This window comes from Streptomyces sp. NPDC006691 (assembly GCF_042869955.1).
In the GTDB taxonomy this organism is placed as follows: Bacteria; Actinomycetota; Actinomycetes; order Streptomycetales; family Streptomycetaceae; genus Streptomyces.
In genome coordinates, this window is sequence record NZ_JBIAGW010000001.1 from 377,005 (window position 1) to 459,711 (window position 82,707).

Sequence of the window (82,707 nt, forward strand, 5' to 3'; positions counted from 1 at the left end):
GAGCGCCACCGACTTCACGCCGGGCCACCTCCTGGGCAGCGTCTCCGGCGAGCTGGGGCTGCGGGGCTTCCTGGAGAGCCGGGGCCACACCCTGGTGGTCACCTCCGACAAGGACGGCGACGCCTCGGCCTTCGACCGCGAGCTGGTGGACGCGGACGTGGTCATCTCGCAGCCCTTCTGGCCTGCCTACCTGACCCCCCAACGGATTGCCCGGGCACAGAAGTTGAAGCTCGCTGTCACCGCGGGCATCGGCTCCGACCACGTGGACCTGGACGCCGCCATCGCCCACGGGGTGACCGTCGCCGAGGTGACGTACTCCAACAGCATCAGCGTCGCCGAGCACGTCGTCATGATGACCCTCGCACTCGTACGCAACTACCTGCCCTCCCACCGGGTGGTCCTGGACGGCGGCTGGAACATCGCCGACTGCGTGGCCCGCTCGTACGACCTGGAGGGCATGCACGTCGGCACGGTGGCCGCCGGCCGCATCGGCCTCGCGGTGCTGCGCCGGCTGGCCCCCTTCGACGTACGGCTCCACTACACCGACCGGCACCGGCTGCCCGCCGCCGTCGAGGACGAACTCGGCCTGACGTTCCACGACTCGGCCGCCGACATGGTGCCGCACTGCGATGTCGTCACCATCAACGCACCGCTGCACCCGGAGACGGAGCGCCTCTTCGACGACAAGCTGATCGGGACGATGAAGCGCGGCGCCTACCTCATCAACACCGCCCGCGCCCGGATCGCCGATCAGGACGCGGTCCAACGCGCCCTGGAAAGCGGCCAGTTGGCCGGGTACGCGGGCGACGTCTGGCATCCGCAACCCGCCCCGGCGGACCACCCCTGGCGGACCATGCCGCACCACGGGATGACCCCGCACATCTCCGGCTCCTCCCTCTCCGCGCAGGCCCGCTACGCCGCGGGCACCCGCGAGATCCTGGAGGCGTGGCTGGCCGGGACGCCCATCCGCGACGAGTACCTGATCGTCGACGGCGGCGCCCTGGCCGGCACCGGGGCCCACTCGTACGCGGTGCACTCCCCGGCCGGCGACAGCTAGCGGTCCGGCTTGGTGGCGGCGCACGAACGCGCGGCCCGGGTTCGTGCCCGACACACCAACTCCCGCGCGGGCGGGCCGCCTAGCGTGGCGGGGATCCCACCTCCTGGAGGCTCCCCCGTGCAGGCCGACCCCGTTGCCCGTTCCACGCCGCCACCGCCACTGTCGCTGTCATCGCCGCCACCGGCATCACCACCGCCACTGCCGCTGTCGTCGCCGCCACCGGCATCACCACCGCCACCGCCAATATCGCCGTCGCCGTCATCGCCACCATCGCCGTGGCCGTCAACATCGCCGTCCATCGACGCGATGCTCGCCGATCTCGAAGAGCTCGTGTCGTGCGAGTCGTACTCCGCCGACCACGCGGCCGTGGCCCGCAGCGCCCAGGTCGTCGCCGGGCAAGGCGCGCGGCTGCTCGGAGCGCGGCCCGAGACGCTCGTGCGCGGCGGGGTGAGTCATCTGCGGTGGAGTTTCGGGACGCCGCGGGTGCTGCTCCTCGGCCATCACGACACCGTGTGGCCGATCGGCACCCTCGCCACGCACCCCTTCTCGGTGCGCGAGGGCATCGCCCGCGGCCCCGGCGTCTTCGACATGAAGGCGGGTCTGGTCCAGATGTTCCACGCCCTGGCCCAACTGCCCTCCCTGGACGGCGTTTGCGTGGTGGTGACCGGTGACGAGGAGGTCGGCTCGGACACCTCGCGCGCGCTCATCGAGGACACCGCGCGGGCCTGTCGGGCCGCCCTCGTCCTGGAGGCCTCGGCCGCCGGCGGCGCCCTGAAGACCGCCCGCAAGGGCGTGTCCCACTACCGGCTCACCGCGCACGGGCGCGCCGCCCACTCCGGGCTCGACCCCGAGAAGGGCATCAACGCGGCCACCGAACTGGCCCACCACCTGCTCGCCCTGAGCGCCCTCACCGACACCGTGACCGCCCGCACCGGTCCCGGCACCACCGTGACGCCCACGGTCATGTCGGCCGGCACCACCACCAACACCGTCCCGGCCCGTGCCGAGCTGAGCATCGACGCCCGGGTGCCGACGCCGGCCGCGCAGCAGGCCGTCGACGAGCTCATCCGCTCCCTCGCACCCCACCACCCCGGCGCCCGCCTCGACGTCGACGGCGGCCCCAACCGGCCGCCCCTGGACGCGGAGAGCTCCGCCGAACTCTTCGCCCTGGCCTCGAAGTTGGCCGCCGACGCCGGGATCGGAACCCTGGAACAGGCCTCCGTCGGCGGCGCGTCGGACGGCAATTACACGGCCGGGGCGGGCTGCCCCACCCTCGACGGGCTCGGCGCGGTCGGCGACGGGGCCCACGCCGACCACGAGCATGTGGTGACCGCCGCGATGCCGCCCCGCACCCGGCTCCTCGCCGCTCTCGTCGGAGCCCTCCTGTGACCGCCCCCGAGGCCGCCGCCCCCACGGTCCGCGAGCTCCACACCATGGCCGAGCTCGACGCCGTCACCCGTCTGTACGCGGAGATCTGGGGCACCGCCCCGGGCCGGTCCCCCATCTCCGCCGAGATCATGCGCGCCCTGTCGCACGCCGGGAACTATGTGGCCGGCGCCTATGAGAACGGCCGCCTGGTGGGGGCATCCGTGGCCTTCCTCGGCGAGCCCGCCGGGATCACCCTGCACTCCCACATCACGGGCATCGCGGGCGCCACCGCCGGCCGGGGCATCGGCCTCGCCCTCAAGCTGCACCAGCGCCGGTGGGCCCTGGCGCGCGGCCTGCGGCGGATCACCTGGACGTACGACCCGCTGATCCGCCGCAACGCCCACTTCAACCTCACCAAGCTCGGCGCCCGCCCCGAGGAATACCTACGCTCCTTCTACGGCGCGATGGGCGACGCCATCAACGGCGGCGACGAGTCCGACCGGGTCCTCGCCGCCTGGGACCCGGCCGCCCCACTCCCGGCCCCCGGCACCCCGGGCATCCCTCTGCCCGCAGGCGCCGTCCACCTCCTGCGCGACATCGACGGCCATCCCCAACTCGGTTCGTACGACGGGGAGTTCCTCGTCATCGAGCTGCCCGGCGACATCGAGGGCCTGCGCCGCACCGACCCCGCGAGTGCCCGTGCCTGGCGGCACGCGGTCCGCCACACCCTGGGGGACCTGCTCGCCGACGGCGCCCGCGTGCTCGGCCTCCACGACCGGCGCGGCTATGTCGTCCACCGTGCCGCCACCCCCACCCCCGACCCCCTCTCCACCGGGAGCACCCCGTGACCCAGACGAAGATCTCCGGCATCGAACTGCGTCGGATCGCGATGCCGCTCGTCGCCCCGTTCCGCACCTCCTTCGGCGTCGAGACCAGCCGCGACGTCCTGCTCGTCCGCGTGGTCACACCGGACGGCGAGGGCTGGGCCGAGTGCGCCGCGATGTCCGAGCCGCGCTACTGCTCCGAGTACGTCGACGGCGCCCAGGACGTGCTGCGCAGGTTCCTCATCCCCGCCCTGCCCAAGGACGGCGTGGGCGCGGCCGCCGTGGGCCGCGCCCTCGAACCCTTCACGGGCCACCGCATGGCCAAGTCAGCCCTGGAGAGCGCCGTGCTCGACGCCCGACTCCGCGCCACCGGTGAGTCGTTCGGCTCCTATCTCGGTGCGGCACGGGACCGGGTGCCGTGCGGGGTGTCGGTCGGCATCATGGATTCCGTCCCCGAACTCCTGGACGCCGTCGAACGCTATGTGGCCGAGGGCTATCTCCGGATCAAGCTGAAGATCGAGCCCGGCTGGGACATCGAGCCCGTACGTGCCGTGCGCGAGCGCTTCGGCGACGAGCTGCTGCTCCAGGTCGACGCGAACGCCGCCTACACGCTCGTGGACGCCCAACACCTCGCCAAACTGGACGAGTTCGGGCTGCTGCTCATAGAACAGCCTCTGGCCAACGACGACTTGGTCCAGCATGCCCAGCTCGCCCGCCTGCTGCGTACGCCGATCTGCCTGGACGAGTCCATCGAGTCGGCGGCGCACGCGGCGGCGGCCATCTCGCTCGGCGCGTGCTCGGTCATCAACGTCAAGCCGGCCCGCGTCGGCGGCTATCCGGAAGCCCGCCGCATCCACGACGTGGCTCGCGCCCACGGTGTCCCGGTGTGGTGCGGCGGCATGCTGGAGACCGGCATCGGCCGGGCCGCCAACATCGCCCTGGCGGCGCTCCCCGGCTTCACACTGCCCGGCGACACCTCCGGCTCCCACCGCTACTTCGCCACCGACATCACCGAGCCGTTCGTCCTGGCCGACGGCCATCTGGACGTCCCGACGGGCCCGGGCCTCGGCACCGAGCCGCTGCCCGACGTACTGGACGCCGTGACCACGTCGAAGGAGTGGATATCCCTCTGAGCGGACCCGCTGAGCGGACCCGCTGAGCAGACCCGCTGAGCAGACCCTCTGGGCCGACCCGCTGAGCAGCCTTCGGACCGGCCCGCCGAGCCGGACCCGTGGGCCGGGGGACCAGGCCCGCGCACGTCGGGGCCGAACAACCCGCCCCGCCCTCACAGCGGCCGCCCCGCCCGCAGGTTCCAGCGGCCGGCGCGGCCGCTCAGCTCCGTGGCGGTCAGCGGCGGCACGTCGATCCGCCAGAAGGCGGACGGGGGCGCGTCCACAGCGCGCAGCACCAGGGCCCGTACGATCTCGGGCTCCACCACCGCGAGCGTGCGCCCGCCGTCCTCGGCGGTCCCGTCCAGCCAGGCGGCCGCCCGCGCGCACAGCTGGGCCACCGACTCGCCGCCGTGCGGCGTGGCCGCCGGGTCGTCGAGCCAGGCGCCGACCGCCGCCGGTTCGGCCGCGCCGACCTCCGCCAGGGTCAGCCCGCGCCAGCGGCCCACGTCCAGGGCGGCAAGGCCGGCCGGCTCGGCCACGGCCGCCGCTTCCCCGGCGAGCGCCGCCGCCGTCCCCCGGCAGCGGGCCGTCGGGGAGGCCAGCAGCCGCCCGACGGCGGGCAGTGTCTCCGCCGCCGCCCGGGCCGCGGCGAGTCCGGCGTCCTCCAGCGGGCCGTCGTCGTCGAAGCGCGCCTCCCGCAGCGACCGGCTGAAGGCGGGCGAGACCAACACAACGCGGACCGTCACGACACGGCTCTCCCTCGACCTCGGCTCTGCCTGGTCGCGCCACTGTATGCCGGGCTCGGGCCCCCTGGGCGGGCGGGCTCACGCCGTGCGCTCTCACCGTGCGAGAGCTGCTGAAACCGGCCTGAAACCGCGTTGAACCGGCCCGGTCGCAAGCTCTGCGGCATGACAACGACGACGCACGAACTCGCCATCGAGGCCACCGGGCTTCGCAAGGCCTACGGGGACAAGACCGTCCTCGACGGCATCGACCTGGCCGTCCCGGCCGGCACCGTGTTCTCGCTGCTCGGCCCGAACGGCGCCGGCAAGACCACCGCGGTGCAGATCCTCTCCACCCTCGTCACCGCCGACGCCGGGGCGCTGCGCGTCGGCGGCCACGACCTGGCCACCGACCCGCAGGCGGTGCGCGCCGCGATCGGGGTCACCGGGCAGTTCTCGGCGGTGGACAACCTGATCACCGGCGAGGAGAACATGCTCCTCATGGCCGACCTGAACCACCTCTCGCGCCGTGAGGGCCGCAGGGTCGGCGCCGAACTCCTGGAGCGCTTCGACCTGGTCGAGGCGGCGAAGAAGCCCGCGTCCACCTACTCGGGCGGCATGCGCCGGCGCCTCGACATCGCGATGACCCTGGTCGGCAGCCCGCGGATCATCTTCCTCGACGAGCCGACCACCGGTCTCGACCCGCGCAGCCGGCACGACATGTGGAACATCGTCCGCGGCCTCGTCGCGGGCGGCGTGACCGTGTTCCTCACCACCCAGTACCTGGACGAGGCCGACCAACTCGCCGACAGCATCGCGGTGTTGAACGGCGGCAAGCTCGTCGCGCAGGGCACCGCGCACGAGCTCAAGCGGCTCGTCCCCGGCGGTCACGTCCGGCTCCGGTTCACCGGACCGCGGGCGTACGAGAACGCGGCCGCGGCCCTGCGCGAGGCGACCCGCGACGACGAGTCGCTGTCGCTCCAGATCCCCAGCGGCGGCAGCCAGCGCGAGCTGCGCGCCATCCTCGACTGGCTGGACTCGGCCGACATCGAGGCGGACGAGCTGACCGTGCACACCCCGGATCTCGACGACGTGTTCTTCGCCCTGACCAGCCACCCCACCTCAGGACCCGCCACGGGACCCACCACCCCGGCCGCCACCGTCCCGGCCCCCGCTGCCGCCGCCCCTGCCACCGCCTCCCCGAAGGAGAACCTGCGATGAGCTCCCTTTCCCTCGCCCTGCGCGACTCCTCGACGATGCTGCGCCGCAACCTCCTGCACGCCCGGCGCTATCCGTCCCTCACCCTGAACCTGCTGCTCACACCGATCATGCTGCTGCTGCTCTTCGTCTACATCTTCGGCGACACCATGAGCGTGGGCATCGGCGGCGGCGGTCCCGACCGCGCCAAGTACATCGCCTACATCGTCCCCGGCCTGCTCCTGATGACCATCGGCAGCACCGTCGTCGGCACCGCGGTCTCCGTCTCCAACGACATGACCGAAGGCATCGTTGCCCGCTTCCGCACCATGGCGATCCACCGCGGCTCGGTGATCGTGGGCCATGTCATCGGCAGCGTGCTCCAGTCGATCCTGAGCGTGGTGCTGGTCGGCGCCGTCGGCGTGGCCATCGGCTTCCGTTCCACGGACGCCACCGTGATCGAGTGGTTCGCGGCCTTCGGACTGCTCGTGCTCTTCGCCCTGTCGCTGACCTGGATCGCCGTCGGCATGGGCCTGATCAGCCCGAACGCCGAGGCCGCCAGCAACAACGCGATGCCGCTGATCCTGCTGCCGCTCCTGTCCAGCGCCTTCGTCCCGCTGCACTCGATGCCGGGCTGGTTCCAGCCGGTCGCCCAGTACCAGCCGTTCACCCCGGCCATCGAGACCCTGCGCGGCCTGCTCCTCGGCACGGAGATCGGCAACAACGGCTGGCTCGCCATCGCCTGGTCCCTCGGGCTCACGGCGCTCGGCTACTTCTGGTCGAAGGCCAAGTTCAACAGCGACCCGCAGCGCTGATGCCGCGCAGCACCAGAGCGGCGGCCTCCTCCAGCTCCGCGCGTCCCAGGGCGGCGTACTCCGACACCGCGTCGGCGTACGCCGCCCCGTCGGCGTCCTCGGCGGACTGCCGGGCCCGGGCCGCGGACATCGTCGGGAAGTCCCGGTGCACCCGCATCCGTTCGGCGAGCGCGAGCAGCCGCACGCCCGAGGTCTCGCCCCGCGCGAGCTCGGCCAGGCCGATGGCGAGCAGCATCGTGCCGGACACCGGCAGCTCGGCGGGGCTGCCCCCGTCCCGCGAACGGGACAGCAACTCCCGCGCCCGATCGGTCAGTTGATCCGTCATCGCCGCGACCAGTTCGAGGCGGCCGTGCCGGGCGTGCGCGGCGACGGCCGTCGACTGGATCTGCATCGACCACGTCCCCACGAACGGGTCGTCGGGATACAGCGCATCGGCCTCGCGCAGCTGCGCCACCGCCTGCCGCCACAGCCCGAGCCCCACCTCGGCCAGCCCCCTGAGCAGCGCGATCTCCGCCCGGGAGCCCAGTTCGGCGCTGAAAACCTGGGCCGACTCCGGGCCCTGCTCCAGGGCCGCGAGCTCCAGCCAGCGTTCGGCCTCGTCGAGCTCGCCGCGCTGCAAACAGGCCAGGACCAGCGCCCAGCGCACTCCGGCCGAGTCGTACCAGCCGGCCGCGTCCGACCAGTCGCCGCTCCGCTCCAGGACCTGCATCGCGGCCATCAGATGCCGGTACGCCTCCTCGCCGCGCTCGGTCTGCAAGCACAGCTCGCTGATGCGGCCGTGGCCGAGCATCTCGGTGGCCGGGTTGCCCAGCGAGGTCAGGGCGTCGAGTCCCCGACGGGCCGATTCGAGGGCCCGGTCCACATCGAGTTCGTACTCCCACACATAGCTGGCGAAGCACTCGGCGACCCCCGCGAGCAGGGCGTTCTCGGACCCGCACAGCTCCAACAGCCGTGCGTAGTGCGGCGGGTGCACCTCGGGCAGGGCGCGGAGCACCGCGTCGAGGGCCCGCATCAGGGTGTCGGGCTCGGCGGCCGGCAGGGCGCGCAGGGTCGCCAACTGCCGTACGGCGTGCGGCCCGTACCCCATGAAGAGGCTGAGCGTGCACACCACGGCCGCGCTGCGGGCGGTCTCGATGTCGTCGGGGCCCGGCCGGAAGTGCGAGAGCGGACCCCCGGTGTCGGCGGCGATGCCGGTCAGACGGCTGTAGTTGGAGTCGGTGGCCCACAGCGAGGCGAGGACCGCGGTCAGGCCCGCCAGGGCTGGCCCGTCGTCGCGGGCGAGCGCGTGCCGCAGCGCGAGGGAGAGGTTGTCCTGTTCGGCGCGGGTGAGCTCCCAGGAGCGCAGCGAGTCGGGGCTGAACAGGGCGTCGTGGTGGGCCCGGCCGAAGTCCCTGGCCCAGGCGAGGAACCGGTCGGTGACGGCCGCCTCCTCGGCGGCCCCCTCGCGGCGGCCCGCGCTGAACTCCCGCACGGTCTCCAGCATGTGGAAGCGCACCCCGGACGTGGTGTCGGCCGCCTTGATCAGCGACTGGTCGGCGAGCTGCTCCAGCAGGAGCAGCGCGTCGTCGTCGCCCAGGACGTGTTCGGCCGCGTCCTCGCTGAAACCGCCCGGGAACACCGACAGGACCCGCAGGGCCGCCTGTGCCTCGGATTCGAGCAGGTTCCAGCTCCACTCGACGACGGCCCGCAGGGTGCGGTGCCGCTCGGGCACGTCACGGCCGCCGCCGCGCAGCAGCGCGAAGCGGTCCCGCAGCCGGCGCGCGATCTCCGGCACGGACAGGACCCGTACGCGCGCGGCCGCCAGCTCCACCGCGAGCGGCAGGCCGTCCAGCTGGCGGCACAGTTCCTCGACGGCCCGCTCGGGCAGCTCGGCGTCCGGCCGGGCGGCCCGGGCCCGCTGGCGGAACAGCTCGACCGTCGACCCCAGGCCCAGCTCGGGCAGCGCGTACACCGACTCGGAGGTCAGACCGAGCGGAGCCCGGCTGGTGGCGAGCACCCGCAGCTCCTTGGAGCCGGACACCAGGGCCCGCACCAGTTCGGCGGCGCCCCGGATGACGTGCTCGCAGTTGTCGAGCACCAGCAGCGCCGGGCCGGAGCCGAGCGCTCCGACGATGCCCGCGACGACCCCGGCGGTTCCGGGCAGGTTCCGCACCGGGGTGGCGCCGAGCGCCGAGGCGACCTCGGCGACCACGTCGTCGTCGGCGGTGACGCCGGCCAGCGCCACGAAGTGGACCACCCGCTGGGTGGCCCGGCGTCCCACCGCGTGGGCGATCCGGGTCTTGCCCAGGCCGCCGGGTCCGACGACGGTGACGACCCGGGCGCTGCCCAGGAGCCCGCCGATCGCGGCGAGGTCGCCGTCCCGGCCGAGCAGCGGGTTCGGCTCGTGCAGCACGCCGTGCCGCACCAGGGGGGCCTCGCCGCGCAGCAACTCCTGGTGCAGGGAGGTCAGTTCACCGCCCGGGTCGGCGCCGAGCTCGTCGCGCAGGGCGCGGCGGTAGAGGTCGTACCGGGTGAGGGCCGCGGCCGGGCCGGCGGTCGCGGCCTCGCAGCGCAGCAGCTCCGCCAACACCTCTTCGTCGCGCGGCAGTTCGCGTGCGAGCTGGGCCAGCGGCCGGACCGCGTCCGCCTTGCGGCCGAGCCGGGCGAGCGCGAGCGCCCGGCAGCGCACGAGGGTGCGGTGGGCACCGGTGCGCGCGAGGCGCAGGGCGGCCACGGGGTCGTGCAGGTCCTCGCCGTCCCCGCTCTCGACGACGCCGTCCCACAGGGCGAGCCCGGCCTCCGCCTCGGCGAGCGCCTCGCCGTGCGCACCGGCACGGGCCCGCGCCTCGGCGGCCGCCGCGCGCAGCGGCAGGGCGGAGCTGTCGACCTGCTCCTCGGTGAGGGCCAGGCGGTAGCCGGCCGGGGTGCTGGCGATGACATCGGGGCCGAGCTGCGAGCGCAGCCGCGACACCAGCACCTGCACCGCCTTGCCCGGCCGCTCCGGCAGCTCGTCGTCCCAAAGTCCCTCGACGAGCCGCCCGGTGCTGCATCCGGCCCGCAGGTCTTCGGCGAGCAGCGCGAGGAGACCGCGCAGCCGCGGCGCGGTCACCTCCTGGCCGCGATAGGCGACGCGCGTAAGCAAGGTCAACTCGGTGGTCACCCGTGCAGAGTAGTCAGCGCACGGCCCGCGGGCTCCCCCTCGGCCCAACCCGCCCGGCGGCGCCGGGCCGTTGCGCCGCAACGGAAAACACCTCGCGCCCCGCACCGCGGTGCGCGTATATCTGTCACGGCCGTACGAGAATTAATGGCTACGGCCTCATGAGAATTTCTTGCGCGACCGGCCGAGCAGAATTATTGACCATGCTTCTGCGATTGCGCCGTGCTACTGTCGATATCAGTTGCAGTTGTGGTTCCCAGCAGGGCAATCATCACAGTGACGCGGAGTTCGCACGGTGCGGGCTCCGAAATTGCCCCAAGGAGAATGACATGGCTGCAGGTACCGTGAAGTGGTTCAACGCGGAAAAGGGCTTCGGCTTCATCGAGCAGGACGGTGGCGGTCCGGACGTGTTCGCCCACTACTCGAACATCGCCGCCCAGGGCTTCCGTGAGCTCCAGGAAGGCCAGAAGGTCAACTTCGACATCGCGCAGGGCCAGAAGGGCCCGACCGCCGAGAACATCGTTCCGGCCTGATCGTCGACACGCACTTCGCAGCTGGGGCCCGCACCTTGGGGTGCGGGCCCCGGCTCGTCGCGTTTCCGGGCCCGACCGCCCGTACCGCCGGCCCGCGCGCCCGCCACGCCGGCCTCCCGCCCGTCCCGCCGTGAGCACCTGACCGGCGAGAACACACCCGCCGCACACCACGCGGCACCGCACGGCCCCCGACCCACGGCGCGCCCCACCGTACGGCTCGGACCGTCCGCCCACGCGCCCGGGATTTCCTCCGCACCTCATCACAGCGATGCGCCCCGAATATCGAATTCGGCCCGATGCGCTTTCGCATCCGCCCGGCTCGTTCTTGCGATTCCCCGTACTGTGCTTTCTCCGGGAATTCCTCGATGCGTGCCGTATCAAGGAAGGTTCCGCATGAACCGCACCCGTACGAACGATCGCTACAGCCGCACCAATAATTCCGGCAGCTCCGGCGCCCCCCGCGGCGGCAGCCGCTTCGGCTCCTCCGGCTCTTCCGGCGGATCCAGCCGGTTCGGCTCGTCCGGCCGCTCCGGCTCCTCGGGCCGCTCCGGCTCCTCCGGCCGCTCGGGCGGTTACGGCCGCCGGTCCTCCGGCCCCCAGGGCGAGTTCGCCCTGCCGGTCACGGTGACCCCGGCCCTGCCCGCCGTCGAGACCTTCGCCGAACTGGCGCTCCCGCCGCAGCTGTTGGCCGAGCTCACCCAGCAGGGCCTCAGCGTCCCGTTCCCCATCCAGGGAGCGACGCTGCCGAACTCGCTGGCGGGCCGTGACGTGCTCGGCCGTGGCCGTACCGGCTCCGGCAAGACCCTCGCCTTCGGGCTCGCGATGCTCACCCGCACGGCAGGCCGCCGCGCCGAGCCCCGCCAGCCGCTCGCCCTGGTCCTCGTCCCCACCCGCGAACTGGCCCAGCAGGTCACCGATGCGCTGACCCCGTACGCCCGTGCCTTGCGGCTGCGGCTGGCGACGGTGGTGGGTGGCATGTCGATCGGGCGGCAGGCGGGTGCGCTGCGTTCGGGTGCGGAGGTCGTGGTGGCGACGCCGGGCCGGCTCAAGGACTTGATCGAGCGCCGGGACTGCCGTCTGGACCAGGTCGACATCACCGTTCTGGACGAGGCGGACCAGATGGCCGACATGGGCTTCATGCCGCAGGTCACCGAGCTTCTCGACCAGGTGCGCCCGGGCGGGCAGCGGATGCTGTTCTCGGCGACCCTGGACCGCAACGTGGACCTGCTGGTGCGCCGTTACCTGAGCGACCCGGTCGTGCACTCGGTGGACCCGTCGGCGGGCGCGGTCACCACGATGGAGCACCACGTGCTGCATGTGCAGAGCGCCGACAAGTACGCCACGACCACGGAGATCGCGGCCCGGGACGGCCGCGTGATCATGTTCCTGGACACCAAGCACGCGGTGGACCAGCTCACCAAGCACCTGCTCCAGAGCGGGGTGCGGGCGGCGGCGCTGCACGGCGGGAAGTCGCAGCCCCAGCGCACCCGCACCCTTGCCCAGTTCAAGACCGGTGATGTGTCCGTGCTGGTCGCCACGAACGTGGCGGCGCGCGGTATCCACGTCGACAACCTCGACCTGGTGGTCAACGTCGACCCGCCGACCGACCACAAGGACTACCTGCACCGCGGCGGCCGCACCGCCCGCGCCGGCGAGTCCGGCAGCGTCGTCACCCTCGTCACGCCCAACCAGCGCCGCGAGATGAGCCGCCTGATGGTCAACGCGAGCATCGTCCCGCAGACCACTCAAGTACGCTCCGGCGACGAGGAGTTGAGCCGGATCACCGGCGCCCAGGCACCCTCCGGCATCCCGGTCACCATCAAGGCGCCGGTCGCCGAGCGCCCCCGCCGCAGCGCCTCCGCCTCCTCCTCGCGCGGCCGTCGCAGCCGCCCGGCCCAGGACCGGCGCGGCGCCCGCCCCGCTCGCGCCACCGAACCCCGCCAGTCCGGAACGGCCGCCTGAGCCCGCACCCGGCCCTGCACCGGGGCGCGCTCGTCCCGACCGCCGACCGCACACCCGGTCGGTCCACCCCCCAAGCCTTGGAAGGCATCATGCGCTGCGTCATCGCCCGCTTCCCGTTCGATCTCTCCAAGGCCCAAGTGGTGGCCGCGATGAAGGGCATCAAGCCCGAGCCCGTCGAGGGTGACTCCGTCCTCATCGGACGCCGTCACTACCCCGTCAAGCAGGTGGGTGAGGTCATCACCCGGCAGGACCGCCGCGACTTCAGCGCCCAGGAGGTGACCCGGGCCATGACCCGCCTGGGCTTCACCTGCCAGGGCCTGCCCCAGGCCGCGCCCGCCCGCACCCTGACCCCGCTGGAAGCGGCGTCCGAGATGCTCGGCGTGAACGCGCTGGCGTAACCCGCGAGCCGGGCGCACCACCGCATACGGATCACCACGAGGGCCCCGCCGGGACACCGGCGGGGCCCTCGTCGTGCGCCGGGTTCGGGCGCCCCCGCCGGTCGGCGCGGCACCCGGGGCGGCCCATGGTGTTGAATTTCCCCTCGGGCCCGCGGACCCGAGGGGCGCCGCGGACCCCCGACGCGGTGCGAAAGAGGTGACATGACAGCGGACAGCCCGCTCAGTGGTCGACTGGACGACGACGACTATCCCGCCTACACCATGGGCCGGGCCGCCGAGATGATCGGTGCGAGCCCCGCGTTCCTGCGCGCCCTCGGCGAAGCCCGCCTCATCACTCCGCTGCGCTCCGAAGGCGGCCACCGGCGCTACTCCCGCTACCAGCTGCGCATCGCGGCCCGGGCCCGCGAACTCGTCGACCAGGGCACCCCCGTCGAAGCGGCCTGCCGCATCGTGATCCTGGAGGACCAGCTGGAGGAGGCCCAGCGCCTCAACGCGGAGTACCGCGCGGCGGCCGCCGAGGACCCCGACTCCCCCTGACCGAGGCCTCCGTACCCCGCCCCCGGGGGGCGAGCCGGGGCGAGGCGGTTCAGCGGGCCGCGCCCAGGCGGCGCTTGGGCTTGGGATCGGCCGCCTCGCTCCTCGCCCACAGCGAGCGGACGTGGCCGAGGTGCCGGGTCATGCACTTCTCGGCCGCCCTGGCGTCGCCGGCCAGCATGAGGTCGAGCAGCTCGATGTGCTCCTCGGCCGACGGGATCAGCTCGTCGCGCTGGTCCAGCGCGGTCAGACCGTACAGCCGGGACCGCTTGCGCAGATCGCCGACGGTCTCCACCAGGCGCTCGTTGCCCGACAGGGCGAGCAGCGACAGGTGGAAGCGGCGGTCGGCCTCCAGGTAGCCGATGAGGTCGTGCTCGCGGGCCGCGCGCACGATCTCCTCGGCGACCGGCCGCAGCGCCTCCAGGTCGGCGCGGTCCGCGCTGCGGGTGATCCGGCCGATCATCGGGACCTCGATCAGCGCGCGGATCTCGGTGTACTGGTCGAGGTCGCGCTCGTTGACCTCGGTGATCCGGAAGCCCTTGTTGCGGACCGGCTCCACCAGACCCTCCCGGGCGAGGTCGAGCATGGCTTCGCGCACAGGGGTCGCGGAGATGCCGAACTCCTCGGCGAGGCCGGGCGCCGAATAGACCTGCCCGGGCCGCAGCTCACCGGAGATCAGCGCGGCGCGCAGCGCGTGGGCGACCTGGTCGCGCAGCCGCTCGGTGGTGGTGATGACCTTGCTCTGCTTCAGGTGTCCCATGCTGCTGTTCCTCCGTACCGAGCGGAGACCCAGAGTACAATGTCACGTTACGTTTGCGACCGGCTCGGCCCCTGGCCGCATCCGGGCCTCCCGGCGCCTCCGGAGCTCTCGGCGGGGCCGGACCCGTCAGCGGCTCCGGGCCCCTCGTGGCATCCGGACCCGTCAGCACTTCCGGGCTCCTCGGCGGCCAGTGCCCCGAGCGTGACCGGCACCGCCAACGGGCGCCGCTGCGCCGGAGGTTGGCCGTCTCCGGCGAGGCAGGACACCGCCGCCCCGCACATCCGCCCCTGACACCAGCCCATGCCGGCCCGCGTGAGCAGTTTGACGGTACGGGCGTCGCGGGCGCCCTCGGCGGTGACCGCCGCACGGATCCGGCCCGCCGTGACCTCTTCGCAGCGGCACACCTCGGTGTCGTCGGAGAGCCAGTCGGTCCAGCCCGGGCCCGGCGCGTGCGTGGCGGCCATGGCTTCGGCGAAGGTGCGCAGCCGGGCGCGGCGGGACATCAACTGCCGCACGCGCGCGTGGCGTACGCGATTGGGGCCCTGGGGCGGGCCGGAGTGCGGACCGAGTTGCGGCCTTGGGTCCGGCCCGGGGGTGGGCGCGAGCCGCGCGGCGATGGCGAAGGCCGCCAACTCGCCCTCCACACACGCCAGTTGTGCGCCCGCCACGCCTCCGACCTCTCCCGCGGCCCAGACCCCCCGGACCGAGGTCTCCTGCATCGAACTGAGCCGCAGGGCAAGGGTGTTGTCGGAGGTGGAGCGGGTGGCGCAGCCGAGCGTGGTGGCGAGTTCGATCCCGGGGACGAGTCCATGGCCGATGGCGAGGGCATCACAGGCGATCAGACGCCCGGATCCGGGCACGGGCCGCCACCGGGCGTCGAGCCGGGACACCGTGACCGCCTCGACGCGCTCGGAGCCGTACGCCTCGGTCACCGCGCTGCGGGTACGCAGCGGGACCCGGTGCCGGAGCAGGGCCGCGCCGTGCGTCAGGCCCTCGGCGAGCTTGTGGGGGTTGGCGGCGAGCGCGCGGGGGTGCCGGGCGTAGCCGACATAGCCGGACGCCTCGATCACGGCCGGAACCTCGACGCCGGCCGCGGCGAGCGAGGAGGCCACGGCGAGGAGCAGCGGCCCGCTGCCGGCGACGACCACCCGCTTCCCGGGCAGCACGAGCCCGCCCTTGAGCATGGCCTGCGCGCCACCGGCTCCCACGACACCCGGCAACGTCCAGCCGGGAAAAGGTAGTTGGCGCTCATACGCCCCGGTGGCGAGCAACACGGCCCGGGCCCGAACCCGCACGGCCCGCCCCCCGCCCTGCCCGCCCTCACCATGCTCTCCGCCGTCCTCCCCGACGACGGCATGCACGACCCATTCGCCACCCCCGTCCCCACGCCCCTCCCCGCCCCCGTCCCGCTCAACGGCCCACACATGGTGCCGGCCAAGATGCTCGACCCGGCCGGCCGCCAGCCGCTCGCGCAGCGCGACGAAAGCGTCCCAGTCGTGATGCAGCGCCTCGGGCCGCGTGGCCCCGAGCGCGGCAGCGGGCTGCCGGTAGAACTGGCCCCCCACGCGGTCGGCCATGTCCAACAGTGCTACCCGGAGCCCGAGTTGCCCCGCGAGGCCGGCACCGGCCAGCCCGGCGGGCCCCGCACCCACCACCACGAGGTCATACGCCCCCGTCACCACGCACCCCCAACTCCGTTCCGTTGCAGCCCCGTTGAGAGCCATCGGCTCTGGCGCGGGCGCCCCCACCGCACGGGCGCGACCAGCCACGAACGGCGGCAGCCGAAGCCGGCGGGACAGGCCCCGACCCCGCCCGTGCCCCTGTCCCCGCCCGTGTACCCGTCCCCGCCCGTGTACCCGTCCCCGTCCCCGCGCCCGTATCCCGCTCAGACCGCAAGCTCCCCACGTCCCTCCCCCTCCTGCGTCCTGATCGCGTCCCCGGGTCGCACCCCCACGAGACACGCTCGCCGATTGGCCACGCCGTTGACCGTGACCAGGCAGTCGAAGCACTGCCCGATCCCGCAGAACACCCCGCGCGGCTTCCCGCCCCCGCGGGTCGTCCGCCAGGCCAGGATCCCGGCGGCCCACAACGCGGCCGCGACGGTCTGTCCGGGCAGCGCCGGTACCGCACGCCCGTCCACCGTGATCTCGAACGCGGGCCCCGGCCGGGCCCGGGCCAACTCTTCAGGAGTACGGGCCGCACCGTCCCCCCGGCCTTCCTTCCCCGACCACCGCTGACGTCGGCTCACGCCCCACCCCCGACCTCGAACCTCGCCGGATCGAACGGGCTGATGTCCAGGGGTGGTCGGCCCCCCACCAGACACTCCGCGATGATCCGCCCCGTCACCGGGGCCAGACCGATCCCCGCACCCTCGTGCCCGCACGCGTGCAGCAGCCCCGGCACCCGCGGATCCCTCCCGATCGCCGGCAGATGGTCCGGCAGATACGGCCGGAACCCCGCGTACGTACGGATCACCCGCACGCCCGCGAGCACGGGGAACAGCGCGGTCGCCCCCGCCGCGAGTCGCCGCAGGGCCGGCACCGACAGGGTGCGGTCGAACCCCACCCGCTCGCGGCTCGCGCCGATCAGGACCGGCCCCGCGGGCGTCCCCTCGACCACCGGCGAGGTCTGGAGCGCGGCGGAGTCGCTGGCCACGTCCGCGACGTAGTCCGCCGCGTACACCTTGTGGCGCACCACGCGCGGCAGCGGCTCCGTGACCAGTACGAAGCCGCGGCGGGGCAGCACCGGCAGCAATACCCCCGCCAGCCGGGCGAGTTCGCCGCCCCAGGTGCCGGCGGCGTTGACGACGTACGGCGCGTGCAGCACGCCGGACGCGGTACGCACGCCCCGTACCGCGCCGCCCGGGCCGGTGAGCAGCCCCGTCACCTCCTGCCCGAGCCGGAGCTCCGCACCCGACGCACGCAGCAGCCGCGCCGCGGCGAGGGCGGGCATGACCTGGGCGTCCTGCGGATAGTGGACGCCTCCCGCGAGGCCGGGCGCCAAGTGCGGCTCCAGGTCGGGCAGCCGGTCGGCCGCCACCTCGCGTACGGTCACGCCCGCCTTCTCCTGGGCCGCGGCGAAGGTACGCAGTGCGGTCAGGGCCGCGTCGTCGGAGGCGACGACGAGCCCGCCCTTGGGTTCGTACTCGACGCCGTGCGGGAGCTGTTCGGCGAGCTCTCGCCACAACTCGGCTGAATGGAGGGCGAGTTCGAGCTCGGGTCCGGGGGCCTTGTCCGAGACGAGGAGGTTGCCTTCGCCGGAGCCGGTGGTGCCGCCGGCGACCGGGCCGCGGTCGAGGACCGTCACCTTCAGGCCGGCGCGGGCCGCGTAGTGGGCGCAGGCGGCGCCCACGATGCCGGCGCCCACGACGATGACGTCCGGGGTGCTTGTCATGACCACCCCGGTAATATTTCACATGGCACCGCGCGTGCCAAGGCATCGCCGCCCGGCGGCCCGCCCTCCCGCGGCCGGGGGCTGCGCGGGTGCCCCCGACCCCCTGGGCTCCGCCCAGGGTCAAAGCACCGTGCTCCCCAAAGCCGCCCCGCTCCCCGCGACTCCCGGCAACACATAAAAAAGAGCCGAACCGTACTGCTCCGCAAAGGAGTTGAGCGCATCGGATGCGGCCAGCCGAGCCCCTACCCGGACGAACAGTGCGGGATCCCGCATGTAGGCGAGGAAGAGCATGCCCCGATCCCCGGGGCTGTTCTCGTAGGAGTAGCTCCGCCGGAGCATCCGTGCGCCTCCGTCGGGGCGGGGGCCGGCGAGGCGGACGTGGGCGTCCAGGGGGAGGACGTAACTCCCGTCCGGCATACGGGCGTTGAGGTCGGGGGACAGTACCCCCCCATCCCTCTTGCGGCACCCCATGATCTGCTCCTGCCGGGCGACCGGCAAGCGCCCGAACTCCTCCACCCGGAGCCGGATCCGCCGCACCACGAGGAACGTGCCGTCCGCATAACGTCCCCCGGGCGGCAGCCACACCCAGCGCTCGCTCTCCGCCGCCGTGGGGTTGGCCGTGCCGTTCTTGAAGCCGAGGAGGTCACGGGGGGCCTCGTCGGCCCGTGCGGGCGCGAGGAGTTCGGAGCGCGGGCCGGGGCGCTCGGCGGGCAGGAAGCCCGCCTGGCGCCAGCGCGGCAGCAGCACTCCCGCGCCCGCGCCCGCGAGCAGCCCGGCCAGCCGCTCGCACGCCCGAGGATCCCGCCCGCAGATCTGCACACCGATCTCGCCGCCCCCCGCCCCCACGTCCAGGTGCTCCCCGGCGAAGGCGGGCAGCTCCCGCAGGCCCTCGGGCGCCCCGACGCCGAGCCGTGGCGGCAGGCCGGGGCCGATGCCGACGGTCGCGGTGGGCCCTGGTGCCAGCCCGGCCAGCAGTTCGCTCCACCGCGCGAGCAGCCGCCGTACCGCGTCCCGCCCGGGGGCACCCCGGGTGCCGGGGGTGAGGTCGTAGGAGACGAAGAGCGTGTGCGGCTGCTGGGGCTCGATCACCCCTGCCTGCCGGACCGGCCCGGCGGGGGGCGCATGGACGGGCCGCCGGTCCCGCTCGCGCCGAGGCGCCGCGGCCTCGCACCCGCTCAGCGCGAAGGCCGTCGGAAGCGTGGTGAGAAGTGCGCGGCGCCGGAACCCGAGGTCACTCAAGTCATCGTACAAAACAGTACATTTCGTGAGAGAAGTGCTCGGTACGATACACCTGCGGCACCCCGGGTACGGGGACTTCCGTAAGAGGCGAGCGACCAGCGCGGGGGAAGCCATGTACGGCTACGTGATCATTCCCGGTATCGACGGGTCCGACGAGCACCACTGGCAGAGCGAGTGGGAGCGGCAGTGGGGTCCGTCGGCGGTGCGCACCGCTCCGGACTCGTGGTCCGAGCCGGATCTGGAGGACTGGGTCGCGGCGGTCGGGGCGGCAGTCGACGAGGCATCCCGGCAGCACGACCACGTCGTCCTCGTGGCCCACAGCCTGGGCTGCTGGGCCGCGGCCACCTGGCTGGACCGGAACCCCGCACCCGCCGCCGCGGCAGCGTTCCTGGTGGCCCCGCCCGACCCGCTGTCCCCGGCGTTCCCGAGCGGCTCCGCACCGACCTTCACCGAGCTCTCGGCGCGCCCGCTCCCCCTCCCCGCCCTGGTGGTGGCCGGCACGAACGACCCGTACTGCGCCCCCGAGACATCCGCCGCCTTCGCCGCGCAGTGGGGCGCCCACCACCATCTGGCCGGCCCCGTGGGACACATCAACTCCGGTAGCCTGCTCGGCAGTTGGGAGGAGGGGCGGGACCTTCTGGACTCGCTTGCTCCCCCCTGCGCCCACACCCCAGACCTCACCCCCACCCCCGCCCCCTTTCCCCCGCCGGCCCCCACTACAGGACCCGCCCCGGACACGTCCGTCCGAGCCGCTACTGCTCCCCCAGCGGATTGACCGGCGTCGGCGGCGCATCCGGGTCGTCCTCGGCGCGCGGGAGCGGACGGTGGCCCTCCGACCAGTGGTTGGACCAGCCGCACACCCCGCACGAGTACCGCCCGTCGAGCCCGGCCAGCTCCGTGCCACACCGCTTGCACTGGGTGTACGTGATGTCCGGCGTCGGAGGCGGCATCGGCGTCGGCTTGGGCAGCGCTCCCGGCACGGCCCCCGCCGACAACCCCGGCACGGACCCCTCCGACGACCCCGGCACGGACCCCGGCACCGGCGCGGCCTCGCGCGACCGCTCCGGCACACGCGGCCGCTCCGGCTCGGGCGAGCACTCCGGCTCGGAAGCCCGTTCCGGCTCGGACGCGGGGATGTCACTCATGCGTCGGAGCGTACGCCCGCGCGGGAGTGACACGGCTCACGTACACCTGCCGCACTCCCCGTGGGCCAACGCCGACCGGCAGGTCGGGCCCGGTATGCGAGTGCGGGCGGTCGATATCTGTCATCCGTTTTCTGTTATCCGCCCACCGTCACCCTGTTCTCCTCTCCGTCGGGTCAGTTAGGTTCGGTGCTCCGGGAGAGTGGACGAGGCGTGATCAGTGAACAGATAGCCGCGGTGGTCGTCGCGGCCCGGGACGGGGATCAGCGGGCGCGCGACGAGCTCGTCGCCGGGTATCTGCCGCTCGTGTACAACATCGTCGGGCGCGCCCTGGGCGGGCACGCCGATGTCGACGACGTCGTGCAGGAGAGCCTGCTGCGGATGCTCGACGGGCTCGGCTCGCTGCGTGAGCCCGCGGCGTTCCGGTCGTGGCTGGTCGCCGTCACCATGAACGAGATCCGCCGGTACTGGCAGGGCCACCGCCGCACCCCCGTCGACGGCGGGCTCCAGGACGCCCACGACCTAGCCGACCCCGGCGCCGACTTCGTCGACCTCACCATCGTGCGGCTCGGGCTGTCCGGGCAGCGCAAGGAGGTCACCGAGGCCACCCGCTGGCTGGAGCCCGACGACCGGGCACTGCTCTCGCTGTGGTGGCTGGAGGCGGCGGGCGTACTCACCCGGGGCGAGGTCGCCACGGCGCTCGACCTGACCGCCGAGCACGCCGCCGTACGCGTCCAGCGCATGAAGGGCCAGCTGGAGACCGCCCGGGTCGTCGTGCGGGCGCTGGCCGGGATCGAGCGCTGTGGCGAGCTGTACGGGCTCGCCCTGTCCTGGGACGGCGTGCCTTCGGCCCTGTGGCGCAAGCGCATAGCCCGGCACGCCCGGACCTGCGCGGTCTGCTCCGGGCACTGGAGCGGGCTGATACCCGCCGAGGGGCTGCTCGTCGGGCTCGCCCTGGTCCCGGCGGGCACGGCCACCGCCGGTCTGCTCGCCCTCCTGGGCGGCCGGGCGCCCGCCCCGGAGACCGTCGCCCACGCGACCGACGCCACCCGGGCCGTCCCGCGCGCCACCCATGGCGCCCATGCCGCGGGGCGGCGGGCCCCCACCTCCCGGCGCGACCAGCGCGACCAGCGAGCCCGACGGCGGCGGCGGGCCGCCGCCGTCGTCGCGGGGATCGCCGCCGTGGCCGCCCTCGGCGGGGCCTACCGGTTCGTCAGCGCCCCCGGCCAGGACGCCTCCCGTTCCGTCGCGGACGCCCCCCTCACCACCACCGACGCCGCCAGCGCCGACGGCACCGGCACCCGGTCGCTTCCGCCGAGCCCGTCCGCCTCCAACTCCCGGACGAAGAAGAGCAGTTCGCCTTCGCCGAGCGCCCCGGCCAAGCACTCCGCTCCGCCCGCCGCCAAGCCGACCGCGCACCCCGTGCCGCCCAGGCCCGTGCCCAGCACGAAGCGGGCGACGGCCGAAGCGGACCATGGCACCCCGGCCGCCGTGCAGCAGGTGCTCGATCTCGTCAACTCCGAGCGCGCCAAGGCGGGTTGCTCGGCGCTCACCAGCAATCCGAAGCTGTACGACGCCGCCCTCAAGCACTCCGAGAACATGGCCGCGCAGAACTTCTTCGACCACACCGACCCCAGCGGGGCGGGCCCGGGCGACCGCGTCACCGCCGCCGGGTACCAGTGGAGCGCGGTCGGCGAGAACATCGCGCGCGGCCAGGCGGACGCGGCCGCCGTCATGGACTCCTGGATGCACAGCCCCGGCCACCGCGCCAACATCCTGAACTGCGGCTACAAGGAGATCGGCATCGGCGTGCACTACGGGTCCGGCGGCCCTTGGTGGACCCAGGACTTCGGCACCCCGAGCTGACACCGCCGACGTACGGGGGCGGGCCCGGTCGCGAAGACCGGGCCCGCCCCTGTGCGTACGCAAGCGGTACCTGCAGCGGTACCTACCGCCGTGCCTACAGCGGTAGCTACAGCCGTGCCTACCCGCTCAGCCCTCGTCCTCCAGGTCGCCCTCGGTCTCCAGGTACACCTGCCGCAGCGCTTCGAGCACCGCCGGATCCGGCTTGGCCCACATGCCGCGGGACTCGGCCTCCAGGAGACGTTCCGCGATGCCGTGCAGGGCCCAGGGGTTGGCGTTCTGGAGGAACTCGCGGTTGGCCGGGTCCAGGACGTACGTCTCGGTCAACTTGTCGTACATCCAGTCGGCGACGACTCCGGTCGTGGCGTCGTAGCCGAACAAGTAGTCCACGGTGGCGGCGAGTTCGAAGGCACCCTTGTAGCCGTGGCGGCGCATCGCCTCGATCCACTTGGGGTTGACGACGCGGGCCCGGAAGACCCGGCTGGTCTCCTCGACCAGGGTGCGGGTCTTGACCGTCTCGGGGCGCGTCGAGTCGCCGATGTAGGCCTCGGGGGCGGTGCCGCGCAGGGCGCGGACGGTGGCCACCATGCCGCCGTGGTACTGGAAGTAGTCGTCCGAGTCGGCGATGTCGTGCTCGCGGGTGTCGGTGTTCTTGGCCGCGACCGCGATCCGCTTGTACGCCGTCTCCATCTCGTCCCGCGCCGGGCGCCCGTCGAGCTCGCGGCCGTAGGCGTAGCCGCCCCACACCGTGTAGACCTCGGCGAGGTCGGCGTCGGTGCGCCAGTCGCGGGAGTCGATGAGCTGGAGCAGGCCGGCGCCGTAGGTGCCGGGGCGGGAGCCGAAGATGCGGGTGGTGGCCCGGCGTTCGTCACCGTGCTCGGCGAGGTCGGCCTGGGTGTGGGCGCGTACGTAGTTCTGCTCGGCGGGCTCCTCCAGGGAGGCGGCGAGGCGTACCGCGTCGTCGAGCAGGCCGATGGTGTGCGGGAAGGCGTCGCGGAAGAAGCCCGAGATGCGCAGGGTGACGTCGATGCGGGGGCGGCCGAGCTCGTCGAGCGGGATGGGCTCAAGGCCGGTGACCCGGCGGGAGGCGTCGTCCCAGACGGGGCGCACGCCGAGCAGTGCCATGGCCTCGGCGACGTCGTCGCCGGCCGTGCGCATCGCGCTGGTGCCCCACAGGGAGAGCCCGACCGAGGTCGGCCAGTCGCCGTTGTCGGTGCGGTAGCGGTTGGCCAGGGATTCGGCGAGGGCCTGGCCGGTCTCCCAGGCGAGCCGGGAGGGGACGGCCTTGGGGTCGACGGAGTAGAAGTTGCGGCCGGTCGGCAGGACGTTGACCAGGCCTCGGAGCGGAGAGCCCGAGGGTCCTGCCGGGACGAAGCCGCCGTTCAACGCGTGCACGGTGTGGTCGAGTTCGGCGGTGGTCGCGGCCAGGCGCGGCACGACCTCGCGGGCGGCGAACTCCAGGATGGCGCGCACCTGTTGGGGCTGGTCGGCGGGGATCGCCGCGAGCTCCCAGTCGGCGTCGTCCATCAACTGGACCAGGGCGCGGGCCTGTTCCTCGGCCTCGTCGGCGCTGGTGCGGGTGGCGGCGGACTCGTCCAGGCCGAGGGCTTCGCGCAGGCCGGGCAGGGCGGTGGTGCCGCCCCAGATCTGGCGGGCGCGCAGAATGGCGAGGACGAGGTTGACGCGGTCGGCGCCGGCCGGGGCGTTGCCGAGGACGTGCAGTCCGTCGCGGATCTGGACGTCCTTGATCTCGCAGAGCCAGCCGTCGAGATGCATGATGAACTCGTCGAAGCCCTCGTCCTCGGGACGGTCTTCGAGCCCGAGGTCGTGGTCGAGCTTCGCGGCCTGGATCAGGGTCCAGATCTGGGCGCGGATCGCGGGGAGCTTGGCGGGGTCCATGGACGCGATCTGGGCGTGCTCGTCCAGGAGTTGCTCCAGGCGCGCGATGTCCCCGTAGGAGTCGGCGCGGGCCATCGGCGGCACGAGGTGGTCGATGAGCGTGGCGTGCACCCGGCGCTTGGCCTGGGTGCCCTCGCCCGGGTCGTTGACCAGGAACGGGTAGACCAGCGGCAGGTCGCCGAGGGCCGCGTCGGGGCCGCAGGCGGCGGACAGGCCCGCGTTCTTGCCGGGCAGCCACTCCAGGTTGCCGTGCTTGCCGAGGTGGATCATCGCGTCGGCGCCGAAGCCGCCGTCGGCGGCGCTCGCCGCGATCCAGCGGTAGGCGGCCAAGTAGTGGTGCGAGGGCGGCAGATCGGGGTCGTGGTAGATCGCGATCGGGTTCTCGCCGAAGCCGCGCGGCGGCTGGATGAGGATCAGCAGGTTGTCGCGGCGCAGGGCCGCGAGCACGATGTCGCCCTCGGGGTCGCCGCCCTGCGCCACCCGGCTCCGGTCGAGGAACATCTCGCCGGGCGGCGGGCCCCAGTGCTGCTCGACGTTGGTGCGCAGTTCCTCGGGCAGCGTGGCGTACCAGCGCTTGTAGTCGGCGGCCGGGATGCGGACCGGGTTCGCGGCGAGCTGCTCCTCGGTGAGCCAGTCCTGGTCGTGGCCGCCCGCGTCGATGAGGGCGCGGATCAGCTCGTCGCCGTCGCCGGAGACCAGGCCGGGGATCGCGTCCTCGGGCCCGAAGTCGTAGCCCTCGGCGCGCAGTCGGCGCAGGAGCGCGACGGCGCTGGCGGGGGTGTCGAGGCCGACCGCGTTGCCGATCCGGGAGTGCTTGGTCGGGTACGCGGACAGGACGAGTGCTATGCGCTTGTCGGCGGCCGGGATGTGCTTGAGGCGGGCGTGGCGCACCGCGATCCCGGCGGCGCGGGCGGAGCGCTCGGCGTCGGCGACGTAGGCGGGGAGCCCGTCCTCGTCGATCTCCTTGAAGGAGAACGGCACGGTGATCAGGCGCCCGTCGAACTCGGGCACGGCGATCTGGCTGGCCGCGTCCAGCGGGGATACGCCCTCGTCGTTCTCCTCCCAGGCGCTGCGCGAGCCGGTGAGGCAGAGCGCCTGGAGGATCGGTACGTCCAGGCCGCTGAGCGCGCCCGCGTCCCAGGACTCGTCGTCGCCGCCCGCGGACGCGGTGGCCGGCTTGGTGCCGCCGGCCGCGAGGACGGTGGTCACGATGGCGTCGGCGGACCGCAGTTCGTCGATGAGCGCGGGCTCGGGGTCGCGCAGCGAGGACACGTACAGCGGGAGCGGGCGGCCCCCGGCGTCCTCGATCGCGCCGCACAGGGTGTCCACGAAGGCGGTGTTGCCGCTCATGTGGTGGGCGCGGTAGTAGAGCACGGCGACGGTCGGCCCCTCGACCGGCCGGGCGGTGCGCTCAAGGGGGCCCCAGGACGGGGCGGGGGCGGGCGGCTCGAAGCCGTGGCCGGTGAGCAGCACGGTGTCGGAGAGGAACCGCGCGAGCTGGTCGAGGTTGGCGGGGCCGCCGTGCGCGAGGTAGGCGTGCGCCTCGGCGGCGATGCCGACCGGCACGGTGGAGGCGGCCATCAGCTGGGCGTCCGGGGCCTGTTCGCCGGTGAGGACGACGACGGGCAGACCGCTCGCGGTGAGCTGGTCCAGGCCGTCCTGCCAGGCCCGTACGCCGCCGAGCAGCCGTACGACGACGAGGCCGACGCCGTCGAGGAGCGCGGGCAGCGCGTCGAGCGCGAGGCGGGACGGGTTCGCGAACCGGTACGGGACGGGGCCGTTCGCCGCGCGGGCGGAGAGCAGGTCGGTGTCGGACGTCGACAGGAGCAGGATGGGGCGGGGGTCCTCTGCGGGCTCCCCGGACGTGTGCAGCATGCGGCGTCAGGCCTTCCTCGGGGTGTCCGCGCCCCGGGTGGTGTCGGAATGGGTCCCCCGGGCCGGGGAGGCTTCCCTGGCCTGGGAGGGGGAGTTCCTGACTCACCCGGTATCCGAGCTGACCTCGGTCCGGGCTCACAGTGGCGGGACCGCGCCGGATTCCCACCGGGCTTCCTCCCCTGCCGCCGTCGCCGGCGCCGCCTGCATAGTAGCGACCCTGGTTGTCCGCGGTTTTGGGTGCGGGGTGGTGGGGGGTGGTGCGGGGTGGTTGGGGGTGCGGGGACCTCCGGTCGGGGGGCGGGGGCCTCCGGTCGGGGTGCGGGGACCTCCGGTCGGGGTGCGGGGACCTCCGGTCGGGGTGCGGGGGCTTCCGGCTGGGGTGCGGGGACCTCCGGTCGGGGGTGCGCTGGGGCGGCGCGGGCTTCCGGGCCGGGGTGTGCTGGGGCTCCGCCCCAGACCCCGGGAGTTCGCCCCAGCCCGCCCCTTCCCACAACCCTCCGGGGGAGGAGGGAGCCGTGTGCAGTTCGAGTGCGGACCGTAGGGGCCGTTCGCGCAGTTCCCCGCGCCCCTGGCGGTACTGGTGCTGGGGCATCTTCAGCCCGTCATGGGGGTCCCCCTGGCCCTTGAGGCCTTGAGGGAGATTGAGGACAAGCGCCGTTCAGCGCGAACGGGGGTCTGGGGACGGAGCCCACAGGAATCCCGAGGCGGAGCCCACAGGGCCCCCGGGCAGAGCCTCGCAGGGGACCCGGGGGGCGTAACCCGCAAAGGCCCCCGGGCAGAGCCCCGCAGGGGTCCAGGGGCGGAACCCACAGGGGTCCAGGGGGCGGAACCCGCAAAGCCCCCCGGGCAGAGCCCCGCAGGGGACCCGGGGCTGAGCCCCGCAGAGGTCCCGGGGGGAGGCGGAATCCACAGGGCCCCCGGGCAGAGCCCCGCAGAGGTCAAGGGGCGGAGCCCCAGGAGAGCAGCTCAGCCCAGTCGCACCCCCGGAGGGTCTCGGGAAGGGGCGGGGTGGGGAGAAGACCTCCCAGCACGGCCACCGCCTCACTCGTGGGTATGCTCGCGGCCATGCCGCTCCCCTCCACAACACCCCCCAACCAGGGCGAACCCCACATAGGGGACACCCCGGGAGCAGTCACGCCCGAACCCGCCGTACGGGACGGCATGCGGGACGCCGTGCGGGACGTCATACGGGACACCGCACAGGACGTCGTACGGGACCGGGGCGACGCCTGCCCCGGTGCCCTCCGGCTGCACACCGCCGACGACGGCAAGCTGGCCCGACTCCGGCTGCCCGGCGGCATATTGACGGACCGTCAGGTGGAGGCGCTGGCCGTCGCGGCCGAGCGGTACGGGGACGGCCACCTCGGCATCACATCGCGCGGCAACGCCGAACTCCGCGGCATCGGCGACCACTGCGGCAACGGACTCGCCGAACTCCTGCGCCACACCGCCCTGTTGCCCTCCGAGCGGCACGAACGGATACGCAACATCGTCGCGTCCCCGCTGGCCGGCCTCGACGGCCGGGGCCACGGCAGCCTGCTCCCCTGGCTCCGCGAGCTGGACGCGCTGCTGTGCGCCCAGGACTGGACCACCGCCCTCTCGGGCCGCTTCCTGTTCGCCCTGGACGACGGCCGCGGCGACGTCACCGCCCTCGGCGGCGATGTGACCTTGCTCGCACAGGGCGGGACCCGTGAGGGCAGGACGGACCAGGACGGGAGCGCGGGCCGACGCCCGGCCACCGCGCTGATCCGGACCGGAGAGGCGGCCCCCCTGCGCGTGGCCGCCTCCGACGCCCCCCGCGCCGCCCTCACCGCCGCCCACGCCTTCCTCGCCGCCGCCGCAGACGCCGGCACCGGCGCCTGGCGGGTGCGCGAGCTGCCCCCGGGCCACGAGGTGGACCTCGCCGCCGCCCTGGCCCGCGCGGGCATCCCGGCCGAGCCCGCCCCCGCACCACGGACACCGCCCGCCCCCGCCCCGCGGCCCGGCATCGTGGCTAGCCCCGACGGAACGTACGCGGTCCTCGTGGCCCCCGTGCTCGGCCGGGTGACCAGCACCCAGCTGAGGGCACTCGCCGGCCCCGGCGGCGAGATCAGGATCACGCCCTGGCGCGGATTCGTCGTCACCGGGTTCGACGAGCGCGGCGCCCAGCGGCGGCTGAGGGAACTCGGTGACGCCGGGTTCATCACCGACCCCGGCTCCGCGTGGAGCGGGGTCGGCGCCTGCACCGGGCGGCCCGGCTGCGCCAAGGCGCTGGCCGACGTACGCCGGGACGCCCTGCCGGGCACGGGCGGACTCGCGGGCACGGCCGCTCCTCCGGGCACGGGCGGACTCCCGGCCATCGATGCCCTGCCGGTCTACTGGTCCGGGTGCGCACGCCGCTGCGGGCATCCGCACGGCGACTGGGTGGACGTGACCGCGACCGCCGACGGCTCCTACACCGTGACGGCACGGAGCGGCACAGCGGAGCAGCAACTGCCGTACGCGGAGGGCGAGTTGGCGGACACCATCGCCCGGGCGCGAGGCGGCCGACGATGACGGCCGCACCAGTCGGCTCACGCAGGAACCAGCACACGCGGAAAGCGACAACGGGCACGCCGGCGACGGGGACCACGACGAGATGAGCGAGAGCACAGTGTTCGACTACGAGAAGGACGGCGCGGAGATCTACCGCCAGTCCTTTGCCACGATCCGCGCCGAGGCGGACCTCGGCGGCCTGCCCGCCGACGTGAGCCAGGTCGCGGTCCGCATGATCCACGCCTGTGGCATGACGGACCTGACCCGCGACCTCGGCTGGACGCCCGGCGTCGTGGCCCGGGCCCGCGAGGCGCTGCGCGCGGGCGCGCCGATCCTGTGCGACGCGCGGATGGTGGCCAGCGGCGTGACCCGCAAGCGGCTGCCCGCCGACAACGAGGTGCTGTGCACCCTGAACGACCCGTCGGTGCCCGAGCTCGCCGCGCGGCTCGGCACCACGCGCAGCGCCGCCGCCCTGGAGCTGTGGCGCGACCGCCTGGACGGCGCGGTCGTGGCCGTCGGCAACGCGCCCACCGCCCTGTTCCGGCTGCTCGAAATGATCGAGGAGGGCGCGCCCCGCCCGGCGGCCGTCATCGGCGTGCCGGTCGGCTTCATCGGCGCGGCCGAGTCGAAGGACGCGCTCGCCGCGCACCCTTCGGGCCTGGAACACCTGGTGGTACGGGGCCGGCGCGGCGGCAGCGCGATCGCCGCGGCCGCCCTCAACGCGATCGCGAGCGAGGCGGAATGAGCGAGAACAGCAGCACGGCCGGCCGTCTCTACGGGGTCGGCCTCGGGCCGGGCGATCCGTCCCTGATGACGGTGCGCGCGGTGGAGGCCATCGCCGAGGCGGACGTGGTGGCGTACCACTCGGCACGGCACGGCCGTTCCATAGCGCGCTCGATCGCGGCGAAGCACATCCGTGCCGACCACATCGAGGAGAAGCTGGTCTACCCGCTCACCGTGGAGACCACCGACCACCCCGGCGGCTACCGGGGCGCCCTGAACGACTTCTACGAGGAGGCGTCGGCCCGCCTGGCCGAGCACCTCGACGCGGGCCGCACGGTCGCCGTGCTCGCCGAGGGCGACCCGCTGTTCTACGGCTCGTACCAGCACATGCACAAGCGGCTCGCGCACCGCTACCCCACCGAGGTGATCCCCGGCGTGACCTCGGTGAGCGCCGCGGCCGCCCGGCTCGGGGAGCCGTTGGTCGAGGCCGAGGAGGTGCTCACGATCCTGCCCGGCACCCTGCCGGAGGAAGAGCTCACCGCGCGCCTGGCCGCCACCGACTCGGCGGTGGTGATGAAGCTGGGCCGCACCTTCACCAAGGTCCGCCGGGCGCTGGAGCGTTCGGGGCGTCTGGACGAGGCGCGGTATGTGGAGCGCGCCACCATGGCGGGCGAGCGTACGGGTCAACTGGCCGACATCGAGGCCGAGTCGGTGCCGTACTTCTCAGTCGCGGTGCTGCCGAGCCGTATCGACGCCACACCGCCCGTGCGCGAGCGCGGCGAGGTCACGGTCGTCGGCACCGGGCCGGCCGGCCCGCTGTGGCTGACCCCCGAGTCGCGCGGCGCCCTCGCCGCCGCCGACGACATCGTCGGCTACACCACGTACGTGGACCGGGTGCCGGAGCGCCCCGGACAGCTGCGGCACGGCTCGGACAACAAGGTGGAGTCCGAGCGCGCCGAGTTCGCCCTCCAACTGGCCCTGCGGGGGCGGCGGGTGGCGGTGGTGTCGGGCGGCGACCCGGGCATCTTCGCGATGGCCACCGCCGTACTGGAAGTGGCTTCGCAGCCCGAGTACGCGGACGTCCCCGTGCGGGTCCTGCCGGGGGTGACCGCGGCGAACGCCGCCGCGGCCCGCGCGGGCGCCCCGCTCGGCCACGACTACGCGACGATCTCGCTCTCCGACCGGCTCAAGCCGTGGGACGTCATCGCGGAGCGCCTGGACGCGGCGGCCTCCGCCGATCTGGTGCTCGCCCTCTACAACCCCGGTTCCGCGAGCCGCACTTGGCAGGTCGCCAAGGCCCGCGAGCTGCTCCTGGAGCACCGCTCGCCGGGCACCCCGGTCGTGGTCGCCCGGGACGTGGGCGGCCCCACCGAGCGGGTCCGCATCGTGCGCCTGGCCGAACTGGACCCGGCCGAGGTCGACATGCGCACGATCCTGCTGGTCGGCTCGTCGCAGACCCGTACGGTTCGGCGTGGCGACGGCGAGGAGATCGTCTGGACCCCGCGCCGCTACCCGGAGGGCTGAGCCGGCCGCTACCCGGAGGGCCGAGCCCGCCACCCGCGGGGCTGAGCCGGCCGCCACCCGGAGGGCCGAGCCGGCCGCTGTCCGGCGGGCCGAGCCGCCCGGGGCGGTCCGGACGAGGTCACCCGGTGAACCCGCGCACCCAGGCGGCCGCCTCCTCGGGGGTGGCCGCCCGGTCGACCCCGTCCGGAACCGGCGGCCGCCGCACCACGACCACCGGGATCCCCGCCTCGCGGGCGGCGGTGAGCTTGGGCGCGGTGGCCGCGCCCCCGCTGTCCTTGGTGACGAGGACGTCGATCCGGTGCGTCCCCAGCACCTCCCGCTCCCCTTCGAGGGTGAACGGGCCGCGGTCGAGCAGCACGTCCATCGCGGCGGGGAACGGCGGCTCGGGCGCGTCCACGGACCGCATGAGGAACCACAGCGCGTCGAGGTGGGCGAAGGCCGCCAGGCCCATGCGTCCGGTGGTGAGGAAGACCCGGCGGCCGAGCGCGGGCAGCAGCTCGGCGGCCTCCGTCAGGGAGCCCGCCGCGTGCCAGCGGTCGCCCGCGCCGGGGACCCAGCCCGGCCGGCGCAGCGCGAGCAGGGGAACATGGGCCTCGGCGGCGGCCCGCGCCGCGTTGAAACTGATCGTCCCGGCGAAAGGATGGGTGGCGTCGATGAGCACGTCCACCGCGTGCGTACGCAGCCACGCGGCGAGCCCCTCGGCCCCGCCGAAGCCGCCGACCCGGACCTCTCCGGGCGGCAGCCGGGGCGCCGCGACGCGTCCGGCGAGCGAACTCGTCACGCGCAGAGGGGCGGCCTCGGCGTCGCACAGCAGCCCCGCCAGCCGACGGGCCTCGCCCGTACCCCCCAGAATCAAGACGTGCACAGGATCCGGTTCCGTTCGTGAGTGGGGCCGAGGGTCATGAGTTCCGTGAGTGAGGCCGAGGACATGGGCGCAGGGGCCGCGGGTGGTAAGCGGTGAGTGAGGCGAAGGGCGGCCGCGGCGCCCAACTCAAGCACACCGGTCTGCGCCCCGGCTGGACGACCGGTGCCTGTGCGACGGCGGCCACCACGGCCGCGTACACCGCGCTCCTGACCGGCGAATTCCCCGACCCGGTGACGATCACCCTGCCGCGCGGCCAGACGCCCGCGTTCGCGCTCGCCACCGAGGAACTGGCCCCCGGGCACGCGATGGCGGCCGTGGTGAAGGACGCGGGCGACGACCCGGACGTCACCCACGGCGCGCTGGTCCGCTCGACCGTACGGCTGCTTCCGCCCGGCTCCGGCGTGGTGTTCCGGGCGGGCGACGGCGTGGGCACGATCACCCGCCCCGGCCTTCCGCTGCCGGTGGGCGAACCCGCGATCAACCCCGTGCCGCGCCGGATGATGCGCGACCACGTGGCGCTGGTGGCCGAACGCCACGGCGCCCCGGGGGACGTCGAGATCACCATCTCGGTGGACCACGGCGCGGAGCTCGCGCGCTCGACCTGGAACCCGCGCCTGGGCATCCTGGGCGGACTGTCGGTCCTGGGCACGACCGGCATCGTGGTGCCGTACTCGTGCTCGGCGTGGATCGACTCGATCCGGCGCGGGGTGGACGTGGCGCGGGCGGCGGGCCGCACCCATGTGGCGGGCTGCACGGGCTCGACGTCGGAGAAGACGGTGGTCGCCGAACACGGCCTGCCGGAGGACGCCCTGCTCGACATGGGCGACTTCGCGGGCGCGGTCCTCAAGTACGTACGCCGTCATCCGGTGGACCGCCTCACCATCTGCGGCGGCTTCGCCAAGCTGTCCAAACTGGCCGCGGGCCATCTCGACCTGCACTCGGCCCGCTCCCAGGTGGACAAGCCGTTCCTCGCGGAGCTCGCCCGCGGCGGCGGCGCGAGCGAGGCGCTCGCGACCGAGGTGGCGGAGGCCAACACGGGCCTCGCGGCACTGGAGCTGTGCACCGCGGCGGGCGTCCGGCTGGGCGACCTGGTCGCCGCGCGGGCCCGCGACGAGGCCCTGTCCGTGCTGCGCGGGGCGCCGGTCGCGGTGGACGTGATCTGCATCGACCGGGCGGGCAACGTGGTGGGCCGCAGCGAACCGGCGGGCCCGTGAAGGCAAGGGACGCGGAGGGCCGCAGCGAACCGGCGGGCCCGCGCACGGACGTGGTCAGCAGCGGTGCCGGTCGGCCGAGTACAGATGGCTGTCGCGGAACTCGGCCGCGCCCAGCGTCCGTCCGACCAGGATGACGGCGGTCCGCACGATCCCGGCCTCCTTCACCTGGCCCGCGATGTCCGACAGGGTGCCGCGCAGGACGACCTCCTCGGGCCGTGAGGCGAAGGCGACGACGGCGGTGGGGCAGTCGGCGCCGTAGTGCGGCAGCAGCTCCTCGACCACGCGATCGACGTAGCCCGTCGCCAGGTGCAGCACGAGCAGTGCGCCGCTGCGCCCGAGGGTGGCGAGGTCCTCGCCCTCGGGCATGGCGGTGGCGCGCTGCGCGACGCGGGTGAGGATGACGGTCTGGCCCACGGTCGGCACGGTGAGCTCCCGCTTGAGGGCGGCCGCCGCCGCGGCGAACGCGGGCACGCCCGGCACGACCTCGTAGGGCACCCCGGCCGCGTCCAGGCGCCGCATCTGCTCGGCGACGGCGCTGAACACCGACGGGTCGCCGGAGTGCAGCCGCGCCACGTCCTGGCCGGCCTCGTGGGCGCGCACCAACTCCGCGGTGATCTCATCCAGGTTGAGCTGCGCGGTGTCGACGAGACGGGCCCCCTCGGGGCACTCCGCGAGCAGTTCGCGCGGCACCAGGCTGCCGGCGTACAGACAGACCTGACAGGAGGCGAGCGTACGGGCACCGCGCACCGTGATCAGGTCGGCGGCACCGGGCCCCGCGCCGATGAAGTACACGGTCATCTGTCGTCTCCTGAAGGGGCGTTGAGGGTCTCGGGTTCGGGCACGGGCACGGGCACGGGTACGGATCCAGGCACAGGCACAGGCACAGGTACGGGTCCGGGTCCGGGTCCGGCCTTGGTCACCGCCCACTGGGTGACCGGCATGGCCTGGCGCCAGCCCGTGAAGGTGCCGACCGGCACGGCGTGCGCGACGGCGAGCCGGACGAGTTCGCCGCCGTGGCGCCGGTACCACTCGGCGAGCAGCGCCTCCGACTCCAGCGTGACGGTGTTGGCGACGAGCCGGCCGCCGGCCGGCAGCGCGTCCCAGCAGGCGTCGAGCAGCCCGGGCGCGGTGAGCCCGCCCCCGATGAACACGGCGTCGGGCGAGGGTAGTTGGCCGAGCGCGCCGGGCGCACGGCCGAGGACCACATCAAGCCCTGGCACACCGAGCCGCTCGGCATTGCGCCGCATGCGCTCGGCCCGCACCGGATCCCGCTCGACGCTGAAGGCCCGGCAGGACGGGTGCGTACGCATCCATTCCACGGCGATCGAGCCGGAGCCCCCGCCGATGTCCCAGAGCAGTTCGCCGGGCGCGGGCGCGAGCGCGCCGAGGGTGGCGGCGCGGATGTGCCGCTTGGTGAGCTGCCCGTCGTGCTCGTACGCGTCGTCGGGCAGCCCCGGCACGGCGCCGAGCCGGAGGGTGCCGGGGGCGCGGCGGCAGTCGACGGCCACGACGTTGAGGGCGTCGCAGTCACCCTCGCCCCAGGTGTCCGCGATGCCCGTGCGCTGGTCCTCCTCCTCGGACCCGAGCTGTTCGAGCACCCACATCCGACTGGGCCCGAACCCGCGGTCGCGCAGCAGGGCGGCGACCTCGGCGGGGGTGCCGGCCCCGGCGCTGAGCACGAGGAGGCGCCGGCCGTGGTGCAGGGCGGCGGCGACCCGGGCCACGGGCCGCCCGACGGCGGTCACGACCTCGGTCTCCTCCACGGCCCACCCGAGCCGCGCGCAGGCGTAGGCGACGGAGGAGGGGTGCGGGAGGATCCGGGGCGGGGCGCCGAGGACTTCATTGAGGGTGCGGCCGATCCCGTAGAACATGGGGTCGCCACTGGCCAGGACGGCGATGCGGCGCCCCGCGTGGGCCTCCATCAGCCCCGGCACGGCGGCCCGCAGCGGCGAGGGCCAGGCGACGCGCTCGCCACGGCACGCGTCCCGGGGCAGCAGCGCGAGCTGCCGGGCCCCGCCGACGACCACCTCGGCCGCGCCGAGCACCCCCCGGGCGGCGCCCCCGAGGCCGCCCCATCCATCGGCCCCGATGCCGACGACGGTGACGTCGGGGTGGGGGGTGCGGGGGTGGTTCACGGATACCTCGGAGGTGCGGTCGGCGTCTGGCGTGCGGTCGGCGTCTGGCCCCGCACTCTACTGTCCGGCCCCCCGCCCCATACGCCCTGGGTCCAGCCCCCTCGCCCCCGACCCCACCCTCACACCACACGTGCCGGCTCCCGCCCCTGCCCCGCCGTTGCCCGCGGCCCGCGGTCGCTTCTCGCGCAGTTCCCCGCGCCCCCAAAACCGTTGTCGTCCGCGGACCGTGCCCGCCTCTCGCGCAGTTCCCCGCGCCCCCAAAACCGTTGTCGTCCGCGGACCGTGCCCGCCTCTCGCGCAGTTCCCCGCGCCCCCAACCCCGGTTTCGTCCGCGGACCGTGCCCGCCTCTCGCGCAGTTCCCCGCGCCCCCAACCCCGGTTTCGTCCGCGGACCGTGCGTGGCTGCTCGCGCAGTTCCCCGCGCCCCCAAAACCCGTTGTCGTCCGCGGACCGTGCCCGCCTCTCGCGCAGTTCCGCGCGCCCCTGTAGGTGGCCCCGCGTCCCCCCGACCACGCCCACCGCGGCGGAGCCGCGCGAGTGGCGCAGTCCCGCAGCCCTGTGGCGGCCCTGAATGCCTCGGTGCTGGCCCGCACCGGGCATCTTCAGCCCGTCCGGCGTTTGAGGACGAGCGCCCTTAAGGCGCGAACGGGGTCTGGGGCAGAGCCCCAGGGGCCGGAACCAACCAGCCCCGGGCAACGGGCGGGCGGGTGGGCAAACCCCCCGGGGGCCGGGGCGCAGCCCCGCGAGGCAAACCCAGGGCCAGGGCGGAGCCCAGGGGGCCCATACCCCCCCGTACGAAGCCCCCGCTCAAAAACCCCTCGCACCCCCAACCCCCACCGCCCTAACCTGACCCCGCCCACACAACCGACCCACCCCGCGGGAGCAAACCGTGCGCCGACCCTTCGAAGCCGCCCAGAGCCCACACCTCACGGCCCCCTTCGGAGAACCCCGCACCCATGCCCACAGCACCCCGCATCCTCAACATCGGCATCCTCGCCCACGTCGACGCCGGTAAGACCAGCCTCACCGAGCGCCTCCTCTTCGACACCGGCACGATCCGCCGGCTCGGCAGCGTGGACGACGGCAGCACGCAGACCGACACCGGCGCCATCGAGCGGCAGCGCGGCATCACCGTGCACTCCGCCGTCGCCGCGTTCCGGGTGGGCGACACCCAGATCAACCTCATCGACACCCCGGGTCACAGCGACTTCATCGCCGAAGTGGAACGCGCCCTGGGCGTGCTGGACGCCGCCGTGCTCGTCCTGTCCGCCGTCGAGGGCGTACAGGCACAGACCCGCGTCCTGATGCGCACCCTGCGCGAGACCCGACTCCCCACCCTCGTCTTCGTCAACAAGATCGACCGGGCGGGCGCCAGGACGGACGCCCTCGTGGCCGACATCCGCCGCCGACTGACCCCGCACGCGGCCCTCATGACGCACGTACGAGACGCGGGCACCCGCGCCGCCGCCACCTCGCCCCGCACCTTCGACGACCCTCAATTCCGTTTGGCCATGGCCGAGTTGCTGGCCGAGCACGACGACACCCTGCTCGCCCGAGTCGTGGACGGCCCCGAGCCGACCCCCGCCGAGCTCTCCAAGGCGCTGGCCGACCAGACGGCGAAGGCCCTCGTCCACCCGGTGTACTTCGGCTCGGCGATCGGCGGCCAGGGCGTCGACGCCCTGATCGAGGCGATCGTGGCCATGGCACCCGAACCGGCCCCGAACCCTGCCCGGGATCCGGCGACCCCTCCCCGAGGCACCGTCTTCGCGGTGGAGCGGGACCCGTCGACGGGCCGCAAGACGGCGTATCTACGCCTGTTCGAAGGGGAGGTGACGAACCGTCAGTACCTGACGTTCGCCTCGCCCGGCACGAACGCCACCCACACCGGCCGCCTCACCACCCTCGAAGTAGTAGGGGCAGGAACGGACGACTCCCGGACCCCCCTCACTCCCGGCAACATCGGGAAGCTGCGCGGCCTCCCCGGCGTCCGGGTGGGCGACCACCTGGGCCGCCCCCCGGCCCGCGCTCCCCGCTTCGCCGCCCCCACCCTCCAGAGCGTCGTACGCCCCCGGGAGCCCGGCACCGCCCTGGCCGCCCGGCTGCACCGCGCGCTGACCGACCTCGCGGAGCAGGACCCGCTGATCCGGGCCCGTACCGAACCGGGCGGCGCCGTCTCGGTGTTGCTGTACGGCGAGGTGCAGAAGGAGGTCATCGCCGCCACGCTCGCCGACGCGTACGGCATCGAGGCGGTCTTCGAGCCGAGCCGTACGGTGTGCACCGAGCGCCCCAACCGTACGGGCGAGGCAGTGGTCGAGATGGACCGCGGCCCGGCGCCCACCGGCCACTGGGCGACCGTCGGTCTTCGTGTGACGCCCGCCCCGTACGGCAGCGGCACCGCCTTCCGGTACGAGACCGAACTGGGCGCGCTGCCAAGGGCGTTCCACCAGGCGGTCGAAGAGACCGTCCACGAGACGCTGCGCGCGGGCGCCGGCCCGCACGGCTGGGCGGTCACGGACTGCACGGTCACGCTCGTCCGTTCGGGGTTCAACAGCATCTTCAGCACGGCGGGCGACTTCCGCGCCCTCACCAGGATCGTCCTGGGACACGCCGTGCGGGACGCCGGCACCACGGTCCACGAGCCCTACCGCTCCTTCGAGTTGGAGGTGCCGCCCGACAGCATCGCGGCGGTCGCCACCCTCCTCTCCTCGATGGGCGCGCTCATCGAGGAGAGCAGCGCCGCGGGCGAGGCGTGGCTGCTTCGCGGCACCGTCGCGGCCCGCCTTGCCGCGGCCATCGAGCAGCGGCTGCCCGGCCTCACCCACGGCGAGGGAGTCTGGTGGTCGCGCCCGGCGGACGACCGCCCGGTGAGCGTCCGGGAGCCCGTCGACGGCACGACCGACGACACGGCACCCGAATCGGCACCCGGCAAGCCGAACGACAGGTTGGCGTAGACCTCTTGCGGCTTGGTCCAGACCAATGCCAGTCTGCCAAGTGCCGCTACCAGAGGGCGACTTGGCCCGCCCGCACTCCGCCATGCCGCCCCGCCTTCCCCACCTCCCCGCCTTTCCCACCTCCCCACCTCCCCACCTCCCCACCTCCCCACGATCAAGGAGCACGCATGTCCGCTCGGCGCACCGCAGCGTCCCTGGGCGTCCTCGGGGCCACCTCCCTGACGGTCCTCGGCCTGACGCCCACGACCGCGTCCGCACACGGAGCCATGTTCAACCCGGTCAGCCGGATCGCCGCCTGCTATGCCGAGGGCCCGGAGCACCCGGTGTCCCAGGTGTGCAAGGACCTCGTGGCCGACTCGGGCACCCAGCCGCTGTACGACTGGAACGAGGTGAACATCGCCAACGCCAACGGCCAGTCCCGCCAGCTCATCCCCGACGGGAAGCTGTGCTCGGCCAACCGCGACAAGTACCGGGCGCTGGACTGGGCCCGTACCGACTGGCCGTCCACCAGCGTCGCGGCGGGCAGGTTCGACTTCAAGTTCCGTGTCACGGCAGCCCATTCGGGCACGATGACGGTCTACATCACCAAGGACGGCTTCGACCCGACGAAGCCTCTGAAGTGGTCCGACCTGGACAACACACCCGTGGCCACCTACCAGACCCCCCGCACCGCGACGGACGGCTACTACAACTTCAGCGGTACGCTGCCGGCCCGCACGGGCCGCCACATCATCTACAAGGTCTGGCAGCGCGACGACAGCCCGGAGGCGTTCTACAGCTGCTCGGACGTGGTGTACGGCGGCACCGCCAAGGCCGCCGCGGCGCCCACCGAACAGAAGATCGCCGCAGGAGCCTCCCACTCCACGGTGAGCCACCACGGCCACGGCGGCGACCCCGTGACCCCCACCACCGCCTCGGCTTCCGCCTCCACCCCCGCCACGCCCGCCAAGAACTCGGCCGCCCCCCAGGCCCTGGCCGCGGCCTCCGCCGCGAGCGTGGCCGGCGGCGGCTTCCTCCTCCTGCGCCGCCGCCGCGGCTGACCCGGACACAGCGGGACCCCGTCCGCCCCGGCCCGCCGGCGTGGGCGGGGTCAGCGCCGCCGTGCCGTCGTTCGGCCGGGACCGGTACTAACCGGACCGCCCACCGCTCTCCTGGTCGACGGCGGTGGGCCGACCTCCGACGGCCGCACCCCGCTTGGTCCGGGGCGGCGTGCCGGACACGAACACCTCCGCTTCCTGAACGGCCGGTTCGGTCGGCAGATCGCGACGCCCGCGCAGGGGACCGGCCAGCAGCAGCACGGAGCTCACCGCGAGGCCGCCGGTGAGCAGCCACAGCGCGGGTCGTACGCCGAGCGTGCTGCCCAGGAGGCCACCGAGCAGCGAACCGATCGGAATGGCACCGAAGTTGGCGACCGACATGCTCGCCGTGATCCGGCCCAGCAGATGCGGCGGGCAGTACTGCTGACGGAACGTGCCCTGAATGACGTTGGCGGACACCACGCCCAGGGCGAGCACCGCCCCGCCGAGGGCGAGCAGGACGACCCGCCATCCCGGTTCGGCCAACGGGATGAGCAGGCCGAACGGCGCGGTGGCGAACTTGCACAGCAGCATGCCGCGGGCCGAGCCGAACCGCCGGGAGAGGGACCCCGCGACAACGGCGCCGAGCAGGCCGCCGACGCTGGCGCCCGCGAGCAGCCAGCCCACCGCGGACGCGCCGACGCCCAGGTCGCGGACCAGGAAGACAGTGAGGAGGGCCTGGTAGCCGGTGAGCAGCAGGTTGGTGACGGTGCCGTAGGCGGTGAGGACGCGCAGATAGGGGTCGCTCATCGTGTAGCGCAGGCCGTCGCGCACCTCCTGACGCAGCGGCCGGGGCGTGGCCGGCGCCTCGGGGCGGGGTTCGGTGCTGCGGATGCCGAGCAAGCACAGGGTGGAGACGAGGAAGGTCGCGGCGTCGACGAGGAGACCGTTGACCGCGCCGAACAGCCCGGCCAGCATGCCGCCGCCGCCGAGCCCCGCGAGCTGGGCAGCCGACTCGCTGCCCTGGAGTTTGGCGTTGGCCTCGGCGAGGGCCTCGCGGTGGACGACGGACGGCAGGTAGACCCGGTAGGCGATGGAGAAGAAAACGTTCGCGAGCCCCGTGAGCAGCGCGACCACCATGAGCTGGGCCATGGTGAGAACGTCCAGCCAGGCCGCCGCGGGCACGCTCGCCAGCAACACGAGCGAGCCCAGGTTGCAGACCAGCATCAGCGGGCGCCGCGGCAGCCGGTCCACCCAGGCGCCGGCGGGGAGGCCGATCAACAGCCAGGGCAGCCAGGCGGCGGCGGCCAGCGCACTCACCCAGAAGGTGCTCGCGTCGAGGCTGACGACGGCGACCAGCGGCATGGCCACACCGGTGATGTTGCTGCCGAAACGGCTCGTGGTCTCGCCCGCCCACAGCAGCCGGAAATCCCGTTGGCGCAGGAGTCCGCCGCGCGGCCGTATCGGGGTGTCGGTGGTGGTGTTCATCGGCCCCTCATCGCCTGGGTCTCCTCGTCGGTCCGTGGGTAGGCGGCGGTGTCCCGATGTACTCGGCGCGCATCGAACACCGCTCTGGCGGGGGCCAGTTCATCACAACGCGGACTCAGAGTGGCGTGGCCTTCCTCACCTCACGCTCTGCAACCTCGGCAGATGCAGACCACGGAAGACCGCGGTGAGGCGCAGGACAAGGACGACACCGGCGGCGGCGACCGTCGTCAGGGTCGGGCCGGCCTGGAGCCAGTGCAGGAGCTGGTAGCAGAGCGCACCGGCCAGGGCAGCGGTCGCGTAGACCTCCTCGCGGAGCAGCAGCGGCGGGAACTGCCCGCACAGTACGTCGCGTACGACCTCGCCCGTGACCCCCGTCAGCACGGCGAGGATCACCACGGCGACCGGGGTGACGTGCGCGTCCACGGCGGCGCGGGCGCCCATGACCGTGACCACCGCGAGGCCGACCGCATCCACCACCATGAGCGACCGCTGCGGCAGCTCCCACCTGCGCAGGTACAGCATCGTGCCGACGCCGACGCAGGCGATGACGGTCAGCAGGACCCCATCATGGGTCCAGTACAGCGGATGCCGGTCGAGGATCAGATCGCGCAGGGTCCCGCCGGACACGGACGCCGCGAAGGCGAGCACCAGACCGCCGAAGGGGTCCATGTTCGCCCGGTGCGCGGCCAGCACACCACTGGCCGCGAACGCGGCGACGCCGATCAGGTAGAGCACGTGCAGCATCAGGGCACCCCCGGGGTGAAGCGGCAGAAGAGCAGGCAGGAACAGGCGGCGGAAGCGGGAAGCGGAAGCGGTAGCCGTAGCGACAGCGGCAGGTCAGCGCTTGCGGCGCGCGAGCAGCAGGCCGCCCGCGGAGGCGAGGGCCGCGGCCGAGACGGCGACTACGTCGAGCACGGGGTCACCGCGGTCGGCCCCGCGGGACGCGGCCCCAGCCGCACCCCCATGTGCCGCGTCCCCATGTGCCGCGGACCCATGTGCCGCACCCCCATGTGCCGCGTCCCCATGTACCGCACCCACACGACCAGTTCCCTCACGACCAGTTCCCTCACGGGCAGTTCCCTCACGGGCAGTTCGCCCATGGGCGGTGCCCACATGCACGGTGCCCACATGAACGGTTCCCCCATGCGCGGACCGGACAGGCACCGAGGGGACATCGGCCGGAGTCACCACACGCGTCGGCGCGGCCTGCGCCGGGGCAATGAGTGCGGCCGGAATGACGACGGCTCCCGCGAGCACCGCGGTCACCGCGATACGACGGGTGAGGTCCATCCCCCGATGGTGCCGGGCCGCACCGGCCCCGCGGATCGGCCGTAGAGCCATGGCCCACCCGGCCGAAAGCACGAGCGCAGCACTCCGGCCGACCCCGCCCCCGTCCCCACCCCGACCCCCCGACCCCCCGCTCGGGACCTTCGACCCTACTTTCACATCCGCGCAAGTATGCTACTTTCGTATCGACGCAAATAACCGTGCGGTCGCCTTCTCGCGCCGCACCCGTAGCGAGGAGGTGTTCGGGATGAGTCCCGACCGAAGTCCTCGCGGCGCCCTGCCCGTCGGCTGACCAGCAGCCCGACCGGCCCCCCTTACGCTGCACCCGTTCCGCTGCACCCGCCCGCCCCCGCTCCCGTACGGACCGTACGCGGCCGCGCGGCAAGCGATGCGCCCCGTCACGCCCCGAGGCGGCCGAGGCACCCCCACACGCGCAGCGACACCACCCCGCACCACATCACGCCCACCCCTGACGACCCAGGGAGGTCTCGTCATGACCACACTCACCCCTACCCCCACCCCCCAGAAGCTCGCACCGCCGGGCCGCCGCCGTGAGCGGCGGGCCGCCGAGCTGGAGGCTCGCACCCGTACCGTCGCCGAGCGGCTCGGCGCGATCGCCGCGCAGCCCAGCGCGCACGTGCTCAAGGAGTACGGCGTCGACCGCGGCGGCCTCTGCCAGGCCGAGGTGCTCGACCGGCAGGAGCGGCACGGCCTCAACACGGTCGCCCACGAGCGCGCCCCGCGCTGGTACGTCCAGCTGGCGAAGGCCTACGCGAACCCGTTCATCGCGGTCCTCGTCTTCCTCGCGGCCGTCATGTACTGGCAGGACCCGGCGGACCCGGGCGTCATCATCCTGTCCGTGATGGTCGGCATCAGCGGACTGCTGCGCTTCTGGCAGGAGTTCCGCTCCGGCCGGGCCGCCGACGCGCTCAAGCAGCTGGTCACCACGACCACCGCCGTGCAGCGCCGGGCCGGCGGCGGCGCGCTGCCCACCACCGTCGAGGTGCCGATGGACCAGGTGGTCCCGGGCGACGTGGTCAAGCTGGGCGCGGGCGATCTGATCCCGGCGGACCTGCGGCTGATCGCCGCCAAGGACCTGATGGTCAGTCAGGCCGCCCTGTCCGGCGAGTCGTTGCCGGTCGCCAAGACGGACGTACGGGCCGGCGAGGACAACCGGATCGCCGCATCCGACGGCGACCCCGTCGAGGCGGGCAACCTCTGCCTCATGGGGACGTCCGTAACGTCCGGCACCGCGACGGGAGTTGTGGTCGCGACCGGCGCCGACACCTACTTCGGATCCATGGCGGGCTCGCTCGTGGGTGAACGCCCGCAGACGAACTTCGACACCGGGGTGCGCAAGGTCAGCTTCCTGCTCATCCGCTTCATGCTGGTGATGGTCCCGGTCGTCTTCATGATCAACGGCTTCACCAAGGGCGACTGGAACGAGGCGTTCCTGTTCGCCGTCGCCGTGGCCGTCGGGCTCACGCCCGAGATGCTGCCGATGGTCGTGTCCGCGAACCTGGCGCGCGGTGCCGTGGCGATGGCGAAGAAGAAGGTCGTCGTCAAGCGGCTGAACGCGATCCAGAACCTGGGCGCGATGGACGTCCTGTGCACCGACAAGACGGGCACCCTCACCGAGGACCGCATCGTCCTCGACCGGTACCTCGACGTGCACGGCACGGAGGACAACGAGGTCCTGGAATACGGGTACTTGAACGCCCACTTCCAGACCGGCCTGCGCAACCTCATGGACCAGGCGGTCATCGACCGCGTCAACGAGGCCGAGGAGGTTGTCGTCGACGCACGGTTCACGATGGTCGACGAGATCCCCTTCGACTTCGCCCGGCGCCGGATGTCCGTGGTCCTCAACCGCAACGGCCTGCTCGGCGGGGCCGGCCGCCCCGAGCACGTCCTGATCACCAAGGGCGCGGTGGAGGAGGTCCTCGCCCTGTGTACGCACATGAGGGACCGGGGCGAGCGCGTCGAGCTCACCGACCAGCTGCGGTGGCACGTCACGCGCACCGCCGAGGACAACAACCGCCAGGGACTCCGGGTCCTGGCCGTCGCCACCCGCACGATGCCGACCGCGCGGGACACGTACACGGTCGCGGACGAGTCCGGCCTGACCCTCGTCGGCTTCCTCGCCTTCCTCGACCCGCCGAAGGCGGACGCGGCGGCGGCGCTGCGCGGCCTCGCGGACAAGGGCATCGCGGTGAAGGTCGTCACCGGCGACAACGAGCTGGTCGCGGCCCGGGTCTGCGCCGACGTCGGCATCGAGGTCGGTACGGTCGTGACCGGCCCGCGGGTCGATGCGCTCGACGAGGCGGAGCTGCGTCAACTGACCGCCACGACCACGGTGTTCGCGAAGGTCAACCCGGTGCAGAAGGCCAGGATCGTCCGCGCGCTCCAGGCCGAGGGGCACACGGTCGGCTTCCTCGGTGACGGCATCAACGACGCGGCGGCGCTGCGCGACGCGGACGTCGGCATCTCCGTGGACACGGCGGTCGACATCGCGAAGGAGTCCGCGGACATCATCCTGCTGGAGAAGGACCTGACCGTCCTGGAGCAGGGCGTGGTGCAGGGCCGCACCACCTTCGGCAACACGATCAAGTACATCAAGATGACGGCCTCCTCGAACTTCGGCAACGTCTTCTCGGTCCTGGTCGCCTCCGCCTTCATCCCCTTCCAGCCGATGCTGGCGATCATGCTCCTGGTTCAGAACCTGGTGTACGACATCGCCCAGCTGGCCACGCCGTGGGACCGCATGGACGAGGAGTACCTGCGCAAGCCGCGCAACTGGGACGCCAGGGGAATCGGCCGGTTCATGGTGACGATCGGGCCCATCAGCTCGATCTTCGACATCGCGATGTTCGTCATCATGTGGCACGTCTTCGGCGCGAACTCGGAGGCCAACCAGGCGCTGTTCCAGTCGGGTTGGTTCGTCGAGGGCCTCCTCTCGCAGACCCTGATCGTCCACATGATCCGCACCCGCAAGATCCCGTTCATCCAGTCCCGGGCGACCTGGCCGGTCATGGTGATGACGGTGCTCGCGGTGGCGACCGGACTGTTCCTGCCCTTCTCGCCGCTGGCCGCGACGATCGGCTTCGTGCCGGTGCCGATGGGGTACTTCCCCTGGCTGGTCGGCGTCCTGCTGGCGTACTGCACGCTGACGCAGCTGGTGAAGGGCTGGTACATCCGCCGGTACAACACCTGGCTGTAGCCGCGCGCCGCCACCGGCCGTAGCCGCGCGCCGTCAACGGCCCCGGTCGCCCGCCGTCGAGGACGGGCGCCCGGGGCCGTTGGCGCGTCACCGCGCTACGGCCGGCGCTGCCAGACCGGTTCCTCGTCCCGGAGCCTGTCCCTCCGGCGTTCGACCCAGTCGAAGAACTCATTCGGTTGTGCCTCAAACGCGGCCGACAGGAGCTGATAGAGGCGGACGGCGTCGGCGTCCATCTCGTACTCACATTCCGGGCACGCGCGCCAATCGCCGCGGGCCCGGGTGAGGTCAGCCGCACACCGGGGGCAGGCCGGGTCAACCGCGTCTACGCAGGCTGGGAAGTCCCGCAGGGGTAGCAGATCCACCAGCCGTCCTGTGTCGTCGTCATCAGCTGTCCGCAGTTCGTGCACTGCATCGGTCTTCCTCTCGATGGTCCGCATGGCGTACCACATGAGGGGCTACCCAGATAGGGGTCCGGCCCATACCGACAGCCCGAACGGCTGATAACAGCGGGCTCAGGACGGAGTCACCAGCCGGGAGACGGCCGTGCGGGGCTCAGCGCTCGGCCGGCTGCCTCCGCTCGTCCTTGCCCTTCGCGGACTCCAGCCGGTAGGGCACGTCGATCACGGTGACACCGGGCATGAACAGGAGGCGGGCCTTCAGGCGGAACGCGTTCTGGTTGTGCAGCGGCTGCTCCCACCAGTGGCCCACGATGTACTCGGGGATCACCACCGACACCATCGCGGTCGGGTCCGCGTCCGCCGTCTCCTTCACATGGGCGAGGACCGGCCCGACGACCTCGCGGTACGGCGAGTTGATGATCGTCAGCGGGACGCCGAGATCGTACGAGGCCCACTGCTCGCGCAGCCGGGCCGCCTCCTCGTCGGCGGCCACCGTGAGCGCGGTCAGGGTGTCGGGCCGCAGCGCCTGGGCGAAGCCGATCGCCTTGAGGGTGGGGGCGTGCACATTGGAGACCAGGACGAACGCGTGGTGGCGCGAGGGCCTGCGCGGCTTGGCGTCCGGCTCGACGGCGACCTCCCTGGCCACCTGCTCGTAGTGGCGCCGCACGCCCTTCATGCCGAAGAACAGGATCGGCATCGCGATGATGACGAGCCACGCGCCGTGCGTGAACTTGGTGATCAGCACGATCACGAGGACGAGCCCGGTCAGGGTCGCGCCGACCGTGTTGATGGCGAGCGCACGGTGGATGTGCCGCCGGTTCGCGCGGCCCTCGTCGGTCGCGAGGACCTTGCGCCAGTGCTTGACCATGCCGGCCTGGGACAGCGTGAACGAGACGAAGACGCCGATGATGTACAGCTGGATCAGGCGGGTGAGCTGTGCGTCGAACGCCACGATCAGCGCGATCGCGGCGAGCGCCAGCAGCACGACGCCGTTGGAGTAGACGAGCCGGTCGCCCCGGTTGTAGAGCTGGCGCGGCGCGTACCGGTCCCGGGCCAGGATCGAGGCCAGCATCGGGAATCCGTTGAACGCGGTGTTGGCGGCGAGGATCAGCACGCCCGCCGTGAACGCCTGCACCAGATAGAACAGGAGGTCCGCGTGGCCGAAGGTGGCACGGGCGATCTGCGCGAGCGCGGTGGCGGTCGCGGTCCCCGCCGGCAGCCCCAACTCCGTTGGATCGGCTGCCACATGGACCTTGTAGACCATGGCGAGCGTGGTGATCCCGGCGAACATCGTGACCGACAACAACCCCATGGCGGCCAGGGTGTTGGCGGCGTTGCGGGCCTTCGGCTTCCGGAAGGCGGGTACGCCGTTGCTGATCGCCTCCACACCCGTCAGGGCCGTACACCCGGAGGCGAAGGCGCGCAGCGCGAGCAGCACGACGGCGATCCCGGCGTAGTTCCCGGCCGCGTGGATGGGCAGATCGGCGGACTCCGCGCGAATGGTGGCGCCGGTGGCGAGCCGTACGGCGGCGAACGCGAACATCAGATAGATGACGCACACGAAGCCGTACGTAGGGATCGCGAAGATGCGCCCGGACTCGCGGACCCCGCGCAGGTTCATCAGGGTCAGGATCACTACGAAGCCGACCGACAGGGCGACTTCGTGGGTGGCGAGGGACGGAATCGCGGACGTGATGGCGGCCACGCCCGACACGACGGACACGGCGACGGTCAGTACGTAGTCCACGAGCAGCGCGCTCGCCGCCGTGAGCGCGGCGGTCGGCCCGAGGTTCTCGGCACTGACGACGTAGGCGCCGCCGCCCCCCGGATAGGCGTGGCAGGTCTGCCGGTAGGACGCGATCACCACCACGAGCAGGAAGACGATCGCCGCGGCCGCGTACCAGGTGAGGTGCAGCAGGCTCGCACCGCCGAGCGCGAGGATCAGCAGGATCTCCTCGGTGGCGTACGCGACGGACGAGAGCGGGTCGCTACAGAAGATCGGCAGGGCGAGCCGCTTGGGCAGCAGCGTCTCACCCAGGCGACTGGTGTCCAGCGGCCGCCCGACCAGCATCCGCTTGGCGGAACTCGAAACTCCCATAACCCAGGAAAGTATCTGTAATGCCGCATATCTAATGGTTTGCCGCACCGGGTGAGCCCGTATGGGTGAATTCACGTTCCGTGAGCCCTGCGTCACCGGGCGCCGCTACGCTCGGATGCCGTACGGCGTACCCCGGCAACGCGGTTGACGCGTAAGGGAGTTGACCTTGACCCGCCCCAATGACCTCAACCCCTGGGATTCCCCGCGCGCGTTCTACGGAGCGGAACTACGAGGCAAGCGGAAGGCCGCCGGCCTCTCCCAGGACGAGCTCGGCGCGCTCGTCTTCTGCTCGGGCGCGTACATCGGCCAGATGGAGAACGCGACGCGACGCCCCCCACTGGAGATGGCCAAGCTGCTTGACGCCGCGCTGCATACGGACGGGATCCTGACCCGGATGTGCGTGGCGATGGAGCAGGCTTCGCAGCATGCGGAGTATTTCCGCCTCGCGGCCGAGCTTGAGGCGATGGCCTCGTCCATCTGCGAGTACGCGCCGTTGATCGTGCCTGGCCTGCTCCAGACTCCGGGGTATACGCGAGCCCTCGTTCGTGCTTCAAGGCCGTGCGCCACCGATGAGTTCGTTGAGAACAACGTCACCACCCGACAGGACCGGGCTCGGCTCCTGGACACTCCCGAAACCCCGGAGGCATGGTTCATCCTCCACGAGGCGGTACTCCGCGTTGCTGTTGGCGGCCGCCATGTCATGCACGAACAACTCGCACATATAGCAAGCCTCGTTGAGCGACACCGGATCATGGTTCAGGTGATTCCGTCGGCCGATGGGGCTCATCCGCTCATGGATGCGCCGTTCAAGGTGATGTCGTTCCTCGACGCGCCGCCCGTCGTCTACACCGAGTCAGTGCACTCAGGAAGGCTGTTGGACACTCCGGCCCTGGTCGCTAGTCACCTCAAGACTTACGATCTGGGCAGGGCCGCCGCTTTGTCGCCGGACGCGTCCCTGGCCATGATCCGGGCGGCGATGGAGGACTTCGCAGCATGAACATAACGCGCTCTCTGGCCACCGCCCGTTGGCGGAAGTCCTCCTACAGCAATGCGGAGGGCGGCAACTGCGTCGAGGTCGCGGAAGGCGCATGGCGGAAGTCGTCGTACAGCAATGCTGACGGCGGGAGCTGCGTCGAGGTGGCGGACGGCTTCGGGGACGTCGTGCCGGTGCGGGACAGCAAAGTGGCGGACGGGCCGGTCCTGGCGGTCGGGGCCGGGGCGTGGGCGCGGTTCGTGGGAGCGGTCAAGGCGTCCTGAGTTCGGCGGTGTGCGTGCGAAGGGCCCCGTGCCGCGTGTGCGGCTGGGGCCCTGTCGTGGTTCGCGGAACAGTGTCGCCGGGTTGATCAGATGGTGCGGGTTGCCTGGGTGTGGCGCAGGGTGCGGAGGATGAGCCACTGGTCGCCCCAGGCCATCGCGGTACCGATGACGGCCATGACGATGCCGAGGGTGAGCTGCCCGGTCGCCGCACCGAGCGCGAGACCGACGATGCCCAGGCCGTAGCGGACCGCGAAGCGCACGACGAGCAGGCCCAGCGCCAGGAACCGGGTGCGCTTGTTCTTCCACAGCGACTTCATGTACCGGATCCGGGCCTTCAGAACCGTGAAGGCGAGCACGATCTGGACGACCGCGACGACCGGGATCAACGCGTACAGCACCGGATAGGCCCGGGCGATGTCGAAGATCCCGGCGAAGAGACCGACCAGCGGGAAGTACCAGTTCGGCAGACCCATCAGAACCGCTTCCCCGCTGCCCGCACCGTCGCCCGCACCGGAGTTGACCTCGGCACCGACCTCGGCACCGGCCTGCTGAACCGTGCTGACCTGGACCGGCATCCCCATCGCGACCGTGGCGCTCATGGCGTTCCCCTCACGTTTTCCCCGTGCCCGCCGGCCCCTTGCCGACACCACTGATACTCCCGTCCGGCACAGCCACGGCGGCAGAGCGAAGAATCCCCACTCCCCCAGGACAAATGTCCTGAGGCTGTTGATGTCCGGCCGGGGCCGGACACAGGAGCACCGGGGAGCGGGACCATGGACTTGGGAAGGACACCGATGGAAGAAGGATCAGAGCTCGCCGGGTCGTGGGTGATGACCGAAGCCGCACTCATCATTCAGGGAGCCGACATGGATCCCGCCACCGTCACAAGGGAATTGGCACTGGATCCGACCTCAACCCGGTCACCCGGGGTCGACCGGTGGGATACGAGCGGTTCAACGGACGGACGGTGGAGGCTCGAATTCGACAACGACCACTCCCGGGATTTCTCGTTGCAGCTGGACGCAGTTCTCTCCATCGCAGAGGAGAAGACAGCAGAGATCAAGAAGCTGGCAGGACAGGGATACGAGGCAGTGATTTCCGTGTACGGATTCGCGGGCCATGATTGTTCACTTCCTTTCTCCGCCCAGCAGATGGCGCGCGCGGCGAGCCTCGGGCTGCCTCTCATCCTGACCCCCAATGTGAATGAACGCTAAGCTCGGGCGCGGAGACGGCACCTTGTCCACACAGCCCTGGAAAAGCGTTTCCACGTCACTCGTGGTGACGCGAACCGCTCTCGACCCGCAAGCGATCAGCGATGCACTGGAACTGCCACGGGCAGGGACCGTCGACGAATGCGGAGCAGGGGTGGTGTCCCGAGAGGGGTGGTGGGCCTTCGTGCATCCAGCGGCCGACCACCCGCGCTGGGAGCATCAGCTGCGGTCGCTCGCGGGCCATGTCCAACCCCGTGCCGCGAAGGTGAGGGAATTGATCTCCCTGGGACATTCCCTGCACATCAGCATCTCCGGGACGGCCGGAACGGGCGATACCTTGTTCATCTCCCTCGCTGCCCAGCAGCATCTTGCTGCCCTGGCCCTTCCCGTGAGGTGCACGGTCATCTCCACCAACGGAGAGCCGCCGAGCGACCCGTTGAATTGGCTCGACTGACGACGCTGGAACCATCGAAGCTGGGACCGTGACGTACAACCTCCTCACCGTCGATTCCGTCCGTCCTGACACCGTGACCCTCGCCCTTGCCGATTGTCTGGACGTGCCGGTGGACGAGGTGGATGTCGGCACTCCCGATACGGATCCCGATCTCCGGAACTGGGATGCGGCTGTGTCGTGCCAACTTGAGCCGCGACAAGGGGACTTGTCCTGCGCACTGGACATCTACGTCCAGGAGACGGTCCCCGACCCGCTGCCCGAGCCGGAGCTCGCCGCGAGGTTCGCGAAGGCCATGAACACGACCGTCCTGTTCCCTGCGGACGAGGTGCTGCCCAGCGCGTACTGGGCAGCGACGCCGCAAGGGCTGACCACTCGCGCCCGGCTGGAGCCCTCGGACGACGAGCCGCCCGAGGATGAGCCGCCCCCGTACACGGTCACGGCCACCGAAGCGGCGGTGCCGCAGTTCCCCCGGGCCACGGTGGAGCGCTTCGAGGAGATCGTGCGGGAGCAGCGGCCCGACAGCCCTGTCGCCGACCGCTTCCGGGCAGTGCTGGAAGGAATGCGCGAGGCGCCTTCGTGCGGGGCGCGGCTTTCACTGGATGGCGCCGTCGGCAGTCCGCTGTGGTCCGCGCAGAACAACTTGGTGGTGTGGGAACGGGTCATCACGCAGATGGAATCGGGGTGGGCACCCTCGGGTTGGTATCCCGCCGGTCTCTACCGGGAGCGGCTGGAGGCCCGCGACACTCTCGTGGACCTCGTGGGACGACTTCCGCGTGACGTGGCCGAGCTGTTGAGAGAGGCCCTGGACGGGTTGGACCAGCGTTTCGTCGCGGCGACCGTCGAGCATGCCGCCGGCCTTCAGGGACGGTTGCCGGGCCGCCGCCCGTCCGAACACCGGCCCACCGGTTGGTGGTGGCATCGCCGCCCCGAGCCCCTTCCCTGGGACCAGCCGTGACCCGGCGCGTACCCGCGCTGTTCGATGGCGCACCCTGTGCACCGCGCGCGCCAGGAACGTGGTGAGCGCGACGGCATCCCGCACGGCGAGGCCTACTGCCGGTGCGGGTCCGTCGACGCTCCCACATGACGGGCCCCTCCAAGGTCGCACGGCCGCATGCGAAGGGCCCCGTGCCGGGGGTGCGGCTGGGGCCCTGTCGTGGTTCGCGGAGCGGTGTCGCCGGGTTCGGACCGGCGCCGGGCTGATCAGATGGTGCGGGTTGCCTGGGTGTGGCGCAGGGTGCGGAGGATGAGCCACTGGTCGCCCCAGGCCATCGCGGTACCGATGACGGCCATGACGATGCCGAGGGTGAGCTGCCCGGTCGCCGCACCGAGCGCGAGGCCGACGATGCCCAGGCCGTAGCGGACCGCGAAGCGCACGACGAGCAGGCCCAGGGCCAGGAACCGGGTGCGCTTGTTCTTCCACAGCGACTTCATGTACCGAATGCGGGCCTTCAGGACCGTGAAGGCGAGCACGATCTGGACGACCGCGACGACCGGGATCAACGCGTACAGCACCGGATAAGCGCGAGCGATGTCGAAGATCCCGGCGAAGAGACCGACCAGCGGGAAGTACCAGTTCGGCAGACCCATCAGAACCGCCTCCCCGCTGCCCGCACCGGAGTTGACCTCGGCACCGGCCTGCTGAACCGTGCTGACCTGGACCGGCATCCCCATCGCGACCGTGGCGCTCATGGCGTTCCCCTCACGTTTTCCCCGTGCCCGCCGGCCCCTTGCCGACACCACTGATACTCCCGTCCGGCACAGCCACGGCGGCAGAGCGAAGAATCCCCACTCCCGCAGGACAAATGTCCTGAGGGAGTGGGCGGATGAGCGGATGCCGGAGAGCCGGAGGGACGGATGCCGTCAGGCGGGCTGAGGGCGGGAGCCGCCGGGCGCCGGCGTTCGGCGGCTCAGACGAGGGCGGTGACGAGGAGGGTGAAGGCCGCGATGATGACGGCGACGCGGGCGTAGTGGTACCGGTCCCAGCGGCTCATCTGCTCCTTCCAGTCCGCGGGCCGGGTCCCGGCGGTCCACGTCTTGCCCCGGTTGTTGATCGGGACGAGAAGCAGGAGCGACATGACCACGCTGAGGATCAGGAGCGCGGCGGCGATGACGACGAGGCCGGTGCCGTCGTGGTGCCGGCCGGCGACCGCCCAGATCGCGGCGAGGACGAGCGAGCCGATGTACCAGAACGGCATCACGGCTCCGAGCATCCGGCCTCCGTGCGAGCGGGCGCTCTGATTGCTGTCGTCGGGGAGGCCGTTGAAGATCGGGTTCATGACGAAGGCGACGGCGAACTCCACCCCCACCATCAGGCCGACGACCACGGTGGTGATGACCTCTAGTGCGGCGAGCATGATGACCCTCCTGGCTTTCTAGCAGCGCTAGGTGATGAGTCAACGCTAGACCTTCCGGCGCTCGCTTGTCTAGCGGTGCTAGCATCGAGTCATGTCGGTACAGGAACGCAAGGAACGCGAACGGGCGGACCGCGAACGCCTCATCGTGACGACGGCCCGCGAACTCGCCGAGCAGCAGGGCTGGGACGCGGTCACCACGCGTCGGCTCGCCGAACGCATCGAGTACAGCCAGCCCGTCCTCTACAGCCACTTCCGCGGCAAGCGCGAGATCATCGGCGCCGTCGCCCTCCAGGGCGCGACCGAGATGGCCGTGGCGGTGCGCGCGGCGACCGCCGCGGCGAAGAGCCCGCGCGCCCGGGCCTACGCGCTCGCCCGCGCCTACCTCGACTTCGCCACCCGCAATCCGGCGGTCTACGACGCCATCTTCCAGCTCGACGGCGGCCTCCCGTATGCGCGGGAGGACACGCCTGAGCCGTTGAAGGACGCCTTCGCCGCCCTGTTCGAGACGCTCGGCGAGGTCGCGGGGGACGGTGTCGAGCCGGGCCTTTTCACCGAGGTGTTCTGGGCGTCCCTGCACGGCGTGGCCACCCTGACCCGCTCGGGACGGCTGCCCCCGGAGCACACCGAGCAGCGGCTGAAGCTCTTGGTGGACCGGCTGCCCGTGTCCTGACCCGGCGCTCTCCGGGCAGCCGTCGCCGGCGGCGTACCTCAGCCGCCGGTCCTCGCCGACTCCTCGAAGAACCGGACGATCCGGGGCAGGGCCTGCCGTACCGATCCGCTGTGGTCGACGTCCCCGACGTCGGTCGTCCGGTTCGCGGCCCCGCGCCTCGTCAACTGGCCCGAGCAATAAGCCGTGTTGCTCGGGTCGACGTCCTTGTCGCCGCGGGCGTAGAAGATCTCCACGGGCACGTTCGGCCGCCAGTCGCAGGTGTTGTCCATCGGGCGCAGCCTGTCCTTCAGGATGCCCTCGGGCTTGCGGATCTTGTCGAGGAAGTCCTCCGTGAACAGGTCCTTGGAGGCCGCCGGAAGCACCCGGGCGATGGAGTCGGTCGTGTGATAGCCGTCGAAGAGGCTCTCCACGTCCACCTTTTCGCCGGGCTCGCCGCCCTCGCCGTCGTAGCCGCTCTCGCCGTCGTAGCCGGGCTGGAACACCGCGCCGGGTGAGGTGTAGAGGCCGTACATCCTGTTCCAGGCGATGACGAAGTAGGCCAGGTAGAGGCCGGAGTTCTCGATCCTGTCGTTGGCCGCGGCCGCCTCGAAGGCGGAGAGGTCGTAGGGGCCGCTGACGGGGGCGAGGGCGCCCAGCGTGAAGTAGCGCTCCGCGCGCGCCTGTTGGAGCGCCCGGCCCACCAGCATGGTCGCGGGTCCGCCCTGCGAGAACCCGCTGACCTGGACCTTGCGCTGCAACTCCCGGCCACTGCGGTGGGCGAGCGTCCGGGCCGCGCGCAGACCGTCGACCGAGGCCGCGACGGTGGCGCCGGGGTCGCCGTACGGGTGGAAGCCCTCGCCCGAGCCGAGGCCCACGTAGTCGGGCGCCGAGACGGCCCGTCCGGTCGAGGCGAACAGCAGGGCGGCGAGCCGGTCGGCCGACTCCGGGTCCTCCGAGGCGACGTCCTTGCGGTAGACGGTGGTGCCGTGCAGCCAGGAGACGGTGGGCAGTTGGCGGACCCCGTTCTTGGGCAGAACGACGAGCTGGCTCGCGGTCGTGGCGGCGCCCGAACTGTTGGTGGTGCGGTAGGTGACCCGGTAGGCGGTCACGCCGTAACGGACCTGGGACGAGTCGACCTTCCCGCGAAGCTGTCCGGCCACTTCCTCCGCCGTGAGGTCGGCCGCCTGCTCGACGGAGACGACGGCCCCGCCTCGGTCCCGCTCGCCGGGGGTGTCCGCCGCTGCCACGGCGGCCGGAGCGAGCAGGGCGGGCACACTGGCGAGGGCCGTCGCGGCGGCCAGGATCCGGAGTGTCTTTTTCCGTGAAGTCATGTACGGATCATGGGTGTTGGCCACCCGGACGAGCCATGGAGCGGCCCCCCGGCCCCGGAGGGGGGACAGCCCCCTCGGGGTCCCTAGGGTGCAGGGCCGTCCCGGCGATGACGACGCCGGGGACGGCCCTGCGATGCCGGGGACGGCTATGCGATGCCGGGAACGGCCATGTGGTGCCGGGGACGGCTATGCGATGCCGGGAACGAACCGCGAAGGATCCCGGTCTCCGCGGGACGATCGCCCTGAGCGCGTCAGCCCTTCAGGGTGTCGTCGAGCCAGTCGAGGATGCGGCCCATGGCCAGGCGCTGGGCGCCGGTGTGGCAGTGGGAGCCGGCGCCTTCCGCGACGGTGAAGCGCATGAGGGTCCTGGGGCAGGTGAGGTGGTCGTAGAGCTGCTGCGGCTGACCGTCGAAGAACAGGTCGTCCTCGGCCTCGCAGACCAGTGTCGGACACGTGATCTTCTCGGCCACGCCGTCGGCGAGGGTGTAGTCGAGGTAGGAGGCCAGGAACTGGCGAGGGGTCGAGACGTCCATGACGTACGAGCCGTGCGTGATCGCCCACCGCATCGTCGGATTCGTCTTCATCAGGGCCTCGATCGAGGCGTCGATCTCGGGGGCGTGCTCGGCCCGCAGCAGCGCCTCGGCCTCGGGGCGCGGCATCGGCATGTTCTGCGTGGCGAGCTCGCCGAGGTCGTAGACGCCGTCGACCGCGATGACGGCGGCGAGGCGGTGCTCGAAGGCGGCGGCGCGGGGGGCGAGCAGGCCGCCCATGCTCAGTCCGAGCAGGCCGATGCGCTCGGGGTCGACCTCGGGGCGGGTGTCGATCAGCCAGTCGAGGACCGGGGTGATCACGCTCTCCCAGTTGGGGCGGAAGGGGAGCCCGTCGCGGAAGCGGGCGGCGGGCTGGCCGGGGCCGTCGAAGGTCAGGACGTGGTAGCCGCGCTCCAGACCGGCCGCGCCGCCGAAGAAGTGCATCTCCTCGGCCGAGCCGTCGAATCCGTTGTGCATGACGATCGTCGGCGCGGGCCCCTCGCCCGGGGCGCGGTAGAAGTAGCCGCGCAGCACCGTGCCCTCGAACGGGATCTCCACCGGCTCGATCTCCGGCTCGAAGAGCCGGGCGGCGGTGTGGAAGGCGCCGACGGCGCGCTCGTAGGAGGCGGCGATGCGCGGGTCGCCGGGGTTGCCGTGGAGGAAGAACTCGGCCGAGCGGAAGTAGTTGCTCGCCCGCAGGAACCCGTCCCGCGCCGAGATCTCGTGGCCCCCTTCGAGGGCGGCCTGCGCTTCGGCCTCGGTGCGCTCGGCGGTGGCCGCCCACTGCTCGTACCAGCTGTCGTAGTCCCCTGCGGTGATCTTCTCGGCGGTCGCGACGACCTCGCCGAAGTCGGAGCCGCCGTAGGCGGCGTGGCCCAGCGCGCGCAGGGTCTCGTACCAGAACTGCGGGTCGTCCTCGAACAGCATCGGCTTCATGACCGTCTCCCTCAATCCCTTAACGCAGTTTTTCCTTGCGTTAAGAACGTAGCGCGATCGAGACGCCTAACGCAAGAGCACTTGCGTTAGCCTTTTGGTGTGACCGGAAAACGTGACGTGACCGAAAACCAGGGCGACGCCGGCGACGAGCACGGGCCCGGCCGGGGAAACCGGGCCGAGCCGGAGAGCCGGCCACGCCGGCGCACCGGCGGCCGGAGTGCCCGCGTGCGGGAGGCCGTCCTCAAGGCGACGGCGGAACTCATCGCCGAGCAGGGCCACGAGCGCATCCCGATCGCCGAGATCGCCGAACGCTCCGGCGTCCACCAGACGTCCATCTACCGGCGCTGGCGCACCACCAACGCCATCGTCCTCGACCTCTCGCAGGAGCGGCTGACGTCCATGTGGGCCGTTCCCGACACCGGCAGCCTGCGCGGGGACCTCCTCGCGTACGCGAAGCGGGCGGCCGCCGCGATGGCCGAACCGGACGCGGCCGTGCTCCTGCGCGCGCTCATCGCCGGGGCCGCGGAGGACGCGGGGGCCGGAGGGGATGCGGGGGCCGGAGGGGATGCGGGGGCCGGGGGGGATGCCGCTGCCGTCGCCGATGCCGATGCCGAGAGCGTGGCCGCCTACGTCGACGCGGGGAACATCCCCGCCACGCACCCCCTCGCCGAACGCGGCCAGGACCTCTTGGAGATGCTCGACCGGGCGGCCTCCCGCGGCGAACCCCGGCTGCGCCTCTTCGACGTCCTGGACGGGATCCTCGCGCCCATCTATCTGCGTACCCTCTTCCGCATCCCGGGCATCGACGACGCCTACCTCGCATCCCTGGTCGACAACTGCCTTGGCCACGCGACCACTTGAGGGGCGAGAGGACGCGCCCCCTTGAGCGCGAGCGCGAGCGCGAGGGAGACGACGAACGTGCCGGAATGGTCGGACGGGTGGGGGTGGGTCACATGTGGACGGGTCCCCCCGAGGTGCCGACCGCCGGGCGCGGCGGGCCCTTGCGGTACAGGATCACCGAGACCAGGAGGCCGAGGGCGAAGAAGGCCGCCGACCACCAGTACGCCGTTGAATAGCTGTGGAGTTGGGCCTGGACCCGCGCCGCGGGGGTGGGCCGGCGGCCGACCAGATAGCTCGTGGCGGCGCTCGTCGCGAGGGTGTTCAGAAGGGCCGTACCGATCGAACCGCCCACCTGCTGGCTGGTGTTGACCATCGCCGAGGCGACGCCCGCGTCGTGCGCGGCCACTCCGGCCGTGGCCATGCTCATCGCGGGGGCGAAGATGAGGCCCATGCCGACGCCCATGACGAGGAGCGGGGGCAGGACGTGTCCGGCGTATCCGCTGCTCGCGTCCAGGGCCGTCATCCAGGCGAGCCCGGCCGCGCCGAGGCCCATGCCCAGGGGCACGATCGGCTTCGCGCCCAGTTTGGGGACGAGCTTGTTCTGCGCGACGACCGAGCTCACGATCATCGCGAACACCATGGGCAGGAAGGCGAGCCCGGTCTTCACGGGCGTGTAGCCGAGGATCTGCTGGAGGTAGTACGTCAGGAACAGGAACACGCCGAACATGCCCGCGCCCGAGATGAACATGGCCAGGTAGGACGCGGCCCGGTCCCGGTCCAGTACGACGCGCAGGGGCAGCAGGGGGTGCTTCGCGCGCGTCTGCCAACAGGCGAAGGCGGCGATCAGTACGCCGCCGGCCGCGAGGAAGCCCCAGGTCCGCGCCGAGCTCCACGCGTGTGTCTCGGCGTTGGAGAAGCCGTACACGATGCAGAAAAGGCCGGCCGAGACGAGGACCGTGCCCGGGATGTCGAGCTTGGGGCGGTCCTGCGGGGCGCCCGGGTGCAGCAGGCGCAGCGCGCCGAAGAAGGCGAGCGCGGCGAAGAGGAGGTTGACGTACAGGCACCAGCGCCAGTCCAGGTACTCCGTGAGCACGCCGCCGAGCAGCAGCCCCACGGCGCCGCCCGTTCCCGCGACCGCGCCGTAGATGCCGAACGCCTTGGCGCGTTCCTTCGGGTCGGTGAACGTCGTGGTCAGCAGGGACAGCGCGGCCGGCGCGAGCAGCGCGCCGAACACTCCCTGGAGGGCGCGGGCGGTGACCAGGACCTCGAAGCTCGGCGCGGCGCCGCCGATCGCCGAGGCGAGGGCGAAGCCGACGAGTCCGGTCAGGAAGACGACCTTGCGCCCGACGAGGTCGGCGATCCGTCCGCCGAGCAGCAGCAGTGAGCCGAAGGCGAGGGCGTAGGCCGTGACGATCCACTGCCGGTTTCCGTCGGAGAAGCCGAGGTCCTGCTGGGCCGAGGGGAGCGCGATGTTCACGATGGTCGCGTCCAGGACGACCATCAGCTGGGCGAGCGCGATCACGCCGAGCACGAGCCAGCGGTGCTCGTGCCGGGCCCCGGTGTGCGGGGCCTGCGGCGGCGGCACGCCGTCGCCCGCGTACGCGACGCCCGGCGGCAGGGTGCCGGACGGCGGGTGCTCGGTGCCGGGTGCGGTGGATGATGCGGATGCGGCGGATGCGGCGGATGCGGCGGATGCGGCCGACAGCCGCTCGGACGCGCTCGCTATCCGCTCGGCGCGTCCGACCTCGACGGAGTCCTTGGTATGACGGCCCATGTGCCGGTCTCCTCGGTGGTCCTCGGTGGTCTGCCGGTTGATCCGACCCCCTGGGTCCCCCACGGGGTGATCGCCCTCCCGGAATCGCCCCTTCCTCACGCTAAGTGAGGCCCAGGTGATCCGCCACGCGAGTGAACAGGCGGGGCCGCGTGCGGCGCCGCGCGGCTCCAGTGGCGGCCCCGGCCCCAGGGGACCGTCCCTATTCGTCCCAGGCACGGCTGGGACGAATTTCCGGGTCGCACTCCGGACACGATTGCTGACACAGGGTCACAACTCGGGGACCCCGCACCTTGGAGAAGACACACATGAACCGAAGCACCGTGCGCAACGCCGTCGTCGCCGCCACCGCCCTGCTCGCCCTGTTCCCGGCCGCCGCGATGGCCGCGACCCCCACGGCCGCCCCGGCCCGGGCGACCGTCGCCACCGCCTACCACCACCACAAGATGCACGCGCAGGGTGTGGTGGTCACCGGGAACGGCCGTGGGCTGCACGTCCGTACCGGCGCCGGCACCACCTACCGGACCACCGGCACCTTGCGCTCGGGGCGCCAGGTGTCGCTGGTCTGCAAGCGGAACGGGACCTCGGTGCACGGCAACCGGGTGTGGTACCGCCTGGCCGGACACCACGGCCGCTATGTGTCCGCGCACTATGTGCGGGTCGCGGCCGGGTCCAGCGTCCCGTGGTGCTGACCGTCGGCACGGGAGGGACCGGAACCGACGCCGGTCACTGAATTCACAACTTCGCCCGTTCGCCCCGGGGGCCGGAGCTTGGCTCCGGCCCCGCTGGGGTACAGATGGCCCCTGAACGGGACTTTGTGGACTTTTGGGAGGGACCGCGTGGCCCAGTGGCGACCGCTGCCCGAGACGACCCGGCCCGAACTGCGGCTCCTGACCGAAGAGTTGAGGCACCTCAAACAGACCTCGGGCCTGAGCCTGGCCGGTCTGGCCGCCCGCACGGCGTACAGCAAATCGGCCTGGCACCGCTATCTCAACGGGGACAACCTCCCGCCGCGTGACGCGGTCGACGCCTTCGGCGCACTCGGCGGGGCCGAGCACCACGCGCGGCTCCTGGAACTCTGGGACCGCGCGACCCGGCCGCCGGAGCTACCTCCGGCCCTGCCGCAGGACCTGCCTCCGGCCCCGCCGCCACCCCGTCCCGAGGCCGCCCCCGCCCCCCTGTCCCTCGCGGCCCCGCGACCCCGGCGCACCCATCACCGGACGCTGACCGTGGCCGCCGCGCTCGCCCTCGTGGGCAGCGCCGCCTGGGCGGCCATCCCGCACACCCGCGAGGCGACCCCGGCCGCACCCGTGCCGTCCGCCTGCCAGGGCGCGAGCTGCCAGGGCGACGACCCGGCCCGCACCTCCTGCCGCAGCGACGCCCGCACCCAGAGCGCCCTGAAGACGGCCTCGTACGCGGTGAAGCTCCGGTTCAGCCCGTCCTGCGACACCATCTGGTCCGAGGTCCGCAACAGCTCGACCGGCGCCCGCACCGAAAGCCCGATGCTGGTGGCGCCCGACCCCCGCCAGGCCGAGGCGTGCGCGGAGGTCAACCACAAGATGCTGTGCACGGGCGACGTGCCGCCCGGCTAGCCCGCGACGGCCGTCCCGGCCTTCTTCCAGTTGTCCCGCAGCCGCGTCAGGTAGTCCGACGCCTGGCTCCCCGGCTTCGCGCCCCGCGCGAACGCCGCCATGTTGCCGCCGCCCGCGTTGTACCCGAGCGCCATCAGCTCGTCCCGCGAGTACGAACCCGGCCAGTGCGCGGGGAGCTGCGCGGACATGTCGTGCAGGTACCAGGCCGCCGCCTCGACCGCGAGCGCCCGGTCGTCGGGCAGCTCCTCCCACTGGCGCCCCGCGAAGTTCCGGCCCCGCTTGGTCTGGTCGAACGCGGCCCGGTGCATGTTGGCGATGCCGAACGCGGCGTCGGGCTTGTACTTCTGCCAGCTCCGCTCGAAGGCCGGGTCGTGCGGCTTGTAGGCCTCGTTGTAGAGGATCGCCATCAGCAACTGGGCGCTGATCCCGGCCTGCTTCGCGTACTTGCGCACCTGGGGCGCGTAGGCGGCCGGGTCGTACGTGCCGCTCGGCGCGGCCGCGCCGGCCGACGGCTTGGCGGACGCGGAGGCCGAGGCGGAAGGCGCGGGCGTACGCGCCGGGCTCCCCGCGTCCGATCCACCGCGTACGCATCCCCACGCGGCCAGCGCGACCACCGGCAGCACCAGCCACCGGGCCCGCCCGCCGCGCCTCTGCTCAGCCTTCACCATGCGGTCAGCTAAACACGCCTTGCCGAGCCGCCGCCACGAAGGCCGCGAATGCGGCGGGGCCGGGCGTGAAGTGGGCCCCCTCCGGTGTCCTAGGAGTCCCGGATCACCATCCGGCAGGGCCGGGCGACAACCTCCAGGCACCGGCCGCCGGTGCCCCCGCCACCTATTCGCCTTACCCTGAGGCGAGTTGGTGGCGGCGACCGAGCCGTAGAAGGCCGCCGCCACTTCCCCGTATCCCCCGTGTTCCCCCGTGCTTCGAGCCTCTCGCAGGGGGCGCCGTGGCGGCATCCACCCGTGGAACCATCCGTCTCCGCCGCTCGGACGAGGGGGGTTTCGGCCACGGGCTGGTGGCGTGCGCGGGGCTCTGCCCCGGCCCCGGTTTCGGCCCCACCCCGCCCCTTCCCCAGACCCTCCGGGCGAGAGTTCATTCGACTGCGGACCGTGCCCGCATCTCGCGCAGTTCCCCGCGCCCCCACTCCCGTTCCGTCTGCGGATCGCGGTCGCTTCTCGCGCAGTTCCCCGCGCCCCTAAATGCCTTGGCGCCGGCCCGCACCAAGGCATTTCAGCCCGTCCGGCTGATCGGTACGGGCCCGCATCGGCCGCCTTCAGCCCGTCCGGCGATTGAGGACGAGCGCCGTTCAGGCGCGAACGGGGGTGCAGGGGGCGGAGCCCCTTGCAGGGGGTGGGGTCCGAGGGGCGCAGCCCCTCAAAGGGGGTCCGGGGCACAGCCCCAGGGGCTGGACCCTTCAACCCCGAGCCACGGGCGGGAGGGTGGGCAAAGTGCCCGGGGTCTGGGGCGGAGCCCCAGGGGGCCGAACCCATCAACCCGGCCGCACGGGAGGGAGGGTGGGCAACCCCCCCGGGCCAGAGCCCAGGCGGGCCGGGTCAGGAAGGCGAGCCCATCGCTTCGCGGACCTCCGCCAAGGTCCGCTCGGCCACCTGGTTCGCCCGGACATTCCCCGCACGGAGCAACCCCCGTACGTAGGACAGGTCCTGCGCATACTCGGCCCGCCGGGCCCGCAGGGGCGCAAGGTGGGTGTTGACCGCCTCCGTGGCCACCGCCTTCAGCCTCGCCGCCCCACCGTCCCCCACCTCCGCCGCCACCTCGTACGGCGACCGGCCCTGGCAGAGGGCCGTGAGCAGCACCAGGTTGCTCACCTCCGGCCGCCCCTCGGGGTCGTACGAGATCCGCCGGACCGCGTCCGTCCTCGCGCCCCGGATCAGCCGCGCGGTCTCGTCCGAACTCGCCCTGAGCGCAATGGAGTTGCCCCGGCTCTTGCTCATCTTCGTACCGTCCGTGCCGAGCAGCAGCGGCGCCTCGGACAGCAGCGTGCGCGGCTCCGGGAAGACCGGCCCGTACCGCTCGTTGAAACGGCGTGCGATCGTCCGGGTCAGCTCCAGATGCGGCTCCTGGTCCTTGCCGACCGGCACCAGGTTCGCCTTGCAGAACAGGATGTCGGCGGCCTGATGCGCGGGGTAGGTGAACATCAGGCCCGAGACGGCCGCCTGCCGGGAGTGCGCGATCTCGTCCTTCACCGTGGGGTTCCGGCCCAGCTCGGCGACCGAGACCAGGCTCAGGAACGGCAGCAGGAGCTGGTTCAGCGCCGGCACCGCGCTGTGCGTGAAGACCGTCGCGCGGGACGGGTCGACACCCGCCGCCAGGTAGTCCAGGACCAGCCCCTCGACGTGTTCCGTGAGCCGGTCGGCCACGTCCCGGTCGGTGAGCACCTGGTAGTCCGGGATGACCAGGAACAGGTCCACGCCCTCGTTCTGGAGGCGGACCCGGTTCTGGAGCGTGCCGAAGTAGTGGCCGAGGTGCAAGGGCCCCGTGGGCCGGTCGCCCGTCAGGATGCGGTCCTTGGCCGGGCGGTCCGTGACCGTGCGGTCCGTGACCGGGGTGGCGACGGGGAAGGCGGCGGGCGCGGCGACCGCCTGGGCCTGATGGGCAGTCGTGGTCGTGGTCGTGTTCGTAGTCGTGGTCGTGGTCATCGTGGGCTCCTCGCGAGGCAGGGGAAGGGGAAGGGCAATGGCGGGCCTGGACGGCGGTGGCCACTGCGGAATCCCGGCGAGGGCGACGCGAGGGCAACGAAAAGGGCCGTCCAGTGAGGAACGGCCCGGGTGACGATGTCGCGCGTGTGTGTCGTGGCCGCTCCTAGGAGGAGCGCCACCAGCAGAGGTGAGAGCGGTGCTGCGCTGCGGACGTCATGGGTTCACTGTAGCCCGGTGACCGGCCGTGGCCCAGGGTCCAACGTCACCCCGGGCCTCGCGCGGGCCCACACCCCGGTCAGTTCTCGTGTGTGTAGAACACATAGAACGCCGTCAGGAGCATCGCGGCTCCCAGCGCCGCTCCTATCCCGACCGACCGCAGCACACTGTGGTCGGAAAGGCTGTACAGGAACCCCATCGCACAGCCGAACAGCGTTCCGTACGCCGCCGCGCGGATCTCGCGGGGCAGGGCGGACTGGATGCGCAGGAGGCCGATGCCCAGGGCGATCAGGACTCCTCCCGCCACCACGCCCAGAACGACCTGACCCCAGGTGATCACGCCGTTGCCGCCGTTGCGCTGGATGCCGGCGGCCCAGATCCCGTACGCCACGCCCAGGACGACGGGGACCGCGATGGCGGCCCTGCTCGGGTGGCGAGCCGTGGGCCGGCTCGTCATGGGTGCCGAAGCGTGTGAAGCGTGTGCGGCCATGGCGGCACTCCTTCCACTTCCACTTGCCCGGAACGCCGGCCGGGCCCGTACCGGGGCCCATGAACGGGCCCCGGGAACGCGACCCATGAACGGGACCCGCCACGCCGGGTAGGTCGGGGCCCGTGAACGGGGCCCCATAGGTGAGGGACCCATAGGTGCGTCCCCCATATAGCCCACACCCGCGCGCGCCGCCCGGCAACCCGGGATTACGTGGACGGGTGCGCAGCTTCCTGTCCGCGGTGCTGATCGTGGTCGCTGCCGTGCTCGTCCCGCTCGGCGCGATCGCCGCCTGGACGAAGACGGAGATCGGCGACAGCGGCCGGTACGTCGCCGCCATGGCGCCGCTCGCCCGCAACGAGGCCGTGCGCGGCGAGGTGACCGGCCGGGTCACCGACGCGATCATGAAGAACGTCGACGTCGGCCCGCTCCAGGACTCGGTGGCCTCTCTGGTCGGCGGGGCGGTCCGTTCCTTCACCACCACCTCCGCCTTCCAGGGCGTGTGGAACACCGCCAACCGGGCCGCGCACGCGAGCGTCGTGTCGGCTCTCACGAAGAACGGCGGCGGCAACGACGTACGCATCGACCTGGCGCCCGCCGTCGAGCAGGTCAAGCGTCAACTGGTGGCACAGGGCGTGCCGTTCGCGAACAGGATTCCCGTGGAACACACCGACCTGACCGTCGTCGAGTCGACGAAACTCGGCCCTGTCCGAACCGTCTTCCGCCTGCTCCAGCGCATCGGGGTCTGGGGTGCGGTCGGCTGTCTGGTGGCCGCCGTCGGTGCCGTGCTCGCGGCGGTACGCCGCCGACGCGCCCTCGTCGGGGTGGGGCTCGGGCTCGCGGTCGGTGCCGTGGTGCTGCGGGTGCTGGTGTCCCTCGGCCGCAAGCTCACGCTCGACGGGCTGCCCACGGACTCCGATCCGTCGGCGGCGGGTGCGGTCTACGACGCGCTCACCGACTTCCTCAGCACCGCGGCCTGGGCCGTCCTCGCGTTCGGGCTGGCCCTGGCGCTCGGGGCCTGGCTCACGGGCCGGCCGTGGCGGCGAGAGCGGCGAGCCGCCGAAGCGCCCCGTCCAGGACCGGCACCGGCGGAGTAGCGAGCCCGATCCTTACGGCGCGGGCGCCACCAGAAAGCCGGTGGTCGGCCCCGGCCGCGCAGCGGCTCACGCAAAGGCTTGAGCAACCGTGCCGGACGGGGGCCCGTCCTTGAGGGAGGATGCGAGCTCTGTGACCAGCTAGCGGGAGGCGGGCCGCCGTGGACACCATGGGCACCAAAACCCTGGGCGCCGGAACCGTGCCGGACCGGGACCATGGGGCGGGCGGGCGGCGCCGGCACCCCTGGCGGGCGGTGTCCTCGCTGGCCGGGGCCCTGCTCCTGGCCGGGGTCAGTGTGGTGGTGGGCTGCCGGGTCGTCGATTCGGACGGGATCACCCCGGTCCCGCAGGCCCTCGCCTTCCTGCCGTGGCTGCTCGTGCCGGGCGGTGCCGGACTCGTGTGCGCCGCGCTCGGGCGGTGGCGCGCCGGCATGGTGTGGGGCGTCGCGGTGCTCGCGGTCACCGGCTGGTACACCCAGCCGTACGGCGCGGACGCGACCCGGCCGAAGGGCTCGATCCTCGCCGAGTTCCACGTCCTCACCTCCAACACCGAGTTCGGCTGGGCGACGGACGATCTGATCACCACGGTCAAGCGCGAGCGGCCCGACCTCGTGTTCGTCGAGGAGTGCAGCTTCCGCTGCGCCGACGCGCTCGCCGCCGACCTGCCGAAGGCGGACTATCCGTACCGCGATGTCGTACGGGAGGACGGCTCGGCGGGCTCCGCGATCCTGAGCCGGTTCCCGCTGCGGGCGGTCGAGCCCATCGAGTCGGTGATGGCCATGCCGGGCGCGGTGGTCGCCATCGGCGGCCGGGACGTACGGATCCAGCTCGCGCACCCCTCGCCGCCGCTGCCCGGCGACGACACGAAATGGCATCAAGAGCTGGGCAGGATAAGGGAGTTCGCCCGGTCGGCGAAGGGCGATCCGGTCATCGTCGCCGGGGATTTCAACGCCACCCAGGACCACGCCCTGTTCCGCTCGGTGCTCGACGCCGGCGCCCTGCACGACAGTGCGCGTATGACCGGGCAGTCCGGTGCGTGGTCCTGGCCGGCCGACCGCAGCACCCCGCTGCGCACTCAGATCGACCACGTCCTGGTGAGCGGCGACTTCAAGGCGACGTCCGCCCGCTTCCTGGAACTGCGCGGCACGGACCACCGCGCGCTGCTGGTCGGCCTCAGCCTGTACGGCGGCTAGGACCGCGATATCCACAGGCCGCGGGGCGGGCGGCGCGCGGGGCGGGCGGCGCGCGGGGCGGGGCGGGTTCCACCGTGCGGGACGGGCATCTCGGGGATGATCCGGGAGCGGTGCTGCCACCGCGTGATCAGATTCGTAAAAATTATCCACAGGCTGTGGACAACTTTTACGGTTTTGTTGGGCGTCCCGTTTGCACCAAGTGATCTTTTTACGGTGTCGTGTGCTCATGGCTGATCGGAAGCGGGCGGCAGAGCGCGGGCGGCAGGGGCGGCTCGGGCCGCCGGAATGGCTGATCGGAGGGCTGCGGCCGACGGCGGCGCCGATCCCCTGGCCCGCGGTCGCCCGATCCGCGATCGCGATGGCCGCGCCGCTCGCCGTGGGTGTGGCGACCGGGCAGAGCGCGTACGGCGCGCTCGCCTCCATGGGCGCACTCAGCGGAGTCATCGGCGACACCGCCGACGCGTACCGGATGCGGATCTTCAACATCGCGGTGCCGCAGCTGTACGGGGCGATCGGGGTGACCGTCGGCAGCCTCGTCTTCGGGCACGGCTGGCTCGCGGTCGGCGCACTGACCCTGGTGGCCCTGGTGTCCGGGATGATCTCCTCCATCGGCGCGGTCGCCTCCGTCTCGGGTCTGCTGCTCCTGCTGAACGCCGTTGTCGGGGCGGGCCTGCCGATGCCGGGCCCGTGGTGGAAGGCACCGCTCCTGCTCACCCTTGGCGGCCTGTTCGTCCTGCTGCTCAGCCTGCTCGCCTGGCCACTGCGGCGCACCGAACCCGAACGCGACGCCGTCGCGGGGACGTACCGCGCGGTCGCCGCGTCGATCGAGGCTGCGGCGACCGACGCGTACGACACCAGACGCCGGGACGTCACGAACTCCCTCAACACCGCGTACGACCTCATCCTCGGCAGGCGCGCCCGCGAACACGGGCGCCGCGGCGAGCTGGTGCGGCTCTCCGCCCAGCTCAACGTGCTCATCCCGATCGTGGAAGCGGCCCCCGCCGTGCATCTGCGCGGCTGGGGCGTCGACCCCGCGATCCCGTCCGCCGTACGGCAGTTGGCGGACGCGGTCGACGAGGGGCGCACCGACACCGTCGAACCCGAGCTGCCCGGGCCCACCACTCCGGCCGAGCGTGCCCTGGACTCGGCGCTGCGGCACGCCTTCGCCGTGGTGCACCACCCCGATCCCGACCACACCAACATCGACGACCGCCTCGGGCGTCCCGCGGCCCTGCGCATCCGGTTCCGCCGCGCGGCCCGCAACGTCCTGCTCTCCGGCGCCTCCTGGCGATACGGGCTGCGGCTCGCCCTGTGCATCGGGCTCGCGCAGGTGCTGGTCTCGGTGGTGCCGGTGGAGCGGTCGTACTGGGTCGCGCTGACCATCGTCTTCGTCCTCAAGCCCGACTTCGGATCGGTCTTCGCCCGCGCCCTGACGCGGGCCGTCGGCACCGCGGGCGGGCTCGTCATCGCGGCGGCCGTCCTCGCGGAGGCGCCGCGCGGGTGGTGGGACGTGCCGGTGATGCTGGTGCTCGCGGCGCTGATCCCGGCGTTCTCCGCGAAGGGGTACGCCTTCCAGACCGCCGCCATCACGCCGGTGATCCTGCTGCTCTCCGACGTCCTCAACCACCAGGGCTTCAACCTGGTGATGCCGCGCCTGTGGGACAGCCTCATCGGCTGCGCGATCGCTCTGGTCGCGGGGTACCTGCTGTGGCCCGAGAGCTGGCACACGCGCATCGGGGCGCGGCTCGCGGAGGCGGTGTCCGCGACGGCGGAGTACGTGGAGTACGCGTTCGGCTCGGAGGACGACCGGGCGGAGCGGGTCCGGCGCCGGCGCCGGCTCTACCGGGACCTGTCGACGGTACGGAGCGAATTCCAGCGGGCGTTGACGGAGCCGCCGCCGATGGGGGCACGGGCGGCGGCGTGGTGGCCGCTCGTCGTCGCCGTCGAGCGCATCGTGGACGCGACGACCGCGGCGCGGGTTCGGGTCAATCACGGGGCGGCGTGGCCTGCGGCCGGGGAGGTCGAGGAGGTCGCGGTCCAGCTCCGCGAGCTGGCGGGCGGGCTGCGTCGCAGTCCCCACCTGGTGGGGGTTTCGGTTGCCCTCCCCGGCCCCGCGGAGAGCGTCCTCGCCCCCCTCCGCGAAGAGGTCCGCGCGGCCCGAGCCATCACCTCTCCGCGCCCCTAGCCCCCTGCGGGGGCGGGCTGTCCCCTCTTGCCCCGGGGGGCGCCGGGCGGGGGTGTCGGCTCGGGGGCGCCGGGCGGGGGTGTCGGCTCGGGGTGTGCTGCCCGACTTGCCCTGGCCCGGGGTGCGCTGGCCCGGGGTGCGCTGGCCCGGGGTGCGCTGGCCCGGGGTGCGCTGGCCCGGGGTGCGCTGGCCCGGGGTGCGCTGGCCCGGGGTGCGCTGGGGCTTTGCCCCAGGCGCTGGGTTTGGCCCCTCCCCGCCCCTTCCCTAGACCCTCCGGGGGTGAAATGAGGGGTGGTGGGTTCCGGGGGCTGCGCTCCGGGCCTGCTTTTTTCGGGTGCGGGTCGTGTGTGGCTGATCGCGCAGTTCCCCGCGCCCCCAACACCGTTCCCGGCCGCCCACCGTGCGTGGCCGTTCGCGCAGTTCCCCGCGCCCCCAACCCCGTTTCGTCTGCGGATCGCGGTCGCTTCTCGCGCAGTTCCCCGCGCCCCTAAATGCCTTGGCGCCGGCCCGCACCAAGGCACTTCAGCCCGTCCGGCTGATCGGCACGGGCCCGCATCGGCCGCCTTCAGCCCGTCCGGCGATTGAGGACGAGCGCCCTTTAGGCGCGAACGGGGGTGCAGGGGGCGGAGCCCCCTGCGGGGGTTCGAGGGGCGCAGCCCCTCGAAGGGGGTCTGGGGCGCAGCCCCAGGGCCCGAACCCCTCAACCCCGAGTGACGGGCGGGAGGGTGGGCAAACCCCCCGGGGTCTGGGGCGGAGCCCCAGGGGCCGAACCCGTCAACCCGGCCGCACGGGCGGGTGGGTGGGCAAACCCCCCGGGCCGAACCCAACTCAGAACAGCGGGAGTTGCCCCGGCGTGGGCGCAAGCTCGAAGGCCGCCAGGGTTCGCTGAGTGGCATCCAAGGGTGCCCGGCGCTTCGAAGAAGGGCAGAGCTTCAGCTCCGCACCCTCATGCGTACGCGGATCGTGGCGTACGAACTTGCCCGCCACCACGGCGACGGACCGACCGCAGGACGGGCAAGATCGGCGAGGGGAGACGGACGTCATCCCCCCATGCTGCCAGAGGCCTACGCCGCCGGCTTGAACGCCGAGGCGAGCCCGTTCCGCCACAGGCTGTTCACCCGGGACTTCTCCGTCGCGTTCGGGTACGCGTTGCGGCACGACGTACCGGGGCCGCCGCCCGACATGAGCTCACTGCACGGCCCGGAGTAGTGGTCGGGCAGACCGAGCACGTGCCCGGTCTCGTGCGCGACGACCCGCACCGAGTAGTACTGCTGGTTCTGGCCGTAGTCCAGGAAGATGTAGCCGTTGCCGTGCCCGTCGGTCGAGGCGTACGAACCGTTCTGCGGGTCGTTGCCCTCGTAGTACTGGAAGTCCGCGCCGGAGCTGCTCTCGGCCAGGCGGACGTTCTGCACCGAGCCGTTCCAGATCTGCGCGGCCTGCGATATCTGGGAGCGGAAGCTCGGCGCGTTGGAGGTGCTGTAGTACACGGTCACCGCCGCGGCCAGCGGGTTCGCGGCCCGCTTCTTGGCGACCGACTTCATGACGGCGTCGTAGAACGCCTGGTCATTGGCGGCCGAGTGCTTGCCGGCGGCGGTGTAGTGCGCGGCGCCCGCGGGAGCCGAGGTGGGGGTGGCGGCGGTGGCGGGGATCGCGCCGAAACCGGCGAGGGCCAGGCCCAGGGCAGCGGTCACGGCGAAGGTACGCGGGTGTCTCATGGGGGGTTACCAATCGTTGGGGGGATCCGCGTCCGGCTGGGTGGGCCGGCCACGGGTGGGGGTGTTCCCGGTGATTCTGGAGGCCACAGCGGCGTACGGGAATGATGCCGATCTGCGATAACTCCCGCGTATCAGAGCGGTTTTGGACATCTGGTGGAAAGACTTAGCGCGCCCTAACCTCTGCCGCATGGACCTGGAGGTGAGACATCTGAAGCTGCTGTGCGCGATCGCCGACGCCGGCAGTCTGCACGGCGCCGCACGGGCGCTCGGCACCAGTCAGCCGGCCCTGACCAACCAACTGCGGCGCATCGAGAACACCTTGGGCGGACAGCTCTTCTCGCGCGAGCGAACCGGCTGCGTGCCCACGGCACTTGGGCAGGGCGTGGTCGGCCGGGCCCGGCCGCTGCTCGCCTCGCTGAGCGCGCTCGTCACCGAGACCCGGGCCGCGGCCGCCCGCACCGGCGGCGGACCGCGACTGCGCATCGGCTCCACCGCGAGCCGTGCGATCCCGGGCTGGCTGCGTCGGCTGCGCGAGCGCCTGCCGGGCACCGAGACCGAGCTCCAGGTGGCGGTTTCGGCCACCGCGCTGCTGCGCCGGGTCGCGGCGGGCGAACTGGACATGGCCTTCGTGCACGAGGTGGAGGGCTGTCCGCTGCGGCTGCCGCCGGGGCTCGACATCCGTACGCTCGTGGAGCGCGAGCCGCAGTTCGTGTGTCTGGCCGTGGGCCACCCTGCCGCCCACCGGGCGATCGTGGACCTGGCCGATCTGGCCGCCGACCAGTGGATGATCGACCCCAGCGTGGAGGGCGAATGGGAGGGTCTGCGCCGCGTCCTCAACGCCGCCGGGCTCAACCCCCGTGTGCTGCACGGCGATTACCTGACGGCGGCAGGACTGGTCGCCACCGGCGAGGTGGTCACGCTGTGCCAGCCCACCTCCCTTCCGCGCCCGGACATGGCCGTACGCCCGCTGCGCGGCGACCCGCTGGGTGTGCGGCTCTTCCTCGCGGTGCGCAGTGGGGCATACGGGGGCGAACTGGCCGGAGTCGGGGCGGACTTGGCGTCGGCGTACTGGGAGGCCGCCTCGCACTCGCCCCCGTACCGCAGCTGGCTGACGGAGCGCGGCCTGCCCTAGCGCCCGAGCTGTCCGGTCCAGACCACTGGCGGCAGGGCGCGGCGACTACGATGCCGTCGACTTCGGGTTGTCGTGGTACCGCAAAGCGCCGCAAGGCCCGGAGTTTCTGACATACCGCCATATGTCGTGCCGTCAAAGGATGTTCGGGCCATGAGCAACAGCACCGGTGGCAGAGGACTGCAACCCAACGTACTGTCCACGTTCGACACCGTTGTCATGGCGGTCGCGGGCAGCGCGCCCGCCTATTCGCTGGCCGCCACCACCTCCGTCCTCGTGGCGGCGGTCGGGCTCGCCAGCCCGGCCGCGCTGCTCTACTGCGCGATACCCATGCTCGGGATCGTGCTCGCCTTCGGACGGCTCGGCCGGATCGACGTCAACGCGGGGGCCGCCTACTCCTGGGTGGGCCGCACCCTGCACCCCTTCCTCGGCTTCATCAGCGGCTGGGCGCTCGTCGTCGCCGCGACCCTGTTCATGGTGGCCGGCTCGCTGCCCGCCGGGCAGCTGACCCTCGGCCTCTTCGACCCCGCCCTCGCCCACCACACCGGGCTCGCCACCGCCACCGGCGCCGGATGGTTCCTGCTGATGCTGGCCGTCGTCCTGGGCGGCGCCCGGCTCTCGGCACGGGCCCAACTCCTCGTATCCGGAATCGAGTTGGCGATCCTCGGCGGCTTCTGCGTGGGCGCGCTCGTCCACATCGGGGAAGGCGGCGGGGTCGTCGCGTTCGACTGGGCCTGGCTCGGCTTCGGCCACTTCGACGGGGTCTCCGGGTTCGCCGCGGGCACCCTCATCGCCGCGTTCTACTACTGGGGCTGGGACGTCACCAGCAACCTCAGCGAGGAGACCCGCGACAGCCGCCGCACCGCCGGGCTCTCCGCGCTGGTCGGCGTCGCCGTCGTCTTCGCCCTGTTCGTCGCCTACACCGTCGCCGTGAACGTCCTGCTCACCAGTGGTGAGATCGAGGCCGGCCAGAGCAATGTCCTCGCCCTGCTCGGCGACCGCGTCTGGCCGGGCTTCGGCGGCAGACTCATGGTGCTCGCCGTCATCCTCTCCACCATCGCCACCCTGGAGACCACCCTCATCCAGGTCACCCGCTCCCTGTTCGCGATGGGCCGCGACCGCACGATGCCGGGCGCGCTCGGCGCCGTGCACCGCCGCTGGAACACCCCGTGGGTCGCGATCCTCGTCGTCGGGGCGGTGGCCCTGCTCCTGTTCGTCGCCTCCAACGCGCTCGGCTCGGTACGCGACATCATGGCCGACGCGCTCGCCGCGATCGGCCTCCAGACCACCCTCTACTACGGCCTCGCCGGACTCGCCGCCGTCGTCGCCTACCGCAGGACCCTCACCGAGTCCCTCGGCTCCTTCCTGCTCGGCGGCCTCTGGCCGCTGCTCGGTTCGGTCTTCATGTTCTGCGTCTTCGGCGCCTCGCTCACCCGGCTCAGCGCCGCCGCCGTCACGATCGGCATCGGCAGCCTGGCCGCCGGTCTCGTCCCCATGTTCTGGTACTGGCGCCGGGGCAGCGCCTACTACCGCCCCGCCCGCCTGGATGCGACCCGCTCCTTCGAGGCGGGTGCCGGCACCCCCAACTCGCCCACCCAGGGCCCCAGTTACGCCAACGCCGGGCACCCCACCGACTTCTGAGAGGCGGACACGGATGGCAGCACTGCGCCGCCGGTCCGACCGGAAGGCGGACCTGCGCTTCGACGCCGACCTCGGCGACCGCGCGCTCACCACGGCCCGGCACGACATCGTCATCGGCCGCTGGCAGGGCGTACGCGACCTGCTGCGGGCCACCGGCGACCACTGGCCGCTGCGCACCCACCGGATCCGGGCGCTCGCGAACGCCGCCGCCGGGTCGTCCGTCGTCGAGGCCTGGCGGGCCGCCGAACCGGACAGCCCGGACGCGGCGGTCCTGCGGGCCGCGACCGAGGTGACCCGCGTGTTCAACGGCGCCATCGCGGCCGGACGGGGCACCGCGACCGACCGCGACCGCATCGACGTCGCCGTCATGGCCTGCCTCGGCGCCGCCGACGCCCGCCCCGCCGACCCGACCCCCTGGGCCTCGCTGCTCAGCGTGGTGCGGCTGTACGAGGGCGGGGTGGCACGCAGCGAACTGCGCGGCTGGTGGGAGGAGTTGCGCCGGCGCGACCCGTATCACCTGGAGGGCCACGTCCAGATGTTGCGCTACTTCTCGGCGCGCTGGCACGGGACGCACGGCTCGATGTACGACTTCGCGCGGGACGCGGCGGGCGTGGCCCCGGCCGGCTCCCCGCTGCCCGTCCTCGTGCAGATCGCCCGCGTCGAGGAGTACCGGTACGTCTCCGACGCGGCGAAGGGGCGGCCCGTACGAGGGTTCGGGCAGCACTGGAACCACGAGCTGGCCGTGACCGAGCTCCTGCGCACCTACGACCGCTGGCTCGGCGGACGCGTCCCCGGGCCCATCCGCGCGGAGGAGGCCGCCGAGCTCAACTACCTCGCGCACGCGGCCTGTTGCGCGGATCTCACCCGGGAGGGCACGGCTCTGGTCGGGCTGCTCGGCGAGCGGATCGCCCTGGCGCCCTGGGTCTACACGGGGGATCCCGCCCGCCAGATCGGGCGCTGGCGCGGGGGCGCTCCGCCGAGTTAGCCCACCAGGTCGCTAACCTTACGTGTCTGCGCTGGCCAGGGATCTGCTCCCGGATCTGTGGCGCAGTGCGGTACTCATCGCACCCAACTCATGCGAAAGGCCTCGCCCATGGGCATTCGGAGCTTGCTGCGCAAGGTGTTCGGACGCGAAGGCACGGAGCGTGCCGAGCCGGCGGCGGCTTCCGTACCGCCCCAGACGGAACGCACCGCCGAGGCCGCCGAGGCGCCTGCCAAGGCCATCGAGGTGCCGGCCGAGGCGGCTTCGGCCTCCGTCCCGGCGCCGGGGCGGCACGACCTGTCCCCGGCGGAGAAACTCGTCGCCGCCGCGTTCGACGGGCCCCGCCCGCCCGCCGGCACCCCCGGCGACGGCTCGTCCTCCGCCGGAACCCCGGAGGACGGCTCGTCCTCGGGCCGCGCCCCCGCCGCCGGCGCGACGGGGGCCGCCGAGGTGCCCCAGCCGCGCTCGGAGGCGAAGCCGGAGCCTGAGCCGGCGGTGGTGGAGGCCGAGCCCATCGCGGAGGCCGAGCCCGAGCCCGAGGTCGAACCCGTGTCGGCGGAGCCCGAGGCAGCGCCCGTACGGGCAAAGGCCGAGCTCGCACCCGTCGCCGAGCCGGAGCCCGAGGCAGCGCCGGAGCCCGAGCCCGTACCGGCTGAGCCGGTCGCGGAGCCCGAGCCCGAGAAGGTTGCCGCTGTTGCCGAGCCCGAGCCCGAGCCCGTACGGACGGAGCCCGAGCCCGAGCCCGAGAAGGCTGCCGCTGTCGTCGAGCCCGAGCCCGTACGGACGGAGCCCGAGCCCGAGCCCGCGCAGACTGCCGCTGTCGTCGAGCCCGAGCCCGAGCCCGTCCAGGCGGAAGCCGCGCCGGAACCCGAGCCCGCGCCCGTCCAGGCGGAGCCCGTCGTCGCCAAGCCCGCCGTCTCCGCCGCCCGGGTCAAGTCGCGGGCGCCCGGGCTCGCCGGGGCGTACAAGGCCGCCGGGGCCGCGCTCAAGAAGGCGGGGCTCACGGGGGCCCGGATCAAGGTGTACCTCGTGCTCGACCGGTCCGGGTCGATGCGGCCGTACTACAAGGACGGCAGCGCCCAGGGCCTCGCCGAGCAGGTACTCGCCCTCGCCGCGCACCTCGACGAGGAGGCCACCGTGCACACCGTGTTCTTTTCGACCGACATCGACGGGTCGGTGGACGTGACCCTCGACGCGTACGAGGGCGTCGTCGACGAGACGCACGCCGGGCTCGGGCGCCTCGGCCGGACCAGCTACCACCGGGCCGTCGAGGAGGTCGTCGAGCACGTCGAGAAGTCGGGGCACGAGGGGCCGGTGCTCGTCGTGTTCCAGACCGACGGCGCCCCGGACGCCAAGCTGCCCGCCCGCCAGGCCCTCACCGACGTCTCGGACAAGCCGCTGTACTGGCAGTTCGTCGCGTTCGGCGAGGACGACTCCAAGGCGTTCGACTTCCTGCGGACCGCCGAGGGCGAGCACGGCCACGTCGGGTTCTTCCACGCCGGGCCCGCGCCCCGCGAGCTGAGCGACGCCGAGGTCTACCGCGGGCTGCTCAGCTCCTACCGCCCGTAACGCGCGGCCGGGTCGCCTTCGGGAGCGAGACGGTCACGGTGAGCCCGCCCTCCGCGCCGGGCTCGGCCGTGGCCGTGCCGCCGTGGGCCACCGCGATCGAGCGCACGATGGACAGGCCGAGGCCCGCCCCCGGCCCCATCCGGTCCCGACCCTCGCCGCGCCGGAACGGCTCGAACAGGGCGGGGATCCGGTCCGCCGCGACCTCGGGCCCCGCGGGGTTGGCCACCACGAGCCGGCCCCCGTACACGGTGACCTCGACCGGCCCGCCCGGTTCGTTGTAGGTGACCGCGTTGGCGAGCAGGTTCGCGGTGAGGCGGGCGAGCAGCGCCCGATTGCCCCGCACCACGGCGGGCGCCGGCGCGTCGACCTTCACGGTGTCGTAGCGCGCCGACTCCTCCCGCACCACCTCCGCGAGGTCCACCTCCTCGCGCAGCTCCAGGCCCCGCTCGCTGCGGGCCAGCATCAACAGCCCCTCGATGAGCTGCTCGCTGCGCCGGTTGTTGTCGAGCAGCGTCGTACGGGTGCGGGCGAGGTCGGCCGGGCTCGCCTCGTCGTCGAGGCCGATCTGGATCGCGGCGCGCTGAGTCGCGAGCGGGGTGCGCAGCTCGTGCGAGGCGTTGGCGATGAAGCGGCGCTGGCTGTCGAAGGCCGCTTCGAGCCGGCCGAGCAGGTCGTCGATGGTGTCGCCGAGCTCCTTCAGTTCGTCGTCGGGCCCGGCGGCGCCCACCCTCTCGTGCAGATTGCTCGCGGTCAGCCTGCGCGCCCGGGCCGTCATGACGTGCACGGGTCGCAGCAGCCGTCCTGCCGTCCACCAGCCGACCACGACCGCGAGCAGCGCGATCGCGACCAGGGCGAGGGTGGACCACAGCGCGGTCTGGTCGGAGGCGGCGTCGCTGACGTCGGCGCTGAGCCGGTAGACGGTGAGCGGTTCGAGGGCCGTGCCGCCCTCGGTCCGGTAGTAGGCGGACGTCCCCGGCATGTGGAAGGTGGTCGCGCGGGTCGCGATCGCGGTCGCCTGCTCCTGGGTGCCGGCCCGCGAGAGCAGGTTGACGACGGCGAGCAGCGCGGCGCCGAGCGTCAGGAAGACCCCACCGAAGATCAGCGCGATACGGGTCCTGATCACTGGCGGCGGCCCTTCACAGCGCGTACCCCACGCCCTGGACGGTACGGATGAGCGCGGGCTCGCCGAGCTTGCCGCGCAGCTTGCTCATGGCGACGCGGACCGCACCGGTGAAGGGGTCGGCGTTGGCGTCCCAGGCGCGCTCCAGGAGCTCCTCGGCGGAGACGGCCGCGCCGTCGGCCTCCAGGAGGATTTGCAGCACCGCGAACTCCTTGGGCGAGAGGTCGAGCTCCTGGCCGTCGCGGTGCGCGGTGCGCCGCACGGTGTCCAGGCTCAGGCCGTGCCGCTCCAGGACCGGCGGGACCGGGCGGGCGCTGCGCCGCCGCAGCGCGCGGACCCGCGAGACCAGCTCGGGGAACTCGAAGGGCTTGCCCAGGTAGTCGTCGGCGCCGAGGTCGAGGCCTTCGACCCGGTCCTCCATGGAGGCGGACGCGGTCAGCATCAGGATGCGGGTGCGCGATGCGTCCGCGACGAGTCGGCGGGCCACCTCGTCGCCGTGCACGCGCGGCAGGTCGCGGTCCAGGACCACCACGTCGTAGTCGTGCAGGCCCAGGTAGGCCAGGGCCGCGTCACCGCTGTAGACCGTGTCCACGGCGAAGCCGGCCCGCCGCAGGCCGGTGGCGACGAGCTCGGCGAGGACCTCCTCGTCCTCGGCGACCAGTACCCGCATGTTCTCGTCCTTCGTGTGCACGTGCCCCCTTCCGTCCCAGGATGCGTCCTTATTACGACAGGGGGTGTTTCGCAAACCTCTCCGCATCGCGCAGGGGCGTCCGGCAACCGTCGGGCAGCCGCCCGGCAGCCGTCCGGCAGCCGTCCGGCATCCGGACATCCCGGGCAGGCCTGGCGACCGCGGCGGATAGGATTCAGCGCATGCCTTCGCCGACGTACTACGTTTCTACGCCCATCTATTACGTCAACGATGCCCCCCACCTGGGCCACGCCTACACCACCGTCGCCGGTGACGTGCTCACCCGCTGGCACCGCCAGCGCGGCGAGAAGGTCTGGTACCTGACGGGCACGGACGAGCACGGCCAGAAGATCATGCGTACGGCCGAGGCGAACGGCGTCACCCCGCAGGAATGGTGCGACAAGCTCGTCGGCGAGGCGTGGCAGCCGCTCTGGGAGCACCTGAACATCGCCAACGACGACTTCATCCGCACCACCCAGAAGCGGCACACCGACCGGGTGCAGGAGTTCGTCCAGGACCTGTACGACAAGGACGAGATCTACAAGGGCGGCTACGAGGGCCCGTACTGCGTGGGCTGCGAGGAGTACAAGCTCCCCGGCGACCTGATCGAGGGCGAGGACGGCACCCAGCTGTGTGCCATCCACAAGAAGCCGGTGGAGCTCCTCAAGGAGGAGAACTACTTCTTCAAGCTGAGCGCGTACGGCCCGAAGCTCCTGGAGTTCTACGAGGCGAACCCCGGCTTCATCCAGCCCGAGTCGGCCCGCAACGAGGTGCTCAACTTCGTGAAGCAGGGCCTCCAGGACCTGTCGATCTCGCGGTCGACGTTCGACTGGGGCGTGCCGGTGCCGTGGGACACCAAGCACGTCATCTACGTGTGGGTGGACGCGCTGCTCAACTACGCGACGGCAGTCGGTTACGGCGCCGACCAGGCCCGTTTCGAGGAGATCTTCCCGGCCGACGTGCACCTGGTCGGCAAGGACATCCTGCGCTTCCACGCGATCATCTGGCCCGCGATGCTGATGGCCAACGGGCTTCCGGTGCCGGGGAAGGTCGCGGCCAACGGCTGGCTGATGGTCGGCGGCGAGAAGATGTCGAAGTCCAACCTGACCGGCATCAAGCCGCAGGACCTGACCTCGCACTTCGGCGTGGACGCCTACCGCTGGTACTTCCTGCGGGCCATCGCCTTCGGCCAGGACGGTTCGTTCTCCTGGGAGGACTTCACCGCCCGCTACACCTCCGAACTCGCCAATGACTACGGCAACTTGGCGTCCCGGGTGGCCGCGATGGTCGGCAAGTACTTCGGCGGGGAGCTGCCCGCCTCGGCCGCCGACGGGGACGCGGAGCGGGCCGTTCAGGAGGGGCTCGCGAAGGCGGTCGCCGAGGCGGACCGGCGCATCGGCGACGAACTCGACTTCCAGGGCGGCATCCTGGCCGTCTTCGACTTCGTGAAGCAGGTCAACGGCTACCTCACCGAGCAGGAGCCGTGGAAGGTCGCCAAGGACGCATCGGCCGAGGGCCGGGCCCGGCTCGCGACCATCCTGTACACCGCGGCCGAGGCGCTGCGCGGGGTCGCGGTGCTGCTCAACCCGGTGATGCCGGAGACCTCGCAGAAGCTGTGGGAGTCGCTCGGCGCGGAGGACCGGCTCGGCGCGCTCGCCGGCCAGCGGGTCCAGGACGCGGGCACGTGGGGCGCGTTGGCCCCGGGCGCGAAGGTCACCAAGGGCGCGGTGCTCTTCCCCCGCCTGGAGGAGAAGCCCGCGTAGGGCGGTGCCTTGATCGGTGCGGGGCCCGGGACCGGTACGCGTCCCGGGCCCCGCACCACTTTTCCTGCCGACTTCGACTGTTCTTGGCAGTATCCGTGGCCCATTCAACGGTTGTTGATTCGCTGTTGATCGGGGCCGACCAGGCTGGGCCGGTCGGTTAGCACGGGGAAGGAAAGGACAGGGAATGCCATTGCTCGCGAATCGTGTCACGGTGACCGTTCACGCCTCCGATCCGCTGAGCCGGGCCGGGGTCATCAGTCATCTCCAGCACCAGCCGACGGTGGAGGTCCTGCGGGAGAACCGGGAGCCCCGTGAGACGGACGGCCGCCCCGCCGACCCCGCGGTCGCCGTGATGCTCGTCGACCAGGTCGACGACGCGGCGTCGGCCGAACTGCGCCGGGTGGTGCGCGGCGGTGAGCAGCGCGTGGTGCTCATAGCCCGCGAACTGCGCGAACCCGATCTTCTGACGGTGGTCGAGTACGGGGTGCGGGCCATCCTGTGGCGCCACCAGGCCACCGAACAGCGCCTGTTGAAGGCCGTGCACAGCGCGGCGCGCGGCGAGGGCGAGCTGCCGCCGGACCTGATCAGCCGGCTGCTCGTCCAGGTGGGACGCCTTCGCCGCTCGGAGACCACCTCCGCCTCCGCCGGATCGTCCTCGGCCGCGCCGCTGTTCGGCATGGCGCCGCGCGAGGTGGATGTGCTGCGCCTGGTCGCCGAGGGGCTCGACACCCGGCAGATCTCGGAGAAGCTCGCCTACTCGGAGCGGACCGTCAAGAACATCCTGCACGCCCTGATGACCCGCCTCCAACTGACCAACCGCGCCCACGCCGTGGCCTACGCGCTGCGCGAGGGCTACATCTAGCCGCCACGGCCCGCGGTCCCGGCCGGACCCGGCCGCCGCGGGCCCGCACCGCTCACTCACCGTCGCACCCCCGCGGTGCGGCCGTGTCCGGGAACTCGGGAAACTGGCTCAATGATCCACGAAATCGACGAGGCGCTGCGGCGCATCCTGCGCGGCGGCGCGCTGCCCGAGGGAACGGGGGAGGTCGTCTTCGAGGCCCCCACCCGTGACTGGGCGGCCCGGCGCAACACCCCCACCCTCAACGCCTATCTGTACGACATCCGCGAGGACGTGGCCCGCCGCGAGCGCGGCTCGTACGCGGAGCGGGACGCCAACGGCGTGGTGCTGCGCAGGCGCCAGCCGCCGCGCTGGTACCGCCTGTCCTACCTGCTCACCGCGTGGACCAGCCGCCCTGAGGACGAACACCGGTTGCTTTCTGGCGCGTTGGCGTGTCTGCTGCCGCACGAGATGATGCCGCAGGAGTTCGTGCCGCGCGCGCTCGACGCGTACAACGTGTCCATACCCCTGACCGTCGCGGTGCCGCCGGCCGAGTCGCGCTCGCTCGCCGACATCTGGTCGGCGCTCGGCGGCGAGCTGAAGCCGTCGCTCGACGTGGTGATCACGACACCGTTCCCGGTCACGCCGGTGTACCCGGTGGCACCGCCGGTCACCGAGGGCATCATCACGGTACGCGGCCGCGACGGGGTCCCCGCCGACGCGAAGCCGCGCCTGATGCGGGGCTCGCGGAGCGGTGGCACGGGTACGGGTACCGGTACGGGTGCGGGTGCGGGTACGGAAGCCGCACCACCCGACGCCGGTGAGCGGGACGGCAGTACGCGGGGCGACGGAACACGGGACAGCGGTACGCGGGGCGACGGTACGCGGGGCGACGCTGCGCGCGGCAAGGGTGGTGCCCGGTGAACGAGGCCGCCCACGCCCTGCTGCTCCGGCTCGACCATCTGCGTACGTCGGTGGCGGCCCTGGTCGAGGCCCGTTCCGCCGACGATCCGACGGCGCAGGACCCGCTGCGGGGCCTGTACGTCTCGGCGGAGACGGCCACCCGTCTGGCCAACGCCCCCGCGCCCGAACTCCCTTCCCCGGACAGCTCGTTCACGCCCGCTCCGGGCGACCGGCTGGCCGAGCTGGCGCGCGGCTTCGGGCTCGTCGAGCTGGACGTGCTGCTCCTGGTGGCGGCACTCGCGCCCGATGTGGACCGCCGCTTCGAGCCGCTGTACGGCTACCTCAACGACGACGTGGGCCGCCGCCGGGCCTCGGTGGCGCTCGCCCTGGAACTCGCCGGGACCGGGCCGCACGACCCGGCCGCGCGCGCCCGGGTGCACACGGCGGCCCCGCTGATCACCGGCGGCCTCGTGACCCTGGAGGACGAGGACCGGCCGCTGCCGGGGCGCGCTCTGCGGGTGCCGGAGCGGGTGGTGGCCCATCTGTTGGGCGACGACACGATGGACGGCCAACTGTCGCACTCCTACGTGGAGTTGCTGCCAGCCGGCGGGACCGCGCCCACCGAGGGCCTCGCGGCGCGCATAGCGCTCGCCGCCGATCCGGTCGCCGTCCATCTGCGCGAGCGCCGGGCCGGGAGCGGCGCGGACGCGGTGACCTCGGCGCTGCGCGGCGCGGGGCGGCCCGTCCTGCGTCACCGGCCCGAGCGCGCCGATCCGGTGGCGGCCCGCGTCCTGCTGCGCGAGGCGCGGCTGCGCGGGGCCGGGACGGCCGTGGTCGTCGAGCTGCCGGACGAGCAGCCCGGGCCGCTGGTGAGGGAGTTGACGGCGCCGGACGTGACCGTGGTGTTCGCCGGGACCGACCCCTACGACCCGACGTGGGCCCCGGGCTCGGCGCTGCTCGCCCTGGAGGACACGACGGTCGAGACCGATCCACTGACGGCCTGGACCGAGGAACTCCCTTCTTACGAGGGCGACTTGGCGGAGGCGGTCGGCCCCTACCGGCTCGGCGCCGGGCAGGTGCGGCGGGCCGCGCGGGGCGCGATGGCGCTCGCCGGGTTCGAGGGGACGCCGGTGGGTCTGCCGCACGTCCAGCGCAGCGCCCGCCTCCTGTCGGCGCCGCTGCTCGACCGGCACGCCCGCCGGGTGCGGCCCGCCGTCGGTTTCGCGGACCTCGTGCTGCCGGAGGAGCCCCTCACCATGCTGCACGAGCTGGCCGGGCGGGCCCGGCACCGGGACCGGGTGCTCGGGGAGTGGCGGCTGCGGACGGGCGGCGGGCGCGGGCGGGGGGTGGTCGCGCTGTTCGCGGGCGACTCCGGCACGGGCAAGACGCTCGCGGCGGAGGTCGTGGCGGGTGAACTGGGCCTGGACATGTATGTGGTGGACCTGTCGTCCGTGGTCGACAAGTACGTCGGCGAGACCGAGAAGAACCTGGAGAAGATCTTCGTCGAGGCGGACCGGACGGACTCGGTGCTGCTCTTCGACGAGGCGGACGCGGTGTTCGGCAAGCGGTCGGAGGTGAAGAGCTCGCACGACCGGTACGCGAACCTGGAGAGTGCGTACCTGCTCCAGCGGCTGGAGGCGTTCGACGGGATCGCGGTCCTGACGACGAACCTGCGGGCCAACATCGACGAGGCGTTCACGCGGCGGCTGGACCTGGTGGTCGACTTCCCGTTCCCGGACGTGGCGCTGCGCGCCATGCTGTGGCGGAGCTGTCTGGCCGGGGTGCCGCAGGAGCCCGGTCTCGACGCGGAACTCGACGCGTGTGCGAAGGAGTTCGAGCTGGCGGGCGGGGCGATTCGCTCCGCGGCGGTGACGGCGGGGTATCTCGCGGCGGGGCGGGGTTCCGCGGTGTCCGTCGCGGACGTTCGGGCCGGGGCGCGCCGCGAGTACGTGAAGTCCGGCCGCCTCGTCCCGGGCACGGGAACGCCCTGGGCCCCCTAGGTAGCCCGGGGCTCGCCCCAAGACCCGGGGCACCTACGCGTGCGGGCCCCCTAGGTAGCCCGGGGCTCGCCCCAAGACCCGGGCCACCTGCGCGTGCGGGGCCGTTCGCGCAGTTCCCCGCGCCCCCAAAACCCGTTGTCGTCCGCGGACCGTGCCCGCTTCTCGCGCAGTTCCCCGCGCCCCTGTAGGTGACCCGGCGTCCCCCGGTCGCGCCCACCGCGGCGGAGCCGCGCACAGGTCACAGCCCCGCGCCCCTGTAGGTGACCCGGCGTCCCCCGGTCGCGCCCACCGCGGCGGAGCCGCGCACAGGTCACAGCCCCGCGCCCCTGTAGGTGACCCG

67 protein-coding genes and 1 riboswitch (1 of these 68 only partly in view) are annotated in these 82,707 nt (G+C 72.7%); of the genes, 39 read left to right on the forward strand and 28 right to left on the reverse strand.

Annotated elements, in window-relative coordinates; all coding sequences use genetic code 11:
- The 4 genes from ACFYNP_RS01705 to menC all read left to right on the forward strand — a co-directional run.
- Positions 1 to 1,057, forward strand: the 3' portion of a protein-coding gene (locus ACFYNP_RS01705) for an NAD-dependent formate dehydrogenase (protein WP_388781604.1). Its footprint begins 119 nt before the window's first position; 1,057 of the gene's 1,176 nt are visible here — the last part of the coding sequence; the start codon falls outside the window, past its left edge; its stop codon occupies positions 1,055 to 1,057.
- Positions 1,058 to 1,363: 306 nt separating this feature from the next.
- Entirely contained in the window at positions 1,364 to 2,446 is a 1,083-nt protein-coding gene (locus tag ACFYNP_RS01710) for a M20 family metallopeptidase (protein ID WP_388781606.1), read from the forward strand.
- Between the two features lie 44 nt (positions 2,447 to 2,490).
- On the forward strand, positions 2,491 to 3,273 hold the full coding sequence (locus ACFYNP_RS01715) for a GNAT family N-acetyltransferase (RefSeq protein ID WP_388782222.1): 783 nt from the start codon (positions 2,491 to 2,493) through the stop codon (positions 3,271 to 3,273).
- A 41-nt stretch (positions 3,274 to 3,314) separates the two neighbouring features.
- A complete protein-coding gene (gene menC / locus ACFYNP_RS01720; RefSeq protein WP_388782225.1) occupies positions 3,315 to 4,382 on the forward strand; it encodes an o-succinylbenzoate synthase in 1,068 nt (355 codons plus the stop codon).
- 152 nt (positions 4,383 to 4,534) lie between these two features.
- Here menC and ACFYNP_RS01725 read toward each other — a convergent pair whose 3' ends face one another.
- Positions 4,535 to 5,107: a histidine phosphatase family protein gene (locus ACFYNP_RS01725; RefSeq protein WP_388781609.1), complete on the reverse strand. Its 573-nt coding sequence runs from the start codon at positions 5,105 to 5,107 to the stop codon at positions 4,535 to 4,537.
- 162 nt (positions 5,108 to 5,269) lie between these two features.
- Here ACFYNP_RS01725 and ACFYNP_RS01730 point away from each other — a divergent pair, with 162 nt between their 5' ends.
- Both ACFYNP_RS01730 and ACFYNP_RS01735 read left to right on the forward strand, forming a co-directional pair.
- On the forward strand, positions 5,270 to 6,304 hold the full coding sequence (locus ACFYNP_RS01730) for an ATP-binding cassette domain-containing protein (RefSeq protein WP_388781611.1): 1,035 nt from the start codon (positions 5,270 to 5,272) through the stop codon (positions 6,302 to 6,304).
- The gene (locus ACFYNP_RS01735; RefSeq protein ID WP_388417940.1) at positions 6,301 to 7,095 is read left to right on the forward strand and encodes an ABC transporter permease; all 795 of its coding nucleotides are present in this window, start codon (positions 6,301 to 6,303) and stop codon (positions 7,093 to 7,095) included. The genes ACFYNP_RS01730 and ACFYNP_RS01735 overlap by 4 nt, the downstream gene beginning before the upstream one ends.
- Here ACFYNP_RS01735 and ACFYNP_RS01740 read toward each other — a convergent pair.
- On the reverse strand, positions 7,073 to 10,234 hold the full coding sequence (locus tag ACFYNP_RS01740; protein ID WP_388781614.1) for an ATP-binding protein: 3,162 nt from the start codon (positions 10,232 to 10,234) through the stop codon (positions 7,073 to 7,075). The genes ACFYNP_RS01735 and ACFYNP_RS01740 overlap by 23 nt on opposite strands.
- A gap of 326 nt (positions 10,235 to 10,560) precedes the next feature.
- Between ACFYNP_RS01740 and ACFYNP_RS01745 the strand changes: the two genes are divergently transcribed.
- The 4 genes from ACFYNP_RS01745 to ACFYNP_RS01760 all read left to right on the forward strand — a co-directional run bounded on the left by ACFYNP_RS01745 (position 10,561) and on the right by ACFYNP_RS01760 (position 13,661).
- Positions 10,561 to 10,764, forward strand: a complete 204-nt coding sequence (locus tag ACFYNP_RS01745; protein WP_031141049.1) for a cold-shock protein — start codon at positions 10,561 to 10,563, stop codon at positions 10,762 to 10,764.
- A 393-nt stretch (positions 10,765 to 11,157) separates the two neighbouring features.
- Complete coding sequence (locus ACFYNP_RS01750; RefSeq protein WP_388781616.1) at positions 11,158 to 12,726, forward strand: DEAD/DEAH box helicase; 1,569 nt, start codon at positions 11,158 to 11,160, stop codon at positions 12,724 to 12,726.
- A gap of 89 nt (positions 12,727 to 12,815) precedes the next feature.
- Positions 12,816 to 13,124: an SCO5918 family protein gene (locus tag ACFYNP_RS01755; protein WP_388417929.1), complete on the forward strand. Its 309-nt coding sequence runs from the start codon at positions 12,816 to 12,818 to the stop codon at positions 13,122 to 13,124.
- Between the two features lie 201 nt (positions 13,125 to 13,325).
- The gene (locus tag ACFYNP_RS01760; RefSeq protein WP_388417927.1) at positions 13,326 to 13,661 is read left to right on the forward strand and encodes a MerR family transcriptional regulator; all 336 of its coding nucleotides are present in this window, start codon (positions 13,326 to 13,328) and stop codon (positions 13,659 to 13,661) included.
- A 49-nt stretch (positions 13,662 to 13,710) separates the two neighbouring features.
- Here the strand turns inward: ACFYNP_RS01760 and ACFYNP_RS01765 are convergent, their stop codons facing one another.
- The 5 genes from ACFYNP_RS01765 to ACFYNP_RS01785 all read right to left on the reverse strand — a co-directional run bounded on the left by ACFYNP_RS01765 (position 13,711) and on the right by ACFYNP_RS01785 (position 19,050).
- Positions 13,711 to 14,418 carry a GntR family transcriptional regulator gene (locus ACFYNP_RS01765; protein WP_100579537.1) on the reverse strand — a complete coding sequence of 236 codons (708 nt, stop codon included), beginning with the start codon at positions 14,416 to 14,418 and terminating at the stop codon, positions 13,711 to 13,713.
- Positions 14,419 to 14,465: 47 nt separating this feature from the next.
- On the reverse strand, positions 14,466 to 16,142 hold the full coding sequence (locus ACFYNP_RS01770; protein WP_388781618.1) for an NAD(P)/FAD-dependent oxidoreductase: 1,677 nt from the start codon (positions 16,140 to 16,142) through the stop codon (positions 14,466 to 14,468).
- A 161-nt stretch (positions 16,143 to 16,303) separates the two neighbouring features.
- Positions 16,304 to 16,666 carry a (2Fe-2S)-binding protein gene (locus tag ACFYNP_RS01775; RefSeq protein ID WP_388417920.1) on the reverse strand — a complete coding sequence of 121 codons (363 nt, stop codon included), beginning with the start codon at positions 16,664 to 16,666 and terminating at the stop codon, positions 16,304 to 16,306.
- The gene (locus ACFYNP_RS01780) at positions 16,663 to 17,811 is read right to left on the reverse strand and encodes an NAD(P)/FAD-dependent oxidoreductase (RefSeq protein WP_388781620.1); all 1,149 of its coding nucleotides are present in this window, start codon (positions 17,809 to 17,811) and stop codon (positions 16,663 to 16,665) included. The genes ACFYNP_RS01775 and ACFYNP_RS01780 overlap by 4 nt, the downstream gene beginning before the upstream one ends.
- 120 nt (positions 17,812 to 17,931) lie before the next feature.
- Positions 17,932 to 19,050 carry a Dyp-type peroxidase gene (locus ACFYNP_RS01785; protein WP_388781623.1) on the reverse strand — a complete coding sequence of 373 codons (1,119 nt, stop codon included), beginning with the start codon at positions 19,048 to 19,050 and terminating at the stop codon, positions 17,932 to 17,934.
- Positions 19,051 to 19,084: 34 nt separating this feature from the next.
- Between ACFYNP_RS01785 and ACFYNP_RS01790 the strand changes: the two genes are divergently transcribed.
- Positions 19,085 to 19,825: an RBBP9/YdeN family alpha/beta hydrolase gene (locus tag ACFYNP_RS01790; protein WP_388781626.1), complete on the forward strand. Its 741-nt coding sequence runs from the start codon at positions 19,085 to 19,087 to the stop codon at positions 19,823 to 19,825.
- Here the strand turns inward: ACFYNP_RS01790 and ACFYNP_RS01795 are convergent.
- Entirely contained in the window at positions 19,803 to 20,195 is a 393-nt protein-coding gene (locus ACFYNP_RS01795) for a hypothetical protein (protein ID WP_388781628.1), read from the reverse strand. The genes ACFYNP_RS01790 and ACFYNP_RS01795 overlap by 23 nt on opposite strands.
- Before the next feature lie 210 nt (positions 20,196 to 20,405).
- Here ACFYNP_RS01795 and ACFYNP_RS01800 point away from each other — a divergent pair, with 210 nt between their 5' ends.
- Positions 20,406 to 22,058 carry a sigma-70 family RNA polymerase sigma factor gene (locus ACFYNP_RS01800; protein ID WP_388781631.1) on the forward strand — a complete coding sequence of 551 codons (1,653 nt, stop codon included), beginning with the start codon at positions 20,406 to 20,408 and terminating at the stop codon, positions 22,056 to 22,058.
- A gap of 126 nt (positions 22,059 to 22,184) precedes the next feature.
- On the opposite strand, the gene cobN is transcribed toward ACFYNP_RS01800, so the two are convergent.
- The gene (gene cobN, locus ACFYNP_RS01805; RefSeq protein ID WP_388781634.1) at positions 22,185 to 25,829 is read right to left on the reverse strand and encodes a cobaltochelatase subunit CobN; all 3,645 of its coding nucleotides are present in this window, start codon (positions 25,827 to 25,829) and stop codon (positions 22,185 to 22,187) included.
- A gap of 91 nt (positions 25,830 to 25,920) precedes the next feature.
- Positions 25,921 to 26,006, reverse strand: a riboswitch (cobalamin riboswitch).
- 888 nt (positions 26,007 to 26,894) lie between these two features.
- Between cobN and ACFYNP_RS01810 the strand changes: the two genes are divergently transcribed.
- The 3 genes from ACFYNP_RS01810 (at position 26,895) to ACFYNP_RS01820 (ending at position 30,590) form a co-directional block, all read left to right on the forward strand.
- Positions 26,895 to 28,364 carry a cobalamin biosynthesis protein CobG gene (locus tag ACFYNP_RS01810; protein WP_388781636.1) on the forward strand — a complete coding sequence of 490 codons (1,470 nt, stop codon included), beginning with the start codon at positions 26,895 to 26,897 and terminating at the stop codon, positions 28,362 to 28,364.
- Positions 28,365 to 28,446: 82 nt separating this feature from the next.
- Entirely contained in the window at positions 28,447 to 29,088 is a 642-nt protein-coding gene (locus tag ACFYNP_RS01815) for a precorrin-8X methylmutase (protein WP_388781639.1), read from the forward strand.
- Entirely contained in the window at positions 29,085 to 30,590 is a 1,506-nt protein-coding gene (locus tag ACFYNP_RS01820; protein ID WP_388781642.1) for a precorrin-2 C(20)-methyltransferase, read from the forward strand. Before ACFYNP_RS01815 ends, ACFYNP_RS01820 begins: the two co-directional genes overlap by 4 nt.
- 118 nt (positions 30,591 to 30,708) lie before the next feature.
- On the opposite strand, the gene ACFYNP_RS01825 is transcribed toward ACFYNP_RS01820, so the two are convergent.
- A complete protein-coding gene (locus tag ACFYNP_RS01825) occupies positions 30,709 to 31,455 on the reverse strand; it encodes a cobalt-precorrin-6A reductase (RefSeq protein WP_388417890.1) in 747 nt (248 codons plus the stop codon).
- Between the two features lie 92 nt (positions 31,456 to 31,547).
- On the opposite strand from ACFYNP_RS01825, the gene ACFYNP_RS01830 reads away from it, so the two are divergent.
- Entirely contained in the window at positions 31,548 to 32,669 is a 1,122-nt protein-coding gene (locus tag ACFYNP_RS01830) for a cobalt-precorrin-5B (C(1))-methyltransferase (protein ID WP_388781645.1), read from the forward strand.
- A gap of 54 nt (positions 32,670 to 32,723) precedes the next feature.
- Here the strand turns inward: ACFYNP_RS01830 and cobM are convergent, their stop codons facing one another.
- Both cobM and cbiE read right to left on the reverse strand, forming a co-directional pair.
- The gene (cobM, locus tag ACFYNP_RS01835; protein WP_388417884.1) at positions 32,724 to 33,467 is read right to left on the reverse strand and encodes a precorrin-4 C(11)-methyltransferase; all 744 of its coding nucleotides are present in this window, start codon (positions 33,465 to 33,467) and stop codon (positions 32,724 to 32,726) included.
- Entirely contained in the window at positions 33,464 to 34,804 is a 1,341-nt protein-coding gene (cbiE, locus tag ACFYNP_RS01840; protein ID WP_388781647.1) for a precorrin-6y C5,15-methyltransferase (decarboxylating) subunit CbiE, read from the reverse strand. Before cbiE ends, cobM begins: the two co-directional genes overlap by 4 nt.
- Before the next feature lie 956 nt (positions 34,805 to 35,760).
- Between cbiE and ACFYNP_RS01845 the strand changes: the two genes are divergently transcribed.
- Together ACFYNP_RS01845 and ACFYNP_RS01850 are read left to right on the forward strand one after the other, a co-directional pair.
- A complete protein-coding gene (locus tag ACFYNP_RS01845) occupies positions 35,761 to 37,755 on the forward strand; it encodes a GTP-binding protein (RefSeq protein WP_388781650.1) in 1,995 nt (664 codons plus the stop codon).
- 167 nt (positions 37,756 to 37,922) lie between these two features.
- Positions 37,923 to 38,795, forward strand: coding sequence for a lytic polysaccharide monooxygenase (locus tag ACFYNP_RS01850; protein ID WP_388781653.1), 873 nt, complete (start codon positions 37,923 to 37,925; stop codon positions 38,793 to 38,795).
- 87 nt (positions 38,796 to 38,882) lie between these two features.
- On the opposite strand, the gene ACFYNP_RS01855 is transcribed toward ACFYNP_RS01850, so the two are convergent.
- Together ACFYNP_RS01855 and ACFYNP_RS01860 are read right to left on the reverse strand one after the other, a co-directional pair.
- Positions 38,883 to 40,259 carry an MFS transporter gene (locus ACFYNP_RS01855; protein WP_388781656.1) on the reverse strand — a complete coding sequence of 459 codons (1,377 nt, stop codon included), beginning with the start codon at positions 40,257 to 40,259 and terminating at the stop codon, positions 38,883 to 38,885.
- Between the two features lie 135 nt (positions 40,260 to 40,394).
- A complete protein-coding gene (locus ACFYNP_RS01860) occupies positions 40,395 to 41,003 on the reverse strand; it encodes a trimeric intracellular cation channel family protein (RefSeq protein WP_388781659.1) in 609 nt (202 codons plus the stop codon).
- Positions 41,004 to 42,039: 1,036 nt separating this feature from the next.
- Here ACFYNP_RS01860 and mgtA point away from each other — a divergent pair.
- Positions 42,040 to 44,766 carry a magnesium-translocating P-type ATPase gene (mgtA, locus tag ACFYNP_RS01865; protein ID WP_388781661.1) on the forward strand — a complete coding sequence of 909 codons (2,727 nt, stop codon included), beginning with the start codon at positions 42,040 to 42,042 and terminating at the stop codon, positions 44,764 to 44,766.
- Between the two features lie 95 nt (positions 44,767 to 44,861).
- Here the strand turns inward: mgtA and ACFYNP_RS01870 are convergent, their stop codons facing one another.
- Positions 44,862 to 45,203 (reverse strand): hypothetical protein, encoded by a 342-nt coding sequence (locus ACFYNP_RS01870; protein WP_382583597.1) that lies wholly within the window; start codon positions 45,201 to 45,203, stop codon positions 44,862 to 44,864.
- Positions 45,204 to 45,318: 115 nt separating this feature from the next.
- The gene (locus ACFYNP_RS01875; RefSeq protein ID WP_388781664.1) at positions 45,319 to 47,262 is read right to left on the reverse strand and encodes an APC family permease; all 1,944 of its coding nucleotides are present in this window, start codon (positions 47,260 to 47,262) and stop codon (positions 45,319 to 45,321) included.
- 166 nt (positions 47,263 to 47,428) lie between these two features.
- On the opposite strand from ACFYNP_RS01875, the gene ACFYNP_RS01880 reads away from it, so the two are divergent.
- Positions 47,429 to 48,259, forward strand: coding sequence for a helix-turn-helix domain-containing protein (locus ACFYNP_RS01880; RefSeq protein WP_388781667.1), 831 nt, complete (start codon positions 47,429 to 47,431; stop codon positions 48,257 to 48,259).
- Positions 48,256 to 48,519 (forward strand): DUF397 domain-containing protein, encoded by a 264-nt coding sequence (locus ACFYNP_RS01885; protein ID WP_388781669.1) that lies wholly within the window; start codon positions 48,256 to 48,258, stop codon positions 48,517 to 48,519. Before ACFYNP_RS01880 ends, ACFYNP_RS01885 begins: the two co-directional genes overlap by 4 nt.
- Positions 48,520 to 48,605: 86 nt before the next feature.
- Here the strand turns inward: ACFYNP_RS01885 and ACFYNP_RS01890 are convergent, their stop codons facing one another.
- Positions 48,606 to 49,118 (reverse strand): hypothetical protein, encoded by a 513-nt coding sequence (locus tag ACFYNP_RS01890; protein WP_388781672.1) that lies wholly within the window; start codon positions 49,116 to 49,118, stop codon positions 48,606 to 48,608.
- 174 nt (positions 49,119 to 49,292) lie between these two features.
- On the opposite strand from ACFYNP_RS01890, the gene ACFYNP_RS01895 reads away from it, so the two are divergent.
- The 3 genes from ACFYNP_RS01895 (at position 49,293) to ACFYNP_RS01905 (ending at position 51,139) form a co-directional block, all read left to right on the forward strand.
- A complete protein-coding gene (locus ACFYNP_RS01895) occupies positions 49,293 to 49,733 on the forward strand; it encodes a DUF4279 domain-containing protein (RefSeq protein ID WP_388781674.1) in 441 nt (146 codons plus the stop codon).
- Complete coding sequence (locus ACFYNP_RS01900) at positions 49,723 to 50,184, forward strand: hypothetical protein (protein WP_388781677.1); 462 nt, start codon at positions 49,723 to 49,725, stop codon at positions 50,182 to 50,184. Before ACFYNP_RS01895 ends, ACFYNP_RS01900 begins: the two co-directional genes overlap by 11 nt.
- Positions 50,185 to 50,287: 103 nt before the next feature.
- Complete coding sequence (locus ACFYNP_RS01905; RefSeq protein WP_388781679.1) at positions 50,288 to 51,139, forward strand: hypothetical protein; 852 nt, start codon at positions 50,288 to 50,290, stop codon at positions 51,137 to 51,139.
- Between the two features lie 245 nt (positions 51,140 to 51,384).
- Here the strand turns inward: ACFYNP_RS01905 and ACFYNP_RS01910 are convergent, their stop codons facing one another.
- Complete coding sequence (locus ACFYNP_RS01910; RefSeq protein WP_388781681.1) at positions 51,385 to 51,873, reverse strand: hypothetical protein; 489 nt, start codon at positions 51,871 to 51,873, stop codon at positions 51,385 to 51,387.
- Between the two features lie 218 nt (positions 51,874 to 52,091).
- Complete coding sequence (locus tag ACFYNP_RS01915; protein ID WP_388417837.1) at positions 52,092 to 52,538, reverse strand: anthrone oxygenase family protein; 447 nt, start codon at positions 52,536 to 52,538, stop codon at positions 52,092 to 52,094.
- A 91-nt stretch (positions 52,539 to 52,629) separates the two neighbouring features.
- On the opposite strand from ACFYNP_RS01915, the gene ACFYNP_RS01920 reads away from it, so the two are divergent.
- Positions 52,630 to 53,208, forward strand: coding sequence for a TetR/AcrR family transcriptional regulator (locus ACFYNP_RS01920; RefSeq protein WP_388781684.1), 579 nt, complete (start codon positions 52,630 to 52,632; stop codon positions 53,206 to 53,208).
- Between the two features lie 38 nt (positions 53,209 to 53,246).
- Here the strand turns inward: ACFYNP_RS01920 and ACFYNP_RS01925 are convergent, their stop codons facing one another.
- Together ACFYNP_RS01925 and ACFYNP_RS01930 are read right to left on the reverse strand one after the other, a co-directional pair.
- Positions 53,247 to 54,518 carry a hypothetical protein gene (locus tag ACFYNP_RS01925; RefSeq protein ID WP_388781687.1) on the reverse strand — a complete coding sequence of 424 codons (1,272 nt, stop codon included), beginning with the start codon at positions 54,516 to 54,518 and terminating at the stop codon, positions 53,247 to 53,249.
- A 251-nt stretch (positions 54,519 to 54,769) separates the two neighbouring features.
- Positions 54,770 to 55,984 carry an alpha/beta hydrolase family protein gene (locus tag ACFYNP_RS01930; RefSeq protein ID WP_388781690.1) on the reverse strand — a complete coding sequence of 405 codons (1,215 nt, stop codon included), beginning with the start codon at positions 55,982 to 55,984 and terminating at the stop codon, positions 54,770 to 54,772.
- A gap of 99 nt (positions 55,985 to 56,083) precedes the next feature.
- Here ACFYNP_RS01930 and ACFYNP_RS01935 point away from each other — a divergent pair, with 99 nt between their 5' ends.
- Positions 56,084 to 56,845, forward strand: a complete 762-nt coding sequence (locus tag ACFYNP_RS01935) for a TetR/AcrR family transcriptional regulator (RefSeq protein WP_388781693.1) — start codon at positions 56,084 to 56,086, stop codon at positions 56,843 to 56,845.
- An 88-nt stretch (positions 56,846 to 56,933) separates the two neighbouring features.
- On the opposite strand, the gene ACFYNP_RS01940 is transcribed toward ACFYNP_RS01935, so the two are convergent.
- Positions 56,934 to 58,598 carry an MFS transporter gene (locus ACFYNP_RS01940; RefSeq protein WP_388781696.1) on the reverse strand — a complete coding sequence of 555 codons (1,665 nt, stop codon included), beginning with the start codon at positions 58,596 to 58,598 and terminating at the stop codon, positions 56,934 to 56,936.
- A gap of 305 nt (positions 58,599 to 58,903) precedes the next feature.
- Between ACFYNP_RS01940 and ACFYNP_RS01945 the strand changes: the two genes are divergently transcribed.
- On the forward strand, positions 58,904 to 59,287 hold the full coding sequence (locus ACFYNP_RS01945; RefSeq protein WP_388417820.1) for an SH3 domain-containing protein: 384 nt from the start codon (positions 58,904 to 58,906) through the stop codon (positions 59,285 to 59,287).
- Positions 59,288 to 59,434: 147 nt separating this feature from the next.
- Positions 59,435 to 60,187, forward strand: coding sequence for a DUF2690 domain-containing protein (locus tag ACFYNP_RS01950; protein ID WP_388417817.1), 753 nt, complete (start codon positions 59,435 to 59,437; stop codon positions 60,185 to 60,187).
- Here ACFYNP_RS01950 and ACFYNP_RS01955 read toward each other — a convergent pair.
- The 3 genes from ACFYNP_RS01955 to ACFYNP_RS01965 all read right to left on the reverse strand — a co-directional run bounded on the left by ACFYNP_RS01955 (position 60,184) and on the right by ACFYNP_RS01965 (position 63,550).
- Positions 60,184 to 60,855: a transglycosylase SLT domain-containing protein gene (locus tag ACFYNP_RS01955; RefSeq protein WP_388781699.1), complete on the reverse strand. Its 672-nt coding sequence runs from the start codon at positions 60,853 to 60,855 to the stop codon at positions 60,184 to 60,186. The genes ACFYNP_RS01950 and ACFYNP_RS01955 overlap by 4 nt on opposite strands.
- An 885-nt stretch (positions 60,856 to 61,740) precedes the next feature.
- Positions 61,741 to 62,844 carry a tryptophan--tRNA ligase gene (gene trpS / locus ACFYNP_RS01960; protein ID WP_388781703.1) on the reverse strand — a complete coding sequence of 368 codons (1,104 nt, stop codon included), beginning with the start codon at positions 62,842 to 62,844 and terminating at the stop codon, positions 61,741 to 61,743.
- Between the two features lie 295 nt (positions 62,845 to 63,139).
- On the reverse strand, positions 63,140 to 63,550 hold the full coding sequence (locus ACFYNP_RS01965) for a hypothetical protein (RefSeq protein WP_388781704.1): 411 nt from the start codon (positions 63,548 to 63,550) through the stop codon (positions 63,140 to 63,142).
- A gap of 218 nt (positions 63,551 to 63,768) precedes the next feature.
- Here ACFYNP_RS01965 and ACFYNP_RS01970 point away from each other — a divergent pair, with 218 nt between their 5' ends.
- From ACFYNP_RS01970 to ACFYNP_RS01980, 3 genes are all read left to right on the forward strand, one after another.
- Complete coding sequence (locus tag ACFYNP_RS01970; protein WP_388781707.1) at positions 63,769 to 64,644, forward strand: hypothetical protein; 876 nt, start codon at positions 63,769 to 63,771, stop codon at positions 64,642 to 64,644.
- 167 nt (positions 64,645 to 64,811) lie between these two features.
- Positions 64,812 to 65,834, forward strand: a complete 1,023-nt coding sequence (locus ACFYNP_RS01975) for an endonuclease/exonuclease/phosphatase family protein (RefSeq protein ID WP_388781710.1) — start codon at positions 64,812 to 64,814, stop codon at positions 65,832 to 65,834.
- 226 nt (positions 65,835 to 66,060) lie between these two features.
- Complete coding sequence (locus ACFYNP_RS01980) at positions 66,061 to 68,019, forward strand: FUSC family protein (protein ID WP_388781711.1); 1,959 nt, start codon at positions 66,061 to 66,063, stop codon at positions 68,017 to 68,019.
- A gap of 1,064 nt (positions 68,020 to 69,083) precedes the next feature.
- On the opposite strand, the gene snpA is transcribed toward ACFYNP_RS01980, so the two are convergent.
- Positions 69,084 to 69,734 carry a snapalysin gene (snpA, locus tag ACFYNP_RS01985; protein WP_388417794.1) on the reverse strand — a complete coding sequence of 217 codons (651 nt, stop codon included), beginning with the start codon at positions 69,732 to 69,734 and terminating at the stop codon, positions 69,084 to 69,086.
- Between the two features lie 187 nt (positions 69,735 to 69,921).
- Here snpA and ACFYNP_RS01990 point away from each other — a divergent pair, with 187 nt between their 5' ends.
- From ACFYNP_RS01990 to ACFYNP_RS02005, 4 genes are all read left to right on the forward strand, one after another.
- Complete coding sequence (locus ACFYNP_RS01990; RefSeq protein ID WP_388781713.1) at positions 69,922 to 70,866, forward strand: LysR substrate-binding domain-containing protein; 945 nt, start codon at positions 69,922 to 69,924, stop codon at positions 70,864 to 70,866.
- A gap of 150 nt (positions 70,867 to 71,016) precedes the next feature.
- The gene (locus ACFYNP_RS01995; RefSeq protein WP_388781716.1) at positions 71,017 to 72,504 is read left to right on the forward strand and encodes an APC family permease; all 1,488 of its coding nucleotides are present in this window, start codon (positions 71,017 to 71,019) and stop codon (positions 72,502 to 72,504) included.
- Positions 72,505 to 72,517: 13 nt separating this feature from the next.
- A complete protein-coding gene (locus tag ACFYNP_RS02000) occupies positions 72,518 to 73,489 on the forward strand; it encodes a hypothetical protein (protein WP_388781718.1) in 972 nt (323 codons plus the stop codon).
- A 108-nt stretch (positions 73,490 to 73,597) separates the two neighbouring features.
- On the forward strand, positions 73,598 to 75,055 hold the full coding sequence (locus ACFYNP_RS02005) for a VWA domain-containing protein (protein WP_388781721.1): 1,458 nt from the start codon (positions 73,598 to 73,600) through the stop codon (positions 75,053 to 75,055).
- Here the strand turns inward: ACFYNP_RS02005 and ACFYNP_RS02010 are convergent.
- Positions 75,036 to 76,178, reverse strand: coding sequence for a sensor histidine kinase (locus ACFYNP_RS02010; RefSeq protein ID WP_388781723.1), 1,143 nt, complete (start codon positions 76,176 to 76,178; stop codon positions 75,036 to 75,038). The genes ACFYNP_RS02005 and ACFYNP_RS02010 overlap by 20 nt on opposite strands.
- A gap of 13 nt (positions 76,179 to 76,191) precedes the next feature.
- A complete protein-coding gene (locus ACFYNP_RS02015; RefSeq protein WP_167159723.1) occupies positions 76,192 to 76,845 on the reverse strand; it encodes a response regulator transcription factor in 654 nt (217 codons plus the stop codon).
- 200 nt (positions 76,846 to 77,045) lie between these two features.
- On the opposite strand from ACFYNP_RS02015, the gene metG reads away from it, so the two are divergent.
- From metG to ACFYNP_RS02035, 4 genes are all read left to right on the forward strand, one after another.
- A complete protein-coding gene (metG, locus tag ACFYNP_RS02020; protein WP_388781726.1) occupies positions 77,046 to 78,626 on the forward strand; it encodes a methionine--tRNA ligase in 1,581 nt (526 codons plus the stop codon).
- A gap of 184 nt (positions 78,627 to 78,810) precedes the next feature.
- Complete coding sequence (locus tag ACFYNP_RS02025; RefSeq protein WP_199846687.1) at positions 78,811 to 79,488, forward strand: response regulator transcription factor; 678 nt, start codon at positions 78,811 to 78,813, stop codon at positions 79,486 to 79,488.
- A 111-nt stretch (positions 79,489 to 79,599) separates the two neighbouring features.
- Entirely contained in the window at positions 79,600 to 80,388 is a 789-nt protein-coding gene (locus tag ACFYNP_RS02030; protein WP_388781729.1) for a DUF4255 domain-containing protein, read from the forward strand.
- Positions 80,385 to 82,367, forward strand: coding sequence for an ATP-binding protein (locus tag ACFYNP_RS02035; RefSeq protein WP_388781731.1), 1,983 nt, complete (start codon positions 80,385 to 80,387; stop codon positions 82,365 to 82,367). Before ACFYNP_RS02030 ends, ACFYNP_RS02035 begins: the two co-directional genes overlap by 4 nt.
- Positions 82,368 to 82,707: the final 340 nt, after the last annotated feature.

Excerpts from the sequence above, each read along its gene's own strand:
- ACFYNP_RS01710 (WP_388781606.1), top strand. The coding sequence starts at position 1,364 with ATGCTCGCCGATCTCGAAGAGCTCGTGTCGTGCGAGTCGTACTCCGCC.
- ACFYNP_RS01715 (WP_388782222.1), top strand. The coding sequence starts at position 2,491 with ATGGCCGAGCTCGACGCCGTCACCCGTCTGTACGCGGAGATCTGGGGC.
- menC (WP_388782225.1), top strand. The coding sequence starts at position 3,315 with ATGCCGCTCGTCGCCCCGTTCCGCACCTCCTTCGGCGTCGAGACCAGC.
- ACFYNP_RS01730 (WP_388781611.1), top strand. The coding sequence starts at position 5,270 with ATGACAACGACGACGCACGAACTCGCCATCGAGGCCACCGGGCTTCGC.
- ACFYNP_RS01735 (WP_388417940.1), top strand. The coding sequence starts at position 6,301 with ATGAGCTCCCTTTCCCTCGCCCTGCGCGACTCCTCGACGATGCTGCGC.
- ACFYNP_RS01745 (WP_031141049.1), top strand. The coding sequence starts at position 10,561 with ATGGCTGCAGGTACCGTGAAGTGGTTCAACGCGGAAAAGGGCTTCGGC.
- ACFYNP_RS01750 (WP_388781616.1), top strand. The coding sequence starts at position 11,158 with ATGAACCGCACCCGTACGAACGATCGCTACAGCCGCACCAATAATTCC.
- ACFYNP_RS01755 (WP_388417929.1), top strand. The coding sequence starts at position 12,816 with ATGCGCTGCGTCATCGCCCGCTTCCCGTTCGATCTCTCCAAGGCCCAA.
- ACFYNP_RS01760 (WP_388417927.1), top strand. The coding sequence starts at position 13,326 with ATGACAGCGGACAGCCCGCTCAGTGGTCGACTGGACGACGACGACTAT.
- ACFYNP_RS01765 (WP_100579537.1), bottom strand. The coding sequence starts at position 14,418 with ATGGGACACCTGAAGCAGAGCAAGGTCATCACCACCACCGAGCGGCTG.
- ACFYNP_RS01770 (WP_388781618.1), bottom strand. The coding sequence starts at position 16,142 with ATGGCTCTCAACGGGGCTGCAACGGAACGGAGTTGGGGGTGCGTGGTG.
- ACFYNP_RS01780 (WP_388781620.1), bottom strand. The coding sequence starts at position 17,811 with ATGACAAGCACCCCGGACGTCATCGTCGTGGGCGCCGGCATCGTGGGC.
- ACFYNP_RS01795 (WP_388781628.1), bottom strand. The coding sequence starts at position 20,195 with ATGAGTGACATCCCCGCGTCCGAGCCGGAACGGGCTTCCGAGCCGGAG.
- cobN (WP_388781634.1), bottom strand. The coding sequence starts at position 25,829 with ATGCTGCACACGTCCGGGGAGCCCGCAGAGGACCCCCGCCCCATCCTG.
- ACFYNP_RS01810 (WP_388781636.1), top strand. The coding sequence starts at position 26,895 with ATGCCGCTCCCCTCCACAACACCCCCCAACCAGGGCGAACCCCACATA.
- ACFYNP_RS01815 (WP_388781639.1), top strand. The coding sequence starts at position 28,447 with ATGAGCGAGAGCACAGTGTTCGACTACGAGAAGGACGGCGCGGAGATC.
- ACFYNP_RS01820 (WP_388781642.1), top strand. The coding sequence starts at position 29,085 with ATGAGCGAGAACAGCAGCACGGCCGGCCGTCTCTACGGGGTCGGCCTC.
- cobM (WP_388417884.1), bottom strand. The coding sequence starts at position 33,467 with ATGACCGTGTACTTCATCGGCGCGGGGCCCGGTGCCGCCGACCTGATC.
- ACFYNP_RS01845 (WP_388781650.1), top strand. The coding sequence starts at position 35,761 with ATGCCCACAGCACCCCGCATCCTCAACATCGGCATCCTCGCCCACGTC.
- ACFYNP_RS01850 (WP_388781653.1), top strand. The coding sequence starts at position 37,923 with ATGTCCGCTCGGCGCACCGCAGCGTCCCTGGGCGTCCTCGGGGCCACC.
- ACFYNP_RS01855 (WP_388781656.1), bottom strand. The coding sequence starts at position 40,259 with ATGAACACCACCACCGACACCCCGATACGGCCGCGCGGCGGACTCCTG.
- ACFYNP_RS01860 (WP_388781659.1), bottom strand. The coding sequence starts at position 41,003 with ATGCTGCACGTGCTCTACCTGATCGGCGTCGCCGCGTTCGCGGCCAGT.
- mgtA (WP_388781661.1), top strand. The coding sequence starts at position 42,040 with ATGACCACACTCACCCCTACCCCCACCCCCCAGAAGCTCGCACCGCCG.
- ACFYNP_RS01870 (WP_382583597.1), bottom strand. The coding sequence starts at position 45,203 with ATGCGGACCATCGAGAGGAAGACCGATGCAGTGCACGAACTGCGGACA.
- ACFYNP_RS01875 (WP_388781664.1), bottom strand. The coding sequence starts at position 47,262 with ATGGGAGTTTCGAGTTCCGCCAAGCGGATGCTGGTCGGGCGGCCGCTG.
- ACFYNP_RS01885 (WP_388781669.1), top strand. The coding sequence starts at position 48,256 with ATGAACATAACGCGCTCTCTGGCCACCGCCCGTTGGCGGAAGTCCTCC.
- ACFYNP_RS01890 (WP_388781672.1), bottom strand. The coding sequence starts at position 49,118 with ATGAGCGCCACGGTCGCGATGGGGATGCCGGTCCAGGTCAGCACGGTT.
- ACFYNP_RS01895 (WP_388781674.1), top strand. The coding sequence starts at position 49,293 with ATGGACTTGGGAAGGACACCGATGGAAGAAGGATCAGAGCTCGCCGGG.
- ACFYNP_RS01900 (WP_388781677.1), top strand. The coding sequence starts at position 49,723 with ATGAACGCTAAGCTCGGGCGCGGAGACGGCACCTTGTCCACACAGCCC.
- ACFYNP_RS01910 (WP_388781681.1), bottom strand. The coding sequence starts at position 51,873 with ATGAGCGCCACGGTCGCGATGGGGATGCCGGTCCAGGTCAGCACGGTT.
- ACFYNP_RS01915 (WP_388417837.1), bottom strand. The coding sequence starts at position 52,538 with ATGCTCGCCGCACTAGAGGTCATCACCACCGTGGTCGTCGGCCTGATG.
- ACFYNP_RS01920 (WP_388781684.1), top strand. The coding sequence starts at position 52,630 with ATGTCGGTACAGGAACGCAAGGAACGCGAACGGGCGGACCGCGAACGC.
- ACFYNP_RS01925 (WP_388781687.1), bottom strand. The coding sequence starts at position 54,518 with ATGACTTCACGGAAAAAGACACTCCGGATCCTGGCCGCCGCGACGGCC.
- ACFYNP_RS01930 (WP_388781690.1), bottom strand. The coding sequence starts at position 55,984 with ATGAAGCCGATGCTGTTCGAGGACGACCCGCAGTTCTGGTACGAGACC.
- ACFYNP_RS01940 (WP_388781696.1), bottom strand. The coding sequence starts at position 58,598 with ATGGGCCGTCATACCAAGGACTCCGTCGAGGTCGGACGCGCCGAGCGG.
- ACFYNP_RS01945 (WP_388417820.1), top strand. The coding sequence starts at position 58,904 with ATGAACCGAAGCACCGTGCGCAACGCCGTCGTCGCCGCCACCGCCCTG.
- ACFYNP_RS01955 (WP_388781699.1), bottom strand. The coding sequence starts at position 60,855 with ATGGTGAAGGCTGAGCAGAGGCGCGGCGGGCGGGCCCGGTGGCTGGTG.
- trpS (WP_388781703.1), bottom strand. The coding sequence starts at position 62,844 with ATGACCACGACCACGACTACGAACACGACCACGACCACGACTGCCCAT.
- ACFYNP_RS01965 (WP_388781704.1), bottom strand. The coding sequence starts at position 63,550 with ATGGCCGCACACGCTTCACACGCTTCGGCACCCATGACGAGCCGGCCC.
- ACFYNP_RS01975 (WP_388781710.1), top strand. The coding sequence starts at position 64,812 with ATGGGCACCAAAACCCTGGGCGCCGGAACCGTGCCGGACCGGGACCAT.
- ACFYNP_RS01980 (WP_388781711.1), top strand. The coding sequence starts at position 66,061 with ATGGCTGATCGGAAGCGGGCGGCAGAGCGCGGGCGGCAGGGGCGGCTC.
- snpA (WP_388417794.1), bottom strand. The coding sequence starts at position 69,734 with ATGAGACACCCGCGTACCTTCGCCGTGACCGCTGCCCTGGGCCTGGCC.
- ACFYNP_RS01990 (WP_388781713.1), top strand. The coding sequence starts at position 69,922 with ATGGACCTGGAGGTGAGACATCTGAAGCTGCTGTGCGCGATCGCCGAC.
- ACFYNP_RS01995 (WP_388781716.1), top strand. The coding sequence starts at position 71,017 with ATGAGCAACAGCACCGGTGGCAGAGGACTGCAACCCAACGTACTGTCC.
- ACFYNP_RS02000 (WP_388781718.1), top strand. The coding sequence starts at position 72,518 with ATGGCAGCACTGCGCCGCCGGTCCGACCGGAAGGCGGACCTGCGCTTC.
- ACFYNP_RS02005 (WP_388781721.1), top strand. The coding sequence starts at position 73,598 with ATGGGCATTCGGAGCTTGCTGCGCAAGGTGTTCGGACGCGAAGGCACG.
- ACFYNP_RS02015 (WP_167159723.1), bottom strand. The coding sequence starts at position 76,845 with ATGCGGGTACTGGTCGCCGAGGACGAGGAGGTCCTCGCCGAGCTCGTC.
- metG (WP_388781726.1), top strand. The coding sequence starts at position 77,046 with ATGCCTTCGCCGACGTACTACGTTTCTACGCCCATCTATTACGTCAAC.
- ACFYNP_RS02025 (WP_199846687.1), top strand. The coding sequence starts at position 78,811 with ATGCCATTGCTCGCGAATCGTGTCACGGTGACCGTTCACGCCTCCGAT.
- ACFYNP_RS02030 (WP_388781729.1), top strand. The coding sequence starts at position 79,600 with ATGATCCACGAAATCGACGAGGCGCTGCGGCGCATCCTGCGCGGCGGC.